The 86,166-nt window shown below is 71.7% G+C and carries 78 protein-coding genes and 1 pseudogene (1 of these 79 only partly in view); 29 read left to right on the forward strand and 50 right to left on the reverse strand.

The features are described from left to right. The 6 genes from ABD810_RS21665 to ABD810_RS21690 all read right to left on the reverse strand — a co-directional run. On the reverse strand, positions 1–159 hold the 5' portion of the coding sequence (locus ABD810_RS21665) for an ABC transporter permease subunit (RefSeq protein WP_344943430.1). 123 nt of this gene lie to the left of the window's left edge; 159 of the gene's 282 nt are visible here — the first part of the coding sequence; its start codon is at positions 157–159; its stop codon lies beyond the left edge, outside the window. Positions 160–1,214: 1,055 nt separating this feature from the next. Then, positions 1,215–1,604, reverse strand: coding sequence for a nuclear transport factor 2 family protein (locus ABD810_RS21670; protein ID WP_344943190.1), 390 nt, complete (start codon positions 1,602–1,604; stop codon positions 1,215–1,217). 181 nt (positions 1,605–1,785) lie between these two features. Next, positions 1,786–2,826: a hypothetical protein gene (locus ABD810_RS21675; RefSeq protein ID WP_344943193.1), complete on the reverse strand. Its 1,041-nt coding sequence runs from the start codon at positions 2,824–2,826 to the stop codon at positions 1,786–1,788. A gap of 142 nt (positions 2,827–2,968) precedes the next feature. Continuing rightward, positions 2,969–5,731, reverse strand: coding sequence for an AAA family ATPase (locus ABD810_RS21680; protein WP_344943196.1), 2,763 nt, complete (start codon positions 5,729–5,731; stop codon positions 2,969–2,971). Positions 5,732–6,335: 604 nt separating this feature from the next. Continuing rightward, complete coding sequence (locus tag ABD810_RS21685; RefSeq protein WP_344943199.1) at positions 6,336–8,315, reverse strand: hypothetical protein; 1,980 nt, start codon at positions 8,313–8,315, stop codon at positions 6,336–6,338. A gap of 2 nt (positions 8,316–8,317) precedes the next feature. Beyond that, positions 8,318–8,797, reverse strand: coding sequence for a hypothetical protein (locus tag ABD810_RS21690; RefSeq protein WP_344943202.1), 480 nt, complete (start codon positions 8,795–8,797; stop codon positions 8,318–8,320). Between the two features lie 20 nt (positions 8,798–8,817). Here ABD810_RS21690 and ABD810_RS21695 point away from each other — a divergent pair, with 20 nt between their 5' ends. After that, positions 8,818–9,219 (forward strand): helix-turn-helix transcriptional regulator, encoded by a 402-nt coding sequence (locus ABD810_RS21695; protein ID WP_344943205.1) that lies wholly within the window; start codon positions 8,818–8,820, stop codon positions 9,217–9,219. A 5-nt stretch (positions 9,220–9,224) separates the two neighbouring features. On the opposite strand, the gene ABD810_RS21700 is transcribed toward ABD810_RS21695, so the two are convergent. Next, positions 9,225–9,557 (reverse strand): STAS domain-containing protein, encoded by a 333-nt coding sequence (locus ABD810_RS21700; protein WP_344943208.1) that lies wholly within the window; start codon positions 9,555–9,557, stop codon positions 9,225–9,227. Positions 9,558–9,813: 256 nt separating this feature from the next. Between ABD810_RS21700 and ABD810_RS21705 the strand changes: the two genes are divergently transcribed. Beyond that, positions 9,814–10,410, forward strand: a complete 597-nt coding sequence (locus ABD810_RS21705) for a PadR family transcriptional regulator (RefSeq protein WP_344943211.1) — start codon at positions 9,814–9,816, stop codon at positions 10,408–10,410. After that, entirely contained in the window at positions 10,407–11,600 is a 1,194-nt protein-coding gene (locus ABD810_RS21710; RefSeq protein ID WP_344943214.1) for an FAD-dependent oxidoreductase, read from the forward strand. Before ABD810_RS21705 ends, ABD810_RS21710 begins: the two co-directional genes overlap by 4 nt. 27 nt (positions 11,601–11,627) lie before the next feature. Here ABD810_RS21710 and ABD810_RS21715 read toward each other — a convergent pair whose 3' ends face one another. Continuing rightward, a complete protein-coding gene (locus ABD810_RS21715) occupies positions 11,628–13,310 on the reverse strand; it encodes an alkaline phosphatase D family protein (RefSeq protein ID WP_344943217.1) in 1,683 nt (560 codons plus the stop codon). A 342-nt stretch (positions 13,311–13,652) separates the two neighbouring features. Here ABD810_RS21715 and ABD810_RS21720 point away from each other — a divergent pair, with 342 nt between their 5' ends. Next, positions 13,653–14,108, forward strand: a complete 456-nt coding sequence (locus ABD810_RS21720; RefSeq protein ID WP_344943219.1) for an Lrp/AsnC family transcriptional regulator — start codon at positions 13,653–13,655, stop codon at positions 14,106–14,108. An 83-nt stretch (positions 14,109–14,191) separates the two neighbouring features. On the opposite strand, the gene ABD810_RS21725 is transcribed toward ABD810_RS21720, so the two are convergent. The 6 genes from ABD810_RS21725 to ABD810_RS21750 are packed head-to-tail and all read right to left on the reverse strand — an operon-like array spanning position 14,192 to position 20,891. Next, positions 14,192–15,175: an N-acetylglucosamine kinase gene (locus tag ABD810_RS21725; protein WP_344943223.1), complete on the reverse strand. Its 984-nt coding sequence runs from the start codon at positions 15,173–15,175 to the stop codon at positions 14,192–14,194. Next, positions 15,172–16,446: a 6-phospho-beta-glucosidase gene (locus ABD810_RS21730; RefSeq protein WP_344943227.1), complete on the reverse strand. Its 1,275-nt coding sequence runs from the start codon at positions 16,444–16,446 to the stop codon at positions 15,172–15,174. The genes ABD810_RS21725 and ABD810_RS21730 overlap by 4 nt, the downstream gene beginning before the upstream one ends. Continuing rightward, positions 16,446–17,333: a carbohydrate ABC transporter permease gene (locus ABD810_RS21735; protein WP_344943230.1), complete on the reverse strand. Its 888-nt coding sequence runs from the start codon at positions 17,331–17,333 to the stop codon at positions 16,446–16,448. Before ABD810_RS21735 ends, ABD810_RS21730 begins: the two co-directional genes overlap by 1 nt. Beyond that, entirely contained in the window at positions 17,330–18,295 is a 966-nt protein-coding gene (locus ABD810_RS21740) for a carbohydrate ABC transporter permease (RefSeq protein WP_344943233.1), read from the reverse strand. Before ABD810_RS21740 ends, ABD810_RS21735 begins: the two co-directional genes overlap by 4 nt. Positions 18,296–18,299: 4 nt before the next feature. Then, positions 18,300–19,628 (reverse strand): ABC transporter substrate-binding protein, encoded by a 1,329-nt coding sequence (locus ABD810_RS21745; protein WP_344943236.1) that lies wholly within the window; start codon positions 19,626–19,628, stop codon positions 18,300–18,302. A gap of 54 nt (positions 19,629–19,682) precedes the next feature. Then, positions 19,683–20,891 (reverse strand): ROK family transcriptional regulator, encoded by a 1,209-nt coding sequence (locus ABD810_RS21750; RefSeq protein WP_344943239.1) that lies wholly within the window; start codon positions 20,889–20,891, stop codon positions 19,683–19,685. Positions 20,892–21,392: 501 nt separating this feature from the next. Here ABD810_RS21750 and ABD810_RS21755 point away from each other — a divergent pair. From ABD810_RS21755 to ABD810_RS21770, 4 genes are all read left to right on the forward strand, one after another. Then, entirely contained in the window at positions 21,393–23,495 is a 2,103-nt protein-coding gene (locus tag ABD810_RS21755) for a HelD family protein (RefSeq protein WP_344943243.1), read from the forward strand. A 623-nt stretch (positions 23,496–24,118) separates the two neighbouring features. Continuing rightward, positions 24,119–25,699: an apolipoprotein N-acyltransferase gene (lnt, locus tag ABD810_RS21760; RefSeq protein WP_344943246.1), complete on the forward strand. Its 1,581-nt coding sequence runs from the start codon at positions 24,119–24,121 to the stop codon at positions 25,697–25,699. After that, complete coding sequence (locus ABD810_RS21765; RefSeq protein WP_344943249.1) at positions 25,699–26,442, forward strand: polyprenol monophosphomannose synthase; 744 nt, start codon at positions 25,699–25,701, stop codon at positions 26,440–26,442. The genes lnt and ABD810_RS21765 overlap by 1 nt, the downstream gene beginning before the upstream one ends. A gap of 83 nt (positions 26,443–26,525) precedes the next feature. Beyond that, positions 26,526–27,104, forward strand: a complete 579-nt coding sequence (locus tag ABD810_RS21770) for an FxsA family protein (protein WP_344943252.1) — start codon at positions 26,526–26,528, stop codon at positions 27,102–27,104. Between the two features lie 176 nt (positions 27,105–27,280). Here the strand turns inward: ABD810_RS21770 and ABD810_RS21775 are convergent, their stop codons facing one another. The 8 genes from ABD810_RS21775 to ABD810_RS21810 form a co-directional block, all read right to left on the reverse strand. Next, positions 27,281–27,625, reverse strand: coding sequence for an RNA polymerase-binding protein RbpA (locus tag ABD810_RS21775; RefSeq protein ID WP_184981820.1), 345 nt, complete (start codon positions 27,623–27,625; stop codon positions 27,281–27,283). Positions 27,626–27,796: 171 nt separating this feature from the next. Beyond that, on the reverse strand, positions 27,797–29,143 hold the full coding sequence (locus ABD810_RS21780; protein ID WP_344943255.1) for an MFS transporter: 1,347 nt from the start codon (positions 29,141–29,143) through the stop codon (positions 27,797–27,799). A gap of 91 nt (positions 29,144–29,234) precedes the next feature. Then, entirely contained in the window at positions 29,235–30,038 is an 804-nt protein-coding gene (locus ABD810_RS21785) for a glycerophosphodiester phosphodiesterase family protein (protein ID WP_344943258.1), read from the reverse strand. A 134-nt stretch (positions 30,039–30,172) separates the two neighbouring features. Next, on the reverse strand, positions 30,173–30,733 hold the full coding sequence (locus tag ABD810_RS21790) for a TrmH family RNA methyltransferase (RefSeq protein WP_344943261.1): 561 nt from the start codon (positions 30,731–30,733) through the stop codon (positions 30,173–30,175). 7 nt (positions 30,734–30,740) lie between these two features. Next, positions 30,741–31,451, reverse strand: coding sequence for a class I SAM-dependent methyltransferase (locus ABD810_RS21795; protein ID WP_344943264.1), 711 nt, complete (start codon positions 31,449–31,451; stop codon positions 30,741–30,743). 72 nt (positions 31,452–31,523) lie between these two features. Then, positions 31,524–32,471, reverse strand: coding sequence for a VWA domain-containing protein (locus ABD810_RS21800; protein WP_344943267.1), 948 nt, complete (start codon positions 32,469–32,471; stop codon positions 31,524–31,526). After that, positions 32,468–33,451, reverse strand: a complete 984-nt coding sequence (locus tag ABD810_RS21805) for a DUF58 domain-containing protein (protein ID WP_344943270.1) — start codon at positions 33,449–33,451, stop codon at positions 32,468–32,470. The genes ABD810_RS21800 and ABD810_RS21805 overlap by 4 nt, the downstream gene beginning before the upstream one ends. Then, positions 33,448–34,476: an AAA family ATPase gene (locus tag ABD810_RS21810; protein ID WP_344943273.1), complete on the reverse strand. Its 1,029-nt coding sequence runs from the start codon at positions 34,474–34,476 to the stop codon at positions 33,448–33,450. Before ABD810_RS21810 ends, ABD810_RS21805 begins: the two co-directional genes overlap by 4 nt. A gap of 74 nt (positions 34,477–34,550) precedes the next feature. On the opposite strand from ABD810_RS21810, the gene ABD810_RS21815 reads away from it, so the two are divergent. Further along, complete coding sequence (locus tag ABD810_RS21815) at positions 34,551–35,306, forward strand: hypothetical protein (protein WP_344943276.1); 756 nt, start codon at positions 34,551–34,553, stop codon at positions 35,304–35,306. A gap of 72 nt (positions 35,307–35,378) precedes the next feature. On the opposite strand, the gene ABD810_RS21820 is transcribed toward ABD810_RS21815, so the two are convergent. Both ABD810_RS21820 and ABD810_RS21825 read right to left on the reverse strand, forming a co-directional pair. Further along, complete coding sequence (locus ABD810_RS21820; protein WP_344943280.1) at positions 35,379–36,614, reverse strand: MFS transporter; 1,236 nt, start codon at positions 36,612–36,614, stop codon at positions 35,379–35,381. Then, entirely contained in the window at positions 36,611–37,363 is a 753-nt protein-coding gene (locus ABD810_RS21825) for a DeoR/GlpR family DNA-binding transcription regulator (RefSeq protein ID WP_344943284.1), read from the reverse strand. The genes ABD810_RS21820 and ABD810_RS21825 overlap by 4 nt, the downstream gene beginning before the upstream one ends. A 55-nt stretch (positions 37,364–37,418) precedes the next feature. On the opposite strand from ABD810_RS21825, the gene ABD810_RS21830 reads away from it, so the two are divergent. Further along, entirely contained in the window at positions 37,419–38,522 is a 1,104-nt protein-coding gene (locus ABD810_RS21830) for a helix-turn-helix transcriptional regulator (RefSeq protein ID WP_344943287.1), read from the forward strand. Here the strand turns inward: ABD810_RS21830 and ABD810_RS21835 are convergent. Further along, positions 38,500–38,994, reverse strand: coding sequence for a universal stress protein (locus ABD810_RS21835; RefSeq protein ID WP_344943291.1), 495 nt, complete (start codon positions 38,992–38,994; stop codon positions 38,500–38,502). The two genes, ABD810_RS21830 and ABD810_RS21835, sit on opposite strands and share 23 nt — an antisense overlap. A 142-nt stretch (positions 38,995–39,136) precedes the next feature. On the opposite strand from ABD810_RS21835, the gene ABD810_RS21840 reads away from it, so the two are divergent. After that, complete coding sequence (locus ABD810_RS21840; RefSeq protein WP_344943294.1) at positions 39,137–39,811, forward strand: LysE family translocator; 675 nt, start codon at positions 39,137–39,139, stop codon at positions 39,809–39,811. Positions 39,812–39,888: 77 nt separating this feature from the next. Here the strand turns inward: ABD810_RS21840 and ABD810_RS21845 are convergent, their stop codons facing one another. Beyond that, a complete protein-coding gene (locus ABD810_RS21845) occupies positions 39,889–40,641 on the reverse strand; it encodes a peptidoglycan-binding domain-containing protein (RefSeq protein ID WP_344943297.1) in 753 nt (250 codons plus the stop codon). Between the two features lie 220 nt (positions 40,642–40,861). Between ABD810_RS21845 and ABD810_RS21850 the strand changes: the two genes are divergently transcribed. Both ABD810_RS21850 and ABD810_RS21855 read left to right on the forward strand, forming a co-directional pair. Then, entirely contained in the window at positions 40,862–44,962 is a 4,101-nt protein-coding gene (locus ABD810_RS21850) for an nSTAND1 domain-containing NTPase (RefSeq protein ID WP_344943301.1), read from the forward strand. Positions 44,963–45,183: 221 nt separating this feature from the next. After that, complete coding sequence (locus ABD810_RS21855) at positions 45,184–45,765, forward strand: GNAT family N-acetyltransferase (RefSeq protein WP_344943304.1); 582 nt, start codon at positions 45,184–45,186, stop codon at positions 45,763–45,765. Between the two features lie 26 nt (positions 45,766–45,791). Here ABD810_RS21855 and ABD810_RS21860 read toward each other — a convergent pair whose 3' ends face one another. The 6 genes from ABD810_RS21860 to ABD810_RS21885 all read right to left on the reverse strand — a co-directional run bounded on the left by ABD810_RS21860 (position 45,792) and on the right by ABD810_RS21885 (position 49,742). Beyond that, on the reverse strand, positions 45,792–45,971 hold the full coding sequence (locus tag ABD810_RS21860; protein ID WP_425566933.1) for a WCX domain-containing protein: 180 nt from the start codon (positions 45,969–45,971) through the stop codon (positions 45,792–45,794). Continuing rightward, positions 45,968–46,951, reverse strand: a complete 984-nt coding sequence (locus ABD810_RS21865; protein WP_344943307.1) for an aldo/keto reductase — start codon at positions 46,949–46,951, stop codon at positions 45,968–45,970. Before ABD810_RS21865 ends, ABD810_RS21860 begins: the two co-directional genes overlap by 4 nt. Next, positions 46,948–47,328 carry a MerR family transcriptional regulator gene (locus ABD810_RS21870; RefSeq protein ID WP_344943310.1) on the reverse strand — a complete coding sequence of 127 codons (381 nt, stop codon included), beginning with the start codon at positions 47,326–47,328 and terminating at the stop codon, positions 46,948–46,950. Before ABD810_RS21870 ends, ABD810_RS21865 begins: the two co-directional genes overlap by 4 nt. A 117-nt stretch (positions 47,329–47,445) precedes the next feature. Next, positions 47,446–48,192, reverse strand: coding sequence for a diguanylate cyclase (locus ABD810_RS21875; RefSeq protein ID WP_344943312.1), 747 nt, complete (start codon positions 48,190–48,192; stop codon positions 47,446–47,448). A gap of 270 nt (positions 48,193–48,462) precedes the next feature. Next, positions 48,463–49,278, reverse strand: coding sequence for an SDR family NAD(P)-dependent oxidoreductase (locus tag ABD810_RS21880; RefSeq protein ID WP_344943315.1), 816 nt, complete (start codon positions 49,276–49,278; stop codon positions 48,463–48,465). Between the two features lie 11 nt (positions 49,279–49,289). After that, positions 49,290–49,742 (reverse strand): MarR family winged helix-turn-helix transcriptional regulator, encoded by a 453-nt coding sequence (locus ABD810_RS21885; protein ID WP_344943318.1) that lies wholly within the window; start codon positions 49,740–49,742, stop codon positions 49,290–49,292. A 121-nt stretch (positions 49,743–49,863) separates the two neighbouring features. Between ABD810_RS21885 and ABD810_RS21890 the strand changes: the two genes are divergently transcribed. The 4 genes from ABD810_RS21890 (at position 49,864) to ABD810_RS21905 (ending at position 56,671) form a co-directional block, all read left to right on the forward strand. Beyond that, positions 49,864–53,127: an efflux RND transporter permease subunit gene (locus ABD810_RS21890; RefSeq protein ID WP_344943321.1), complete on the forward strand. Its 3,264-nt coding sequence runs from the start codon at positions 49,864–49,866 to the stop codon at positions 53,125–53,127. Positions 53,128–53,339: 212 nt separating this feature from the next. Next, a complete protein-coding gene (purB, locus tag ABD810_RS21895) occupies positions 53,340–54,770 on the forward strand; it encodes an adenylosuccinate lyase (RefSeq protein ID WP_344943324.1) in 1,431 nt (476 codons plus the stop codon). Then, a complete protein-coding gene (locus ABD810_RS21900; protein ID WP_344943327.1) occupies positions 54,767–55,498 on the forward strand; it encodes a GNAT family N-acetyltransferase in 732 nt (243 codons plus the stop codon). The genes purB and ABD810_RS21900 overlap by 4 nt, the downstream gene beginning before the upstream one ends. A 192-nt stretch (positions 55,499–55,690) precedes the next feature. After that, on the forward strand, positions 55,691–56,671 hold the full coding sequence (locus ABD810_RS21905) for a DUF4037 domain-containing protein (protein WP_344943330.1): 981 nt from the start codon (positions 55,691–55,693) through the stop codon (positions 56,669–56,671). Positions 56,672–57,378: 707 nt separating this feature from the next. Here ABD810_RS21905 and ABD810_RS21910 read toward each other — a convergent pair. After that, entirely contained in the window at positions 57,379–58,356 is a 978-nt protein-coding gene (locus tag ABD810_RS21910; RefSeq protein WP_344943333.1) for an aldo/keto reductase, read from the reverse strand. An 82-nt stretch (positions 58,357–58,438) separates the two neighbouring features. Next, on the reverse strand, positions 58,439–59,206 hold the full coding sequence (gene map / locus ABD810_RS21915; protein WP_344943336.1) for a type I methionyl aminopeptidase: 768 nt from the start codon (positions 59,204–59,206) through the stop codon (positions 58,439–58,441). A 55-nt stretch (positions 59,207–59,261) separates the two neighbouring features. Between map and ABD810_RS21920 the strand changes: the two genes are divergently transcribed. Beyond that, the gene (locus ABD810_RS21920) at positions 59,262–59,540 is read left to right on the forward strand and encodes a helix-turn-helix domain-containing protein (protein WP_344943339.1); all 279 of its coding nucleotides are present in this window, start codon (positions 59,262–59,264) and stop codon (positions 59,538–59,540) included. Between the two features lie 58 nt (positions 59,541–59,598). Here the strand turns inward: ABD810_RS21920 and ABD810_RS21925 are convergent, their stop codons facing one another. After that, positions 59,599–60,597, reverse strand: coding sequence for a LacI family DNA-binding transcriptional regulator (locus ABD810_RS21925; protein WP_344943341.1), 999 nt, complete (start codon positions 60,595–60,597; stop codon positions 59,599–59,601). A 137-nt stretch (positions 60,598–60,734) separates the two neighbouring features. On the opposite strand from ABD810_RS21925, the gene ABD810_RS21930 reads away from it, so the two are divergent. Together ABD810_RS21930 and ABD810_RS21935 are read left to right on the forward strand one after the other, a co-directional pair. Further along, positions 60,735–61,550, forward strand: a complete 816-nt coding sequence (locus tag ABD810_RS21930; protein ID WP_344943344.1) for an SDR family NAD(P)-dependent oxidoreductase — start codon at positions 60,735–60,737, stop codon at positions 61,548–61,550. Positions 61,551–61,655: 105 nt separating this feature from the next. Further along, positions 61,656–63,368 (forward strand): glycoside hydrolase family 13 protein, encoded by a 1,713-nt coding sequence (locus ABD810_RS21935; RefSeq protein WP_344943347.1) that lies wholly within the window; start codon positions 61,656–61,658, stop codon positions 63,366–63,368. 50 nt (positions 63,369–63,418) lie between these two features. Here ABD810_RS21935 and ABD810_RS21940 read toward each other — a convergent pair whose 3' ends face one another. The 3 genes from ABD810_RS21940 to ABD810_RS21950 form a co-directional block, all read right to left on the reverse strand. Then, complete coding sequence (locus tag ABD810_RS21940; protein ID WP_344943350.1) at positions 63,419–63,784, reverse strand: STAS domain-containing protein; 366 nt, start codon at positions 63,782–63,784, stop codon at positions 63,419–63,421. Positions 63,785–64,165: 381 nt separating this feature from the next. Continuing rightward, entirely contained in the window at positions 64,166–64,522 is a 357-nt protein-coding gene (locus ABD810_RS21945; RefSeq protein WP_344943353.1) for an ATP-binding protein, read from the reverse strand. A gap of 311 nt (positions 64,523–64,833) precedes the next feature. Then, positions 64,834–65,637, reverse strand: a complete 804-nt coding sequence (locus ABD810_RS21950) for a TetR/AcrR family transcriptional regulator (protein WP_344943356.1) — start codon at positions 65,635–65,637, stop codon at positions 64,834–64,836. 86 nt (positions 65,638–65,723) lie between these two features. On the opposite strand from ABD810_RS21950, the gene ABD810_RS21955 reads away from it, so the two are divergent. From ABD810_RS21955 to ABD810_RS21965, 3 genes are all read left to right on the forward strand, one after another. Next, a complete protein-coding gene (locus tag ABD810_RS21955) occupies positions 65,724–66,704 on the forward strand; it encodes an ATP-binding cassette domain-containing protein (RefSeq protein WP_344943359.1) in 981 nt (326 codons plus the stop codon). Further along, complete coding sequence (locus tag ABD810_RS21960; RefSeq protein ID WP_344943362.1) at positions 66,701–67,516, forward strand: ABC transporter permease; 816 nt, start codon at positions 66,701–66,703, stop codon at positions 67,514–67,516. Before ABD810_RS21955 ends, ABD810_RS21960 begins: the two co-directional genes overlap by 4 nt. Positions 67,517–67,627: 111 nt before the next feature. After that, positions 67,628–68,587 carry a helix-turn-helix transcriptional regulator gene (locus ABD810_RS21965; RefSeq protein WP_344943365.1) on the forward strand — a complete coding sequence of 320 codons (960 nt, stop codon included), beginning with the start codon at positions 67,628–67,630 and terminating at the stop codon, positions 68,585–68,587. Positions 68,588–68,598: 11 nt separating this feature from the next. Here ABD810_RS21965 and ABD810_RS21970 read toward each other — a convergent pair whose 3' ends face one another. The 3 genes from ABD810_RS21970 to ABD810_RS21980 form a co-directional block, all read right to left on the reverse strand. Beyond that, a complete protein-coding gene (locus tag ABD810_RS21970; RefSeq protein ID WP_344943368.1) occupies positions 68,599–69,300 on the reverse strand; it encodes a response regulator in 702 nt (233 codons plus the stop codon). After that, the gene (locus ABD810_RS21975) at positions 69,297–70,586 is read right to left on the reverse strand and encodes a sensor histidine kinase (RefSeq protein ID WP_344943371.1); all 1,290 of its coding nucleotides are present in this window, start codon (positions 70,584–70,586) and stop codon (positions 69,297–69,299) included. The genes ABD810_RS21970 and ABD810_RS21975 overlap by 4 nt, the downstream gene beginning before the upstream one ends. Before the next feature lie 212 nt (positions 70,587–70,798). After that, the gene (locus ABD810_RS21980) at positions 70,799–72,067 is read right to left on the reverse strand and encodes an MFS transporter (RefSeq protein ID WP_344943374.1); all 1,269 of its coding nucleotides are present in this window, start codon (positions 72,065–72,067) and stop codon (positions 70,799–70,801) included. Between the two features lie 311 nt (positions 72,068–72,378). Here ABD810_RS21980 and ABD810_RS21985 point away from each other — a divergent pair, with 311 nt between their 5' ends. The 3 genes and pseudogenes from ABD810_RS21985 to ABD810_RS21995 form a co-directional block, all read left to right on the forward strand. After that, entirely contained in the window at positions 72,379–73,191 is an 813-nt protein-coding gene (locus tag ABD810_RS21985) for a site-specific recombinase (RefSeq protein WP_344943377.1), read from the forward strand. Between the two features lie 239 nt (positions 73,192–73,430). After that, positions 73,431–74,381, forward strand: a complete 951-nt coding sequence (locus ABD810_RS21990; RefSeq protein ID WP_344943380.1) for a GNAT family N-acetyltransferase — start codon at positions 73,431–73,433, stop codon at positions 74,379–74,381. Positions 74,382–74,420: 39 nt separating this feature from the next. After that, positions 74,421–74,693: pseudogene (locus tag ABD810_RS21995) on the forward strand (cytochrome P450); the annotation flags it as partial. Here the strand turns inward: ABD810_RS21995 and ABD810_RS22000 are convergent. After that, positions 74,629–74,988, reverse strand: a complete 360-nt coding sequence (locus ABD810_RS22000) for an ArsR/SmtB family transcription factor (protein WP_344943383.1) — start codon at positions 74,986–74,988, stop codon at positions 74,629–74,631. The pseudogene ABD810_RS21995 and the gene ABD810_RS22000 sit on opposite strands and share 65 nt — an antisense overlap. A 177-nt stretch (positions 74,989–75,165) precedes the next feature. On the opposite strand from ABD810_RS22000, the gene ABD810_RS22005 reads away from it, so the two are divergent. Next, positions 75,166–76,161 carry a cation diffusion facilitator family transporter gene (locus ABD810_RS22005; RefSeq protein WP_344943386.1) on the forward strand — a complete coding sequence of 332 codons (996 nt, stop codon included), beginning with the start codon at positions 75,166–75,168 and terminating at the stop codon, positions 76,159–76,161. Here ABD810_RS22005 and ABD810_RS22010 read toward each other — a convergent pair. Then, positions 76,135–76,725, reverse strand: coding sequence for a TetR/AcrR family transcriptional regulator (locus ABD810_RS22010; RefSeq protein WP_344943389.1), 591 nt, complete (start codon positions 76,723–76,725; stop codon positions 76,135–76,137). The two genes, ABD810_RS22005 and ABD810_RS22010, sit on opposite strands and share 27 nt — an antisense overlap. Before the next feature lie 189 nt (positions 76,726–76,914). On the opposite strand from ABD810_RS22010, the gene ABD810_RS22015 reads away from it, so the two are divergent. Then, positions 76,915–77,904 (forward strand): sulfotransferase family protein, encoded by a 990-nt coding sequence (locus ABD810_RS22015; RefSeq protein ID WP_344943392.1) that lies wholly within the window; start codon positions 76,915–76,917, stop codon positions 77,902–77,904. Between the two features lie 45 nt (positions 77,905–77,949). Here the strand turns inward: ABD810_RS22015 and ABD810_RS22020 are convergent, their stop codons facing one another. The 5 genes from ABD810_RS22020 to ABD810_RS22040 form a co-directional block, all read right to left on the reverse strand. Beyond that, positions 77,950–78,849, reverse strand: a complete 900-nt coding sequence (locus ABD810_RS22020; RefSeq protein ID WP_344943394.1) for a glycoside hydrolase family protein — start codon at positions 78,847–78,849, stop codon at positions 77,950–77,952. A 192-nt stretch (positions 78,850–79,041) separates the two neighbouring features. After that, positions 79,042–79,758 (reverse strand): VIT1/CCC1 transporter family protein, encoded by a 717-nt coding sequence (locus ABD810_RS22025; RefSeq protein ID WP_344943397.1) that lies wholly within the window; start codon positions 79,756–79,758, stop codon positions 79,042–79,044. A gap of 76 nt (positions 79,759–79,834) precedes the next feature. Next, complete coding sequence (locus ABD810_RS22030) at positions 79,835–80,044, reverse strand: hypothetical protein (protein WP_344943400.1); 210 nt, start codon at positions 80,042–80,044, stop codon at positions 79,835–79,837. Beyond that, entirely contained in the window at positions 80,041–80,808 is a 768-nt protein-coding gene (locus ABD810_RS22035; RefSeq protein WP_344943403.1) for a COG4280 domain-containing protein, read from the reverse strand. Before ABD810_RS22035 ends, ABD810_RS22030 begins: the two co-directional genes overlap by 4 nt. A 115-nt stretch (positions 80,809–80,923) precedes the next feature. Then, positions 80,924–82,276, reverse strand: coding sequence for an aminotransferase-like domain-containing protein (locus ABD810_RS22040; protein ID WP_344943406.1), 1,353 nt, complete (start codon positions 82,274–82,276; stop codon positions 80,924–80,926). Between the two features lie 117 nt (positions 82,277–82,393). On the opposite strand from ABD810_RS22040, the gene ABD810_RS22045 reads away from it, so the two are divergent. Continuing rightward, on the forward strand, positions 82,394–83,209 hold the full coding sequence (locus tag ABD810_RS22045) for an alpha/beta fold hydrolase (protein WP_344943433.1): 816 nt from the start codon (positions 82,394–82,396) through the stop codon (positions 83,207–83,209). A 27-nt stretch (positions 83,210–83,236) separates the two neighbouring features. Here the strand turns inward: ABD810_RS22045 and ABD810_RS22050 are convergent, their stop codons facing one another. Beyond that, positions 83,237–84,820: an MFS transporter gene (locus tag ABD810_RS22050; RefSeq protein WP_344943409.1), complete on the reverse strand. Its 1,584-nt coding sequence runs from the start codon at positions 84,818–84,820 to the stop codon at positions 83,237–83,239. 138 nt (positions 84,821–84,958) lie between these two features. Next, positions 84,959–85,903 carry a DMT family transporter gene (locus ABD810_RS22055; RefSeq protein ID WP_344943412.1) on the reverse strand — a complete coding sequence of 315 codons (945 nt, stop codon included), beginning with the start codon at positions 85,901–85,903 and terminating at the stop codon, positions 84,959–84,961. Positions 85,904–86,166 lie beyond the last annotated feature (263 nt).

The raw sequence follows: 86,166 nt of genomic DNA on the forward strand, positions 1-86,166 counted from the left end.
CCGGCTCTGGAAGACGTACTGCACCAGCGGGAGCGTCCGGGCGCTAGGGCTCGACAGGACCACCAGAGGGAGCAGGAAGTCGTTCCACGCCCACACGAAGGTCAGGATGCCGACGGTCGCGTTCATGGGGGCCAGCAGCGGGAAGAGCTGCCGCGAGATGGGGGTGGAGGTAGTGGGGCTGTGGGGGGTTGGGTTGAGCGTTTGGTTTGATCTGGTGGAGGCCCTCCCGGTACCCGTTTGATCGGGGTACCCGGGTGCTGCCCGCCCGGATTGGGATTTCCACGGACGGGGGCGTGGGGTGGGACGGGATCAACGCGCCGGGGGTCTGGAACTGCCGCGAGACGGGGGCGGGGGTTGGGGGCCGCGGGGTTGGGTCGAGCATTGATTTGATCTGGTGGAGGCCCTCCCGGTACCCGTTTGATTGGGGTACCCGGGTGCTGCCCACCCGGATGGGGACCTTCCACGGACGGGAGCGTGGGGTGGGAGGGAGTCGACCCGCCGGGGTCGGGAACTGCCGCGAGACGGGGGCGTGGTCGGAGCGAGCTGTCGCGACCGGGGCGTGAGGCGCCCCAACGCGGGTGGGACGCACCCCTTGAACCGCGCTGCGGTCGTGTGGCAGTTCCCCAGCTGGGTGGGCGGCAACCGGGTACCCCGATCAAACGGGTGCCGGGAGGGCCTCCACACCGTCAGATCACACGCTCGACCTACCCCTCGATGTCCCCGCCCGTCGCCATCACGCTGCCCCCACCGCGCTGCGGTCGTGTGCCAGTTCCACAGCTGGGCGGGCGACAACCGGGTACCCCGATCAAATGCGTGCCGGGAGGGCCTCCACAAGCTCAGGTCAATTGCTTGACCTACCCCTCGATGTCCCCGCCTGTCGCCATCACGCTGCCCCCACCGCGCTGCGGTCGTGTGGCAGTTCCCCAGCTGGGTGGGCGGCAACCGGGTACCCTGATCAAACGGGTGCCGGGAGGGCCTCCACAAGCTCAGGTCAACTGCTTGACCTACCCCTCGATGTCCCCGCCTGTCGCCATCACGCTGTCCCCACCGCGCTGCGGTCGTGTGCCAGTTTCACAGCTGGGTGGGCGGTAACCGGGTACCCCGATCAAACGGGTGCCGGGAGGGCATCCACACCGTCAGGTCAAACGCTCGACCTACCCACCACACCCCCCCCGGCGCAATCACGCTGGCCCCACCACGAGCACGTGGCGTCTTCAGGCAGAGGAATGGTCGCCGATGCCGCCAAGACGCGCGTTCATGGCTTCGGCCAGGGCAAGTGTGGCGCTGAGCGGCCGCGTCATGACGGTGAGTTCGGTGATCGAGCCCTTCTCGTCGACGTGGATGAAGTCGCTCCCTTCTAGTTCCCGGCCGCCGATGTTCGCGTGGAAGACCAGAGCGTGGTCGGCCGATTCAGGCGATCCGATCTCCCGCACGTAGCGGAAGTTCTCGAACACCTGGAATACGGCCCGAAGAATGGGTTCGACGGCCTCGCGGCCCTGGTACGGCTTGAACACGACGGGACTGCGGAAGACGACGTCGTCGGCGAGCAGATCCAGCAGGCCGTCGATGTCTCGTGCTTCCACCGCGGCACGGAAGGGATGCATGGCTCACCTCTACACTCACTTTGTCCAGTAGGTGGGGGTAAGACTACTCACGGATCTTCCCCAGCCGACCGGCCGGTGGCGATGCGCGACGACCTTCTCGTCAAGCTCCAAGCGGCTTCGGTCACCGCTTAGCGGTTCCAGTCACCGCCTGGCGGCTTCGGTCACCGCCCGGCGGGCGCGCCTAGCGGATCGGGAGGGCCTGGAGCCGGTCGACCGGGATCTCCGAGAGCACCACGTACTTCTCCGAGCCGTCGGGGACCAGGTCGTCGGGGTCGAAGAGCTTGGTGTAGGGGTCCACGCCGCCGTTGCGGGCCATGTACGGCCGGGGGTCCTCGGCGTAGGTGACCAGCGCGCCGCCCTTGTCGGTCATGATCAGCCCGTACTCCTGCATCGCCCGGGCGATGGTGCGGGCGCCCGGGCTGGTCAGCGTGTTGACGTCGAAGGCCGGGTCCAGCCGGAACCGCTGGCCCTCGCACGGGATGTCCTCGCCCTCGACGTAGCCGTCGTCTCGGGTGGCGGGCCAGCTGTGGCATCCGGCCCTGGTGCGCACGGTGACGATGTTGAGAGCGTGGTCGATGTACCCCCGCCGCAGCTCCTCGATCCGGATCGTGAACGCGCCGAAGGGCAGGCCGGTGGCCGTGGCGCCCAGCGGATTCTCGAAGATCCCCGGGTTCTTGGAGTAGTGCTCGATCTTGCCGCCCCAGCAGGCCGACCAGTTCCCGCTCGTGTCCTTCTCAGCGCGCCAGAAATCCCAGTAGGTGTCGGTCGACGGCTGGTAGATGGTGACGGAGGCGTCGGTGCCCTGGGACACGATCATGTCGGGCGGGGTCGGCACGGAAGCGATGCTGTCCGCGATGACCGGAGCCAGCTCAGGCATGTTCAGGCAGTCGGAGAAGGTCCAGCGCCGGCGCGGCGTGTGCGGGCCGACGTGGTAGATCGGCGTCGAGTAGGTGTCGGTGTTGATCGCCCAGGAGCCGTAGTTGTTCACCTTGTCGAGTTGGATGTTGTCGACGATGGCCTGGGAGTTGGGGGCCAGCGCCACGTTGCGCGGCAGCTTGGTGTTCCACACGCCGGTGGGGGAGAAGCCGTTCGTCGGGTGACGTCGTGCTCGCGTCGCGTCGCCGTCGCCCGCCGGCGACGGGCCGGAGGCGGCCATGCCGGTCGACGCGGCCAGGGCGACGGCCGCCAGCACCCGAATCGTGTGCTTTACGCTTCTGCGCATGCCAGGTCAGGCCTTCCAGGTGGGAGGGGGGCGCCGACCAGCGTAGATCGCGGTCCGGCCCGCGGCTTCCGGGGCGATCCCCAGACATTTCGCCGCCCTGCCCTGGGATGGCGTGGCGGGCACCCTGGTTCGCCGGCCTCGCTCATCCCGGGCCGGTGACCACCTGGCGCAGGTCGCGCCGCGTCGTGACGTCGAGCCGGCGGTACACGTTGGTCAGGTGGAACTCGACCGTCTTGCGGCTGAGGACCAGCCGTTCGGCGATCTCGCGGTTCGACAGCCCCTGGCAGACCAGGGTCACCACCGCACGCTCGGCGGGTGTCAGCGTGCCGAGCGGGGCGGGGGGCCCGTCCAGCGACAGCCCCGCGTGCCCGGCCGCCTGGAGCGTCTGGGCGACGTACGCGGCGGCGCCCATCGCGGTGAACTGGTGGAGGGCGGACCGCAGCGCCCGCTCGGCGGCGGCCCTGCGACCGGCCACCTCGAGGCACCCGCCCATGAGCAGGTGGAGCCGGGCGGCCTCCAGGCGGAGCCCGGCGGCGCGGGCGAGCGGGATGGCACGACGGCACTCGCGCAGCGCCCTGTCGGGATCGCCCTGGGCCATGGCGATCTGGGCACTGACCCGGGCGACGCAGACCTGGATGGACAGCCGCCCCGTGGGCCCGGCCCGGGCGAGGAACGCGTCCAGCGCCTCGGCGGCCTTGGTGGGACGGCCCAGCTGGGACAGCGCGTCGGCCAGCAGCGGTCCGAGCAGGTGGGTGCCCGGTTCGGGGGCGGGGTAGGCGTCCGGCACGCCCTCCGCCACCGCCAGCAGCCTCGGGGCGTCGCCGCGGGCCTGGGCCAGCGCCGCCTCACCGGCGGAGGCGTAGGTGAGCCCGGCCGCGGTGCCGACCGTCCGTGCCCAGGTGGCGGCCTGCTCGACGTGCGCCTCGGCCCGCTCCCACGCCGCCTGCGCGGCCAGCGGGTAGCCGGCCAGGGCGTGGACCATCGCGTAGTCCCAGACCCGGTCGTTCTCCTCGGCGTCGCCGACCGCCAGCTCGGCGTGCAGGACGGCCTCACCGAGCGCGCCCATGCGGTACTGGACCTCGCCGAGGAAGCCCAGCGCCTGGCCGATCCTCAGGGTCTCGCCATGCGCCGCCCGGCGCACGGCGGCGGTGAGGTCGCGGCGGGCCCCTTCCAGATCGTCGGTCCACAACCGGATCATTCCCCGCGCGACCAGCCCGTCGAGTCCGAAGGGCGCGCCAGGGGCGTCCGCCCGTGCCAGCGCGGCCAGGGCCTCGGGGGCGCGTCCCGCCAGCGCGAGACCGACCGAGCTGGCGAACCATCCGAAGGCGGCGACCCAGGGTTCCCGTGCGGTGGCCACCGCGACCGAGCCGTACTCGACCATTTCCGTATACGAGGCGGTCACCACCGCGATGATCGCCAGCTGGGTGGCGACGCGGGCCTCCAGATCGGTCGGATCGGCCGCGGAGGCGCCGGTGCCTTCCCGGAGCGTCGCCAGCGAGCGGCGCAGACGCTGCCGCGCCTCCGGGATACGGCCACTCAGCAGGAGCTGGTAGCCCAGGACGTAGTCGCGCCAGGCCCCCGGCGCCACCTCGGCGAGCTCTCCCTGGTGGTCCAGGGCGGCGGCCACGTCCCCTGCCACCAGCAGCGTCTCGACGGTGGTGAGCAACCGGGGAGCACGCGCCGGGCCTTCGGGCGTGAGGTCGAGCGCCTGGCGCAGGTAGACGGCCGCCAGCCCGATCTCGCCGCGGGCCAGCCGCGCGTGCGCCTCGCGTTCGATGTCGGCCGCGAGCCGCTCGTCGGGGCGCTCGGCCGCGGCGATGCGGTGCCAGAGGGCTGCGGGGCCGCCGTGCGCCGCGGCCCGGTGGTGCAGCTCGCGCCGGTCGGCCACGTCGAGGTCGTGGTAGGCGAGCCCCCGGACGAGCGTGCCGGTGAACGCCAGCTCGTGACCGGCTGAGCCGGGCACCTCCTCCAGCAGTCCCGCGCGGATCGCCTCGGCGGCGGCCTCGGCCGTGCCGGCGCGGCCGGTCAGCTCGCGTACGCGCGCGAGGCTGAAGCTCCGTCCGAGGACCGCTCCCGCGGCGACCAGCTCGCGGGCCGGTGGACGGCAGGAGGCCAGCCGGGCCCGTACCGCCGCGGCGACGCTCCGGGGCGCGGGCAGCGGCCCGTGCCCGTAGGTGATCGAACGCATCGGGAGCTCGTCGAGCAGGTGCCGCGCGTGCATGGGGTTGCCGGCCGTGTGCTCGTGCAGCCGGGCGGCGCCCGCGGGGGACAGGTGGGGGTGGCCGCAGGCGACGGCCAGCCGGACCAGTTCGGAGGCGGACATCCCCGGCAGGGTCAGCAGGAGCCCTCTGTCGGAGTCGAGCAGCCGTCCCCATGCGTCGCCGAGCTCGGGAAACGGGCCCTGGCAGGTCAGGGTGGAGAGCTCTCCGGGCGTCTGGTAGGCCACGATGATCAGCACCGCGCCGCCCGCCAGCCGTCGCGCCGCCAGGCGGAGCACGCTCATCGAAGGGTGGTCGGCCCAGTGCGCGTCGTCGACCACCAGGATCAGGCCGCCGCGGTCCTGGAGGTCGCGTGCGAGTGCCTGGCCGGCGAGGCACGGGTCCACCGGGCCGCCGGGCGGCATCGCCATCGACCCGGGCAGTGCCCCGGTGATCTGCGTCAGCACCGCCCACGGGAGGGCGGCCTCGTCCTGGTCGCCACTGGCCCACACGACGGTCTTCGGGTCGGCCCCGCGCAGGAAGTGCCTGACCAGGGTGGTCTTGCCGATTCCCGGGTCGCCCGCGACGCCGACGACCCTGGCCTCCCCGCGCGTGGCCGCCTCCCACGCCTCGCGCAGCCGGGCCAGCTCACGTTCCCGGCCGACGAATCCTTCGCCATAGTGCCCACCGGCGGCCCTGCCTCTCACGAGCGCCCTCCTCCCGGCACCGCCTGGTGCCGTCGAGTGGCGTCCCCGGGGGTGCGCTCCCGCACGCGATCACGGGGATGGGGACCTGCCCGTATCACGGTAGGCAGCCCTGGATGCGGTGTCGAGGTGGACGCCCTCGGTCATTCCTCGTCGGCCGGAAGGGTGAAGAGCCGGATGTAGAGGGGGCGCGCGTCCTCGGCGCGGTGGCTGTATCTCATCAGCAGTGCCATGTAGGCCTCGCGATGCACGGGACGGTCCTCGCGCCCGCCGCGGCGAAGCCCGCGCGACCGGGCATGGTCCTGGTGCACGGCGCGGGAACGGGCACGCCGCGCGAGAAGCTGATGGGAGAGGCCGTCGAGTTCGCCCGCCGGAACAAGTGTCCGTGCTCATCTACGACAAGCGATGCGAGGGCTATTCGCCAGAGGCGGACGGACACGGTCGTACCTTGCCGAGCGGCTCGGCGTGCACGACCATCCCGAGCCGCTCGTTACGGCCATCGGCCGAATCTACAATGTAAAGGCGCTGGATTGTCGCCGAGTGAAGGTCAGCCGAGTGAAGGTCAGCCGGGCGAACGTCAGCCGGGCGAACGTCAGCCGGGCGAAGGTCAGCCGGTGCAGGACGACGGCCAGGGATAGCCGAGCCGCTCGGCGTGCCACGGCGAGCCGCCCACCACGCGAGAGAAGGTCCGGGGGTCGGTGCGGCGCAGCCGTTCGATCAGGGAGGCGGCCCGGTCGGCGGGGTCGGGGTCACCGGGGACGGGAGCGTCGCCGGGCTCGGCGGGCTCGCCGGCGTCCGTTGCGTCGGTGGGGTGGCCGGCGTCTGCGGGGTCGCAGGGCTCGCCGAGGTCGGCGGCGTCCCCGGGATCAAGGGGGATGATCCACTCGAACTGGAGCCACGGGTCGTCCGGTTCCCCGCCGGAGGGTCGGCGCGGGTGCCAGAACATCATCCGGATCCGGTCCTGCTCGTCGACCTGTGCGTAAACCGTCTGCAGCTCGCATCGCCAGCGCGACAGCACGCCCGGGTCCGCTCGCAGGTGCTCGCTGAGCTTGCGCGCGACCGAGCGTGCGGGCCACTCCCAGCGATGGTCCCGCTCGGCGCGTGCGATCGTGTCGGCGTACCGCCGCGCTTCGAAGCGGAACGCCTCCATCCGCACCGTGCCCCCGGAGTCGCGCCAGCGGTCCCATACGACGGTGCCGCCGTCACGGGCGATCGTGACGTACAGCGCTCCGCAGCAGCCTTCGGTGCAGTGCGCCTCGGCGAGCCGCACTTCCCGGGGCGTCGCCGTCGCCCGGAGCATCCCGGTGGCGAGGAGATGTTCCGGGTCGAACATCGGGCCCTTGCGGAACGCCTCGGTCGCGACCGGGCGGCCGTCGACCAGGAGCCGGGTCTGGACCTGGGAGAAGTTCAGGGGGTCGGGGACGGCCACGTGGACGGCCACCTCGTTGTACGGCCCGGCCCCTGCGTCGTGCGGCCCGGCCACCGCGTCGTACGACGCGGGCGCCGCTGCGGGGGAGCCGGTATCGGCGATGGCCCGCGCCGCCCAGCAGGCTCGCCACCGGGTTCGCGGATCGGGAGAGCGACGGGCCTGGTCCACGACCTCCGTCCAGTGTGGAGACGCCAGCGCCCGGCCGAGGCGGTCCAGAACGGCCCGGCGCTCGCCTTCGGCCCAGGGCAGGAAGAACGCGTCGCCGGTGCGCACCGCTTCGGCGAGCGTGACGACGCTCGCGACGAGGTCCAGCGTCGGGGCGGCTAGTCCGGCGTGCCGGGCGAACGCCGTGATCGCCCGGCAGGCATCGGCGTACCCGCTGAGCGCGCCGGAGTCGTCGCAGGGCTGGCAGAGCGCCCGCAGGAGCCTGCCCGCCTGCACGAGGACCTCGTCGCCGACACGCTCGCCTTCGAGCGCCTCCGCCAGCGACACGGTCTCGGCCACCTGGCGAGCGAGACCGCCTTCCACGGCGCGGCCGTCGAGGGCCCGCCGCAGCAGCCAGGGTAGGGTCGCGGGGTCGCCCAAGCGGCACAGCGCCGCGACGGCCGTCATCCGTTCGTGGCCCGTCGATCGCTCCGCGAGCCAGACCAGCGTGGTGGCCGAGCCCGGGATCGGCTTCAGCGCCTTGACCGCCGCGGGACCGAAGAGCCGCAGCAGCCCGATGGTCCTGAGCAGGGGGAAATCCTCTGGCCTGCCCGTGCGGGCCAGCAGGGCAAGTCCGGCCGCCACGGGTGTGCGGTCGGTCGAGTTGCGGACCAGCCAGACCCCGATCTCCCGTGCCCGGTCCGGAGTCAGCCCGGGCACCTTCCGCAGTGATGCGGCGAAGGAGATCCAGTGGGGGACCCGCGAGTCGCGCAGGTCGTCGTGGAGTTCGGGCAGGGAGCGACGCCCTGAGAGGAAGGCCGCCAGCGCGCCGGCCAGGGCATCCTTACACACGCTGAGGGGAGGGGAATCGGCAGGGCAGCGGAGATGGCCGGCCTGGTCGGGATAGGGACGGCCGCCATCGGGAAGCGGCAGGTCAGGTGCCCGCTCGTGAAGGCGGGACGCGTGCTCGAAAAAGGACGACCGGTGGGCGAGCGCACCGCGCTCGTCTGCCACGATCACCGCTGAACGGGAGACTCGATTCTGTCAGCCATGCGCCAACCATGCCACTTCCGCGAAGCCGCCGGCAACCGGTCCGCCGATTCGGCTTTCCGGCAGCGGGTGAGGTGGGCGAAGGGGCCAGCGGATCGGGAGGGCCTGGAGCCGGCCATCTCCGGATACGAGGCGGTCACCACCGCGGTGATCGCCAGCTGCGTGACGACACGAGCCTCCAGGTCGGGCGGATCGACCGCGGAAGTGCCGGTGCCGTCCCTGACCGTCGCCAGCGAGCGGCACAGGCGCTGCCGCGCCTCGGGTTTCCGGCCGCTCAGCCGGAGCTGGTAGCCCGGGACGTAGTCGGGCCAGGCGCCCGGCACCACCTCGGCGAGCGCTCCCTGGTGGTCCAGGGCGGCGGCCACGTCTCCGGCCAGCCTCTCGACCTGACGCGTGCCTTGCTGGACGAGAACGCCCGCCTGACCGAGCGGGTGGCGATACTCCATACCTTGCCAATCTCGCGCACATGCGCCGAGCGCGGGATCTGATCGACCGGGAGTACGCACGTCCGCTCGACGTGCCGACGATGGCTCGCCACGCGCTCATGTCGCCGGCGCACTTCTCACGGCAGTTCCGGGCGGCCTATGGCGAGACGCCGTACAGCTACCTCATGACCCGCCGCATCGAACGGGCGATGGCGCTGCTGCGCGCGGGTACCAGCGTGACCGACACGTGCATGGCGGTCGGCTGTACCTCGCTCGGCTCGTTCAGCTCGCGATTCACCGAGCTTCTGGGGGAGACGCCGAGCGCCTTTCCTGGCCGCCGCCATCGAGGACGGCTCGGCGGACCCGGGTCCGGTGGTGGCCGGGCGGCCGGTGGCGTGGTTTTCGTTCCCTGGGACCTCTACTGGGGCCTGCTGCTCCCGTGACGGGCTCAGGCGAGCCCGTGAAGGTCGTCCATCTCGAAGATCTGCCACGCCCGGGTCGCGTCCAGCATGCGCGCCAGGGCGCCGTGGACCCCGATCAGCCGCAGGCAGCCGTTCGCCTTCCAGGCCTCGTCGTGACACTGCAGGAGGGCTTCCAGGCCCGCCGAGTCGCAGAAGCGGAGTTCGGAAGCGTCCAGGGTGAGGGCGGTGTGTCCACGGCCGATCAGTTCCCCTAGCCGTGCCGTCAAGGCGTCCGCTGTGGCGGTCCTCAGCTCACCGGTGATCTTCAGTACCGTGGTCGGCCGGTGATGGGTTACGGAAAGCTCCAACTGCGCTGTCATATGTGCACCTTCGCGCTCTTTGGGGTCGTTGTCCGGATTACGCTACCCGGCGGGGTTCCACCGCTCCGTAATGCACATCTTCACGGCGGCCTATGGAATGCTCCGGACCCTTGCGACGGGTTCACGAACCCGCCAAGCAAGGCAAAGGCGAGCGGGCGCTTCCCTCGTGTCCAGCGTCGCATGCCCGCTCGGCAATATAGTTGACATCGACTAGTCGTAACTGGATAGTTGATCCTGACCAAGAGATGAGGACGTCGTGGAGAAGCGGCGCAAGGTGGCCAACCCGCTGGCGCTGGCAGTGCTGGCAGAGCTGCTGGTGGAGCCGATGCACCCCTACGAGATCGGCCGCCGGCTGAAGGAACACGGCAAGGACCGCAACATCAAGTACAACCGGGGCTCGCTGTACATGGTGGTGGAGCAGCTGAAGAAGGCCGGCTTCCTCACCGAGCAGGAGACCTTGCGCGACACCCAGCGGCCCGAGCGCACCGTCTACGCCCTCACCGGCGAGGGACGGCACGAGTTCCACGACTGGATGCGCGAGCTGGTCGCCGAGCCGCGGCAGGAGTACCCGCACTTCGGGGTCGCGCTGTCGTTGCTGAGCGCGCTCCCGCCCGCCGAGGCGGCCGAGCTGCTCACGCGGCGGCTGGCGGCGCTGACCGCCGAGACCGAGGAGATCCGCGCGGACGTACGAGCCACACAAGAGGGCGGCGTGCCGTGGGTGTTCCTGGTCGAGGAGGAGTACCGGCTGGCGGTGCTGGAGGCGGAATGCCGCTTCGTCACGAAACTCATCGGGTCGCTCGAGCAGCCGGAGTACGTCCGGGCCTGGCAGGAGATCTTCGGGAGGCACACATGACGAAGGTGAAGACGGCGCTGGTCATCGGGGGCGGCATCGCCGGGCCGGTCACGGCGCTGGCGTTGCGCAAGGCGGGGGTGGAGGCGACCGTCTACGAGGCCTACGCCGGCACGGCGGACGGCATCGGCGGCATGCTCACGGTCGCGCCGAACGGGCTGGACGCCCTGCGCATCGTGGGCGCGGACGAGGCGGTGCGCTCCGTCGGCCTGCCCATGGAGCACATGGTCATGACCGACGGCCGGGGCAGGCGGATCGGCGAGATCCCCGGCCTGGACGGCCTGCCGCCCAGCCAGGCGATGTGGCGCTCGGAGCTCTACCGCGCGCTGCACGACCACGCGGTGGCCGACGGCATCCGCATCGAGTACGGCAAGCGGCTCGTCGGTGCCGAGGAGACCCCGGCCGGCGTCACCGCCCGGTTCGCCGACGGCACCTCCGAGAGCGGTGACGTTCTCATCGGCGCCGACGGCGTCCGGTCCACGGTCCGCACGCTGATCGATCCGGACGCGCCCGCCCCGGACGACGTCCTGCTCCTGAACTTCGGCGCCGCCGCCGACATCGCGGTGTCGGCACGGCCGGACGCCACGTACTTCGTCTTCGGCAGGCGGGCGTTCCTCGGGTACTGGGCCCAGCCCGACGGCAGCACCGCGTGGTTCGCCAACCTCCCGCACGACGAGCCGATGACGATCGCCGAGGCCCGGGAGACGCCGGCGTCCGACTGGCTGCGGCGGCTGCGTGAGGTGTTCGCCGACGAGGTGCCCGGCCGCGACCTGCTCCGGCACACCAGCGCCGAGCGGCTGTCCGTCCTGGGGTCGATGGAGATGATGCCCAGGGTGCCGCACTGGCACCGTGGGCGGATGGTCCTGGTCGGCGACTCGGTCCACGCGCCGTCCTCAAGCTCGGGCCAGGGCGCGTCGCTGGCCGCCGAGAGCGCGGTCCAGCTGGCCCGCTGCCTGCGCGACCTGCCCGATGCGCCGAGCGCCTTCGCCGCCTACGAGCGGCTGCGGCGACCCCGGGTCGAGAAGGTCGCCGCACGGGCCGCCAAGACCAACAACAGCAAGACGTTCGGACCGGTGGCCGTCACGATGATGCGGCTGATGATGCCCATCGCCATGCGGACCTTTCTCGATCCGGAGCGGACCCTCGGTGCCGAGCAGCGGTACCGGATCAATTGGGACCAGGTCGCCGCCTAGGGCCCGGCCGTCGATGCGATCGCAAGCTCAGGGACGCTTGGTCTCCAGCTCCACGGTCTCCTCGACGGTGATCGGGCGGGATCGCCTGAGCGCCGGGTCCAGCGGGCGCAGGTAGGTCTGCTGTACGCCCGGCACCTGGTCCTCGATGACGAAGGTGGCCCTGGTGTAGGCCTCAGAGCCGGGCACCTGCACGTGGGGCAGCACCTTGAAGTCCGCGCTCATCTGCTCGCGCTCGATCTTCGTGATCACGTAGCCGCGCTGGTTGTTGTAGAACTTCAGGTGCGGGTTGATCGCCAGGAAGGGATGCGCGGCCGGGTCGGAGTCGGCTCCGTCGCCGCCGGTGCTGATCGAGGTCGCGACCAGCTCCGATCCGACCGAGGGGCCGGTCGGATCGTCGTAGTCGAGCTTCAGGTCGCCCGCCCAGTGCGCGTGCACGTCGCCGGTGAGCACGACGGCGTTGCGCACCTTCGCGTCCACCCAGCCCTGGGTGATGCGCCGCCGGGAGGCGACGTAGCCGTCCCAGGCGTCCTGGCTGGTCACCTTGGCCGGCCCGGCGTTGTTGTCGCGCTGGGCGAAGAAAACCTGCTGGCCGATGACGTCCCACTGGGCGCGGGACTCCCGGAAGCCGTTCAGCAGCCAGCTCTCCTGCTCGGCGCCGGTGATCGTGCGGGCCGGGTCGACGGCCGCCGGGCAGTCGCGGTAGCCGTCGCCGCAGCCCTGGTCGTCGCGGTACTGCCGGGTGTCGAGCATGTGGAAGGTGGCCAGCCGACCCCACCGGACGCGCCGGTAGAGCTGCATGTCGATGCCGCGCGGGATGGAGGCGCGGCGCAGCGGCATGTTCTCGTAGTAGGCGCGGAAGGCGGCCTCCCGGCGGGTCAGGAAGTCCGGCTGCGGCACCTCCGGCTTCTCGGGCACCTCGTCGGCCCAGTTGTTGTCGACCTCGTGGTCGTCCCAGACGACCAGCCACGGCGCGGCGGCGTGCGCGGCCTGCAGGTCGGGGTCGGCCTTGTACTGGGCGTGCCGCTGGCGGTAGCCGGCGAGCGTCTCGGTCTCGGGGCCTTCGTGGTCGCGCACGTTGCCGCCGGGGATGGTGTAGGTGTCCCTGGTGTACTCGTACTGGTAGTCGCCCAGGTGCAGCACCAGGTCGGGGTTCTCCTCGGCCAGGCGCCGGTAGGAGGTGAAGTAGCCGTGCTCGTACTGGGCGCAGGAGACGAACGCCATCGCCAGCGGCCCGCCGAACGACATCGGATGCGGCGCGGTCCTGGCCCTGCCGGCGGGGGAGAGGTACGGGCCGACGCGGAAGCGGTACCAGTACTCGCGGTCCGAGGACAGGCCGTCCACCTCCACGTGGACGCTGTGCCCCCACTCGGGAGCCGCCATCGCCACGCCCGCGCGCACCGTGCGACGGCACCCCGCGTCGGAGTACACCTGCCACAGCACGGGGAACGGCCGCGCGGGCATGCCGCCCAGGCCGTCCTCGGCCAGCGGCGCGGTGGCCAGCCGTGTCCAGATGACGAAGCCGTCGTGGCTCGGATCGCCCGAGGCCACGCCGAGGGTGAAGGGATCGGTGCGCAGGCCCCTGCCCGCCAGGCTCTGCCCGGTCTCGGTGGCGGGGTCCGGGGCGGCGAGGGCGGCGGACGCGGGGATGGTGGCGACCGCGCCCGCGGCCAGCCCGGTGACGAGGAACGATCGTCGGTCGAGATGCGGCATGGAGGGCTCCCGGGAGATCATGGAGTGGGACGCCCGCAGCCTTGCCGAGGAGCATGACTCCCTCGTTAACGCCATACGTCATGCAAAAGGCGACACCGCCACCTCATCGGACCAGGCGGCTGATCTTGACCCTAGGAGATCGGATCCGCTCTGTCACGGTTCACCGGCGCGATTCACGGCCCGAGCGTCAGACGTGCCCCGAACCTCGCGGGACCGCGCCCGCATGCGGCCTTCACCCGGCGCCGCCTGTCGAGCGGGAACTTCGGCCCCGGGCGCCGGTTGGGACCATGCCGTGACCACTTGGGTGACGAAACGGGCTCACAGGACGCTACCGTTTACGGAGTGGAGGAGATCGATCGGCAAATCGTGACGCTGCTGGCCGCGGACGGCCGGATGAGCTTCACCGACCTCGCCAAGGAGACCGGCCTGTCGGTGTCGGCCGTGCACCAGCGGGTGCGCCGGCTCGAGAAGCGCGGCGTGATCAGGAGCTACGCGGCCCTGGTCGATCACGATGCGATCGGCCTCCCGCTCACGGCGTTCGTGTCGATCAAGCCCATCGACCCCTCCGCACCCGACGACGCGCCCGAGAAGCTGGAGCATCTGACCGCCATCGAGGCCTGTCACAGTGTCGCCGGTGACGAGAGCTACATCCTCAAGGTGCGGGTGAACTCCCCGATCGCGCTGGAGCACCTGCTGCAGCAGATCCGCGCGTCGGCGAACGTCTCCACCCGCACGACCATCGTGCTGAGCACGCCGTACGAGCACCGCACCCCCGACCTCACGGCGGGAACCGCCTGACAGGAACACCGGCGTCCGGGGGAGGGCTCCACCGGAGCGGCGCGGGAAACCGGGGAAGGGTGGTCCCCGCGCCCACCCGGCGCTCAGGCGGGCGCCGACACGGTCTCCACGAAGCTCGCCCGCAGGCGGTCCATCGCGGCGCGGCCCGCGCCCAGGCGGTCAAGGCCGAGGAGCGCGGCGCCGACGATGGGCGGCACGTCGGCGACCACCAGGGTGGCGTGGGGGGCCTGCGCGGCGTACCTCTCCCCGACCAGCCTCATCAGCAGCGGGTCGCGGGCGGTCAGCACGCCGCCGCCGAGCACGACGTCGCAGGGCTCCGCCAGCAGGCCGAGGCGGCGCAGCGCGACCACCCCCATGACGGCGATCTCGTCTGCCTGGCGTTCGACCAGCGCGTTCGCGATGGGGTCCCCCTCGGCCGCCGCCGCGAAAAGCGGGGGGACGAGGTCGTGGAGCCGGTCCGCAGGCAGGTCGCCGAAGTGCAGGCCGAGGACGACCTCCTCGGCCCGCCGCGTGCCGAACGAACGGCGGACCGCCTCCAGCAGGAGGGTCGCGGGACCGCGGCCGTCCTCCGCGCGCACGGCGTGCCAGAGCACCTCCTCGGCCAGCCCGAGACCGCCGCCCCAGTCACCGCTGATCTTGCCCAGGGCGGGGTACCTGGCGACCTCGCCGGTCGGCGAGACCCCGACGGCGTTGATCCCCGCGCCGCAGACCACCGCGACGCCCCACGGCCGCGAGGCCCCCGCCCGCAGCAGCGCGAAGGTGTCGTTGCCGACCACGACCTCGCGGCCGTATCCGCGGGTGAGGATCTCCTCGCGGAGCCGCTCCTCCTCGACGGGCAGGTCGGCTCCGGCCACGTAGGCGGCGACGTGGTCGGCGAACGGCGCCGCCGCCTCGTCGCCGAGCGCGAGCCGGACGGTCCGGCCGATCACGTCGACCGCGGCCGGCACGCCCGCGCTCTGCGGGAGGAACCCCGCGCCCCGGCCCCGGGCCAGGACCGATCCGTCCTCGGCCACCAGTGCGACGTCGGTCTTGCTGTTCCCCCCGTCGACAGCGAGCACCGTTCTCACGCCGGCACCGCCCCGTCGCCGGCCCAGGGCAGGAACCGGCGGTTGGCCTCGACCAGCCGCCGCGCCAGCTCCAGCGACACCGAGGCCTGCCCGATCAGCGGGTTGGCGAGCAGCGCGTCGGTGACGCGGTCGACCCCGCCGTGCAGGGCGGCCTCCAGGGCCAGCGCCTCGTAGGCGGTGACGTGGGCGATGAGGCCGGCGTACAGCGGCTCGACCGGGTCCACGGGCAGGGCCACGGCTCCGGAGGACCCGATGCGCGCGGGCACCTCGATCACCGCGTCGTCGGCGAGGAACGGCAGCGTGCCGTCGTTGCGCAGGTTGACGACCTGGGTGTCGCCCCGGTCGTTGACCAGGGAGGCGATCAGCGCGACCGCCGACTCCGAGTAGTAGGCGCCGCCGCGCCTCTCCAGCAGTTCAGGCTTGGTGTCCACGGCGGGGTCGGCGTACATGGCGAGCAGCGACTCCTCCATGGCCGCGACCTCGGCGGCCCGCGACGGCTTGGACCGCTGCTCGGCGACCACCGCGTCGTGCTCGTAGAAGTAGCGCAGGTAATACGACGGGACGACGCCGAGCCTGCGGATGAGCGACACGGGCAGGCCGATGTCGTCGGCGATCCGCTGTCCGTGGTCGGCCAGCAGCCGGGGCAGCACGTCGGCGCCGTCAAGGTGGACGGACCGTTCCCACGTCAGGTGGTTGAGCCCGACATGGCCCAGCGAGACACGGTCCGGCGTCACCCCGAGGGCGGCGGCGAAGCGCTGCTGGAACCCGATGGCCACGTTGCACAGCCCGATCGCCCGGTGCCCCGCCTGCAGCAGCGCCCGTGTGACGATGCCGACGGGGTTGGTGAAGTCGACGATCCACGCGTCCGGAGCCGCCTTGGCGACCCGTTCCGCGATGTCCAGCACGACCGGCACCGTGCGCAGCGCCTTGGCCAGACCCCCCGCCCCGGTGGTCTCCTGCCCGACGCACCCGCACTCCAGCGGCAGGGTCTCGTCGACATTGCGCGCCGCCTGCCCGCCGACCCGCAACTGCAGCAGGACGGCCTGCGCGCCGGCGACCCCCTCCTCGATGCTCGTGGCCGTGTTCACGGCGCCCGGATGGCCGGCCCGCAGCAACTGCCGCGAGGCCATCGCCGACACCAGGGACAGGCGCCGCTCGTCGGGATCGATGAGCACGATCTCCGACAGTGGCAACTCATCACGCAGGCGGGCGAAACCGTCGATCAGCTCCGGCGTGTAGGTGGAGCCGCCCCCGACAACGGCCAGCTTCATCACTTGACTCCCGTCAGCTTTACGCCCTCGATGAACGCCTTCTGGGCGAAGAAGAAGACGACGATCACCGGTGCCATGGCCAGCAGGGTGGCGGCCATGGTCAGGTTCCATTGGACATGGTGCACTGCTCTGAAGGATGACAGCCCGATGGACAGCGTCCAGTGGGAGGTATCCGTCCCCGCGTACAGCAGGGGCCCGTAATAGTCGTTCCAGCAGTAGAAGAACTGGAACAGCGCCACCGCCGCGATGGCGGGCCGCGCCATCGGCAGGATGACCCGTATGAGCGTGCGGAACTCCCCGCAGCCGTCCACACGCGCCGCGTCGGAATACTCCTTCGGGATCGTGACCAGGAACTGCCGGAGCAGGAAGATCGAGAAGGCGTCTCCGAGCAGCATGGGCAGGATCAGCGGCCACAGCGTCCCGGTCAGTTCGAACCGGGCCCAGACCAGGTAGATCGGCACGGCCACGACCTGCGGCGGCAGCATCATGGTGGAGATGACCAGCAGGAACGCCGGCCTGCGTCCGGGAAAGCGTAACCGAGCCAGGGCGTACGCCACCGGGATCGACGAGATCAGCATGAAGACGGTGGCGAGCACCGAGTACATCAGCGTGTTGAGGATCCAGGTGAGCAACGGCGCCTTCTGGAAGATGTCGGCGAAGTTGCCCCACTGCCAGTCCTGCGGCCACAGCTGCGCGGTCAGCGCCTGGTGGTCGGTCATGACCGCGGTCAGGGCGATGAACACCAGCGGGCCGAGGAACATGATCGCCAGGGCGATCGCGAGCGAGTGGGTGGCGATCCACCCCAGCGTGGCACGCCTGCGGTGGTCGCGCGTGCGGTGGGTGCGGGCCTTGCGCGCCGTGGACGACGGCGTCAGGGTCAGGGTCATGCCTCCTCCTCGGCGAGGCCGCGGAACTGGCGCAGCAGGAACAGGGTGAACACCATCGACACCGCGAACAGGATCAGCGCGAGTACGCACGCGTAGCCCATCGCGAAGTCACGGAAGCCCTGATGGAAGAGCCATTCGGGGAAGGTGAGGGTCGACTGGTCGGGGTATCCGGGGGTGAACACCGACCCGGCGGAGTCGGTGGCGCCGGAGGCGACCCGGGCGGCCACCATGGCCTGGGTGAAGTACTGGAGTGTCTGGATCACGCCGGTCACCGCGGCGAACATCAGCACCGGCCGGATCACCGGCAGCGTGACGTGGAAGAACTGCTGCCACGCTCCGGCGCCGTCCAGGGCCGCGGCCTCGTAGAGCTGCTTGGGCACGTCCAGCAGCGCCGCGAGGAAGATGACCATGAGGTCGCCGACCGACCACAGCGCGAGCAGGGTGAGCCCCGGCTTGGACCAGGCCGGGTCGCCGAACCAGTCGGGCGAGGGGATCCCGATCGCCGACAGGATGGTCGGCACCGGCCCGGTGCTGGGGTTGAGCAGGAAGACGAACCCCAGCGTCCCGGCGACCAGCGGCACCAGAGAGGGCAGGTAGAAGATCGTCCGGAACAGGCCGACGCCCGACTTCAGCTTGGTGACCAGCTGCGCCACGCCGAGGCCGAACAGCACCCGCAGCGGCACCATGACCACGACCAGCCACAGCGTGTTCCTGATCGAGGTCCAGGCCGCCTCGTCCTGCCAGAAGTACTTGTAGTTCAGCAGGCCGACCGATTCGAGGGTGAACATGTCGTACCGCTGGAAGGAGAAGTAGACGGTCGCGATCAGCGGATAGGCGAAGAAGACCGAGAACCCGACCAGCCAGGGGGAGAGGTAGAGCAGCGCCCTGAGGTTCGCGCGGTGCCGGCCCTTGTTCCTGGCCGGCCCCACGCTCCCTCGACGCCCGAGCGTCGTCGTGGCCATATGATCAGTCGCCCGCGGTCAGCTTGAGCTTGTCGTTGATCTTCTTGTCCGTCTCCGCGAGCACCGCGTCCAGGTCGGGCGCCCGGCCCGACTCCCACTTGATCTGGGCCTCCTGCAGCGTCTGCTGGTTGAACACCGAGTTGATGTGCGCCGGCAGCGTGCTGCTGTTCGGATTGGCGAAGATGTCGATGAAGGTCTGGAAGTTCGGGTCCTTCTCCAGCTTGGGGGACTGGAGGGCCGGCAGCGTGCTGGGAACGTTCCGAAGCGCGTTGGACAGGCTGACCAGGGCGTCGGTGTCGGTGGTGAGGTACTTCACCAGGTCCCAGGCCGCCTCGGGGTGCTCGGCGCCGCGCGGGATGCCGATGACGGTGCCGGCGATGAACCCGCCCCCGTAGAGCTGGGGCTTGTCGTCGGCGACCGGAAGCGGGGCGGTGCCGTAGTCGAGGTCCTTGGCATCGGCCGCGATCATGGCGTTGCGCCACTCTCCGTCGATCGCCATGGCGACCTTGCCCTTCATGAAGGGGTTGTCCGCCGACCACTCGTCGCCCAGGCTCTTGCGGAACTTCTCCAGCTTGGCGTATCCGAACCAGCCGACCAGGTCCTTCTGCCAGGTCATGAGCTGCTTCCACGCCGGGTCCGAGCCGATCGCGGAGGTGCCGTCCGGGTTGGTCCACTTGGCGCCGACCATGGTCCCGGTGTGGATCGGGGCGTTCTCGTACATCTGGCTGCTCGGGACGAAGCCCGCGACCTTGATGTCGCCGTTGGAGTCACGCACGGTGAGCTTCTTGGCCAGGGCGGTGAGCTCCGACAGCGTCTTGGGCGGCTCGGCGCCCTTCATGAGCTTCTTGTTGTAGTACAGGCCGTAGGTGTCGGCGAGCATCGGCATCACGCACCGCTTGCCGTCGTACTGCGTGTACTCCGCGATCACCTTGGGGAAGATCGACTCGTCGACCTTGCTCGCCGCCAGGTACGGCTTGAGGTCCTGGAAGATCCCGGTCTTGCAGAACGTCGCCACGTTGTCGGTGGTGAAGGACAGCGCCACGTCCGGAGGGTTGCCGCCGCGCACCGACTGGATGATCTGGTCGTCCTGGACCGCCTTCGTCGTCTTGACGGTGATCCACGGGTACTTCTGCTTGAACGCGGCCAGGGCGTCGTCGAACGCCTTGAGTTCGTTGTCGGCGCTGAAGCCGTGCCACATGGTGATGGTCACGGGCTTCTTGTCGGGTGTGCTTCCCGCCGCGGGGACGCCGGGCGGGCGCTCGGTGCCCGCCGTGCAGGCGGACGACGCGAGTACGGCGAGCCCTGCGGCGACGAGCAGCAGACGTGTTCTCACGGGGATGCCTCCTATGGGGGTGGGGGATCAGGAGGGTCGGCAGAGACGGTGACGCTAGGAGGGAACGGTGGAGCTGAAGATCTCGTCACGGGCCGTGGCGAGGGCGAGCCCGAGAGCGCCGGTCAGCACCGGATTGCTCTCCACGATGGACATCCGCACCGGCGGACGGGGAAAGGTGAGGGCGTGCAGTTCCTGCTCGACCAGTTCGGACAGGACGTTCCCGCCCGCGAGCAGCATCCCGCCGGTCAGCACCACGATCTCGGGGTCGACCACCGCGGTGATCGGCGCCAGCCCCATGGCCAGGCGCGCCGCGATCTCGCGCAGCGCCGCTCCGGCCCTTTCGGCCCGGACGCCGCCCAGGGCCGCGTCCCGCACGGCGTTGCGCATGGCCTGCGCCGGGTCGGTGCCGCGCAGCCCGTGGGCGCGCAGCACCTTCAGTACGGCCGGTCCGCCGGCGAGGGCCTGGAAGCCGTGGTCGCCCCGCTTGCCGGTCTCCCTGGACGTGGGGGCGCCGACGGTGGGCATGTAGCCGACCTCGCCCGCGCCGCCGGTGGCCCCGCGGTGCAGCCTCCCGCCGAGCACCAGCGCCGCTCCTATGCCCTCGTCGGCCCAGAGCAGGACGAAGTCCTCGTGGCCGCGCGCGATGCCGTGGGCCTGCTCGGTCAGGGCGACGAGGTTCACGTCGTTCTCGACGTCGACGGCCACGCCGAGACCGTCGCGCAGGGTTCCGACGAGGTCGGGGATGTGCCAGCCGGGAATGTGGGCGGCGTAGCCGAGCCGCGCCGTGACCGGGTTGACGGCCCCCTGGATACCGATCACCACCCGGTGCAGCGCCGCCGGGTCCACGCCGGCCTGCAGGCATGCCCCGTTGATCGCCGAGCGCACCCGCTCCACGACGTCGCCGGCGCTCCTGCCGGGGGTCGGGAGGCGGTACTCCGCCATCACCGCGCCGGTGATGTCGGCCACGGAGGCCGCGATCCGCGCGGGGGTCACGTCCAGCGCGGCCACGTGCGCGGCGCCCGGGTTGATCCTGTACAGCTCAGCGGTGCGGCCGGGCAGGCCCTCCCTGATGCCGTCCAGCACGACCAGGCCGGCGTCCTGCAGCCGCGCGAGGAGCTGGGAGGCCGTCGGCTTGGACAGGCCTGTGAGCGCCCCGAGCTCGGGGCGGGTCAGCGGGCCGCGCTCCAGCAGTACCTGCAGCGCGGCGCGATCGTTGATCGCGCGCAGCAGGCTCGGGGTCCCCGGCTGCGTGCTGGTGTTCATGGCGCTCGCTCCATGCTCGTGGCCCTCGCTCCGCGAGCGCGCCGGACGTGCCTGCGGTAGTTAGGAAAGGTTCCTAACTTGTAAGGAAATTACAGGCACGTCCCCGAGCAGGGTCAATAGGCGCTACCAACCTGTGACCTGGTTGGTAGCGCACGGCAAGCGGGCTGACGTGCCCGGACCCGGAGGGGAGAAACGAAAAACGCCGCCTCTGAGGGCGGCGTAGATAACGGAGTGAGCCGTTGTGGATCTGCTATTCTTGGGCCTTGTCGTCACATTAAACATAAACAGCAAAAAAGCCCGGAGTTTCAGATTACTACCAATAATAATGAAGCAGGGGCTACCCGTCAAATCGAGCTCGCCAAGGAGCAGGGATACGTCACCGGCCTGTACGAGCGGCTCGACCTGCTGCGGGCACGCACGCAGAAGCAGCTCGACGGGGTTCTCGCCCAGGGTGGTGGCGGCACCCACCAGAACCGGTCGGAACGCGACTCCTTCGCCGGGATGTACTCCGAGCGGCTGGCACGGCTGTGGGCCGTGGAGAACGGCCTGTGCTTCGGGCGCCTCGATCTGACAGGGGAGAAGCCCCTCTACATCGGCCGCCTGGGACTGTCGGACGACGACCAGGCCCGGCTGCTCATCGACTGGCGCGCCCCCGTCGCCCAGCCGTTCTACCGCGCCACCCCGGCCGCCCCCATGGGCGTGACGCGGCGGCGCCACCTGCAGACCCGCGGGCGGCGTGTCATCGGCGTCGACGACGACCTGCTCGACCTCGCCCGGCTGACCGAGGCCGACCGGGCCACGCTCAACGGCGAGGCCGCCCTGCTGGCAGCCCTGGACGAGAAGCGCACCGGGCGCATGCGCGACATCGTCGCCACCATCCAGGCCGAGCAGGACCGCGTGATCCGCAGCGACCTCAACGGCATCCTGGTGGTCCAGGGCGGCCCGGGCACCGGGAAGACCGTCGTGGCCCTGCACCGCGCCGCCTACCTGCTCTACACCCACCGCGAGCGGCTGGCCCGCCGCGGCGTGCTGATCGTCGGGCCGAACCTCACCTTCCTGCGCTACATCGAGCAGGTGCTGCCCTCCCTGGGCGAGACCGACGTCCTGCTGTCCACCGTCGCCGAGCTGTACCCCGGCGTCACCGCCAAGGCGCGCGAGTCAGCGGAGGCCGCCGCGATCAAGGGGTCGCTCCGCATGACCGGCGTGGTGGCCAAGGCCGTCCAGGATCGCCAGCGGGTGCCCCTGCGGCCGGTCGACATCGAGCTCGGCAGGTACACCCTCCGGCTGGACCAGCGCACCTGCGAGGCCGCCAGGAACCGTGCGGCGCGCAGCCGGCGCCCCCACAACCAGGCCAGATCCGTCTTCGTGCGCCACATACTCAACGCCCTGGCCAAGCAGGCCGCCAAGGCGCTCGGCCGGGGCATGCTCGACGAGGGCGACCTCGCCGACCTGCGCGAGGACCTGCGCACCGAGCCCGCGGTGAAGACGGCGCTCAACCGCCTGTGGCCCTATCTCACCCCCCAGCAACTGCTCATCGGCCTGTTCGCCTCCCACGAGCGCATGACCTACGCCGGGCTGTCCGCCAACGAGCGGGAAGCCCTGTTCCGCCAGGTCCCGCGTGGCCGGGGCGACTTCTGGACCGAGGCCGACGTGCCGCTGCTCGACGAGGCCGCCGAGCTGCTCGGTGACATCGACCCGGGGGTGCTGCGCGCCGCGGCGCTGCACGCCGAGGAGGAGTTCGCCGCCGCGCGGCGCGCCGAGGAGACCGAGCGCGACTCCGAGCTCATCTACGCCCGCGAGGTCCTCGAGCTGACGGGGATGTCCGACATCATGGACGCCGAGCGGTTCGCGGCCCGGCATCGGGGCGACGACGTCCACCTGACGACCGCCGAGCGCGCCGCCGCCGACCGCACCTGGGCGTACGGGCACATCATCGTGGACGAGGCGCAGGAGCTGTCGGCCATGGCGTGGCGGATGCTGATGCGCCGCATCCCCAACCGCTCGATGACGATCGTGGGCGACATCGCCCAGACCGGTTCGGTCGCGGGCACCGGCTCCTGGGGGCAGGTCCTCGACCCCTACGCCGGCGGCCGCTGGCGCGAGGAGACCCTCACCGTCAACTACCGCACCCCCGTCGAGCTCATGGCCGTCGCCGCGGACGTGCTCAGGCTGGTCGGCCCCGACCTCAAGGCCCCCGAGTCGGTACGCGAGACCGGTGAGCACCCGTGGGCGCGCCGGATCGGCGGCACACGGGAGCTGGGGCCGATCGTGAGCGGCGAGATCGTCGAAGGCGGGCGGCTCGTCGTGATCGTCCCGGCCTCCCGCGCGGCCGAGTTCGGCCGGGCCGTCACCTCGTCGGTCACGGGCGCGGTGGCGGGCCCGGGCGCCGACGCGCTGGAGGCTCCGGTGGCCGTGCTGACCGTCGCCGACGCCAAGGGCCTGGAGTTCGACGGAGTGATCGTCGTCGAACCGCGCGAGATCCTGGACGAGTCGCCACGCGGGGCCAGTGATCTTTACGTGGCACTGACCCGCGCCACCCGCAGGCTTGGGGTCGTGCACACCGGCGACCTCCCCGCGGTCCTGTCCCGCTGCCTCGGCGAGTGATCTTGCGGGGCCGAGCGCACCGCTCTGAGGTGGGACGACCGCCGGAAAGAGGTGGTCTGACCGCCCCGGAGTGCGGACATCACTGCACATGACGGCATTGACGGCACTCACGTCTCCTGTCCTAGCTGCGAAAACTTGGTGTTTCCGCTGATCGGGACACGGTTGACATCTGAGCTGAGGTCGGTAGTTTGCTGGACAGTCCAGCACGGGACTAACCGGTTGGCCGTCTTTTGACATCGTCGGATTCTGCGTCATGACGGAGCACGACTCCGTCTGCTCAGCCAGGCGCAGCGCTGGCGTTCCGTCGAGTCGGGGCACCCCAGCCGGATGGGGGGTTGGACCCGGGAGGGGCCTGGACACCCAGTAGACAACGGAAATCCGCGCCCGCCGCCGACGGGACGGATCCGGTCCGAAGGGTCGTCCGGGCCCTCTTCCCGCCCCGTGCCAGAGCCGCAGCGTGGTTCCTGGGTTCCCCGCAGAACAAGGGGAGACCCGGGGATCACCATGCGTGATCTTTCACCGCCGCGCCAGCCCGGCGGTTGGAGCCGGGTCCGCCGGGCGGTAGCGTTCGGTGGTTACCCAAGGACCCGCGAAAGAAGATCCCGCCAACTGTGGTCGACCAGATGCTGCAGGAAGACGAGCGGGCGCCGGCCGTCTCCGGCGCCCCGCCCCCTTCGCGTGCCCTCATACGACTCGCGGCCTGCCTGGCCGGAGGGGTGCTGCTGTTCCTCGCCTTCCCGCCCGTGGAGCTGTGGTTCCTCGCCCCGCCCGGCGTGGCGCTGCTCACGCTCGCGGTGCGCGGGGCCGGCCTCCGTCGCGCCGCCTGGCTGGGGTACCTCGGTGGCGTCGCCTTCCTGCTCCCGGCGCTCGCCTGGGTGCGGCCGATCGGCGACGACGCCTGGCTGATCCTGGTGGCGGTCGAGAGCCTGTTCTTCGCCGCGATGTCGGCCGGGGTCGCCCTGGTGACGCGGCTGCGGGGCTGGCCGCTGTGGGTGGCCGCCCTGTGGGTCGCCCAGGAGTGGGCACGCGGGCTGTTCCCCGTGGGCGGCTTCCCCTGGGTGCGCGTGGCGTTCAGCCAGGGAGGGTCGGTCTTCACCCCCTACGCCGCGCTCGGCGGCGCGCCGCTGGTCACCTTCACGGTGGTCCTGTGCGGCACCCTGCTCGCCCTGCTGACCGTGCGGCTCACGCCCCGGCGGTTCACCGGGCCGGTCGCGGTCCTGCTGGCGGGCGTGGTCGCGGTCCCGCTGCTCGGGTACGCCGTGCCGAGGCCCGGTGACCAAGGGGCCGGGAGCGTCCGGGTCGGCGTGATCCAGGGCGACGTGCCGGGCCAGGGCCTGGGCTTCCTCGGCGACGAGCCGGCGGTCGTGCTGCGCAACCACGCCGACAAGACCCACGAGCTGGCGCGGTCCGTCCGCGCGGGCCAGGTCGCACGGCCCGACATCGTGGTGTGGCCGGAGAACTCCACCGACATCGACCCCTACCGCAGCTCCTACGCCTACGGGGTGATCGACGCGGCCGTGCGCGACATAGGGGTGCCCGTACTGGTCGGTGCCGTCGTACGCTCGCCGGACGGAGGGCACAGGTACACCCGCGGCATCGTCTGGGATCCGGTGAGCGGGCCGGGTGCTTACTATGACAAGCGGAAACTCGTGCCTTTCGGGGAGTTCGTCCCCTTCAGGGACCTTCTCGCGAAGTTCATCGAGCGCGTCAACCTCGTCGGCCTGCAGTCGCTGGCCGGCACCCGCGACGGCGATCTGAGGATGGGGCCGGTGACGGTGGGCGCGGTCGAGTGCTACGAGGTCGCCTTCGACGACATTGTGCGCAGCACGGTTCGCGCCGGCGGCACCCCTCTCGTGGTACAGACCAACAACGCCACCTACGCGCTGACCAGCCTGCCGCCGCAGCAGCTCGCCATGTCGCGGCTGCGGGCCGTGGAGCACGATCGCGCGGTGGTCATCGCCGCCACCACGGGCATCTCGGCATATGTCGACCCGCACGGGGACGTGCGCTGGCAGACTCCCGAGCGGGTGGCGGACATGGCCGTGCTGAACGTCCCGGTCCGTACGGGTGAGACCCTCGCGACCCGGGTCGGCGCCCTGCCGGAGTGGGCGTTGCTGCTCGTCGCCACGGGTGCCCTGGCCGCCGCCCTCCCGCGGCGGCGCCCGGCGCCTCAACAGTTCTCCACCGAAGAAGAGGATGGGTGATGGAGCGGATCCTGGGGCGGGTGCTCGTCATCGTTCCGACGTACAACGAACGCGAGAACCTGCCGGCGATCGCCGGACGGGTGCGCGCGGCCGTGCCGGACGCCCATCTGCTGATCGTCGACGACGGCAGCCCCGACGGCACCGGCGAGATCGCCGACGAGCTGGCCGCCGGCGACGAGCACGTCCACGTGCTGCACCGCCCGGGCAAGCAGGGCCTGGGCGCCGCCTACATCGCCGGGTTCCGTCACGGCCTGTCCGAGGGCTTCGACGTGCTGGTCGAGATGGACGCCGACGGCTCCCACAGGCCCGAGCAGCTCCCGTTGCTGCTCGACGCGCTCGGCGAGGGCGCCGACCTGGTCATCGGGTCACGCTGGGTGCCCGGCGGCAAGGTCGTCGACTGGCCGGTCTCACGCGAGCTGTTGTCGCGGGGCGCCAACACCTACGCCCGCCTGGTGCTGGGCGTGCCGGTGCGCGACACCACGGCGGGCTTTCGCGCCTACCGCTCCTCGACGCTGGAGAAGATCGGGCTCGACGACGTGGAGTCCGAGGGCTACTGCTTCCAGGTCGACCTGACCCTGCGCACGATCCGGCACGGCCTGAGGGTCGCCGAGGTGCCGATCACGTTCGTCGACCGCACGGTCGGGGCGAGCAAGATGAGCCGCGCCATCGTCGCCGAGGCGCTGTGGCGGGTGACCTTGTGGGGCGTCATCGGCCTGCCCCGCCGCATCAGGAGAGCTCGCTGATCCGGTCCCGGCCGCCGTTGCCCGGCCCGGGGAACCACCAGGCGGGGTCCGGGCGTTGTACGACGCGAGGTGATGGTGAAGCCATGCTGCGTGTGCTGCTGTTCATAGCGTTCTTGGTCGTGCCGGTGCTGGAGATCTGGGTGCTCATCCAGATCGGCCAGGCCATCGGCGGCTGGCAGACGGTCGGTCTGCTCATTCTCGACAGCCTGCTCGGAGCCTGGCTCGTGCGGCGTGAGGGGCGGCGCGCCTGGCGGGCGCTGCGCGAGGCCCTCAATTCCGGGCGGATGCCCGACCGCGAGCTTGCCGACGGCGCCCTGGTGGTGGCGGGCGGCACCCTGCTGCTGACCCCCGGGTTCATCACCGACCTCTTCGGGTTCTTCCTCATCCTGCCGTTCACCCGCCCGATCGCGCGGCGCGGCCTGAGCTGGTTCCTCGGCCGCCGCGTGCGCGTCATGGCCGCGGGGTCGCCCTTCGGGATGATGTTCCCGCCCGGCGGGCCGGCCGGGCCGGGAGCGTCCCGGACCGGCGGGTCCCGGGTCGTCAGCGGCCAGGTGGTCGACGACGAGACGTCCGGTGAGCCGGGCAGGCGGGCCTCTGGCGACGGCGACACGCCCAGGCAGGTGCCTCCCCGCCCGCGCGGCGGCTCCCCCGACAACGGTTAGATCCATTTCGCCGGCGCGGCGGCCCTACGAACGTCGACGCTGGTCGCGAGCGCGGCTCTCCGGACGGTCGACGCTGGTCGCGTGGGCGGCGGCCACGGGGACGACGGCCGGTTCGCGGGCATAGAAGAGGCGCCCCCGGGACCACCCTGAGGTGGCCCGAAGGCGCCGCTGACAGGTCAGGCGCTCTTGCGCCGCTGTGCCCGAAGGATCGCCAGACGCTCGTTGAGGACCTCTTCGAGGTCCTCGATCGTCCGGCGCTCCAGTAGCATGTCCCAGTGGGTGCGCGGCGGCTTGGCCTTCTTCTGCTGAGGCTGCTCCGCATCCACCCTGAGAGCGGTGGCCCCGCAACTGCGGCACTCCCATGTCGCCGGGATCTCCGCCTCCGCGGCAAGGGGCACGTCGAAGCGGTGGCCCTTCGGGCAGGTGTAAGGCACCTCCTGGCGCGGGGCCAGGTCGGTGTTGCGGTCGTTCTCGTAGCTGGTGGCTCCGAGACGGGTACCGCGAAGTGCACGCTCGCCCATGTTTCAATGCCTCCTGAGGGCCCCATTATGAGGGGTGGGTCTCCACGGCTTACAACGCTTGATACCGTGGATGGATTCCCACCCTTGGGGTGATCCAATCGCGCTTTTGGCCTCGGGCACGCGGTGTGGCAAAGCTGATCTTCATGACGTTCCGGGCGTGAGCCCCTCTCGCTACACCCGCGCGGGAACCTCGTTCCCCGCCTCGCGGATGGCTCTTGGCAGGTTGACCACCATGAGCAGCACGAATCCGACGACGAAAAAGATCACCAGGGACAGGATCGCCGAGCGGTAGCTGTTGGTGAGCTGGAGCGCCAGGGTGAGCGTGAATGATCCGAGAAGTGCCGAGCCCTTGTCGCTTACTTCGAAAAGGCTGAAGTACTCCGCCTCCCTGCCCGCGGGTATCACCAGCGAGTAGAGCGACCGCGAGAGCGCCTGGGTGCCGCCCAGCACGATCGCGATCAGGAAGGCGATCGCGTAGAACTGGATGGCCGCGCCCTTCTGCAGGAAGTACGCCACGGCCACGACGGCGGTCCACAGCACCAGGCTGGCCAGCACCGTGCGCTTGGTGCCGAAGTGCGAGGCGAGCCACCCGAGCAGCAGGGCCCCGCCGAAGGCGACGAGCTGGACCATCAGGATCGCCGTGATCTGCACGGTCTTGCCAAGTCCGAGCTCCTGATCGGCGTAGGTCGCGGAGAAGGAGATCACCGTCTGGACGCCGTCGTTGTAGATCAGGTAGGCGAGCAGGAACAGCAGGCTGCGCGGATAGCGGCGCAGGTCGGCGATGGTGCGGCCGAGCTGGCGGAAGCTGCCGGTGACGGCCTGGACGGGCGTGGCGTCGTGGGACTCGACCCGGCGGTTGCGCAGGCGCAGCAACGGGATCACGGTGAACAGGGCCCACCACAACCCGGCGGAGGCGAGGCTGACGCGCACCGCCAGGCCCTCGTCGATGCCGCTGTACATGTAGAGGTACAGGTTGATCGCGAGCAGCGCGAAGCCGCCCAGGTAGCCGAACCCCCAGCCGATCGAGGAGACCCGGTCGCGCTCGTCCGAGCCGGCGATCTGGGGAAGGAACGAGTTGTAGACGACCATGGCGGCCCCGAAGGCCACGTTGGCGACGATGAACAGCGCCCCGCCGAGCGCGTAGGCGTCGCCGGACACGAAGTAGAAGCCGAGGGTCGCCAGCGCGCCCACGTAGGCGAAGAAGGCGAGCAGTTCCCTCTTGCGGCCGGTGTGATCGGCCAGGGCGCCGGCCACCGGCATGACCAGGATCTGCAGGACCACCGACATCGAGACGATCGCCGAGAAGTAGGCCTTGGCCCTGAGGTCGAAGCCGAGGAAGCCGACGAACCCGTTCTCCCCGCCGGCGGCCTTCTCGGCGAGCGTGGTGAGGTACGGGCCGAGGAAGACCGTGATCACCGTCGTCTGGAAGCCCGAGTTGGCGAAGTCGTACCAGTACCAGCCCCACTGCTCGCGCTTGCGCGCCTTCGGGGGGTCCTCGGCGACGATGGAGGTGGTCATGGGGGTTCTCCTGGCCTGGTCGGGGGGTCGAAGATCGCGGGTCAGGCGGCGACCGGCGCGGGCGCGGCGCCGGAAGCGGGTCGGGCCGGCGTCACGCGTGTGCGGCGGGCCGGCGCGGGTACCACTGGCCCCGGCCGCTGAGGACGTCCCGCAGGCCCGTGATGTTGTCGGTCATGATGCCGTCCACGCCGAGGTCGAGCAGGCCCTCCATCACGCGCGGGTCGTCGACCGTCCAGACGTGCACCTGCATGCCGAGGGCGTGGGCCGTGCGGACCAGGGCGCGGGTGGTGACCCGCACCCCGCGGAACCCCACGGGAACCTGCGCGCACGGGATGCCCTCACGGGCCAGGCCGCCGAGCAGGCGGCCGTACCCCGAGCCGAGGGCGGCGGCCCGTAGCCGGGCCACGCCGCGGGGGCCGAGCGCCGAGCAGACCGGGCGGCCGACCGCCATGCGGGCCCTGGCCAGCCGGATGTCGGAGAACGAGGTCAGGCAGACCCGGTCGTAGGCGTCGGTGCGGCGGATCGCCTCGGCCAGCGGCCGGATCGCCTGGGCCTCCTTGACGTCGATGTTGACGCGCACGTCGGACCAGGTGCCGAGCATGTCCTCAAGGAGCGGGATCTCCTCCACGCCGCCGATGCGGGCCTGGCGCACCTCGCGGTAGGGCAGGGCGGCCAGGCGGCCCTGGCGGTCGGTCACGCGGTCGAGCGTGTGGTCGTGGAAGGCCAGCAGCACGCCGTCGGCCGTGGCGTGGGCGTCGGTCTCGAGGTAGGTGTACCCCATGTCGACGGCCCGGGAGAAGGCGGCCATGGTGTTCTCCCGGCCCTCGGCGGCCCCGCCGCGATGGGCGAAGGCCAGCGGGCCGGGGTGGTCGAGAAACGGGAAGCGGCGCTGCACGAGCAGGAGTATCTCCTGTGTAAGGCTGTCACGTCAGCTTAGCCGGGTGAACATTTGGGTCACGACCTACTGACACCTGTCCGGTGCCCGCCGATCATCGTCGGTGGCGCGAGGGAGTGCCCGTCGAGGTGGTCTCAGGCGCCGCCCGGCGCGCCGGCGGCGGCCCACTCCTGGCGGCGGGCCTCGGCCAGGACGATCGCGCCGGCGACCCCGACGTTGAACGAACCGACCCGGCCGACCTGCGGGATGTAGAGGACCTCGTCGACGGCATCGAGCAGGGCGGGGGAGCAGCCGTGGTCCTCGTTGCCGAGCACCAGGCACACGTCGCGGTCGAGCCTGGCCTGGTGCAGGGGCACGGCGTCGCCGGTGAGCTCGACGGCGATCACGGTGTAGCCGTCCTCCTTGGCGGCCGCCACGGCCTCCACCGCGGGGACGGGTTCGTGCCAGGTGACCAGCCGGTCGGTGCCGAGCGCCGTCTTCTGCGCCTTGGGATTGGTGGGGGGCGTGGCGTTGCCCGCCAGCCACACCTGGTCGGCGCCGAAGGCGGCGGCCGTGCGGAAGATGGAGCCGACGTTGAACGGGCCCGTCACCGACTCCAGGATCAGCGACAGCCGGTTCTCGGTGCCCCTGCGCCAGGTGCGGTTGAGCCGCTTGACGTCGGTCGGGCGCATCTGCCTGCGGGTGCCTGTGCTCATCGGGCGTTCATCGCTCCTCGTCGTTCGTGCCGCCGGCACCGGGGGGAACCTCGTCTGCGGAAGGGTGGTGCGCCTCTGGTCCCGGGGAAGAGGGCGCGGACCGCTCTTGGGCGGGGCGTGCGGCGACCCGGAGCACGCGGTAGGCCGACCGCGACGCCACCCGGCTCGTGGCCCAGCCCTGATCGCCGAGCCATCGCTGCAACGAGTCGGAGCCGAGGTGCTTCTGCACCACCAGGTAGGCCACGCCGTCCGGCGTGAGCCGGTCGAGCCAGCGGCCGAGCATGGCGTGCAGGGCGGGCTTGCCGATGCGGATCGCCGGGTTGGACCAGATCGCCGAGAAGCGGACGCCCGGTGGGACGTCGTCCACGTGCACCGACCTTACTTTGTCAAGGCCGGCGGCTTGGGCATTGCGCTCGCACAACTCCACCGAGCGGCGGTTGACGTCCACCGCCCACACCGTCGCCTCCGGGGCCCGGGACGCCATGGTCAGCGCGATCGGGCCGTACCCGCAGCCGAGGTCGAGCAGATCACCTTCGCCGGGAGGCGGCGGGACGCTCTCCAGCAGCACCCGCGTGCCCGGGTCGAGCCGGTTGGGGGAGAAGACGCCGCTGTCGGTGGCCAGGCGCAGGTGCAGGTCGGGCAGGATCACATCGACGGTGCCCGGCCGGGCGGCCGCGCCCGGCCGCTCCTCGAAGTAATGTGCCCCCTTGGACGTCACGTGCAGAGACGTTACCAACCACACGGCGGTGGTCGTGCTCGGGCGTGGCGCGAGGCGCGCGCCCGCGCGTGCTCAGGGCAGGCGCGACCCCAGGAGCATCGTGGCGGCGGCGACCAGCAGGCCGGCGAAGATCCCGGCGATCGTGAACCACTGGCCGATCTCCTGGTGCACGATGCGGTATCCCAGGGAGCTGCCGATCTGGCCGTAGACGTCACGCAACTCGTCCCCCGACTCGGCGGAGTAGGCGCGCCCGCTGGTCCCGTCGGCCAGGGTCTGCAGCGTGGCCTTGTTGACCGGCACCTGCACGTCACGGCCGTCGATGCTCACCGTGCCGTCGGGCGTGCCGTAGGCGATGGTGGAGACCGGCACGTGGAAGCCGGCCGCCGCCTGGATCGCCTCGTTGACCGACCGGCCCGAGGTGTTGTCCCCGTCGGACAGCAGGACGATCGCCGAGGGCGGCGGATCGGTCACGGCCCGCTGGTCGAACGAGCGCACGGCGTCCAGGGAGTTGAACACCGCCTCGCCGATGGCGGTGCCCGGGCGGGTGGACAGGTTGCCGATGGCGGTGATCACGGCCATGTGGTCGGTGGTGGGGGAGATCACCACCGCGGCGGAGCGTGCGAAGGAGACCAGGCCCACGTTGAACCGTTCCGGCAGGTCCTTGACGAACTGCTGCGCGGCCTGCTGGGCGGCGACCAGCCGTGTCGGGGAGACGTCGGCGGCCTCCATCGAGAGGGAGATGTCCACCGCGACGATGATCGTCGCACGGTCGCGCGGCACCCGCGTGGCGTCGGCCGGTCGCGCCGCGCCCAGCACCAGCAGGCTCATCATCACCAGGAACAGCGCGGCGGGCACGTGACGCCGCCACCCCGGCCGTTCCGGGGCGACCAGGCTGAGCAGCGCCAGGTTGGTGAACCGCACGGCGTACCGGCGGCGGGTGAACTGCGTGAGGACGTAGGCCGCCACGATGAGGGCGAGCGCCACGAAGAGCCACAGCCAGCCCGGAGACAGAAAGATCACGCGCCTGCCCTCCTGGTGGGGTGCCGTCCGGCGAGGTGGGCGGTGCGCCGGTGCCGCAGCGTGTACTGGGCGATGTCGTAGACCCAGTCGCGGTCGGTGCGCAGCACCATGTGGCCGGCCCCGCACCGGCGCAGCGCCCTGCGGGTGCCTTCCCGCTGCGCGGCCGCCGCCTCGGCGTAGGCCCGGCGGATCTTGGGGGAGAGATGGACCTCGCGCGTCCGCCCCGTCTCCGGATCGGTCAGGGCGACCAGCCCCACGTCGGGCAGTTCGAGCTCGCGCCGGTCGAGCACCTCCACGGCGAGCACCTGGTGGCGGGCGGCCAGGCGGCGCACCGACCGCTCCCACTCGCGCTCGGCCTCCGGGCCGCCCTGGCCGAGCTCGAGGAAGTCGGACACGATCACGCGCAGTCCCCGCTTGCGCTGCGCCGCCCCGAGCCGCCCGATCGCCTCGGCAAGGCGCGTCGGCTCGGCCACCGGGGTGCCGCGCGGCGCGTCCAGCAGGGTCTGCAGCAGCGCGTACATCGCCGGGCGGCCGGTGCGGGCCGGCAGGCGGTGGATCTCGTCGCCGTGGATGACATAGGCGCCGAAGCGGTCACCGATGCGGCTGGTCAGGAAGCCGATCGCCCCCACCGCGGCGATCACCAGGTCGCGCTTCTCCATCTCGGCGGTGCCGAAGTCCATGCTCGGCGAGAGGTCGGCCAGCACCCACGTCTCCAGCTCGCGGTCGGCGACCAGGTCGCGGACGTGCGGGACGGTCGTGCGGGCCGTGACCGACCAGTCCATGCGGCGCACGTCGTCCTCACCCGGCACGTACACCCTGCTGTCCCCGAGCTCGCTTCCCGCGCCCGGCAGCAGGCCCTGGTGCTGCCCGTGGAGCAGCCCATCGAGGCGGCGCACGACGGTCAGCTCCAGGCGCCGCAGGGCATGCTCGGGGCTGCGCCCGCGCTCGGCGCCTTCCGCTGGGGCCCCCGGGCCGGTCATCGCTGGGCCTGGTTCCAGACGACGAGCGGAGGTGGCACGGAGACCAGGATCTGGCGCACCACGTCCTCGGTGTCGACCCCGTCGGCGAGCGCGTCGAAGGTCAGCATCAGACGGTGTCCCATGACGTCCACGGCGACGTCGCGCACGTCGTCGGGGAGCAGGTAGTCACGCCCGCGCAGCAGTGCCAGCGCCCGCCCGGCCGCCACCAGGCCTAGGGTCGCCCGGGGGCTGACCCCGATCTCGATGGCCTCCTCCAGCTCGCGCAGCCCGTACTCGGCGGGCGAGCGGGTCGCCATCACCAGCCGTACGACGTAGTCGGCGACGAGCTGGTGGACCGAGACCTGGTCGGCGAGCTTCTGCAGGGCCATCAGCCGTGCCGGGTCGAGCACCCGCCCGGGCAGCGGCGGGGAGACGCTCATGCGGTGCAGGATCTCCAGTTCCTCGCTCGCCGTGGGGTGGCCGACCCGCACCTTGAACAGGAACCTGTCGCGCTGGACCTCGGGAAGGGGATAGACGCCCTCGGACTCGATGGGGTTCTGCGTGGCCAGCACGATGAACGGCCGGGGCAGCGGATGGGTGTGGCCCGCCAGGGTGACCTGCCGTTCGGCCATGACCTCCAGCAGCGCCGACTGCACCTTGGCCGGCGCCCGGTTGATCTCGTCGGCGAGCAGGAAGTTGACGAACACCGGCCCGAGCTCGACGTCGAAGCTCTCGCTGGACGGGTGGTAGACCCGGGTGCCGACGATGTCGCTCGGCACGAGGTCCGGGGTGAACTGGATGCGGGCGAAGGTGCCGCCCACCACGGTCGACAAGGTGGAGGCCGCCAGGGTCTTGGCGACACCCGGCACGCCCTCGAGAAGGCAGTGACCGCGGGCCAGCAACGCCACCAGCAGTCGTTCGATCATGTGGTCCTGGCCGACGATGACGCGCCGGACCTCGGTGAGGGACTGCTGGAGTAGACGGAGGTCCGCGTCGGCACCTTCGTCCGGCCCGGATCCGTCACTGCGCTCTTCCGCAACGGTCATGCGGCCATTCCATCAAACACGGCGCAAAGGTGCACGGCACCGTCACGGTGAGCCGAGTGTCTAGGTGTGCTTTCATGTCAACCGTGGCCACTCCGCTCCAGTACGGCGACCCTCCCCGGCTGGGTGCCTACGTCGTTCAGGCACGGCTTCAGGCGCTCGCCACGGGGTTCGTCTACCTCGCCCAGGACCCCGACGGCCGCGCGGTGTCGATCGCGCTGCTGACCCGGGGCGCCGCCCTGGACGCGGCCGCCCGTGAGCGGTTCCTCACCGCGATCGGCCAGGCGGTGCCCGCGCGCGGCGGCGTGCGAGGCTGGGTCGCGCGTGCAAGGGGACGGGGGGCGGCCGGAGCGCCGCAGGTCATCGCGATGGACGACGGCACGGCGCCGTGGGTGGCTGTGCCTTACACCCCCGGAGGGGTGGGCGCGGGGTGGTTCCTGGAGTCGGTGCTGGTGAGCGGCACGCTGATCGGCGAGGCCCACGGGCCCGACTTCGTGCCCTACTGGCTGGGGGACCGCGCGCCGGCGGTCCCGCTCCCGCCGCCGCCCGCGCCGCCGCTCACCGAGACCCGCCGTGCCGTGCTGGTGGCGCTGACGACCCTGCTGGCGCTGGTGACGCTGACCGGGGCGATCGCGTGGCTGCTGCTGGGCCGGGGCGAGGAGACAGTGCCGCCCTCGCGCCCGCCCCCGCCGACGATGTTCGTGCCGACGCCGCCGCAGGTCCCCTCGCCCAGCGACACCTTGAAGCCGTCACCGACCCCTTCACCGGGAGACAGCGGCACCGTCTCCCCGAGGCCGAGCCTGCCTGGCGACGACAGCGGCGAGCCGATCTGACCGCGCCTCTTCGGATCGTCGCACCCGGACGGGCCCGGCCGTCGGCTCACTCAGGGTGAGCGGGCCTGGGCGCTATTCGGCGGTGTGGCCCGTGGTGGCCCTGTCCGGGACGACCCTTCCCGAGGGCGGTCGCAGCGCCGGAGCCGCCAGGGCGACGAAGAGCGCGAGCAGCGCCGGGATGGCCAGCGCGCGCGGCAGGTCCAGCACCTCCGACGCGGCGCCGATCAGCACCGGCCCGGTGAGGAAGCCCAGGTACCCCAGGCTGGCCACCCGGGCGAGCGCTTGGCCCGCCCGGTCCGGGTCGCGATGGCCGGCTGCCGAGAACACCTGCGGGACGATGCAGGACAGTCCCGCGCCGAAGCACGCGAATCCGATCACTCCTGCCACCGGCCGGTCGATCAGGAGGGCCGTCGCCAGGCCGATCCCCGCGAGCGACCCGCACCAGCGCACCAGCGGGACCGGGCCGAGCCGGGCCGCGAGGCGGTCACCGGCCAGGCGGCCGGCGGTCATCATGATGGAGAAGGCGGCGTACGCGGCGGCGGCGAACCCGGCCGAGCTGCGAAGATCCTCACGCAGGTAGACCGATCCCCAGTCGGCCGAGGCGCCCTCGCCGACCATGCAGCAGAAGGCCAGAACACCGAGGAACAGCACTCCTCGTGCCTTTCTGCCTGATCCACCGCGTTGCGGGGACGACGGCCCGGTTCCCGCGTCATGCGCGGGCGCGCGCTCCGGCCGGGTCCGCAGGGCCCAGCGGGAGGCCAGGACCGCCAGCGCCGCCAGCAGGGCGCCGGTCACGGTGAAGGTCGGCCAGGGCCCGATCCCCGCGTGGGCGAACAGGCCTCCGGCCGCGGCGCCGAGGAAGCCTCCGATGCTGAAGACGGCGTGAAAGGACGACATGAGCGGCCGTCCCCAGGCCCGTTCGACCTCGACCGCGTTGGCGTTCATGGACACGTCCAGCATGCCGTGGACCGCGCCGAACAGCGCCAGCGAGACGGCCAGCGTGAGCAGGTCCGGCATGGCGGCGGGCGGCAGCAGCACGGCGCCCTGGGCGACGGCCAGGGGGATCATCACGCGCCCGCTGCCGTGGCGGTCGACCAGGTATCCCACAACCTGCATGCCGGCGAGCGCGCCCGCCGCGATGGCGAGCAGGGCGAGGCTGAGTTGCCCGTCGCTGAGCGCAAGCCGTTCCTTCAGCGCCGGGATCCGCGCCGTCCACACACCGATGGCGATCCCGGGGATCAGGAACATGACGTACACGGCGAGACGGGCGCGGCGCAGCGCGGCGTCGCGCGGGGCGAGGGCCTTCACGCGGCGACTCGTACGGTGACCCCGGCGGTGGTGAGCGCGTCCCGTTGGTCGGGCGGGATGGCGGCGTCGGTGACCAGCACGTCGACGCGGCCGGGCGGGCAGACCGTGGCGAACGCGGTCTGGCGGAACTTCGAGGAGTCGGCCGCCACGATCACCCGCCGCGCGGAGGAGATCGCCGCCTGCTTGACCGCGACCTCGTCCAGGTCGTGGACGGTGATCCCGTGCTCGGCCGACAGGCCGCAGCAGCCGATGATCGCGGTGTCGAAGCGCAGGGACGCCAGGGTGTTCACCGCCAGGGGCCCGGTGATGTTCAGCTCGCCGTGCCGCACCTCGCCACCGGGCAGCACCAGCCGTATCCGCGGGGCGCCGCTGAGGGCCTGGATCGACTGGACGGACAGCGGCAGCACGGTGAGCCGGCGATCGTGGATCTCCCGGGCGACCGCCAGCGCCGTGGTGCCGCCGTCCAGCACGACGGCCTCCCCGTCGGCGAGCAGGCTCGCCACCTCGGCGGCGATCCGGCGCTTGTCCTCGGTGGCCTCGTGCTCGCGCACGCCGAACGGCGGTTCCTCGCCTCGTAGCAGCAGGCTCCGGGCCCCGCCGCGGATCCTGCGGGCGACGCCCTGCTGGGCGAGTTCGTCCAGGTCCCGGCGAATGGTCATCTCCGAGACACCGTGCTGGGCCGCGAGGTCCGCGACCGACACGCTGTCGGAGGTCGTCAGGGCATCCATGATTGCCCGCAATCGATCCATACGTTCATATGAACATTTTTCGTGTTAGTTTGGCAAATCGTGGAGACTGGTCGGTATGCGCGCGAGTCGGCTGCTCTCCCTCCTTCTCCTCCTCCAGACGCGCGGCCGGATGACGGCCGCCGAGCTGTCGGAGGAGCTGGAGGTGTCGGTGCGCACCGTGTACCGCGACGTGGAGGCGCTCTCGTCGGCCGGTGTCCCGGTCTACGCCGACCGCGGGCCGGCCGGCGGCTACCAGCTCCTCGACGGTTACCGCACCCGGCTCAACGGGCTGACGGCCGAGGAGGCGTCGTCGCTGTTCCTGGCCGGTCTGCCCGGTCCCGCCGCCGAACTGGGCCTCGCCGACGTCGCCGCGGCCGCCGAGCTCAAGCTCCTCGCCGCCCTGCCTCCCGAACCCCGCTCACAGGCCTCCCGGATGCGCGAGCGGTTCCTGCTGGACGTGCCGGGCTGGTACCGCGACGCCGACGACGTCCCGCATCTCGGCCAGGTCGCCGACGCGGTGTGGGAGGGCAGGAGGCTGCGCATGGTCTACCGCCGCTGGGGCCCCACCGAGGTGGAGCGGGAGGTGCGCCCGTACGGACTGGTCCTGAAGGGAGGCTCGTGGTACATGGTCGCGGCCCCCGACGACGCGACGGCGCGCACCTACCGGGTCTCCCGGATCGTCTCGGTGGAGGTGCTGCCCGAACGCTTCGCCCGGCCCGAGGGCTTCGACCTGGCCGACTTCTGGCATACCTACTCGGCCGACTTCCGCGACCGCATGTACACCGCGGAGGCGACGATCCGGCTGGCGCCCGGCGCGGAAGGGCTGCTGCGTTACACGGCGGGAGCACGGCCGGTGGACACCGCGCTGGCCGCCGCCGGACCGCCCGGCGAGGACGGCTGGACGGAGCTGCGCCTTCCCGTCGAGTCGGTCAGGCACGCCTGCTGGCTCCTGCTGCGCATGGGCTCCGACCTCGAGGTCCTCGGCCCGCCCGAACTACGCCGGCTCATGGCCACCACGGTCTCGAAGCTCGCGACCATGTACGGCACCGCCATCCTTTCACCGGGCGGTGATTCTCCTTCGGGTGACGGTCGGTCGCCGGGCGCTGATTCGTCTTCGGGGCCCGGCCCGTCGTCGCCGGACGGCCTCGCTGGGCCGCTCAGCCGGTCGTCGCCCCGCTGAGGGTCACGTCGTACGACCGGAACGCCGGTGCGGCCATCGCGCGGGGGGAGACGACCACGACGGGGCAGCGGGCGCCCATGATGCAAGCGGCCAGCACGGGGGTGGCGGCGACGGGCATGCCGGGCTCGGGCCTGCGGATGCCGAGCACGAGCATCTCCGCGTCCTCGCAGTGGTTGAGCAGGACCTGAGCGGGAGGGCCGTGCGCCACGACGGGCTCGACCGAGGGAGCCACCTGGGCGACGATCTCGCGCGTCTGCTCCCTCGCCACCTCGAACTCCTCGTCATGCGAACGCCAACTGCCCATCGGCGCGTACGACGCGCGGTGCTGGCCCGACCACTGCCAGGCGTGAACGGGCTGGATCGCCGCACCTCGCAGCCGGGCCTCGCCGAGCGCCCAGCGCAGTGCGGCGGTCGCGGCCGGGGAGTGGCTCACGCCCACGACGATGCGTGGCCGAGTCGTGTTGTGCGTCACGGATACCTCCTCCCCACCGAGCATCGCGCGCCTCAAGTGACGCCCCGCCAAAGCCTCGGGAAAATCAGCACTAAATGTTACATTTCCTGCACACCACGTAACCGGATTGCAGGGGGCCGGGGCGGGTGGCGAGGATGGCGGCGTGTATCTCGCCGCGTTCATCGGTTCCTGCGTCCTGATCGCGATGATCCCCGGAGTCAGTACCGCGATCATCCTCCGCCAGACGCTGCGCGCCGGGCGCCGGGCCGGAGTCGCCGCGATGCTGGGCAACGAGACCGGCGTGCTGCTGTGGGCGCTCGCGGCCGTCTTCGGCCTGTCGGCGCTGGTCACCACCTCCCAGGTGGCGTATGAGGTGATCCGTGTCGTCGGCGCGGTGGTCCTGGTGGCCATGGGGGCGCAGTCGTTGTGGCAGGCCAGGCGCGAGCGGGCCGTAGCCGCCGGGGACGGGGTCACGGTCGTGGCAGCCGAGGGGGAGGTCACGGCGGTACCCGCTGAGGGGGAGGTCACGGCGGTACCCGGACGCCGGCGGTCCTACCTCCTTGGGCTGGGTACGGCACTGGCCAACCCCAAGGCCGCGGTGTTCGCCATGTCGTTCCTTCCGCAGTTCGTCCCCCCGGGCGCGAACGTCCCCGTCACCCTCATGCTCCTCGCGGTCATCTGGGGCCTGGTCGACATGGTGTGGTACCTCGGCGTGATCTGGCTGATCGGACGAGCGCGCCCGGTGTTCGAACGGCCCTCTGTGCGCCGTCGTCTGGAGCAGGCCTCCGGTGTGGTACTGGTCGGCCTCGGGCTGCGGATCGTCACCGACACCCGCTGACACCAGGGGTCAGCCCGAGCAGCGGCCGATCGTCCGCCAGGTGTCAGTCGGAGCAGCGGCCGATCGTCCGCCGGGTGTCAGTCGGAGCAGCGGCCGCTGTTGTCCGGTGTGGCGGTGAACGGCTTGGCGGGCGGGAACCCGATCGACAGGCGCAGGCAGGCCCCCGCTCCGGCGGCCGACCGCAACCGGGCTCCGACGCGGTCGGTGACGATGTCCCCGAGGATCGCGCAGGCGAACTTCGCCGGCCCCCACTTCAGAAACGCGCAGGCACCCGCGAGGAGCGTCCCGGAAACGATGGCGCCTGATTTCGGATGGTCCTCAAGCCACTGGGCGAATTTCTGGGTGGAGCTCCTGCGCAGATAGAAGTGGCATGCGGTGTCCTGGCAGTAGGGGCGCCTTGCGGAGTAGTCGCTCGGCCGGACCGGAGGGACCGTCGACTGGTCGGGCGAAGAGGTGCCGAGCAGGGCCCTTCGGGTCTTGGGTCCGACGATGCCGCTGATGGGCTGGATGCCGCGCCGGCGCTGGAAGTCCAAGACGTTCGCCCGCGTGTGTTCCATGAAGTTGCCGGTCACCGCCTGGCCGGGGTAGTCGTTCCGGCGCAACGCCAGCTGGAGGGCCCGCACGCAGTTCATGCCGTTGACCGGGTCGCGCCGGCCGTAGGCGAGGTCCGGGCACGACGCGAGATCGGCCGCCACCACCGTGGCCGACGTGGAAGTGGAGGCCAGGGCCGGGGCCTGCCCATGCTGCCCCGCGACGGCGAGGGTCACGGCCGAGGCCGCGGTGACGAACAGGGTGGACTTGATCAGGGTACGACGGGCGGGGGCGGGCATAGCGATCTCCTGACTCCGGAACACATGGGCTGCCGCGGTGACTGCCGTAGTCGGCTTCTGTGCGAGCATCCCGGCCGGTGTCCATGTCCGGCCACGACGCCGGACGCATTCCGCCTTATATCTCCTCAGACCCTGCTCAGGCCCTACGCTCGCCTGGGGGGTGGGTGTCCGGTGGCGCCGGACACTTCCGCATTTGCGCGGTCGATCCGAGCGGAGATGCATGGTGGAGGAAGCCAAAGCGCGGTTCGCCACCCGATTACGGGAGTTGAAGGACGCCTCGGGGCTGTCGGTGCGCGGGCTGATGATCGCCAGCGACAAGACCCCGCGCCGGCGTGCGGGTCAGGTGCCGTTCCGGCTCAGACGCAGCACGATCGACGGCATGATCAGCCGCAGCCGCCCGGTCCGCCCGGAGCGGCCGAACTTCGAGGTCTTCGTCGACACCTGCCTGCGGGCCGCCGCCCAGGCGGGGATCGTCCTGCCCGACGAACTCGGCGACCGGTCGGCGTGGGACGAGGCGTACCGCGCCCTGCGCGACCAGACCGACGAGCGCGACATCCCCCGCGCCCCGGCCCGCCCGGCGGCCCGGCCCGCCGATCCGCCGGCCCCGTACCGAGGCCTGGAGACGTTCGGCCCGGACGACGCCGGCTACTTCTTCGGCCGCGACGAGCTGACCGGCACGCTGCTCGACCGGGTCGCCGACCGTGCCGCGCGCGGCGGTCTGCTGATCGTCACCGGGCCGTCGGGCTCGGGAAAGTCCTCGCTGCTGCGGGCAGGCCTCATTCCCGCTCTGCTACGCGGCCCGTGCCCGCCCCCTGTCGTCTTCGAGCCGGGCGCCGATCCGGTGGAGACGTTGCGGAACCTGGCCCGTACCGGCGAGGAGGAGGACGCGGCCTCCGACGAAGGACGCCTCACCAAGGTGCTCCGCAAGCAATGGTCGGGTGCGACGGTCATCGTCGACCAGTTCGAGGAGCTGTTCAGCTCCCCGGACGAGCCGGGCCGGCGCCGGTTCATCGACGCCCTGTCGGCCCTCGCCGGCACCCCGGACAGCACCACCGGCACTGGTACCGGCGGCAACGGCAACGGTCATGGCAACGGTGGGAGCACCAAGGCCGGTAACGCCGGGAGTACGAAGGCCGGCAACGGTGGCACCACGAACGCCGGCGCCGCCGGTAGCGTGCGGGATGATGGCCCGCAGGCCGTCGTTCTCGGGATCAGGGCCGACTTCTTCGGCCACTGCGCCGCCTACCCGGCGCTCGTGCCGGCTCTGGAACACCCGCTGGTCGTCACGCCGATGAGCCGCGAGCACCTGTTGCAGGCCATCGAGGGCCCGGCGCGGGTGGCGGGCCTCACCCTGCAGGCCGGGCTGGCCGAACTGCTGCTGGAGGACCTGCGCAGCGACCGCGACCATGCCGACGCCGTCGGTGTACTGCCCTTGTTGTCCCACGCGCTGCGGGAGACCTGGAACCACCGCGAAGGCACGACCCTGACGCTCGCCGGCTACCGCGCCACCGGCGGCATCACCCGATCGCTGGCGCAGACCGCCGACGCCACCGTCGACCGGCTCGACCTGGTCGGCCGCCGCACCGCACGGCACCTGCTGACCCGCCTGGTCCAACTGGGCGTCGACACTCCCGACACCGCCCGCCGACTCCCGCTCGCGGAGCTGCTGACTCCTGATACCGCCCGCCGCCTGCCTGCCGAGCTGGTCACCCCGGATACCGCTCGCCGGTTCCCAGCCGAGCTGGTCACCCCCGGTACCGCTCGCCGGTTCCCGGCCGAGCTGGTCACCCCCGATACCGCCCGCCCGCTTCCAGCCGGGCTGCTCGCCACCGAGTCCGAGCCCGGCTCCATCCGGGCGGTCCTCGACCATCTCGTGCACGCCCGCCTGCTCACCGTCGACACCCATACCGTGCAGATCGCCCACGAGGCGCTCATCCGCGGCTGGCCCCGGCTTCGTACCTGGATAGAGGAGGACCGGGCCGACCTGCTGATCCTCCAGCAGCTCGGCACCGACGCCCGGGACTGGGAGCGCAACGGCCGCGATCCCGCCTACCTGTACGTGGGGAACCGCCTGCAGAACGCACGCGCCGCCCATGGCGCGGTCTCCTCGGAGCGGGCGTCGGTGAACGCCGTGGCCCACGCCTTCCTCACCGCCTCCGAGCGCGCCGCCGTCCAAGCGGAACGTGCCAAGATCCGCCGCAGGCACCTGTCCCGCGCGGCCATGGCGCTGCTGGCCGTCCTGGCTCTGATCGCCTCGGTGACGGGCGTCCTCGCGGTCAGGGCGGCCGGCCGGGCCGAGGCCCAGGGACGGGAGTCGCTGTCGCGGCTGCTGACAGCCCGCGGCGACCTGCTGCGGGAGAGCGACCCGGTCCTGTCGGGGCTGCTGGCCGTCGCCGCCTGGCGTTACACACCGACCGACGAAGCCCGGTACGGCATGACCGCCGCACTGGCGACGCCCGCGGACACCGTCCTGAACGGCCACAAGGACGCGGTGTCGGCGGTGGCCTTCAGCCGCGACGGCACGATGCTGGCCACCGGCGGTTTCGATGGAACCGCCCGGCTCTGGGACGCCTCCACCGGCCTGCCGAAAGGCCCGCCGCTTCCCGGGCACTCGGGCGGCGTCTGGCCCGTGGAGTTCAGCGGCGACGGCAAGATCCTCGCCACCGGGGACGGAGACTTCGACCACAACGGAGTCGTCCGGCTGTGGGACGTCAGGTCCCACAAGCAGATCACCGGACCGCTCACCGGGCACACGGGCGACGTGATGGCCATCGCGTTCAGTCGCGACGGCCGGACCCTCACCACCATCGACGCGAACCAGGGCGTCCAGCGCTGGGACACGGCGACCTGGAAGGCGATCGACCGGAAACCTCGCCGCCTGCGCACCGGGGACGACCCGTCCGTCACCCTCAGCCCCGACGGCAAGATCATGGCCGTCGGGCTCGGCACCTACGGCGATCGGCCGTCCTGGCAGCTCTGGGACCTCGGCAGCCGCAGCCCGCTGGGCCGCCCCTTTGACGCGAGCGAGGTCGCGTTCAGCCCGACCGGCAAGACGATGATCACCACTGAGAACGACTACGGCAGAGACAAGGGCACCGTGATCATCAGGTACACCGACACGCAGCGACGGATCGGCAAGCCTCTGCGAATCGGAACCTACGTCGAGACGGTGGCCTTCGCCTCGGACGGGCGTTCTTTCGCCATCGGCGGCGGCGACGGCAGCGTACGATTCATCGACACGCGCACGCGCCTGCCCGTCGGAGCCGTCCTGCGTGGTCACACCGGTTACGTCAGAGCGCTGGCATTCACCTCGGACGGCCGGCGCGTCGCCACCGGCGGCGACGACCGGACCGCGCGGATCTGGGACACCACCATCTGGCGGCAGACCACGAGGCTCGATCCGCCCGGCCGACGCCCCGGCGATGTCTACGCCTTGAGCCGGGACGGTGGCACCCTCGCCGTCCTGCGCGTCGGCCGGTACAGCCGGGACAACCACCTGCCAGGCACGTTCAGCCTGCTTGATCCGGCGACCGGCCGTCCGAAGGGCGATCCGTTCCTGGTCGACGACCTCGACACCCTTCCCACCTCGCTCGCCATGAGCCCCGACGGCCGGTACCTGGCCGTCTCGGGGATGTCGGAGAACTCGAGCTCCGGTGTGCTGTCGAACGGCAAGCTGAAGCTCATCGACATGAAGGAACGGCGCGTGGTGGGTGAGGACCCTGAGGGAAGCCTGGGTCTGGCCGCCTTCAGCCCCGACGGGACGACGCTCGCCACTCCCACAGGGAACATCGGGCTGTGGCAGAGCGCGACCATGCGGAAGATCGGAACATCGCCCGGCGCCGGTGCCACCAACGACGTCCTGGCGTTCACCGAAGACGGCAGGACGATCCTGACGGCCGAGAACAACAGCGCCGGCTCAGGAGTGATCCGCATGTGGGACACGGCGACCTGGCACCAGCTCGGCAACCCGTTCGCGAGTCCTGAATGGGTCACGGCGGCCGCGGTGACCAGGGACGGCGCCTATATGGCCACCGGTGACGAGGACGGCACCTTGCGGCTGTGGGACGTGCCGACCCGCCGGGAGATCCCCACCCCGCTCACCAATGTCGTACGCGAGGCGCCTGCGGCCCTGGCGTTCAGCTCGGACGCGACCAAGCTGACCGTCACCACCCACGAGGGGACGACCATGTCCTGGCGCCTCCGCCTCCCCAAGGCATCCGCCCAAGCCCTGTGCGCCCTGGCCGGCCGCTCCCTCACCCCCCGCGAATGGAGCGAATACCTCCCCCAGGGCGAACCCTTCCGCGAGACCTGCCCGACGTAGCGACGCCGTACCGTCAGGGCGGTGGCTCCAGCCTGGGCGGGCGGCAACAGGGCGCCCCGATCAGCCGTCCTGCGGGGGGCCGGTGTGGCCGCGGCTCAAGGGTCGCAGGCACACCACCGCTCTTACGGGCGGTCTTGGTGACCTTGCAAGTGGCGCAAACCCTCCAACCGGCCCGCCACGGCGGCGAACCGGCCTCCCGGACCTGAGATATCTTCCTGTCCATGTTTTCAGGGGATGAACCGGCAGATAAGGGTCATCGACGCGTCTTTCTGCGGCCGATCAACAAGGACGACCAAGAGGAATTTCTTCGGCTCGCCCGAGCCAGCATCGAACTGCACCGCCCCTGGGACAGCCCGCCCACCACGGCAGACGCCTTCCAGGCTCTCATCACCCGATACGACCAACCGGGCGAGGAATGCCACTTGGTCTGTCTCACCGACACCTCGGCCATCGCGGGCGTCATCTATATCAACAGCATCATTCGCGGACGCCTCCAGTCCGCGTCGATCGCCTACGCGGCCTTCGCCCCGACAGCGGGCCTCGGCTACATGGGCGAAGGCCTCGGCCTCGTTCTGAAGTACGCCTTCGAAGAACTCAGGCTCCACCGTCTCGAAGCCCAGATCCAACCGGCCAACACCCGCTCCCTCAAGCTCATCCAGCGGCAGGGCTTCCGCAAGGAGGGCTACTCGCCCAACCTGCTGTTCATGGACGGCGCCTGGCGAGACCACGAACGCTGGGCCATCACCGCGGACATCACCGGCTTCCGCGCGACACCCCCGCACCACACCTTGCCGATCCGCTGACCAGCCCCCGAATCGATCGACAACCCTCAAGAGGACATTCCGTAGTGGGTGGCGATCGCGGCGGCGCGGTTGCGCAGGGAGTCGCGCAACCACTGCGGGGCCAGGGCTTCCGCGTTCGTGGTGAGCTGCCACAGCGCCCATTCGGCGTGTCTCGGATCCTGGAAGGTCACCTCTTCCCGTGAGCGCGGTGAACCGCCGGTCGTCAGGACTTGATCTGCGGCAGGGCGGCGGGGGAGTAGCGCTCGCCGGCGACGGCGTGCCTTGGGGCGGCCTCTTCCAGGGCGATCAGTTCCTCCGGCGTCAGCGCGATGTCCATGGCGGCGACGTTCTGCTCCAGGTAGGTGCGCCGCTTGGTGCCCGGGATGGGCACCACGTCCTCGCCCTGGGCGAGCACCCAGGCGAGGGCGAGCTGGGCCGGGGTGACCTTCTTCGCGTCCGCGAGCTCCTCCACCCTGGCGACGAGCTTGCGGTTGGCGTCGAAGTTGGCGCCCTGGAACCGGGGGTTACCGGCTCGGAAGTCGGTCGCGTCGAACTGGTCGGCGCTGGTGATCGCGCCGGTCAGGAAGCCGCGTCCGAGCGGGCTGTAGGCGACGAGCCCGATGCCGAGCTCGCGGAAGGTATCGATGATCTCGTCCTCCGGGTCCCGGGTGAACAGCGAGTACTCGTACTGGCCCGCCGTGATCGGGTGGACGGCGTGAGCGCGGCGTACGACGCCGGGAGCGGCCTCGGAGATGCCGAGGTGGCGCACCTTGCCCGCCGTGACGAGCTCGGCCATCGCGCCCCAGGTCTCCTCCACCGGAACGGCGGGGTCGACGCGGTGCTGGTAGTACAGGTCGATGTGGTCGACGCCCAGCCGCTCCAGGGAGGCGTCGCAGGACCGGCGCACGTACTCCGGCCGTCCGTTGATGCCCAGCCTCGCGCCGTCCGGACCGCGTTCGACGCCGAACTTGGTCGCCAGGACCACCTCGTCCCTGCGCCCCGCGATCGCTGCGCCGACGAGCCGCTCGTTGGTGAACGGCCCGTACATGTCGGCGGTGTCGAGGAAGGAGATTCCGAGGTCGAGAGCCCGGTGCAGGGTGGCCGTCGACTCCTTCTCGTCGCCTGGCCCGTAGAACTCGCTCATGCCCATGCAGCCGAGGCCGAGGGAGGAGACGGTCAGTCCCTGGCCGAGGTTTCGCAGCTTCATACGTGGTTCTCCTCGATGTTCTTGCGGTACGTCTCGATCTTGCGGTCGATGAGAGTGAGGTCCTCCCGCAGTTGCTCGACGCGGGCGGCGACCTGCTCCCGGTGGGCGAGGAGGAGCTCGAGCCGTTCCCGGACCGTTGGTACGCCGCTCCCGGCGAGCTCGGCGTAGCGGCGCATGCCGGCGATGGACATGCCGGTGGCCCGGAGCCGGGAGAGCAGGATGACCCAGGCGAGGTCGCGCTGGGTGTAGGACCGGTGGCCGTTGACCCCGCGCGGGGGCGGGGAGAGCATCAGGCCCGCGCGCTCGTAGTAGCGCAGCGTGTGGGCGGTGAGCCCGGTAAGTCGCGCGACCTCGGCGATCGCGATCCCCTCGTCCATGCCTTCAGTCTCGACCTTGGAGTGCGCTCTAAGTCAAATGGACGACAGTGACATGAACGACGCGATGCGGGCCGGCACGGTCACGGTCACCGGGCACGAGGGAGCCGAGCTGGAGGCCTACCCCGCCCGGCCGCTCGGCGACGCCCAGCCCTCGGCGGCGAGGGGGCGTCCCTCCTCTTCGACGCGGAGGCTCTCGGTCGGCGGCAGGGCGCGCTTCGGGCGGGGGTGGAGATGAGGATCGACCCGGACACAGCGCCGCAGCTCGTCGGCGTAGGGGATGACGCCGCAGACCCCGATGGCGGCGAGCAGCAGGGCGCGGCGGGCCAGCGAGAGGGGGTGGCGCTTCGGCCGCAGCCTGAGGTCCGGTCGCTCGCGGACCCCGTTCAGCAGCTTGCGCGCCTGGTCCCAGAACATGACGGTCAGGAAGGAGGCCGTCATGACCGGGACCGCTTCCAGGAAGCTGTGGACGTGCTGCTCAGCGGGGGTGACCCGGCGCCGCTCCTCGGCGTAGGACATGTCCCACAGGGCGGTACTCTCGTGCGCGATCACCGCGCCGTAAGCGGTCGCCAGGGCCCCGGCGTTGATCTCGCAGAACGTCCCCAATAGGACCGGGACGCTTGCCTCGGCGAGCATCAGGCCGTGGAGGACGGACTCTCGGGTGCCTGCGGTGGTCTCGATGTTGGTGCGACGGTGATGGTGCCAGTCCAGCAGCCCGGCGCCCAGCCACAGGGGCACCACCACCCCGAGCATGAAGCGGCCGGTGACCTCGTCGATGCTCGGGGCGCGTTTGGCGCCGCGAATGACATCGGCCGCCCCTTTGGGCAGGTGGCGCAGGACACGTCTGTTACCGGAAAGCGGGCGCATGATGCGATTCCCCCCAACTGTCTCCGTAACGGACATTTTGCCCTTGGCGAGGGCCCCTAACCGGATCCCCGCCCGGCTGTCGGAAGCCGCTGTTCTTCGAAGCCGGCAGCGTGATCGACGATCACCGGGAAAGGTTCAGTGATCTACTTTGTAAAGGCGCCCGCTTGTGTGTCCCGACAACCGAACGAAGACCCGCCCCGTCACCGAGCGAAGAGCGCACCCCGACCGCGTCACCGAAGAGCAGGACCCGCGAACCCAAGCCGACCTCCGTCAGTGGACGGAGAAGCCGCCGTCCACGAACATCGTCTGGCCGGTGATGTAGGCCGCCGCGTCCCCGGCGAGCAGGACGGCCGCGCCGGCGAAGTCGGCGGGCAGGCCGTTGCGGCCGGTCATGGAACGGGCGGCCAGGGCCTCGACCCGCCCGGGAATGGCCTGTGCCGGAGCCGTCAGCGGGGTGAGCACGAATCCCGGTATGACGGTGTTGCTGCACACCCCCTGCCGTGACCAGGCCTCGGCCTGCGAGCGGCTGAGCCCGGCGATCGCGGCCTTGCTGACGCCGTAGGCGCCGCTGTCGCCGAACGCGCTGATCGACTGCTGGGAGCCGACGTTGATGATGCGGCCCCACCCTCGCGCGGCCATCCGCGGGCCGAAATGCCGGCCCAGCATGTACGGGGCGGTGATGTTGACCCGCATCGTGAGGTCGTAGTCGGTGGCGGTGAGCTCGCCCATGGGGCGGCGGATGTTGTTGCCGGCGGCGTTGACGAGGATGTCGATCTCGCCGAAGAACGTCGCGGCCTGGTCGCACACGCGCTGGACGGCCCCGGCGTCACCGAGGTCGGCGCTGATCGAGGCGGCCCGCACCCCGTGGTCGCTCAGGCGCTTGACGGTGCCGGCAAGCTCCCGCTCCCTGCGCGCGACGACGACGATGGCCGCTCCGGCACGGCCGATCGCCTCGGCCATGGCGTACCCGATGCCGGAGCTGCCGCCGGTGACCAGGGCTGTGCGGCCCGACAGGGAGAAGAGCCGTTCCAGATAGGCGTTCGGGGCCGGTCGAACCTGATCGGGCGCGTCGTGCGGGAGATGCATGAGCCCAGAAGTTAGCACCAGGTGCCGTACAGCTCGGCGGCGGCCGCCCGGAGCTTCTGCATGACGTCTTCCAGCTGGCGCAGCGTGTCCAGGTCGAGGCGGTCGAGCAGGACGCGGTAGCTGGCCAGGCCCGCGTCGGCGAGCTCTTCGGTCATGCGGCGCCCGGCGTCGGAGAGCTCGACCCTGCGGATGCGGCGGTCGCTGGGGTCCTCGCGGCGGGTGACCAGCCCCTGGGCGACCAGCCGGTCGACGATGCCGGTGACGGTGCCGAGACCCGTGCCGAGGGTGTGGGCGAGCTCCTGGCCGGACACCGAGCCACGGCTGGCGAGAATGAGCGCGACCTTGAGCTGCTGCATGGTCAGATTGACGGCGAGCAGCGGCATCGAGCGGTCATGCGCGAAGATTCGCCCGAGCGCATGCTGAGCCTCGCCGATCCGAGCGATCAGCTCTTCTCTCTCGTCCACTTTCACCTTTCGCCCGAGCCTGCTCAGGTTAGCAGGAGTTCATGACATGGCTAAATATTCGTATAAGGCGAAGTGTTAGCATTGCCGAAAATCTTCGTCTAATCCCGGAAGGTCCACTTCTATGACCGCTTTGGCCAGGCTGAGCCTCGCCAACCGCAGCCTCGTCATCTTGATCGCGGTTGTGATCAGCGCGTTCGGTGCCTTCGCGATCCCTTCGCTGAAGCAGCAGCTGCTGCCCTCGCTGTCGTTCCCGGGGGCGTTCGTCGTGGCGCCTTACGCCGGAGCCTCTCCCGACATCGTCGAGGAACAGGTCACCAAGCCGATCGAGAGCAGCCTGCAGAGCGTCGCCGGTGTCACCGAGGTGACCTCGACCTCCCGGGAAGGCTCCGCGCAGATCCAGGTCTCGTTCGAGTACGGCACCGACGTGGAGGCCGCGGTAGGCAAGCTGCAGCAGGCGGTCGGCCGGCTCGGCGCCCAGCTTCCGAGCGGCGTGGAGCCGACGGTGATCGCGGGCAACACCGACGACATCCCGGTGATGGTGCTGGCCGTGGGCGACGGCGGTGACCAGCGAGGCATGCTGGACAAGCTCGAGCGCATCGCGGTTCCCGACCTGCAGGGCGTCGCCGGGGTGCGTGAGGTGGCGGTGACCGGTGCGAGTGAGCAGACGGTGGTCATCACGCCCAACCTGCTGAGCATGGCGCTCCACGGGGTGTCGCCGGCGGCGATCCCCGAGCTTCTGCGGGTCAACGGCACGCCGATCCCCGCGGGCACCCTCGTCCAGGACGGCAAGTCGCTGACCGTGCAGATCGGCCGGCGCATCTCCTCCATCGAGGACCTGAGGAACCTGTACCTGACGCCGCAGGCCCCGGCCGCGCAGGCCCAGACGCCGTCGCAGGCGCAGGGCCGGCAGCCCGGGACGGGCCAGGCGCAGGGCGTCACCCCGAGTGCGGCCTCGCGCGGCACCGCCGGCACGCAGCAGGCGGCGCGGGCCGCCGCGCCCAAGCCGGTAAAGCTCGAAGAGGTCGCGACGATCAAGGAGAAGCCCGCCGACGCGACGACGATCACCCGTACGGACGGCAAGGCCAGCCTGGGCATGTCGATCACGATGACGCCCGACGGCAACGCCGTGCAGATCTCCCACGATGTGCGCGACAAGCTCGCCCCCCTGACGCGGACCCTGGGCGACTCCTCGGAGATCACTGTGGTGTTCGACCAGGCGCCCTACGTCGAGCGTTCGATCGAGGACCTGTCCACCGAGGGCCTGCTGGGCCTGGTGTTCGCGGTCATCGTCATCCTGCTGTTCCTGCTCTCGCTGCGCTCCACGCTTGTGACGGCCGTGTCGATCCCGCTGTCGGTGGTGATCGCGCTGATCGCGCTGTGGGTCGGGGACTACTCGCTGAACCTGCTGACGCTGGGCGCGCTCACGATCGCGATCGGGCGGGTGGTCGACGACTCGATCGTCGTACTCGAGAACATCAAGCGGCATCTCGGATACGGCGAGCCCAAGCGCCAGGCGGTGCTGACCGCCGTGCGCGAGGTCAGTGGCGCGGTGACGGCCTCCACGCTCACCACGGTGGCGGTGTTCCTGCCCATCGGCCTCGTGGGTGGGATGATCGGCCAGCTGTTCGCGCCGTTCGCGATCACCGTGACGGTCGCGCTGCTGGCGTCGCTGCTGGTGGCGCTGACGGTGATCCCGGTGCTGGCGTACTGGTTCCTCAAGGCGCCGAAGCTGTCGGAGGAGGAGGCGCGGGCCGTACGGGCGCAGGCGGAGGCCAAGGAACTGCGCAGTCCTCTTCAGCGCATCTACCTCCCGGTGCTGAGGTTCGCGACACGGCGGCGCTTCGTGACGTTGCTCATCGGCTTCGTGGTGTTCGTGGGAACGCTGGCGCTGGCACCCGGGCTGAAGACCAACTTCATCGACTCCTCGGGCAACGACACGATCTCGGTGACCCAGAAGCTGCCGGCCGGCACGGACCTGGCGACCACCGACGCGGCGGCCAAGAAGGTGGAGGCGGTGCTCTCCGCCATCAAGGACATCGATTCGTACCAGGTCAACGTGGGCTCGGGCGGCACGTTCTCCGGTGGCGTCGGAGGCTCGGCCGACCGGGCGTCCTACTCGGTGACGGTCGCGGAGGGCGTGGACACCCCCCTGCTGGAACGCACCCTGCGCGACCGGCTGGCGAGCCTGGGGGACGTGGGCGAGGTGACCGTCGGCGGTCAGGGCGGCGGCGGGTTCGCCTCCGACCGGGCCGAGGTGATCCTTCAGGGACCGGACCTGGCGGCGCTGAAGTCGGGTGCCGACACGGTGCTGGCGGCGATGAAGCAGATCGACGGGCTGCGGGACGTGAGCTCCAACCTGGAGGCCAGCGCGCCCCGCGTCGACGTCAAGGTCGACAGGAGGAAGGCGGCGGCCAAGGGGCTGACCGAGGCCGGGATCGGGCAGATCGTCGCGCAGTCGTTCCGCGGCGCGCCGATCGGCCAGGTCACACTGGACGGCCGGGCGAACGACATCATCCTCCGGGCCGGAGGGGACACCCCCGACGACCTGGCGGCGGTCCGGGCGCTGAAGCTGCCGACCGCGTCGGGCATGGTCAAGCTGTCGAGCGTCGCGGAGGTGCGGCAGGTCGCCGGTCCGACGCAGATCACCCGCAAGGACGGGGACCGCACGGCTTCGGTGTCGGCGGCGGCGACGGCGAGCGACCTGGGCAGCGTGACCGCGAAGCTCACCGAGCGGATGACGTCGCTGACGCTGCCCGCCGGCGTGAGCTACACCATCGGCGGGGTGAGCGCCGACCAGAACGAGGCGTTCGCGCAGCTGGGCCTGGCGATGCTCGCGGCCATCGCGATCGTGTTCATGATCATGGTGGCGACGTTCCGCAGCTTCGTGCAGCCGCTGATCCTGCTGGTGTCGATCCCGTTCGCCGCGACCGGCGCGATCGGGCTGCTCCGGATCACCGACACCCCGCTGGGCGTCCCGGCCCTGATCGGCATGCTCATGCTGATCGGCATCGTGGTCACCAACGCCATCGTGCTGATCGACCTGATCAACCAGTACCGCGAGCAGGGCATGGGCGTGGTCGAGGCGGTGGTCGAGGGCGGCCGGCGCCGTCTGCGGCCGATCCTGATGACGGCCATCGCGACGATCTGCGCGCTGACGCCGATGGCGGTCGGCCTGACCGGGTCGGGCGGGTTCATCTCCCAGCCGCTGGCGATCGTGGTGATCGGCGGGCTGGTGTCCTCGACACTGCTGACCCTGGTGCTGGTGCCGACGCTGTACACCATGGTCGAGCGCACCAAGGACCGCTTCCGCCGTCGTCCCAAGAGGGGCCCCCGGGACCCCGAGGTGAAGGTGTACGACAAGGAGGCGCTGGCCGGCCGGGTGTGACGGTGACGGGCCCTCCGCCGGGACGTGCGCTGAGTGCGGCGGCCCCGGTAGCGGGCCCCGCTGCCGGGACGTGAGCGGGGGTGACGGTGGCGGGCCCTCTGCCGGGACGTGAGCGGGGTATGACGGTGGCCGGTCCTCCGCCGGGACGTGCGGCGGCGCGGCGGTGGGCCCTTTGCCGGGTGGCCGTCGCGGGGCCCATAGACTGAGGCAACGTGACCGCCAAGCCGCGTATCCCCAATGTTCTCGCCGCCCGCTACGCCTCGCCGGAGCTGACCCGCGTGTGGTCGCCCGAGCACAAGGTGGTGGCCGAGCGCCGGTTGTGGCTCGCCGTGCTGAGGGCCCAGGCCGAGCTGGGCGTCGAGGTGCCGCCCCAGGTCGTCGACGACTACGAGGCCGTGGCCGGCAAGGTCGACCTCGATTCCATCGCCGAGCGCGAGCGGCTGACCCGCCACGACGTCAAGGCGCGCATCGAGGAGTTCAACGACCTGGCCGGGCACGAGCACGTGCACAAGGGCATGACCTCGCGCGACCTGACCGAGAACGTCGAGCAGCTGCAGATCCGCGACAGCCTCCTGCTGACCAGGGACCGCTGCGTGGCCCTGCTCGCCCGCCTGGGGGAGCTGGCGGCCGCGAACGACGGCGTGGTGATGGCCGGCAGGTCCCACAACGTCGCCGCGCAGGCCACCACGCTCGGCAAGCGGTTCGCCACGGCGGCCGACGAGCTGCTGGTGGCGTTCGCCCGGCTGGAGGAGCTCATCGCCCGCTACCCGCTGCGGGGGATCAAGGGCCCGATGGGCACCGCGCAGGACATGCTCGACCTGCTCGGCGGCGACCAGGCGAAGCTCGCCGCTCTGGAGGAGCGGGTCGCGCGGCACCTTGACTTCGCGACCGGCCTGACCAGCGTCGGCCAGGTGTACCCCCGGTCGCTGGACTACGAGGTGCTGACGGCCCTGGTGCAGCTGGCGGCGGCGCCGTCCAGCCTGGCCAAGACGATCCGGCTGATGGCCGGGCACGAGCTCGTCACCGAGGGCTTCAAAGAGGGCCAGGTCGGGTCCAGCGCGATGCCGCACAAGATGAACACCCGCTCCTGCGAGCGGGTCAACGGCCTCACCGTGGTCCTGCGCGGGTACGCCTCGATGGCGGGCGAGCTGGCGGGCGACCAGTGGAACGAGGGCGACGTGTCGTGTTCGGTGGTGCGCCGGGTGGCGCTGCCCGACGCGTTCTTCGCCTTCGACGGCCTGGTGGAGACCATGCTGACGGTGCTGGCGGAGTTCGGCGCGTTCCCCGCCGTGATCGCCGCGGAGCTCGACCGCTACCTGCCGTTCCTGGGGACGACCAAGATGCTCATGGCGGCGGTGCGCGGCGGGGTCGGCCGGGAGACGGCACACGAACTGATCAAGGAGCACGCGGTCTCGTCGGCGCTGGCGATGCGCGAGAGCGGCGCGCCCAACCTGCTGCTGGAGCGCCTCGCGGCGGACGAGCGTTTCCCGCTCGACCGGGCCGCCCTGAACGCGCTGCTGGCCGACCCGACGCCTTTCACCGGGGCCGCGGCCGCGCAGGTCGCCGAGGTCGTCTCGCGGGTCCAGGCCGTGGCCGCCCGCTACCCGGAGGCCGCCGCGTACCATCCCGGCGCCATCCTGTGATCCGTGAGCTGACCAGGCTGGACGATCTCGTCGCGGCCTGCGGTGACGACGTGTTCGTCATGTGGGCCGCGCAGGGCATGGCGCCGGGGGTCCGGGTCTTCACCTCGGGCGAGGCGGTAGCGGTCGCCAGCCCAAGTCTGTCGCGCCGCGACCGGCTGGCCGTCGGCGGGCCGCTCGTCGGTGTGGTGCCGCTCGTACGGCACGCCCTGGCCGAGGTGGGACCGTCGTACCGGCCGGTGGGGGAGGAGGCGCTGGTCCGCGGTCTGGCCGAGCGGATCGACCGGTTACGCTTCTCCGCCGCGTTCGACTGGATGGACACCAGCGGCCCCGCCCCCGGCGACCCCGGCAAGGCGGGCTGGCTGAGCGGCGACGACCTCCCGGACGTCACGGCGATGCTCGCCGGCGCCAACCCCGATTCCTACGCGGTGCCCGGTGTTCCCGGGGTACGCCGGTGGGCGGGCGTCCGTACCGACGCGGGCGCCCTCGCCTCGGTGGGCGCCGAAGCGTGGACGGCGCCGGGGGTGGGGTTCATTGCGGGGGTGGCGACGGCCGAACAGGAACGTGGCAGAGGCCATGCCGAGTCGGTCTGCCGGTTCCTGCTCACCACGCTGCTGGCCGAGCAGGGCCGGGTGGCGTTGATGGTCGACTCCTGGAACCGCTCCGCGATCGCCGTGTACGAGCGGCTCGGCATGCGCCGGTGGGGGGTCGCCGCCGCGCACGTGGAGTGACGGGCGCGGACTTGCGGAGCCGGTCGTCGCAGGTCAGGGCCGTCGAGCCCGTGTGGGCGGGCGGTCCGGCGCGAGGGTGCGGGAAAACCAGGTGAAGCGGAACACGCCGCCAGGCACAGTTATTGAGTGATGTCGGATTTCGTTCCTGGTTTCGTCCCTGGTCGTGAGCTATCACGTGCGTTTTATACGGAAGTGGTCCAGCCGCTCATCGGTGAAGTCGCCCACGGCGCCGCGCTGATCGGCCCTGGATCGGAAGTTCTGGCCTTCGACACCGAGAGGTCCGCCGACCATGATTGGGGGCCACGGGTCCTGATCTTCGTCGAGCCGTCGCTGGTCGGCGGGCTGGCGGCCCGCCTGGACGACGGCCTGCCCGAACGGTTCGGGGGATACCCCACCGCGTTCGGGTCCGACCGCAATCCCGTCCACCACGGCGTCGTCGTCGCCGGGTTCGGATCGTGGGCGCGCGCCCGGCTGGGCTTCGACCCGCGCGGCGAGATCACCACCTCCGACTGGCTGGGGGCGTCCTGGCAGCGCCTGGCGGAGGTGACCAGCGGAGAGGTCTTCCACGACGGCCTCGGTGAGCTCGGCAGGGCCCGGGCCAACCTGCGGTGGTACCCTGGCGACGTCTGGCGGTACGTACTGGCGTGCCAGTGGCGGCGTGTCGCCCAGATGGAGTCCTTCCCCGGCCGCTGCGGAGAGGTGGGGGACGACCTCGGATCGGTGGTGGTCACCGCCCGCCTCGTCGAGGACCTCATGCGGTTGTGCCTGCTGATGCGGCGGCGCTACCCGCCGTACGCCAAGTGGCTGGGCAGCGCGTTCGCCCGCATGTCGGGGTCGGCCGAGCTGGGGGAGATGTTCGCATCGGCGCTCTCCGCCCGTGGCTGGCGCGAGCGCGAGGAGCACCTGTGCCGCGCGTACGAGCGGGTCGCGGCCCTGCACAACCGGCTGGCGCTGACCGAGCCGATAGACGGGTCGGTGCGCATGTACTTCGACCGGCCGTTCCGCGTGATCGGCGGCGATCGGTTCGCCGACGCCCTGCTGGCCACGGTGGGCCCGGCGGTGCGCTCGCTGTCACCGGCGGGCTCGATAGACCAGTTCTGCGACAGCACCGACGTGCTCAGCCACTCCGCCCGGTCACACACACTCGCGAGAGCCATCCACGCCCCGGCGTGAGCAGGCCGGGGCGGATCTCACCTTGTCCCCTCAAAAGCAGGTTCAGGGGCGAATGCCACTCTGCGGGGGTCCAGGTTCCGGCACTGGTCCGGGTTCCGGCACCGGTCCAGGTTCCGGCACTGGTCCGGGTTCCGGCACTGGTCCGGGTTCCGGCACCGGTCCAGGTTCCGGCACCGGTCCAGGTTCCGGCACCGGTCCGGGTCCGGGCTTCGGTCCAGGTCGGGGCAGGGGGCCGGGGTCGGGCAGGGGCTCTGGGCCGGGTCGCCGTTCTGAGGGCAGGGGCTGCGGTCCGAGCGGCGGTTCCCGCCGGGGGAGCGGCCGGGGGCCTGGCAGCGGGTCCGGCCCGGGCGGAGGGCCCGGTCCGAGTGGCGGTTCCGGTTCGGGGAGCGGCCGGGGCGTCGGCGGCGGCACCGGTTCGGGCGGCCGCCGGGAGGGTGGCTCGGGCCCGGGATGTGGCTCCGGCTCAGGCTCGGGCAGTGGCTCCGGTCCAGGCAGAGGCCCCGGGCCAGGGCGTGGTCCCGGGCCGGGCGGTGGCTTCGGCCCGGGGTGGGGTTCTGGGCCGGGCGGTGGCTTCGGCCCGGGGTGGGGTTCTGGGCCGGGCGGTGGCTTCGGCCCGGGGTGGGGTTCTGGGCCGGGCGGTGGGTCCGGCCTGGGGAGCGGTTCCGGCTCGGGGAGCGGTTCCGGCTCGGGTTGCGGTTCCACGATGGCTACCAGCGGTGGTGGACCTGGGGGCGGATCAGTTCGTCGTACACACCGGCGACGGCCGCCCGGGTCCCGTCGTCGAGCGGGGGCAGCTCCGCGGCGGCGGCGTTCGCCTTGGCCTGCCGCTCGTTGCGTGCCCCGGGGATCACCACGCTGACGCCGGGCTGGTCGATGATCCAGCGCAGCGCGAACTGGGCCGTCGTCATCCCTTCCGGCACCAGGGGCCTGAGCCGCTCCACGGCCCGAAGGCCGGTGGCGTAGTCGACGCCGGAGAACGTCTCGCCGACGTCGAACGCCTCGCCGTGGCGGTTGAACGCCCGGTGGTCGTCGGGGGCGAAGCTGGTGTGCTCGTCGTAACGGCCCGACAGCAGCCCGCTGGCCAGCGGCACGCGCGCGATGATCCCGACCCCGGCGGTGATGGCGGCGGGAAGGACGCGCTCCAGCGGCTTGAGGCGGAAGGCGTTGAGGATGATCTGCACGGTGGCCACGTTCGGCCGCGCGATGGCGGTCAGGGCCTCCTCGCAGGTCTCCACGCTGACCCCGTAGGCGGCGATCCTGCCCTCCTCGACCATGGTGTCGAGGGCGTCGTAGACGGCGTCGTCGCCGTACACGGAGGTCGGCGGGCAGTGCAGCTGCACCAGGTCGAGGGTGTCGACGCCGAGGTTCTCGCGTGACCGGTCGTTCCAGGCGCGGAAGTTGTCCAGGGTGTAGGCGGAGTGCTCCTGCGGCACGCGGCGGCCCATCTTGGTGGCCACGGTCAGCCCCGGGCGCTCCTTGATCAACCGGCCGACGATCTGCTCGCTGCGGCCGTCGCCGTACACATCGGCGGTGTCGATGAAGGTGACCCCGGCGTCGACGGCGGCGTTCAACGTCGCCAGCGCCTCGTCCTCTCCGACCTCGCCCCAGTCGGCGCCCAGCTGCCACGCGCCGAGGCCTACCGCCCCGACCTGCCTGCCCGTCCTGCCCAATTCACGGTTTTCCACATTCCCGATCGTACGGGCCACGCCGCGACGCTCGGCACACCCACCGGCCCTTGCGGTGACCCGTCGCCGGTCGGCACGGGTCTCACAGCAGGGTGAGGACGCGGGGGCCGTCGTCGGTGACCGCCACGGTGTGCTCGGCGTGCGCGGCCCGGCTGCCGTCGAAGGTGCGCAGTGCCCAGCCGTCGGATGCCACCCGGTAACGGTCGTCGCCGCCCGCCATGAACATCGGCTCGATCGCCAGCACCATGCCGTGCCGCAGCCTCATCCCGCGACCGGGTTTGCCGCGGTTGGGGACGTGCGGGTCCTCGTGCATGTGCCGCCCGATCCCGTGGCCGCCGAAGTCGGTGGGGATGCCCCACCGGCGGTCCTTGCCGATCGTGCCGACGGCGTGGCCGATGTCGCCGATCCGGCCGCCCGGGACCGCCGCCGCGATGCCGGCGCGCAGGGCCCGCTCGGTGGTCTCGATCAGCTCGGCGTCCTCGGGGCGGGCGGGACCGACGGTGAAGCTGATCGCCGAGTCACCGGTCCACCCGTCCAGCCGTGCGCCGCAGTCGATGCTCACCAGGTCGCCGGGGCGAAGCCGGTAACCGTCCGGGATGCCGTGGACGAGCACGTCGTTCACGGACGCGCAGATCACCGCGGGGAACGGCGTCGGCGCGAAGACGGGCTTGTAGTTCAGGAACGGCGCGGTCGCCCCGGCCTCGAAGATCACCGTGCGGGCGACCTCGTCCAGTTCCGTCAAGGTGACCCCGGCGACCGCCCGCTCGCGCACCGCCGCCAGCGCGCGGGCCACCACGCGCCCCGACTCGCGCATGGCACCCAGCTCGCCGTCTGTCTTGATCTCCACCACGGGACACGACCTCCAATTTCTATACCGGTATTACTATCACGCTACTATGGATCCCATGGTGCGCATCCCCTTGACCGGGTCCGAACGCCGACGCGGGGAGCTGCTCGGCTCCCTGCTGCGCGAGGCGCGAGGCGCCCGCAGCATGGCCGAGGTCGCGGCCACCGCGGGGATCTCCGCCGAGACCCTGCGGAAGATCGAGACGGGCAGGATCCCCACGCCCGCCTTCTTCACCGTCTCCGCCTTGGCCGAGGCGCTCGGCATCTCCCTGGACTCCCTGGCCACGATCTGCGCCGACCACGGGACGTCGTACGACCCTGGCAGGCTGGCGGGATGACCGTCCTGGGCGCGTGAGGCCGTACCGGGCGCCGTGAATCCGCGCCCGCCGGCACTGATCAGGTCGTGCGGCGGGGGACCAGCTCCAGGCTCAGGGTCACCTCGCGCGGAGTGCCGGGCGCGTCGAGCAGCCCGAGGAGACGCTCCATGGCCGCGCGGCCGGACTCCTCCAGCGGCTGGCGCACGGTCGTCAGCTCCAGGGCCTCGGCCAGCTCACCGTCGTCGAAGCCGGCCACGGCGAGGTCTGCGGGCACATCGAGGCCGAGCGTGCGCGCCGCCGCCAGCACGCCGGCCGCGAGGGTGTCGTCGCCCGCGAAGACGGCGGTGGGACGGCCGGGCGCCGACAGCAGGTCCGTGGCGGCGGCGATGGCGGGCCGCAGGCCATGACCCGCGAACCGGATGTCGTCCTGGGCCGGCGGGTGACCGGCCTCGGCCAGCGCGGCGCGGTAGCCGGCGAGCCGGCGCTGCGAGGGTGAGACGTACAGGTGGGTGCGCTGCGCCTCGCCGAGGAACGCCAACCGGCGGTGCCCGCGGGCCAGCAGGTGCTCGGCGACGAGACGCCCGCCCTCGGCGTCGTCGGTGTGGACGGAGTCGAAGCCGGGGTGGCGGACGTCGACCAGCACGGTGGGAAGCCGCAGCCCGGTGAGGCGGCCGGCCACGCTCTCGTCCAGCGGCAGGCTGACCACCACGAGCCCGTCCAACCGGCCGGTGACGGGCAGGCTGGCTAGCAGGGGAGCGGAGCTCTGCGCCGCCGACTCCTGGTCGAACAGCACGACCTCGACCGGCCGGCCGCCGACGGCCGCCAGGATGCCGTTGAGGCGGCGGGCCACCGTGGGGTGGGAGGTGTAGGGCGCGATGACGCCCACCCGCCCGACCCCCCGGCGGGCGCGGGCGACCGCGTCGGGCTTGGGGACGAATCCGAGCGAGTCCACGGCGGCGAGCACCTTGCGCCGCGTCCCCGCGCTGACGCGGCCGGGGGAGTTGAGGGCCAGCGACACCGTCGAGATGCTGACGCCCGCCTCGGTGGCGACGTCGTAGATGGTGGCCGGGCTCGGCACGGCGCTCCTCGTGGATCGCGGTCGGGACGTTGATCGGATCATACCGCCGCCGCAGAGAGTATCGAAGTGCTTCGATCGAAGCGGTTGACACAGCTCCGGCCGATCCCGTCTGATGGGAGGGCCGAAGGGAGATGAGCATGATCAGATCGAACGTCGTGACCGGCGGCGGGCGCGGCATCGGCAGAGCGGTGGCCGAGCGGCTCCTGCGCGGAGGTGAGGGCGTGGTGGCGATCGAGCGGGACACCGAGGCCCTGGCCTGGGTGGACGGCCATCCCGCGCGGGGGCGCGTCGCCGCCGTGGCCGGTGACGCCGCCGACGAGGTCGTCGCCGAGCGGGCGGCGGACCGGGCGAGCGCCATCGGCACGCTCAGCGGCTGGGTCAACAACGCCGCCGTCTTCCGGGACGCCTCCCTCCACTCCGCGCCCGTCCAGGTGGTGCTGGACCTCATCGCCGGCAGCCTCGACGCGGCCGTCACCGGGTCCGCCGTCGCCGTCCGCCGGTTCCTCGCGGAGGGGACAGGCGGGGCCATCGTGAACGTCTCCTCGTACCAGGCGCGCCAGGCCGTGCCCGGCTGCCTGCCGTACGTGACGGCCAAGGCCGCCGTGGAGGGGCTGACCCGCGCGCTCGCGGTGGAGTACGGGCCGTACGGCATCCGCGCCAACGCCGCCGCGCCCGGGTCGGTCGCCACCGAGCGCTACCGGGATCTCCTCGACGCGCAGGGACCGGAGGCCTCCGCGCGGACGGAGCAGGAGATGGGCAGGCTGCATCCGCTCGGCAGGGTCGCGCGGCCCGAGGAGGTCGCGGCCGTGGTCGTCCACCTGCTGTCGGCGGAGGCGAGCTTCGTCAACGGCGCCACCGTGCCCGTCGACGGCGGCCGCTCGGTCCTCGCCCGCGACCCCGAGGCCGCACCGGCCCCCATCGCCTCGGCGCCACGCTCACGGCGGACCCGATGAGCGCCGCCGCGGCCTGGCGCGCCGGCCGTCCCCAGAGGCGGAGCGCCTGCCGAACGCACGCGCCGCTCATGGTTGCCGCCGCGATGGCCGGGTGACACCAGAAATATGACTGCAGAGTTCGCGTCCTCCCCCACATCCCCCGCCGGCTGGTGGCGTCACGCGGTGATCTACCAGGTCTACATCCGCAGTTTCGCCGACGGGAACGGCGACGGCGTGGGCGACATCGCCGGCATCCGCTCACGCCTGCCCTACCTGGCCGGCCTCGGCGTCGACGCGATGTGGATCACACCCTGGTACGACTCCCCCATGGCCGACGGCGGGTACGACGTGGCCGACTTCCGCGCGATCGCCCCGCAGCTCGGCACGCTCGCCGAGGCCGAGCTCCTGATCGAGGAGGCCCACGGGCATGGCCTGCGGGTCATCCTGGACATCGTCCCCAACCACACGTCCAACCGGCACCGGTGGTTCGCCGCCGCGCTGGCCGCCGGGCCCGGATCACCCGAGCGGGAACGCTACTGGTTCCGGCCGGGGCGTGGCGCGGACGGGGCCTTACCGCCCAACGACTGGGGCTCGGTCTTCGGCGGCCCGGCCTGGACGCGGGTGACCGGCCCCGGAGGCGTGCCCGAGGAGTGGTACCTCCACCTGTTCGCGCCCGAGCAGCCCGATGTCAACTGGGCCAACGACGACGTGCGCGCCGAGTTCGAGTCGATCCTGCGGTTCTGGTTCGACCGGGGCGTCGACGGGTTCCGCATCGACGTGGCCCACGGGCTGGCCAAGGACCCGCTGCTGCCCGACCTCCTGCCGCCCGGCGCCGCGCCCCGTACCGCGACGACCGTGAAGCCGATCGAGGGCGAGCAGAGCGCCGACCGGAGGGTGGCCGGCCATCCGCACTGGGACCGAGACGAGGTCCACGAGGTGTACCGCGCCTGGCGCCGGGTCGCCGACTCCTACGTGGAGACGCCCGGCGGCGCGCGGATCTTCGTGGCCGAGGCCTGGCGGGTCAGGAACGGCGGGTTGTCGCGGTACCTGCGTCCCGGCGAGCTGAACACCGCGTTCAACTTCGACTTCCTCAAGTGCCCATGGAACGCGGGCGAGCTGCGCCGGACCATCGACGAGCATCTCGCGGAGCTGGAGGAGGTGGGCGCACCCGCCACGTGGGTGCTGTCCAGCCACGACGTGACCCGGCACGTCACCCGGTACGGCGTGGACGGCGATTGGACGCGGTGGCGTCGTGAGCTCGACGGCAACCCGGTCGATCTGGCACTGGGCACCCGGCGGGCGCGGGCGGCGGCGCTGCTCATGCTGGCGCTGCCCGGCGTGGCCTACCTCTACCAGGGCGAGGAGCTCGGGCTCCCCGAGGTGGACGACCTGCCGGCCGAGGCGCTTCAGGACCCCATCTGGGAACGCTCCGGCCACCGGATCCGTGGCAGGGACGGATGCCGCGTGCCCCTTCCCTGGTCGCCTGCCGGGCCGTCGCTGGGGTTCGGCGGCACGAGCCCCTGGCTGCCGCAGCCGCCGCAGTGGCGCGATCTCAGCGCCGAGGTCCAGGCGGCGGACCCCGGCTCGACGCTCGCGCTCTACCGGAAGGCGCTGAGGCTCCGCCGGGCGCGTCTGGGCGGCGAGGGTGGGCCGCTGCGGTGGATGGAGGCGCCCGAGCACGTCCTGGCGTTCGAACGCGGAGCCGCGTTGCGCTGCCTGGTCAACCTCTCGCCCCGGCCGGTGCCGTTGCCGGCCCGCGACGAGCGGCTCCTCACCAGCGGGCCGACGGCGGGCGGCCTGCTGCCGCCTGACACGGCCGCCTGGCTGGCGCCCGGCTAGCGGGCCGTTGACGAGTCACCGGCCGGCGCGGCCCCGGGCGTGATCGTGGGTCAGGAGGCGGAGATGGCGGCGCGGGCCTCGTCGGCGGTGGGGTAGGTGGAGAACGCGCTGGCCAGGCCGGTGAGGCGGAAGATCCTCTCGATGCGCGAGTTGAGACCGGCCAGCGCGACGCTTCCCTTGCGCGCGGCCAGGGCACGGCGCGCGCCGAGGAAGACGCTGATGCCGGTGGAATCGCAGAACGACAGGCCGGTGACGTCGATGACCAGTTGATGGCACTGCTCGGCGTAGGCCTCTTCCAAGGCCCGCTGCAGGTGCGGGGCGCTGCCGTGGTCGAGTTCCCCCGTGAGCACCAGGGTGCGCACTGGAGAAGGGCGGGCAGCGTCGGACCCGGCGTCGACATGCACGGTGAAGTTCATGGATGACCTACTCACGATGCGGCCGCTTGTCTCGGCGGAGGTTGGCGGAGGAGGCAGGGCGCTGATGGCGGAGCACCGCGGCGTCGTGCCGAGCCCGGGTCGAGGCGGTCATCAGGACCGGGCCTGGATGTCGACAACAGTGCTCCACCTCGGTGACGATATGCGAAGCGCGCAGGCCTGCCCACTTCATCAACAATCTTGACCGAATACTCTCCGCTGAATCACCGGCTCGACAGGTGCCGTTCGAGGCGGCGGCCGACCAGGTCACGAGCACCATCAGCGGCGATCGACGCCATCGGGCCGGGCACCGTGGTGCGGCTCGGCCGTCACACTCCGCACAATCGGGGCTCGGCACAGCGTGGCTCGGCCACGCACGTGTGATCAGGCGGGCGCCGGGGCTTCGCTGAGTGCCTGCCGCAGCCGCACCGCCGACCCGTTGGCGTCCCTGGTGATCAGGACCTCGTCGCACAGCTGTCGCATGAGCCAAAGACCCCGGCCGCGCAGAGTCGCCACGCCCGGATTGCCGGCGTCGGCGTGGGCGGGAATGAGCTGCCCGAGGTAGTCACGAACCTCCACCGTGACGAACCGGTCATCCCGGGACGCCTGGATTTCACCCTCGCCATGGGCGTGATCGAGCACGTTCGCGGCGGCCTCGTTGACCGCCAGGACCAGATCCTGCAGGCGGACCCCGGACAGCCCGGCCTGCCCGGCATAGCTGCGTACCAGGCCGCGCAACATACTCAGATCATCGGTGATCGGCCAGTACGCGGACGTATGTCCACTGCCATCCACCGGCACCCTCCCACGCCGCTAGTACAAGACTCCGTCACCGCGATGACCATAATGCCTGCGCGCCATCGGCCACGCCCAGCCACCCCCATCCATCCTCATCCATTGCCGTAGAGGAGCCTTCGTCAGGGGCACCCTTCGAAACCGGTGAGGAAGCGGACTTCGATGCTAGATCGCCCCACGCCACCTCGCGCTGAAGTCTCCGCCGCCGGTGCGGGCACTGTCGCGGCGGCGACGAACGGGACGGATGGCCCGCGGTGTCATGTGTCCCGCTGGGGCGTGCCGGGGCTTGATCGGGCTTGTGGTGCGCGGCTGTCGATGAGGGTCTCGATGCCGTCGAGGATGCGTTGCAGGCCGAACTCGAAGGCCTGCTCGGCGTTGTAGGCGGCGCCGTAGGCCTCGCCCGCCGCCGTGCCGACCCGCGAGGAGATGGGGAAGCGCGTGGCGTCCATGACCTTGCTGAGGTAGGGGGCGTGGGCCCACCACCACTGCTCGTCGGTCATGCCGGTGCGCTGCTCGGCCTGGGTGGCCTCGGCGGCCCCGCGCGCCGCGCCGTGGACGTGTCCGGAGACGAGCGTGACGACGGAGTCCATCTCCAGGTCGGTGAGCCCGATCCCGTCGATGGCGCCGAGCTCGTACTCGTAGGCGGCGGTCACGTTCGGCCCGAGGGCCGGGCGGCTGGTGGCGACGTACAGCATCCACGGATGCCGCTGGTAGAGGGCCCACCTCTCGCGCGCGATCAGCTCGAGCCGGGCCCGCCATCCGCCGGGAACCTCGGCCGGCCTCGCGGGCTCGCCGTACACCAGGTCGAGCATGAGATCGAGCAGCTCGGCCTTGCCCGGCACGTAGGTGTAGAGCGACATGGTGCCGACGCCGAGGCGCTCGGCCACACGGCGCATGGACAGGGCGGCCAGGCCGTCGGTGTCGGCGATCTCGATCGCGGCCCGGACGACACGGTCGACGCTGAGGTCGGGCTTGCCCTTCCTGCTGGACTTCTCCTTCGTGCGCCACAGCAGGGCGAGGCTGCGCGCGGGGTCTCCCGCGCCGGTGTACTCGATCGTCATCGTGAGCCGATCCTATCCTCCGCGCCCCACGGCCGTACCGTATGGTGTACGGTACAGTGTACGGAATGGTGGACGAGGAGGGTGAAGTGGGTTCCACGGAGCACGCGATCGTCGCCGAAGGGCTGCGCAAGCGGTACGGCGACACCGAGGCGCTGGCGGGGTTCGACCTGGCCGTGCCGGAGGGCACCGTGTGCGGGCTGCTCGGCCCGAACGGGGCTGGGAAGACCACCGCGGTACGGATCATGACCACGTTGCTGCGGCCCGACGGCGGACGGGCCGAGGTCGCCGGGTTCGACGTCGTACGGCGGGCGGCGCAGGCGCGTCACCGGATCGGGCTGGTCGGGCAGCACGCCGCGCTCGACGAGGTGCTGAGCGGCCGGCAGAACCTGGTGATGTTCGGCCGTCTCTACCATCTCGGCGCGGCGCGCGCCCGGCGACGTGCGGACGAGTTGCTGGACCGGTTCGGATTGGCGGACACGGGGAGCAAGCCGGTCAAGCGGTTCTCCGGGGGCATGCGCCGGCGGCTCGACCTGGCGGCCAGCCTGATCCTGGCACCGCCGGTGCTGTTCCTGGACGAGCCGACCACCGGGCTCGATCCACGTGGCCGCACCGAGGTCTGGGAGGCGGTCGGCTCTCTGGTGGCCGGAGGCACCACCGTGCTGCTGACCACGCAGTACCTGGAGGAGGCCGACCAGCTGGCCGCGAAGATCTGCGTCGTCGACCACGGCCGGGTGATCGCCGAGGGCAGCCCCGACCAGCTGAAGTCGTCGATCGGCGCGGACCGGATCGACGTCGTGCTCAGCCGGCCTGAGCGGCTTCCGGCCGCCGCGGCGATCGTCGCGCGGGTCACGGGGGCCGAGGCGGAGCCCGACGTGGACACCCGCCGCGTCAGCGCCCCGGTGCGCGATCGCGTGGCCGCACTCACCGAGGTGGTACGGGCGCTCGACGACGCCGGGATCGCCGCCGAGGACATCACCCTGCGGCGCCCCACCCTCGACGAGGTGTTCCTCCACCTCACCGGGGACCGCACGACGGAACCGGCGCGTCCAGGAGAGGCGGCGGCATGAGCGAGATGTCCCTGTCCCGGGGGAGCAGGCTGCGGTGGGCCATCGCCGATGGCTGGACCATCACCCGGCGCGACCTGTCGCACTGGGCTCGCCAGCCCGCACAAGTGATCGTCGGGCTGCTGTTCCCCGTCATGATCGTGCTGATGTTCGGCTACCTGTTCGGCGGCGGGATGGTGATCCCCGGCGGCGGGGACTACCGGGAGTTCCTCATGCCGGGCATGTTCGCCATGACCATGGTCTTCGGCATCGAGACGACGTTCACGGCGGTCAGCGGCGACGTGGCCAAGGGCGTCACCGACCGGTTCCGGTCCATGCCCATGGCCTCCTCGGCGGTGGTGGCCGGGCGCAGCGCCGCCGACATGCTCAACTCCGTGCTCGGCCTGGCCGTCATGATCGCTTGCGGCCTCGCGGTCGGCTGGCGCTGGCACGAGGGTCCCGGCCCGGCGCTGATGGCGGTCGGGCTGCTGTTGCTGCTGCGCTTCGCCCTGCTGTGGATGGGCATCTGGCTCGGGCTGGTGATCAAGAGCCCTGAGGCGGTCATGGCCGTGCAGATCCTGGTGTGGCCGCTCGGCTTCCTGTCGAACACCTTCGCCTCGCCCGCCACGATGCCGGGCTGGCTCGGTGCGATCGCCGAGTGGAACCCGATGTCGGCCACGGTGTCGGCGGCCCGGGAACTGTTCGGCAACCCCGGCTGGGGCGGGGACTCCTGGGCCGCACAGCACGCGCCGCTGATGGCGGTCGTCTGGCCGCTGCTGCTCCTGGCGGTCTTCTTCCCGCTGTCGGTCCGGCGCTACCGTCACCTGAACCGCTGACCACCCGCCCGTACTCCCTGGCCGCGGCCCGCGCCGGGTGTCTGCCATGTCCCTGACACTGGAAGACCATTAGGATGGGTATGTTCCTAATGGTGTGACAGGATGCCGGTCATGCTGGAAACCTCGGCGCGGCTGCTCCGCCTGCTGTCGCTGCTGCAGACCCCCCGCGACTGGACCGGTTCTGAGCTGTCGGAACGGCTCGGCGTGAGCACCCGCACGGTGCGCAACGACGTCGAACGGCTGCGCAGCCTCGGCTATCCGGTGACCGCGACCCGCGGCTCGGTGGGCGGCTACCGGCTGGGCGCGGGCTCGGCGCTGCCGCCGCTGCTGCTGGACGACGAGGAGGCCGTCGCGGTCACCGTCGGATTGCGCGCCGCCGCGGGCGGCGCGATCGCGGGCATCGAGGAGACCTCGCTGCGGGCGCTGGCCAAGCTGGAGCAGGTGCTGCCCGCACGGCTGCGCCGCCGCGTGAGCACCTTGCAGGCCTACACGGTGCGGGTGCCCGCGGACGGCCCGGTTCCGGTCGTCGATCCCTCCGTGCTGACCGTCCTGACGGCGGCCTGCCGCGACCACGAGCGGCTGCGTTTCGACTACCGCGACCACAACGGCACGGCCAGCCTGCGCGTGGCCGAACCGCACCGCGTGGTCAACTGGGGCCGGCGCTGGTACCTGGTCGCCTGGGACAACGGCCGTGACGACTGGCGGTCGTTCCGCGTCGACCGCATCGAGCCGCGCACGCCGGCCGGTCCGCGCTTCACCCCGCGCGAACCGCCCGACGGCGACGTCGCGGCGTACGTGTCGCGGCGCGTCTCGGCGGCGGCCTGGCGCCACCGGGCCAGGGTGACCGTGCACGCGCCGGCCGCCGCGGTGGTGGCGCGGATCAACCCCGCCGTCGGCACGGTGGAGGCGGTCGACGAGCACACCTGCGTCCTCGACACCGGAGCCGACAGCCTGGAGACGCTCGCGGTCCACCTCGGGCTGCTCGGCGTCGACTTCACCGTCACCGACCCGCCGGAGCTGGTCGGCCTGGTGCGAGAGCTGTCGGCCAGGTACGCGCGCGCCGCCGGTTGACCGTCCGGGCCTCAGAGGCGGGGCGGGGCCGAGACCAGGCCGCTGTCGTAGGCGACGACGACGAGCTGGGCGCGGTCACGGGCGTGGAGCTTGGCGAGCAGGCGGCCGACGTGGCTCTTCACCGTGGCCAGACTGAGGTGCAGATGTTCGGCGATCTCGCTGTTCGACAGGCCTCGGGCGATGTGGGTGAGAACCTCGCGTTCCCGCTCGGTGACGCCGTCCAGCTCGCGGGGCAGGCGCTGGACGGGCTCGGGCCTGCGGGTGAACTCGGCGATGAGGCGCCGGGTCACGGTGGGGGCCAGCAGCGCCTCGCCTGAGGCGACCACATGGATGGCGGCCAGCAACTCGGCCGGGCGGGTGTCCTTCAGCAGGAACCCGCTGGCCCCCGCCCGCAGCGCCGCGTAGATGTAGGCGTCCAGGTCGAACGTGGTGAGGATCAGGACCCGCACCCCCGCCGTCTCCGCGGAGCCGCAGATCCGGCGGGTCGCCTCGATGCCGTCCATCTCGGGCATCCGCACGTCCATCAGCACGACGTCGGGACACTCGCGGCGGGCCAGGTCGACGGCCTCCGCGCCGGTGCCCGCCTCGCCGACGACCGTGAGGCCCGGAGCGGTCTCGACCAGCACACGGAAGCTCCCGCGAAGCAGCGCCTGGTCGTCGGCCACCAGCACGCGGATGTCATCACACCCCTCACGGCCCATGGTGCCGTTCATCGCAGGGCTCCATCGGTCGTTCCGCTCGCGGGTCCGCCCGCCGTCCCGTTCTCCCGGTCCGAGCGGGTGGCCGGCTCGTACGGGAGGCGGGCCTGCTCGTAGGGAAGTCGGGCCGACACGGCGAAGCCTCCCTCGGGCCTCGGCCCGGCGCTGAAGACCCCGCCGTACATCACGACGCGTTCGCGCATCCCGACCAGGCCGTGGCCGGGGGCCGTCTCCGCCAGGCCGGGCGGCACGCGCGTCCCGGGCCCGTCGTCGGTGATCTCGATCAGCACCTGACCTCCGTCCCCATGGACCGTGACCCGGCACCGGGCCGGCGCGGCGTGCCGCACCACGTTCGTCAGCGCCTCCTGGACGATCCGGTAGACCGACAGCTCCACGCCCTCCGGCAGCCGGTCCACGCCGCGCACGTCCAGCTCGGCGCGTACTCCGGCCAGTGCGGCCCGCTCGGCGAGCTCGGGCAGCCGCGCGAGGCCGGGGGGCGGGTAGAGGTCGGCCGGTGCTCCATCGGCGGCCTCGGAACGCAGGACGCCGAGCATGTGGCGCATCTCGGTGAGGGCACCCCGGCTCACCGCCTCGATGTCGCGCAGCGCCTCGCGGGCCTCCCGCGGCCGGGCCTCGGCGACGTGGTCGGCGATGCCCGCCTTCACGGTGATCACGGTCATGCTGTGCGCCACGACATCGTGCAACTCCCTGGCGATGCGCAGGCGCTCCTCGGTGACCGCCCGCCGGGCGAGCTCGGCGGCCGAGCGGGCGACGTACACGCGCCGCTCCCGTACGGCACGGCCGATCGTCCAGGCCCCGCCCATGATGGTCGAGCCGAACAGCGGGGTGAGAGGGGAGAGGTCCTCGACCCACCATCCGATGGGCCCGGCCACCGCCGAGCCGACGATCACCACGGCGCTCAGCGCGCCGATGGTCCGTGTCGGCACCCAGCGGAGTCTCGGCTGGGTGAGCGCGACCAGGTAGAGCGCGAACGCGGCGGCGGCGAAGGAGTCACGCACCATGTCGAGGGAGAGCGAGACCACCGTCATCGCCAGCACGAAGCAGAACACGGGCAGCGGCCACAGGCGGCGCACCGCGAGGGGCAGCCCCATCGCGGCGACGATCAGGCACTGGGCCGGCAGCGCCGCGGCGCCGTCCGCCGGCGCCCGCGAGAGCGTGAACGCCAGGAGCAGCGCGGTGAAGCCCGCCGCGGCCAGCGCGTCGAGGACGATGAGCCGCCGCCGGCCGACCCGCGGACCGAGGACCGGCCGCAACCCCGGCTCCTCGGATGGCGGGCGCAACCCCGGCTCCTCGGATGGCGGGCGCGGCCCAGGGTCGTACCGGCCAAACGGCCGCGGGTCGTCCGGATGGTCCACCTGTCGACGGTATCCGCAGCCGTCACCCGACGCCTCCGCCTCGAGGATGTCATCCCCGGGACGGACTCCTCGCCGTATGCACCGTGGCGGTGGGCTCGGCAGCCGGATCCGAGCCGGCCGCACAGGCGTCGGCCCCCTCATCCAGCGCTCTCCGCCGGTCCGCCCTCGAGCTCCCTGACCTCCCGTACGGCGAGCACGATGGAACTCGCGAGGAGTTGCCAGACGGCGCCGAAGCCCAGCACGGCCGTGATGCCTACAGCGGTCGCCATCGGCCCGGCCGCGGCCAGGCCGACAGGGCCCAGGACGAATGCTCCGACGGTGGTGAGCGCGGTGACCCGCGCCAGAACCCCGGCCGGTAGGTGGTGCTGGTTCGTGGTCGCGTACAACGTCCCGCTGACGGCTGAGCCGACGCCCGCGACGAGTGCGGCACCCGCGATGACGAGGGTGGGCATGCTCGTGGCGATGGCACCTGATGGCAGCGCCCATCCGAATGTGGCGACCGTCGCGACCACAAGCGGACGGCGCGGCATGCGGCCACCCATCATGGCCAGGCCGCCCGCGACGGCCCCGGCGCCGTAGACGGCCATGATCAGGCCCCAGTCGCGCGCACCGTTCAAACGCTCATGGGCGACGACGGGACCCAGCACGAGGAACGGCGCCCACACGAGCAGGTTGAACAACGTGAACTGCAGTGTCGTCACCCACAGCCAGGTCCTGGACCGGAACTCCGCCCATCCCTCCCGCAGCGCCCCCTTCTCGCGGGTACGGCCGGAGCCGGGTTCGGGCGTACGGCCGGGGATGCGGTCGGTAGAGCGGAGCAGGACGAGGGCCACGACGCTCACCGCGTAGGTGCCCGCGTCCAGGGCCACGACCACGCCCGGTCCGGCCATCGCGACGGCGACCCCGGCGATCGCCGGCCCGCCCACGGACGCCATCGACTGTGCCAGGCCGGCCAGCGCATTGGCGTCGCCGGTGTACGAGGCGCCACCGGCCACCACCTGCGGGATCAGCGCCCCTCGGGCGGGGGCGTAGAACGCCTCTCCGGCTCCCCAGACCGCGACGAGCGCGACGAACAGCCAGATCGGCGGATGCCCGAACAGCAACGACCCTGCGAGGATCGCCTGGGTCACGCAGCGCAGAGCGTCGGCGTACAGCATGATGCGCCGAGGACCCAGTCCATCGGCGAGCACGCCACCGGCCATGAGGAACACGACCATCGGCACGATGCGCGCCGCCATGACGTATCCGAGGCCGGACCGGCCGCCTCCGCCGTCCAGCACCGCGAAGGCCACCGCCAGGGTCGACATCGACGAACCGAGCATCGAGGTCGCCTCGCCGATGAAGAACAGCCGCAGGTTCCGATGGGAGAGAGCGGTCAGGCGTCGTCGAGTCCGGTTCCAGGCCATGGCCCCTCACCTTGCGAGCTGACCGGCCTGCCCTTCAAGGGGTGGACTGAACAAACTTGAGTCCCTTTACTGCAGGAGCACTCTGAGGCGAAACCTCCAGAGCCGACCCCCGGCCAGCAGCGGTTTCCAGCCGGTTACACTCGAACTCCGTCCCCCGATCCGCAGTTATTTACTGCGGTAAAAGTGAGTCATCATGACATCACCTCCGTCCCGGCGGCCGCGACGAGCCGGAACCCCATGCGAAGCATGACGTCACTGCGGGACTCGGCTTCGCGACCGGGTTCTCCTGCGCCGGCGACTCGGAGCCGGCCGTGAGCCCGTCCACGGCGCCTGTCGAATACGCCGTGGCGATCGATCACTATCTGGCCACCCTGCGGCTCGGGGAAGCCTCGCGTCGGGTGTACCGCATCGCGCTCACCACGTGGGCCTGGCACCTTGTCGGCAGGACTCCACCGCGAGGAAAGGATCGCCGCGGTGCTGCTCCGCCCATCGTGCCCCTGGCCCTGCTCGACGCTCCGGACATGGGGCAACGGCTGCGTACCGCTCTCAGCCTGCGTGCCTCGACCGCCGATCCTCGGACCGTGAGCAGGGAGCTGTCGATCCTGCGCGGCGCGATCGCCTGGTGGCGCACGCGCGGCTGGATCGACGCCGACCCCCTCCAGCGGCTCCGCCCGCCTTCCACGCCGGTCAGCGAACCCTCCGCGCTCTCCCCTGAAGAGGTGGAGATGATCTTCAATCTGCCCGTCGGCCTTCGCGAGCAGACATTCTGGCGTCTTCTCTACGAAGCCACCGCTCCCATCGAACGCATTCTCGCGCTGAACGTGGACGATCTGGACCTGGTACGCAGACGCGCACGGAAGGCCCCGTCGATCCGCTGGCGGGGCGGCACGGCACGGCTGCTGCCCCTGCTCCTGCTCGGCCGGACCGCGGGCCCGATCCTTCTGACGGAACGCCGGGCCGCCCCCACCACACCTGCTCACGACCGATGCCCCGTAACGGGACGAGGGCGGCTCTCCTACCGGCGCGCGGCCGAGCTCTTCACCAGCGCCACCACCCGGTTGACCCCAGACGGGCGCGGCTGGACCCTGCGCCACCTCCGCGCCGCGGGCCTGTCCCACCGCTGACCGCCCGCCCGCCGCGCTGGTCGGGCGACACCACGCCGGTGTCGGCGGGCCGAAAAGCGGTTGCGTCCCTGGTCGGAGTGGCTGTACAACTGGCGGCTGTATCCCTCGCCTGTATGGCGGGGACGAGACGAGAGGAGGGATGAGGCGATGAACCCCATGATCACCGCGCTTGTGTCCTCCCCGGGTACGCGGCTCAGCTGACCCCGGTGCGAACGGGCGCGCTTCCACAGGAGAGTGCCTTGACCGCAGTACCGCATGACCTGACCATGCGTCCGATCACCGGACGCGACGAACTCGATCTCTTCCGCCGGCTGCCCTACGTGCTCGACCGCGAGCTCGCCGGCGACCTCGCCTCGGGGCGGCGGCGGCCCCAGTGGATGTGGGTGGCGCTCCGCGGCGACCGCCTGGTCGCCCGGGTGGCCTGGTGGAGCAGGCCGGACGACCCGGCGCCGTTCCTGCTCGACGTCTTCGACATCGCGGACGACCTTGAGGATCCCGAGCGGGTGGACATCGGCGTCCGGCTGCTCAAGACCGCGATGGCCGAGGTCGTGCCGCAGGGCGCCCGCCCGCCCGAGTACGGCCGCTACGTCCCGCCGGACTGGCGCGACGACCCGGCCGTCCTGCGGGCCGTCGAGGACCGTGTCGCGGCGCTCGAACAGACCGGTGCCCGGCTGTTCGTCGAACGGCTGCGCTACAACTGGCGCCCCGGCACGCCGATCCCCGCCCCGACGGGACGCCTGCGGTTCCGCCCGGTGGCCGGCCGTGACGAGCTCGTGGCGCTGATGACGCTGGTCCTGGACGGGAGTATGGACGCCCACAGCAAGGACGATCTGACCCGGATGTCCCCCGAGCAGGCCGCCGCCGCGCAGTACGACGGCGAGCTGGAGGGCTACACGAGCCCCAGAGACTGGTGGCGGGTCGCCACACTGCCCGGCGGCGAGCCGGTGGGGTTCGTCATCCCGGCGCACAACTCGTACAACCCGATCATCGCCTACATCGGTGTCGTGCCCGCCCACCGGGGCAACGGCCACATCGACGAGATCCTCGCGGAGGGGACGCGCATCCTCGCGGCACAGGACGTGCCACGCGTCCGCGCGTCGACCGACGTCGGCAACGTCCCGATGGCCAGGGCGTTCCAGCGGGCCGGATACGTCAACTTCGAACGCGAGCTCAACTACACCTGGCCCTGATCGAAGCCCCGGGCGGGGCGGGCGCGCTTCACCGTCCCGCCCGGCACCCTCGTGGTCCTGGACCTCGCCGCCGCCAACCGGGACGCGCGCGTCTTTCCCGCTCCGCACCGTTTCGACCCCTCCCGGCCCGAGCGCGCGCATCTGACCTTCGGATACGCGCTGCGGCCGTGCCCGGGCGCCGGCCTGCGGTGTGCTCGAGGTACTGCCGGCGGGATACGCGTTCGTTCGTGTGACGCCGATGCGATGGTCAGCTCGTGTGGCGAGGGATACCGGAGACCTCGTGGCCGGCGTGGAACAGGGCTTCGGCGATGAGGCGGCGGACGTGGGCGTCGCGGGCGCGGTAGAGGACCCGGCGTCCGTGCCTCCGGGTCTCGACCAGACCGGCCAGCCGCAGCTTCGCCAGGTGCTGCGACACCGAGGGCCGTGCCACTTCGATGGCGTCCGCCAGTGTGGAGACGTCGTACTCACCTGAGGCGAGCAGCCACATCAGGCGAAGCCGGGTCCCGTCGCTGAGCATGCGGAAGGCCTCGACGGCCGTCTCCACCTGAGCGGCAGTGGGTCGCTCCTGCGACGGATGCGCACCTGATTCGTTGTCGCGTGCGTACATGGCTACATATACTCCTCGCACGGATCCCAGTCCGCAAGCGAGGTGACCATGTCCGACCAGCAGCGGTCCCGGTCTTCACCCCCCGACGGGCACGGACACGGGCATGGCCATGGGCATGGACACGAAGGGCCGGTCCAGGGCAGGTGGGCCGGCGGCCTGAGGGCGCGTGTCGCTCATATGCTCACCCCGCACGGCCACGACAGCGCGGACAAGACCGACGCTGCCCTGGAGTCCAGCAGCCGGGGCATGCGGGTCCTCGGCCTGTCGTTCGCCGTGCTGATCCTCACCGCCGTGGCGCAGGCGGTGGTCTTCACCTTCTCCGGATCGGTGGCCCTGCTCGGTGACACGCTGCACAACGTCGCAGACGCCCTGACGGCCGTGCCGCTGGCGATCGCCTTCTGGCTCGGGCGGCGGATGGCGACCCGCCGCTTCACCTACGGATACGGCAAGGCCGAGGACCTGGCGGGGCTGGTCATCGTGGGGGTCATCGCCGTCTCCGCGGTCCTGGCCGGATACCAGGCCGTCCAGCGGCTGATCCACCCTGAGGAGGTCCACGCGCTGGGCTGGGTGGCCGTCGCGGGCCTGGTGGGCTTTCTCGGCAACGAGTGGGTCGCCCGCTACCGGATCAAGGCGGGCCGCGAGATCGGCTCGGCCGCCCTGGTGGCCGACGGCCTGCACGCTCGTACGGACGGCTTCACCTCCCTGGCCGTGCTGCTGGGCGCCGGCGGGGCGGCGCTCGGCTTCCCGGTCGCCGACCCGATCGTCGGCCTTGTGATCACCGTGGCCATCTGCCTGGTGCTGCGGGACACGGCGCGGGAGATCTACCGCCGCCTCATGGACGCGGTCGACCCCGCGCTGATGGACCAGGCCGAGGAGGTGCTGGCCGCGACCCCTGGGGTGCGGCGGGTGGGCTCGGTGCGGATGCGCTGGACCGGCCACGTCCTGCGTGCCGAGGTGGACATCGTCGTCGACCACCGCATGTCGCTGATCGAGGCGCACGGGGTGGCGGTCGAGGCCGAACACCGGCTCATCCACGAAGTGCCCCGCCTGCGCGCGGCCACCGTGCACGCCGACCCCGACGGCCCGTCCGACGCCGACCACCACGCCCCCTTGAGCGACCACCGCACGCCGGGCGCGGCACGGATCTCAGGCGCCGTCCGCCCGCCAGGGTGAGAGCAGGGCGTCGAGCTCGCGGCGCAGCCAGCTCTCCAGCGGCGCCTCGCGGTGCACCGCCCAGGTGATCAGCGCGCCGTTGTAGGTGGTCTGCACCGAGCGGGCGAGCTGCGCGAGGTCGACGCGCCGCAGCTCACCGGCCGCCACGGCCTGGCGCAGGAGGTCCTCGATCTCCTCGCGCATGGCCCGCGCGTGTGCCCGCGCCTGGGCGTGGAACTCCGGATCGCTGAGGTCCTGGTGCAGGACGGCGAGGTGGTTGGAGAAGGCCACCGGCTCGGCCACCGGGGCGGCCAGTGCGATGAGGTTGGTGACGAGCGTCTCCAGGACCGGGCCGTGTTCCTCGCCGGCCTCGCGCAACCGCTCGCGCACGGCTTGGGCGTCGCCCTTGTGCAGGCCGAGCAGGAGCGCGCGCTTGGACCCGAAGCGCTGCACCAGCGTCGCCGGGGCGATGCCCGCCTCCTCCGCGACGGCCGCCAGGGTGAGCCTGCCGGGGCCGGTGCGGCCGACGACGCGCGTGACCGCCGCGAGGATCTCCTCGTCGCTGACCGTACGTGGGCGCGCCATCGACCAGCATGTTAGCAAGCGGAATGGCCGGTAAGGCCCGCCTGGCCGGCCCCGGCCCCGCGCCTCCACGCGCCGAATCTCCCCGGCAGCGGACGATCAAAACCTGGGTATGGGGGTATAAAGCCGCTATTTCCTACGTATTTGATAGGTATAATGATTCGCTGATGTCGTCTGCGCCAGGGGGATCAGATGGCCCTACCGGATTTCCTGGTGATCGGGGCGCCCAAGGCGGGCACCACCGCCTTGCACGCGGCGCTCGCGCGGCACCCCTCGTTGTACATGTCCGCCGTCAAGGAACCCAAGTTCTTCCTCACCGACGGCCCGCCACCCGCACGAGGCGGTCCCGGGGACGCGCAGACCTTCAGGGAGCACATCTGGCGACGCGCGGACTACGAGGCGCTGTTCGATCCGGCTCCCCCCGGGGCGCTGACGGGAGAGTCCACGCCGTTCTACCTGTACGACCGCACGGCGCAGCGCCGCGTCCACGCGCTGATCCCGGACGCCAAGCTGATCGTCATCCTCCGCGACCCCGTGGAGCGGGCGCATTCGAACTGGACGCACCTGTGGTCGGCGGGGCTGGAGCCCATCGACGACGTGGTGCGGGCCTGCGCCGAGGAGGAGCGCCGCGTCGCGGCGGGCTGGTCGGCCTTCTGGCACTACGTCGGTCTCGGCCGGTACGGGGAGCAACTGGAGCACCTGTACGGGCTGTTCCCCCGGGACAACGTCCTGGTGTTCCGTTACCGCGATCTGGTCGACGATCCGGTGGCGACGCTTGATCGCATCTGCGCGTTCCTCGGCGTGGAACAGGGCCTGATCCCCGAGGTGCCCCGCGAGAACGTGACCGCCCACCCCGACCCGACGCGGCGGCACCAGGCGCTGTCACGCGTGCTGAGGGCGGGCGCGACGCTGGGACGTCACCTGCCGGGGGCGCTGGCGGTCCGCATGGTCGAACCCCTCGAACGAGCGCTCCAGGACAGGGGCCGGCCGCGCCGCCCGCTGAGCTGGGACGAGCGGCAGGCTCTCATCCCGAGGTTCCAGGACGACATCGCCCTGCTTGAGCGGGTGACCGGGAAGGAGTTCGGCGACTGGCTCGGGCCCCGCGACAGATCGGGCGGGCTGATGGGCGACCGGCCTCCCGGCCAGCGGCAGGCACGCAACGGCCGCCCGCGCCCCTCCTGACCACCGGCAGGCCGCCCACGCCTCCGGTGTCACCGCCGCCCGCGCTCAGTGAAGCTCGGTGCGCAGCTCGTGCGCGCCGTTCTGTTTGGTGATCTCGTAGTAGAGGCGCCGGTGGCCGTCCGGGAGCTCCAGGATGTCGAGGTAGCGCAGCCCGCCGTACGGTGACCGCGCGATCGGCTCGGTGCCGACGGGCGCGAGGACGCCGGGGTCGGTCCCCGTGGCGAGCCCCGTAAGCTCCTCGTAGTTCTCGGCGGCGCTGGCGCGGCCGTCGTAGGTGGCCAGGAAGGTGTCGCCGGATCGGACCACCGCCGTCACCCGGACGCCGCGAGAGTCCCACAGGCCGGCGCGTCCGCTCAGGGCGGTGCCGTGCCAGGTCCACTCCAGGCCGTCGGCGCTGGTGGCGTAGTCGGTGACCATCTGGTCCTCCTCGCCGGCCTCCGTGAGCGGGTGGCAGGAGGCCCACAGGTGCCAGCCGCCGTCGTGGTGGACGATCACGGGATCCTTCACGCCGGTCTTCGGGTCACCGGGCAGCACGACCCTGCGCCGGGTGGAGTCGAACCGCGAGGGGTCGTCCGCCTCGAGCACCTCGACCCGCCAGTGCTTGGAGTTGTGGGTGGCACAGCTGATGTAGAGCCGCCAGGTGCCCTCGGGGGTGCGCACGAGCGCGGGCCGCTCCAGCGACTCGGTGTCGGCCTCTTCACGCCTCAGCGTGTAGATCGTCTCGAAGCGCTCGCCGTCGAGGGAGCGCGCGACCACGATGGCATAGCCCCGGCCCTGGCCGATGGGACGGCGAAGGCGGTAGGCGAGGTAGATCACGCCCTCGCTCAGCACGGAACTCGGCGCGCCCGCCCAGTGACCCGGCCCGTCCTGCGGCGGGGCCACGGCGAGCACGGAACGATCGGGCTGGAGCGGCGGCACGGCGGCCTGGAGGTCGTTCTCTTTCATCGGCACGACGAAACAATAAACAATTTTCGGCCCCGCTGCCGAAAGAGTGGCTGGTAGAGGGCACATACCACCACTGTTCTCCCCCCGTTCGCCCTTTGTTCTCTGCTGTCGTCGATGTCCGTAAAACCCCGCAAATCGGGCCTGGTCGTCCTTGCTGCGAAAGAGACGTACGCCCGCCCATGACGCGCGTGGTCAGGAGATCGCCGCGCCGACGAGGTGGCCGATCCCGTAGGTGACCGCGGCGGCCGCCGTGCCGAGGAGGAGCTGCCGGGCGCCGCCGAACACAGGCGACCTGCGGGTGAGCCGCGCGACGACGGCACCGGTGGCGAACAGCCCGGCCGCCGTGAGCACGATCGCCGCCACCACCGAGCCGAAGCCGAGCAGGAAGGGCAGCAGCGGGACGAACGCCCCGAGCGCGAAGGCCAGGAACGACGACCCGGCCGCCACCCACGGTGAGGGAAGGTCGTCGGGGTCGACGCCGAGCTCCTCGCGTGCGTGCACCCGCCAGGCGACCTCGTCCCGCCGGTGCAGCTGGTGGGCCACCTGGCCGGCCAGCTCGGGCGTCAGCCCGCGCGACTCGTACAGCAGCGCCAGCTCGCGCTCCTCGGCCTCGGGGTTCCTGGCGATCTCCCGGCGCTCGACGGCGATCTCGGCGAGGGTCATCTCGGACTGCGAGCGCACCGAGGTGTACTCGCCGGTGGCCATCGAGAAGGCTCCGGCGGCGAGCCCGGCCAGCCCGGCGATGGTGACGGCCTGGGCGCCGGCCCCGCCGCCCACCACGCCCGCGATGAGCGACGCGTTCGACACCAGCCCGTCCATGACACCGAAGACGGCGGGCCGCAGCCAGCCGCCGGTCACGTCCCTGTGGTGGTGATGCACTTCGGCGGAGCGCGTGGAGGGGGAGGTCATGGGGTCCTCTCAGGCCGGGCCCGCCGGCATCGGTTCCGCTCCTCCACCGCGGCCACGGGCACGTGGCCGGGTGGCGTCAGGATCGCCTGACGTCGATGACGACGCTGACGACGAAGAAGGCCACCAGCAGCGTCCCGCCGAGCACGGCGGCGCCCGTACCATCGAGCCCTGCCAGCAGCGCGGCGAGCACCACCGCCAGCGCGGACACCACCGCGACCGCGATCTTCCAGTCGTCACCGACGATGAAGTCATACCAGAACTGCGCAAATCCCCTCAAAAATGTCATCTGACCACCTCCAGCTTCAGACGGGGGAGAGCGAAGACGAGCGCGCGGGAAGCCAGCAGCCAGCAGGCCACCAGGACGGGGATGGCCCAGTCGCCACCGGGCCAGGCGAGGCTGCCGCCGCCGGTGAACACCCCGAGCCCCTCCACGGCCCAGAAGGTGCCGAAACCGGCCAGCATCAGGCCCACGCCGTACTTCAGCGTGTTCTCGGGGATCATCGCCAGCGGCCGGTGCAGCACGATCCCGGCGATGAGCACCACCGCGCAGGCGAGTGCCGCGCCACCGGCGGCCGTCGGCATGTTCGCGGCGCTCAGGCCGAAGGTGACCACGATGAACACGACTTCGACGCCTTCGAGGAAGACCCCCTTGAAGGAGACCAGGAAGGCGAAGGTGTCGAGGCCGAAGCGGGTGCGGGAGGCGGCCTCGCGTGCCGCGGCGGCCTGCGAGGCGAACTCCTCGGCCTCGTCGTTCCGGGCCTTCAGGCCCGCCGACCGCAGTACGGCCTTGCGGAGCCACTGGAGGCCGAAGATGAGGAGCAGCGTGCCGACGACGAGCTGGAGCAGGGACTGGGGGAGCCAGGTGCTCAGGGCGTATCCCGCGAACACGGTGAAGGCGACCAGGGTCACGACCGCGGCCGCGGTGCCGGCGAGCGCCGGCCGCCACCCCCGGGTGACGCCCATGGCCAGGACGATCGTCAGTGCCTCGACGAACTCCACGAAGGAGGCGGTGAAGGTCGACGCCAGCAGGCTCCATGTCGCACCTGACACGGGCACTCCTTGGACGTAGCAGATGTTATTCAGAGCATCTGTTTCTCCTCGCACGCTAATCGGGCGAATCGGGGGTGTCAAAGCCCGTCCGGACTTCGGGACGAACCATGCGGGCTCAGTCGGAGGCGGCGTCTTCGGGGGTGCCCCGCGCGAGGGCGGCCAGTGCCTCCAGGGCCTGCGACACCACCGCGACCGGCGGGGAGGCGAGGCCGATGCGCACCGCCGGAGGGGCGCTCGCCGAGCCCACGGCGAAGGAGGCGGCGGGGGTGACCGCGATGCCGCGGCGGGCCGCGGCCGCCACGAAGGTCTCGGCCCGCCACGGCTCCGGCAGCTCCCACCAGCAGTAGTACGAGTGCGGGTCCGACCGCACGGTGAACCCCGCGAGGCACCGTGCGGCGGCCTCCTGGCGTGCCGCCGCGTCGCGGCGCTTGGCCCGCTCCACCGCGGTCACGGTGCCGTCGGCCATCCAGCCGGTCACGGCCCGCAGGGCGAACCCCGTCGCCGTCCAGGCCCCGGACCGAAGGGCGGCGGCGACCGGGGCGGCCAGGGAGGGCGGCGTGACCGCGAAGCCCGCCGTCAGGCCGGGGGCCAGCCGCTTCGAGAGGCTGTCGACCAGGATCGTGTGCTCGGGGGCCAGGGCCATGAGCGGGGGCTCGCCGCCCTCGTGCAGGAAGGCCCAGATGGTGTCCTCGATCGCGTACAGCCCCAGCTCGCGCAGCGTGGCGGCCAGCTCGGCGCGTCGTGGCAGGGGCATGGTGACCGCCAGCGGGTTGTGCAACGTCGGCTGCAGGTAGACCGCGCGGAGCGGGGTGGCGCGGTGCGCGGCGGCCAGGGCGTCCGGGCGCAGGCCCGCCTCGTCGGTGGCGAGGGGGACCAGGGTGACGCCGAGCCTGGCGGCGATCGCCTTGATCATCGGGTAGGTGAGGGCTTCGACGCCCAGCCGCCCGCCTGCGGGGACCAGGGCGGCGATCGCGCCCGCGATCGCCTGGCGGCCGTTCCCGGCGAACAGGACGTGCGCCGGATCCGGCTCCCAGCCGTCGCGGGCCAGCAGCCGCGCCGTCGCGTCGCGGGCTTCGGGAGTCCCGGACGCGCCGACCGGCCGCAGGGCCGAGTCCAGGACGTCCGGGCGCAGCAGCCGGCCGAGGCCTCCGGCGAGCAGGGCCGCCTGCTCGGCCACGACCGGATAGTTCAGCTCCAGGTCGACGCGGGCGGTCCCCGGCTCGACCAGCGCCGGCCCGGGTGAGCGCTCGCCCGCCCGTACGAACGTGCCGCGTCCCACCTCGCCGACGACGAGCCCGCGCCGGGCGAGCTCGCGGTACACCCGGTTGGCCGTGGAGCCGGCGATCCCCCGTTGCCGGGCGAACGCACGCTGTGTCGGGAGCCGGTCGCCCGGGCGCAGGCGGCCGGCGGCGATGTCGGCGGCCACGGCGTCGGCGACCAGCCGGTAGTCCCTCATCAGGCAGCTCATCTCAAATCGTAGATTGCACCGAGAGCAATGATTCTATTGCCCTCGATACGCTGCCCGGCCTAGCATCGCCGTCATCGCGGCGGGGAACGCGCGGGGATTCGGGAGGAAGTGGACGTGATGGGCAGGGCTTTCGTCAACGGGATCACCGTCGGATACGACGACCGAGGCGAGGGCGCGCCCCTGGTGCTGATCCACGGTCACCCCTTCGACCGGTCGATGTGGGCGCCGCAGCTCACCGAGTTCGCCGGCGCCGGACTGCGGGTCATCGCCCCCGACCTGCGTGGCTACGGAGAGAGCACGGTGGTCCCCGGGAAGACGTCGCTGGACACGTTCGCCCGCGACATCGCCGCGCTGCTCGACCACCTGGGGCTCGACCAGGTGGTGATCGGCGGGCTGTCCATGGGCGGCCAGATCGTGATGGAGTTCTGCCGGCTGTTCCCCGGACGGGTGCGGGGGCTGCTGCTCGCCGACACCTTCGCCCAGGCCGAGACCGGCGAGGGAAGGGAGCTTCGCGGGCGGCAGGCGGACCGCCTTCTGCGGGAGGGCATGCGGCCCTACGCCGACGAGGTGCTCGCGAAGATGGTGGCCCCGTACAACATCGAGGCCCTGCCGGAGGTCGCCGAGCACGTGCTCGGCATGATGCGCGCGGCTCCGCCCGAGGGCGCCGCGGCGGCGCTGCGCGGCCGCGCCGAACGACCCGACTACGGCGACCTGCTGCCGCGGATCACGGTGCCCGCGCTGGTGGTGGTCGGACGGGACGACGAGTACACCCCGGTGGCCGACGCGGAGTTCATGCACCGGCGCATTCCCGGGGCCACGCTGGTGGTGGTCGACGGGGCCGCGCACCTGCCGAACCTGGAGCGGCCCGCGGAGTTCAACCGGGCGCTGCACGCCCTGCTCGCCGCCGGCCTTCGCGCTCCCGCCCCGGGGTGAGCCGGCGCGGGAGCCGATCGCGGATCTTCAGTGCTGGACGGCGGGTTCGCCCTGGTAGGCGGCGTCCCGAGCGGGCGGTGACCCCGCGGGGAGGCCGCGCAGCAGGACGATGACGACAACGGCCGAGGTGGCCATCACCACGGCCCCCGCGATCGCGGTCGCGTTCATGCCCTGGGTGAAGGCCTCCCGGCCCGCGTCGAGCAGCGCCGCGCCCGCAGGACCGGGCATCCGCCCGGCCACGGCGGCGGCCCCGCCGAGGGTCTCGCTCGCCGCCCGCAGCGCCTCGGCGGGCAGCCCGGACCCGGCCGGGCCGCCGGGGAGCAGCAGGTCGGCCATCCGGTGGTGGTAGACGGCGGCCCCGATGCTTCCGAGGGTCGCCATGCCGAGGGCCCCGCCCAGCTCACTGCCCGTCTCCGACAGGGCCGAGGCGGCGCCGGCCCGCTCCGGAGGGGCGGCGGTGAGGATCAGGTCGGCCGTCAGGGTGGCGACCGTCAGGATGCCGGCGGCCACCGTACCGGCGGCCACCAGCAGGACCCACAGCGGCGAGTCCACCCGCACTCCGATGAGCACGACAAATCCGGCGGTGGTGACGAGCAGTCCCACGGCCAGAATGTAGGCGGGACGTACCCGGGCGGCGAAGACGCCCGACAGCACGATGGCGGCCGAGATGGCCGGCAGCACGCTGAGCGACCACAGCGCGGCGGCGAAGGGACGCATGCCGAGCACCAGTTGCAGGAACTGGTTGGTGAACAGCGTGATCCCGATGAAGCCGAACATCGTCACCACGTTCACGGCGAGCGAGGCGCTGAACGTCCGGTTACGGAAGAGCCCGATGTCGATCAGCGGGGCGGAGTGCGTCCGCTGCCTCCGGACGAACACCACGCCGGCGAGCAGTCCCGCGACGATGGCGAGCACCGGGATCAGGTCCAGGCCGTCGACCGCCGTCTGCTTGACCCCGTAGATCACCGGGAGCACGGCGGTCAGCGACAGCGCCGCGCTGACCAGGTCGAACCTGCCCAGGGCCGGGGCGCGGTACTCCGGCAGCAGGATCGGCCCGAGGACCAGCAGCAGGACCATGGCAGGCACGTTGACCAGGAAGGCCGATCCCCACGAGAAGTGCTCCAGCAGGAACCCCCCGACGATGGGCCCGATCACCGCGCCTCCGGTCATGCCGCCGGTCCAGATGGCGATCGCGGTCTTGCGCTGGCCGCCATCGTGGAACATGTTGCGGATCAGCGCCAGCGTCGAGGGCATCAGGGTGGCCCCGGCCAGTCCCAGCAGCGCGCGGGTGGCGATCAGCAGCTCGGCGCTGGTGGAGTACGCCGCGACGACCGAGGCGAGGCCGAACGCGGCGGCCCCGATCAGCAGCAACCGGCGGCGTCCGATCCGGTCACCGAGTGATCCCATCGTGATCAGCATGCCGGCCAGCACGAACCCGTAGACGTCCATGATCCATAGCTGCTGTGTCCCGGTCGGGGCCAGATCGGCGCTGATGAACGGCAGCGCGAAGAACAGCACGCTGACGTCCATCGACACCAGCAGGCAGGGCAGCACCAGGACGGCCAGCCCGATCCACTCTTTGCGACCGGCCATGGGGGTGACGCCGGTCATGCCGGATCCGCCATTTCGAGCTCCTTATGCGTGAGTCGCGGTGTTCCCTCACGCAGCCTCGGCCAAGGCGCTGACCGCACGCGCACGAGCCGCTGACCGGCCGCGCACCGGTGCCCGTCCCGAAGCCGCCCTCCGCGCTCAGCGGGCGTGTCCGGCCTCCGCCGCCGGCCCGTCGGGGGCCCGGCTCGCGACGGCGGGATCGGCGGGCGTGGGGTGGCCGCGCGGGCCGCCGCGCGCGGACAGCCACGAGCCCGCGAGGATCAGGAGCATCCCCGCGATGGTCCCCGGCCCCGGACGCTCACCGAGGATGCTCACCCCCAGCACCACCGCCACGACCGGATTGACATAGGTGATGAGCAGGGCGCGACCGGCTCCCGCCTCGGCGATGAGCACGCTGTAGAGGACGAGCGGCGCGGCCGTGCACAGCAGTCCCAGCACCAGCAGCGCGACGATCGCCGGGGGAGGGGGCATGGAGGCCGGTGGGGTGAGCACGGCCGCAGGGGACAGCAGCACCGATGCCAGGATGAGGGTCGCGCCCATCGAGGCGCGCGGGTCGGCTCCGGACAGGTGCCGTTTCAGCACCATCGGCCCGGCCGCGTAGAACAGGGCGGCCGCGAGGATGGCCACGGCCCCGAACGCCTCGTCCGCCCGGCCGGCGACGTCCACTCCCATGAGCGCCACCACACCGGCCAGGCCGATGACGAGCCCGGCCAGTCGCGTGCCCCGCACCCGCTCGCTCGCGTCGAAGCGCAGGGCGAGCAGGGCGACGAACAGCGGGGCGGCGGCGATGAGGATGGCGGCAAGGGAGGAGGAGACATGCTGCTCACCGACCGCGATCAGGGGGAACGGCACGACGATCTCGCTCAGCGCGAAGACGGCGAGCCATCGGACCTTTCCCCGGAACACCTTCAGCACCCCGGCGCGCGGCGCGAAGGCCAGCAGCGCCACCGCCCCCAGCACGACACGCACCCACGCGACGAACCCCGGCGGCACCCCCTCGTCGACCGCGACCTTGATGAGCAGGTACGGGATTCCCCACAGCGCGGACACCACCGCGAAGGCCGTCCAGGCACGCGCGCTCATCGACGCCCTCCGCCCCCGCGGCGCCCCGGCCCCGCGATCCCGACCTGTCCCATCCCGGCACTCCAAGCCCGACACCTGACCACCGTCCCCCGGGCGCGGCGCCGCCACTCCGTGGCTCCGGTTCTGTGTGCCGATCTGCGTTTCATCGCGTCTCCAGTCCTGCCGCACGGCTGGCGAAAGTGTTTGACAAAACCCTTCTTTATGTACAAAATTTATTTTGCGATGAGAGACGTCCTGTACTTGGAGCAGATCGAGCAGGCCGA

Source organism: Sphaerisporangium flaviroseum, from assembly GCF_039537005.1.
Classification (GTDB): domain Bacteria; phylum Actinomycetota; class Actinomycetes; order Streptosporangiales; family Streptosporangiaceae; genus Sphaerisporangium; species Sphaerisporangium flaviroseum.

Bases quoted from the DNA above. Each gene is read 5' to 3' on its own strand.
- ABD810_RS21755 (WP_344943243.1), top strand. From the start codon at position 21,393: ATGTACTCCGAGCGGCTGGCACGGCTGTGGGCCGTGGAGAACGGCCTG.
- ABD810_RS21690 (WP_344943202.1), bottom strand. From the start codon at position 8,797: ATGGAGTATCGCCACCCGCTCGGTCAGGCGGGCGTTCTCGTCCAGCAA.
- ABD810_RS21950 (WP_344943356.1), bottom strand. From the start codon at position 65,637: ATGACGATCGAGTACACCGGCGCGGGAGACCCCGCGCGCAGCCTCGCC.
- ABD810_RS21675 (WP_344943193.1), bottom strand. From the start codon at position 2,826: ATGCGCAGAAGCGTAAAGCACACGATTCGGGTGCTGGCGGCCGTCGCC.
- ABD810_RS22055 (WP_344943412.1), bottom strand. From the start codon at position 85,903: ATGAGCGCGCGTGCCTGGACGGCCTTCGCGGTGGTGTCCGCGCTGTGG.
- ABD810_RS21920 (WP_344943339.1), top strand. From the start codon at position 59,262: ATGGTGCGCATCCCCTTGACCGGGTCCGAACGCCGACGCGGGGAGCTG.
- ABD810_RS21700 (WP_344943208.1), bottom strand. From the start codon at position 9,557: ATGACAGCGCAGTTGGAGCTTTCCGTAACCCATCACCGGCCGACCACG.
- ABD810_RS21810 (WP_344943273.1), bottom strand. From the start codon at position 34,476: ATGACCGTTGCGGAAGAGCGCAGTGACGGATCCGGGCCGGACGAAGGT.
- ABD810_RS21765 (WP_344943249.1), top strand. From the start codon at position 25,699: ATGGAGCGGATCCTGGGGCGGGTGCTCGTCATCGTTCCGACGTACAAC.
- ABD810_RS22025 (WP_344943397.1), bottom strand. From the start codon at position 79,758: ATGACCTCCCCCTCCACGCGCTCCGCCGAAGTGCATCACCACCACAGG.
- lnt (WP_344943246.1), top strand. From the start codon at position 24,119: ATGCTGCAGGAAGACGAGCGGGCGCCGGCCGTCTCCGGCGCCCCGCCC.
- ABD810_RS22030 (WP_344943400.1), bottom strand. From the start codon at position 80,044: ATGACATTTTTGAGGGGATTTGCGCAGTTCTGGTATGACTTCATCGTC.
- ABD810_RS21735 (WP_344943230.1), bottom strand. From the start codon at position 17,333: ATGACCCTGACCCTGACGCCGTCGTCCACGGCGCGCAAGGCCCGCACC.
- ABD810_RS21790 (WP_344943261.1), bottom strand. From the start codon at position 30,733: ATGAGCACAGGCACCCGCAGGCAGATGCGCCCGACCGACGTCAAGCGG.
- ABD810_RS21880 (WP_344943315.1), bottom strand. From the start codon at position 49,278: ATGCATCTCCCGCACGACGCGCCCGATCAGGTTCGACCGGCCCCGAAC.
- ABD810_RS21730 (WP_344943227.1), bottom strand. From the start codon at position 16,446: ATGAAGCTGGCCGTTGTCGGGGGCGGCTCCACCTACACGCCGGAGCTG.
- ABD810_RS21805 (WP_344943270.1), bottom strand. From the start codon at position 33,451: ATGACCGGCCCGGGGGCCCCAGCGGAAGGCGCCGAGCGCGGGCGCAGC.
- ABD810_RS21780 (WP_344943255.1), bottom strand. From the start codon at position 29,143: ATGACCACCTCCATCGTCGCCGAGGACCCCCCGAAGGCGCGCAAGCGC.
- ABD810_RS22015 (WP_344943392.1), top strand. From the start codon at position 76,915: ATGGCCCTACCGGATTTCCTGGTGATCGGGGCGCCCAAGGCGGGCACC.
- ABD810_RS21935 (WP_344943347.1), top strand. From the start codon at position 61,656: ATGACTGCAGAGTTCGCGTCCTCCCCCACATCCCCCGCCGGCTGGTGG.
- ABD810_RS21740 (WP_344943233.1), bottom strand. From the start codon at position 18,295: ATGGCCACGACGACGCTCGGGCGTCGAGGGAGCGTGGGGCCGGCCAGG.
- ABD810_RS21945 (WP_344943353.1), bottom strand. From the start codon at position 64,522: ATGTTGCGCGGCCTGGTACGCAGCTATGCCGGGCAGGCCGGGCTGTCC.
- ABD810_RS21890 (WP_344943321.1), top strand. From the start codon at position 49,864: ATGACCGCTTTGGCCAGGCTGAGCCTCGCCAACCGCAGCCTCGTCATC.
- ABD810_RS21875 (WP_344943312.1), bottom strand. From the start codon at position 48,192: ATGCGCCCGCTTTCCGGTAACAGACGTGTCCTGCGCCACCTGCCCAAA.
- ABD810_RS21940 (WP_344943350.1), bottom strand. From the start codon at position 63,784: ATGAACTTCACCGTGCATGTCGACGCCGGGTCCGACGCTGCCCGCCCT.
- ABD810_RS21980 (WP_344943374.1), bottom strand. From the start codon at position 72,067: ATGGCCTGGAACCGGACTCGACGACGCCTGACCGCTCTCTCCCATCGG.
- ABD810_RS21960 (WP_344943362.1), top strand. From the start codon at position 66,701: ATGAGCGAGATGTCCCTGTCCCGGGGGAGCAGGCTGCGGTGGGCCATC.
- ABD810_RS21845 (WP_344943297.1), bottom strand. From the start codon at position 40,641: ATGCCCGCCCCCGCCCGTCGTACCCTGATCAAGTCCACCCTGTTCGTC.
- ABD810_RS21850 (WP_344943301.1), top strand. From the start codon at position 40,862: ATGGTGGAGGAAGCCAAAGCGCGGTTCGCCACCCGATTACGGGAGTTG.
- ABD810_RS21970 (WP_344943368.1), bottom strand. From the start codon at position 69,300: ATGAACGGCACCATGGGCCGTGAGGGGTGTGATGACATCCGCGTGCTG.
- ABD810_RS22010 (WP_344943389.1), bottom strand. From the start codon at position 76,725: ATGGCGCGCCCACGTACGGTCAGCGACGAGGAGATCCTCGCGGCGGTC.
- ABD810_RS22020 (WP_344943394.1), bottom strand. From the start codon at position 78,849: ATGAAAGAGAACGACCTCCAGGCCGCCGTGCCGCCGCTCCAGCCCGAT.
- ABD810_RS21855 (WP_344943304.1), top strand. From the start codon at position 45,184: ATGTTTTCAGGGGATGAACCGGCAGATAAGGGTCATCGACGCGTCTTT.
- ABD810_RS22000 (WP_344943383.1), bottom strand. From the start codon at position 74,988: ATGTACGCACGCGACAACGAATCAGGTGCGCATCCGTCGCAGGAGCGA.
- ABD810_RS21715 (WP_344943217.1), bottom strand. From the start codon at position 13,310: ATGCCGCATCTCGACCGACGATCGTTCCTCGTCACCGGGCTGGCCGCG.
- ABD810_RS21965 (WP_344943365.1), top strand. From the start codon at position 67,628: ATGCTGGAAACCTCGGCGCGGCTGCTCCGCCTGCTGTCGCTGCTGCAG.
- ABD810_RS21670 (WP_344943190.1), bottom strand. From the start codon at position 1,604: ATGCATCCCTTCCGTGCCGCGGTGGAAGCACGAGACATCGACGGCCTG.
- ABD810_RS21695 (WP_344943205.1), top strand. From the start codon at position 8,818: ATGCGCCGAGCGCGGGATCTGATCGACCGGGAGTACGCACGTCCGCTC.
- ABD810_RS21770 (WP_344943252.1), top strand. From the start codon at position 26,526: ATGCTGCGTGTGCTGCTGTTCATAGCGTTCTTGGTCGTGCCGGTGCTG.
- ABD810_RS21825 (WP_344943284.1), bottom strand. From the start codon at position 37,363: ATGGATCGATTGCGGGCAATCATGGATGCCCTGACGACCTCCGACAGC.
- ABD810_RS21870 (WP_344943310.1), bottom strand. From the start codon at position 47,328: ATGGACGAGGGGATCGCGATCGCCGAGGTCGCGCGACTTACCGGGCTC.
- ABD810_RS21815 (WP_344943276.1), top strand. From the start codon at position 34,551: ATGTCAACCGTGGCCACTCCGCTCCAGTACGGCGACCCTCCCCGGCTG.
- ABD810_RS22005 (WP_344943386.1), top strand. From the start codon at position 75,166: ATGCTCACCCCGCACGGCCACGACAGCGCGGACAAGACCGACGCTGCC.
- ABD810_RS21865 (WP_344943307.1), bottom strand. From the start codon at position 46,951: ATGAAGCTGCGAAACCTCGGCCAGGGACTGACCGTCTCCTCCCTCGGC.
- ABD810_RS21775 (WP_184981820.1), bottom strand. From the start codon at position 27,625: ATGGGCGAGCGTGCACTTCGCGGTACCCGTCTCGGAGCCACCAGCTAC.
- ABD810_RS21830 (WP_344943287.1), top strand. From the start codon at position 37,419: ATGCGCGCGAGTCGGCTGCTCTCCCTCCTTCTCCTCCTCCAGACGCGC.
- ABD810_RS21930 (WP_344943344.1), top strand. From the start codon at position 60,735: ATGATCAGATCGAACGTCGTGACCGGCGGCGGGCGCGGCATCGGCAGA.
- ABD810_RS21750 (WP_344943239.1), bottom strand. From the start codon at position 20,891: ATGAACACCAGCACGCAGCCGGGGACCCCGAGCCTGCTGCGCGCGATC.
- ABD810_RS21710 (WP_344943214.1), top strand. From the start codon at position 10,407: ATGACGAAGGTGAAGACGGCGCTGGTCATCGGGGGCGGCATCGCCGGG.
- ABD810_RS22050 (WP_344943409.1), bottom strand. From the start codon at position 84,820: ATGACCGGCGTCACCCCCATGGCCGGTCGCAAAGAGTGGATCGGGCTG.
- ABD810_RS22045 (WP_344943433.1), top strand. From the start codon at position 82,394: ATGGGCAGGGCTTTCGTCAACGGGATCACCGTCGGATACGACGACCGA.
- ABD810_RS22040 (WP_344943406.1), bottom strand. From the start codon at position 82,276: ATGAGCTGCCTGATGAGGGACTACCGGCTGGTCGCCGACGCCGTGGCC.